We start from the raw sequence: 115,343 nt of genomic DNA on the forward strand, positions 1-115,343 counted from the left end.
GGGCGGCTCGGTGTGGTGCTGGCGCAGCACCTGGTATTGGGCGGGCGTCAGCGCAGCAGCCCATTCCGCCTCGGTTTTTTCCACCCGCCGGGGCGGCTCGGGGTTGCCGTATTTGGCAAAAGTCAGCACGTCGATCCAGCGGAGCATGGGTAAAAAAGGCGTGTAGCGACGCGTATTCGCGTCTGGTCGTGGAACAAAGTCTGTCAAGCCACCCGCTGAGACCCGCTGGCGCGTGCCCCCGCTGGCGCGCCCGTTCGCGCAACAGAGGCGAGCGGCCCGGCTCCTTCGCGTCAGCGACGCGAAACCGAAAAGCACGCGGCAAAGACGCGCGCTAGCTGAGTCTCCCCACTCCCCCAGCCGCCCTACGGGTTCATCAGCAGAAACAGCAGGTTGTGGAACACGATGCCCACTTCCCCATCGTGGCTGCCGTAGAGGCCGGCGTCTTCCAGCAATTCTTCCACTTCCTGGTAATCTTCCACGAACTCCAGCTCCACCTCGTCCGAGTCCTCTTCCAGGAAGGTGTAGGTGAGGTAGCGGCGGCGCTTTTCCAGGGTCACGAACAGGCGGCGGCGCGGGGTCTGGGCAATCAGCAGCGCGTCGTGGGGCTCCAGGTCGCCGTCGGCGGTTTGGGTGTAGACGGTGGTTTTCTCCTCGTCGGCGGCGTGGTGAAAGAAGGTGGTCGGGTCGAGGCTCATGGGGCAAGTATACGGGGCCGGAGCCGATTTGCGCCGGCCGCCGCGCATTAGCACCACGCATTTTATTTTTCGGGAAGGCTAACCAGGATTAACGTTTTCCATTTCGTTTTTTGGAAAGGCTAATTAGGATTAACGTTTACGATTTCGTTTTTTCAATACGCTAATCATGTTTCCTACAGCCTCGCCGGTTCTTGTATCAGTCGGTATGTTGAGAAAATCGTATTCTACCTCCCGGGCGGCGGCGGTGCGGCGGTATTTCGCGTTGTCGCAGCTGGAGCTGGCCCGCTTTCTGGGCGTCACGCGGGGGCAGGTAGCCCACGTGGAAGCCGGCCGCAGCACGTTTTCCGATACCGTGTACTGCCGGCTGCGCGTGCTGGAGGGCCTGATGCACGCCCTGCCGACGACCCCGGCCGAGCCCCGGGCCCTGCCCCTGCCCGCCGACCTGAAGCCCCTGCGTCAACGGTTGCTCCGCTGCCGCTACCTGGCGGCCAACGTGCGCTACCAGCTCGAAGACCACCACCGCTACGCCCAGACGCACGCCGACCGGCTGCTGGCCCTGGCCCGGCTGCGGAGCGTGCTCTTCCCCGCCTCTCCGCCGCCGCTGGTAGACCCGGCCGCCGACCCGCCCCGGGACCAAAAATGGCTTACCCGCCTCGAATTCGATACGGCGGTAGCCCCGGCCCCGCTCAGCGCCGCCGAGCGGGCCCTGCTGGAGCTGCGCCTGCGCCACCTGGAAGAGGAAGCTGCCCTGCTCGCCGCCCTGCTGCCGCCCGTTCCACCGGCGTAGGCCCGTGCCCCGTATGCTTTCTATTCCTTAGCTTCTGCCCCACCCCATGCACGACTATTTCCAGCAGTTTCAGCGCCTGACCGAGGCCGGCCACTACGATGCGCTGGCCCGGCTACCGGTACCCAAGCCCGAGTTTTTCAACTGGACCGCCGACATCTTCGAGGGTCTGCACACGGCCCGGCACCCGCACAAGGAAGCCCTGGTGCTGGTCGGCGACGACGATGATGGCGCGCCGGAGCGCTACACCTACCAGCAGCTCAGCACCCGGGCCAACGGGCTGCTGCACTTCTGGCGCGGCCAGGGCATCGGGGCCGGGCAGGCGGTGCTGCTGATGGTGCCGGTGGTGGCCGAGCTGTGGCTGACGTACCTGGCCGGCATCAAGGGCGGGCAGGTGCTGATTCCGACGGCCACCATCATGGCCGTGCCCGACCTGGCTTACCGCTTCAGCCGCCTGCTGCCCGCCGTGGTTATTGCCGACCTGGAAAACGCCGAGAAGATTGACCAGGCCGAGGCGCTCCACGGCCAGAAGATTCCGCTCAAGATGCTGGTCGGCAACGCCGCCGCGCGGCCGGGCTGGGTAAGCTTCCCGGCCACCGACGCGGCCCCGGAGCCGGTGGCCCCGGCCCCCACCCGCGCCGACGACCCGCTGTTTCTGTTCTTTACCTCCGGCACCACGGGCCTGCCCAAAATCGTGACCCACACCCACTTTTCCTACCCGGTGGGCCACCTCAGCACCGCCGCCTGGATTGGAGTGCGGCCCTCGGACACTCACTGCAACATTTCGCAGGCCGGCTGGGCCAAGTTTGCCTGGAGCAGCTTTTTCGCGCCCCTGAGCGTGGGCGCCACCCTGCTGGTGTACCGCCAAACGGGCAAATTCGCGGCCCCGCCCCTGCTGCGGGCCCTGGCCCAGCACGGCGTCACCACGTTTTGCGCCCCGCCCACGGTGCTGCGCCTGCTCATTCTGGAAGACCTGACCCAATACCAATTCAGCTTCCGGGAGTGCGTCAGCGCCGGCGAGCCGCTGAACCCCGAAGTCATTGAAGCCTGGCAGCGCGGCACGGGCCGGCTGATCCGGGACGGGTACGGGCAAACGGAAAGCACCGCTATGGTCTACAACTTGCCCGGTAGCCGGGTGCAGCTGGGTTCCATGGGCCGGCCATCTTTTCTGTACGACGTGGTTATTGCCGACGACGAAGGCCGCGTGCTGCCCGACACCGAGGAGGGCCACATTGCCGTGCGCATGGATACGGGCCGGCCCAACGGCATTTTCAAGGAGTACTTCGGCGAGCCAGAGCGCGGAGCCAGCGTGTTTCGCCACGGCCTTTACTACACCGGCGACAAAGCATACCGCACCCCCGACGGCTACCTCTGGTTCGTGGGCCGCGACGACGACGTTATCAAGTCCTCGGACTACCGCGTGGGCCCCTTCGAGGTGGAAAGCGCCCTGGTCGAGCACCCGGCCGTGGTGGAAGCCGCCGTGGTAGGCTCGCCCCACCCCATCAAGGGCCACGAAATCAAGGCCTACGTGATTCTGCACCCCGATTCGGAGGCCGGGGAGGCGCTGGCTACGGCGCTGTTTGCCTTTTGCCGCGCCCAGCTGGCGCCCTACAAGATGCCCCGGATTCTGGAGTTCGTGCCGGAGCTGCCCAAGACCATCAGCGGCAAAATCCGAAGGGTGGAGCTGCGCGCCCAGGAAGCCCAGCGCCGGCAGAGCGGAGCGGCTGGCGAGCAGGAGTATTTTTACCGCAAGCCGCAGTAGCGCGAACTTGCTATGATGACTAACTACTTCCCACTGGTAGCAGCCTTTTTCCTTCTGGCTACCCTCACTGCCCATGCCCAGCACTTTCGGGGCCGCCTCGTACTCGGCGAGGAAATAGCCCGGCGGCGCGTAGAACAAGCCGGCCTGGAAAAGCTACCCGTTTCTTCGACTGTAGTCCCCGATACCGCCACGGCTTTTGCCATAGCCGAGCAGGTTGTTTTCAGCAAGTACGGCCGAAAGCAGATTGTCGCGCAACGGCCCTACGAAGCCTATCTGGTGGATGGCTACTGGTGCATCAGCGGCACCCTGCCCTGGGGCTACGTTGGCGGCACCTTCACTGTCATACTCAACGCGGCTACCTACCGGGTCGCCAAGGTGTATCACCAGCAATAACGCGCCATTGACTACACCCGGGCGACCTTACGCGTGGCCCACAAGCCCAGCACCGGCCCCGGGGCCAGCAGCAAAAACAGGTACTGCCCGGCCACATAGCCTTGCAGCAACCCGAACACCTGCAAGCTCACAATCGTCAGGGCGAAGCCCAGGCAGGTAACCAGCGTGAGGGCCGTGCCCTTGATGGCCGCCGGGGCCTGCTGGGCCACCAGGGCCGAAAACTGGGGCGAATCGGCCACGACGGCCAGGCCCCAGACCAGCACGGCGGCCCCAAACAGCGGCGGCGGCAGCCGCAGCAGCACGGGGCTCAGCACGCAGCACGCCCCCGACACTGCCAGCGCCAGCCGGGCCGGGCGCAACGAGCCCCAGCGCTGGGCCAGGTAGCCGCTGCCCACGCAGGCCCCGGCCCCGGCGGCAATGGTGGCAAAGGCCAGCCCGGCCGGCAGTGGGCCGGCCGCCGGGTGCAGCCGCTGGTACACGCTCAACAGCAGCGGCACGAAAGCCCAGAACGTGTAGAGCTCCCACATGTGGCCGAAGTAGCCCAGGGCCGCCGCCCGAAACGGCGCGTGCCGCCACATGCCGCGCACGGCGCTCAGCTGCAGCCGGCTGCCGGGCCGCCGAAACGGGCCGTTGGGCACCAGCAGCCAGAGCAGCACCCCGCCGGCGGCCGCCAACGCCGAAGTGGCCAGCACTACCGCCGCCCAGGGCAGCCCGGCCCCGAGCCAGCGCAGGCCGTGGGGCAAAGCCGTGCCCAGCACCAGCGCCCCCACCAGAAACCCCAGGGCCTTGCCCAGCCCGCCGGCGTAGTAGTCGGCCGCTATTTTCATGCCCACCGGGTAGATGCCGGCCAGGCACAGCCCCGTGGCAAACCGCAGCCCCAGCAACCCCAGCGCACTCAGCCCCGGCAGCAGCAAGCCCAGGTTGGCCACGCTGCCGGCCAGGGCGCTGAGCAGAAACAGGCGGGCCGGCGGCACCCGGTCGGCTAGGGTGAGCAGGGCAAACAGGAGCGTGCCCGCAATGAAGCCCAGCTGCACCGCCGACACCACCCCGCCCAGGCTAACTCCGCGCAGGTGGGCGTGGCGCAGCAGGTCGGGCAGCACGCTGTTGCCGGCAAACCAGAGCGAGGTACCGGCAAACTGGGCGAAGACAATAACGGGCAGAATCCAGGGGCGGGGGCGACAGTCGGCGGGTTGCAAAAATTGGGGCGGGTGGGCGGGAAAGGTGGGCGCTTTCCGGGGTGGGACGGGAATTCAAACCTACGCAAAACCCTCCGGCCTGCTGCCGCCGGGCCTCCACGAAAACAGCCCGACGCGCGGCGCTACGGCAAGGCGGCAGTTGTCACCCGCCGCCCTGCGTACCTGCCTAGAGCAGTTTCTAAGGTGATGTCCACGCTGTAGAGACGCAATATTTTGCGTCTCCTCGTTGAACAAAATCCGTGCACGGTGCTGGTGCGAGTCGTTCAACGAAGAGACGCAAAATATTGCGTCTCTACGGCGTGGACAGCACTTGGGAATTACTCTGGAAACCTGCCATGCAAAAAGCCCTTTGCCAAGTGCTGGCAAAGGGCTTTTTACATGAAGAAACAATGGTGGTAGCGGGCCGAAATCAGCGGGCCGGGTTCCGCTGTCCACCCCAGCCGCCGGATCAGCCCAAGAGCTACTCCACCAGCAGCGCCCGGACGGCCTGCTGTTGCCCGGCCTGCACGCGCAGGGAATACACCCCGGGAGCCAGGCCTTGCAAACTCAGCTCGTGGCGCAGGCCGGCGGCGGGCAGCCCGGCCGTGGCCGTCCGGACCGTGCGCCCCAGGGCGTCGGTGAGCAGCAGCGTGACGCGGGTAGCCCCGGGCACCGCCGGCACCGACACCGTGGCCCGGCCGTGGGCGGGGTTAGGAGCCAGTTCCAGGCTAGCCGCCCAGGCCGGGGATTTCAGGGCCGTGGTAATGCCGCGCAGGGAAGTCACGTAGCCGACGTTGGGCCGCTCGTTGGCGAGGGGCACGGCTAAGCCGATGGTGCCGAATTGCACGAACGGAGCCTGGAAATTGCCGCCGACGTATAGCTCACTGCCACTTATAGCCAGGCTGGTGGCATCCGAGTAGGTAGCCCCGGCAGGCTGTAGGGCCCAGTTGAAGCGGCCGGAGCTGCCCATATCGGTGAGCCCCGCGACAAATGTGCCCTGGCACCCGAAGCAGAGACCAGTCAGCATGGTAGTGCCCAAGGTGATACCGGGGGTCAATCCGGAGGAATACAAACCCGCCACGAAAACGCCGGCGGCCGACGCCGTTATGGCCTTGCCCCAGCTACTTTCGCCTCGGGGGCCCTGCACCCATTGCCAGCTGGCCTGAGCACCCGCGTCGGTGAGCTTGGCCACGTAGCAATTCATGTTATTGGTGCCCGTCAGGCTGCTGGTGCCAAACCGGATGGTGTTTTTATTGGCATACGTGCCCGTAACGTACACGCTGGAGCCGTAGGCGGCGATACTGCCCGAATACTCCCACTCCGGCCCGCTCACGGGCAGCACCCAGCCCCAGGCCGCACCGCTGCTCTGGTCGGTGAGCTTGGCCACGAATAGGTCGGCAGTAGTGGGGCTGGTAGCCGAGTTGGTGAGCGTAGTGGTGCCGATGGTGCTGGTCGCGCCGTAAAAGGAACCGTGCAGGTACACGTTGCTCCCCGCCACGGCAATACTCGACACTTCATCGGTATTGGGGCCGCCGGCGCGCTCGGCCCAGCTACAGGTGGCGCTGTTGCCCGCGTCGGTCAGCTTGGCTACAAACACGTCGTTGGTCATCAGGCTGCTTATGGGCGCGGCATTGGTCAGGATGCGGTCTTCCAGGGTGATGGTGGGGCTGGTGAACATACCCGTCAGGTAGAGCCCCGCCGCAGTGGCCGCCAGGCCCGTTACTTCCTCGTCGCGGGTGCCGCCCAGGCTCTTGCTCCAGGCAAAGCTGGCGCTGCTGCCCGCATCGGTGAGTTTGCACACAAAGCCATCCTTGCCGCCCGCCCAGTCGAGAGAATCGGTGCCGAATCCGGCCCGACCGGTGTCGAAGCTGCCGCCCACGTACACGCTGCTGCCCTGCACGGCCAGGGCCCTGACGTTGTCGTTGCCGCGGCCGCCCGCCCGCTGGGCCCAGACGAAGGTGTTGGTCGTGCTGTTCCATTTGGCAATGAACACGTCGGCCTGGGCACTGCTGGTCAGGGTGGTGCCGGCCAGCTGAATTGTGCCTTTGAAGTTGCCCGCCAGATACACGAAGCCCTGACCATCGGTGGCCGTGGCTACCACCCGCGACCAGCTGCCGGCGGCCGGCGTAACGGCGGTGGCCTGAAACCACGCCGGGCTTTGCCCAAATGCTACGCCGGGAGCCAGCAGCGCAGTCAGCAGCAGTCCGCGCAGCAGGCGGGTCGGAAGGTAAAAGTCGAGCATATAGATCTAGAGTAAGGGTTGAACAATAGGTTGGTAGGATGGCAGAGAAGACACGACTGAAACTGCTTCCTAGGTGTATAGTCCCAGCGTGAGGTGGGTTGGGTCCTGGTTAAAGTTAACGGAATTCTTCTGCCATTGGGCGCAGATGAACTCGTGTGGGGTGAGTCCCCGTAAAGTTTTCAGGTGCTTGGCGTGATTGTAGGCCAGTAAGAAGGTCTGCAGGTGCTCGTTTAACTCGGCCGTAGTTTGGTAGTGGTACCGATGCACGGTGGCTTCTTTGATCGTGCGGTTCATGCGTTCGACCTGGCCGTTGGTCCAGGGATGACCGGGCTTGGTGAAGCGATGCTCGATGCCGTGCTCGGAGCAAACACGGTCGAAGATGTGGCGAAACGCCCAGGGCTGGTGGCGCATGTTGCCGAACTGGATGCCGTTGTCGGTCAGCACCGTATGCACCCGGTAGGGCAGCTTGGCCAGCACCCGACGCAGGAACTCGGCAGCCAGCATCTTGGTGGCCTGCGGCTGCAGCTCGGCAAAGGCCACCTTGCTGGTGCGGTCGATGGCCACAAACAAATACTGGCGGCCTTCTTCGGTCTGCACGGCGGCAAAATCGACGTGCAGGTAGCCAATGGGGTAGTCCTTGAATTTCTTCTTCGGCGGGCTTTGTCCGTCTTCATTCAGCGGCAGGCGGCTGATGCCGTGGCGCTGAAAACAGCGGTGCAGGGCCGAGCGCGAAAGCTGCGGAATCGTAGCCTGCAGCGCGTAGAGGCAATCGTCGAGGGGCAAGAGCGTATGGCGCCGAAAGGCGACAGCCACGGCTTCTTGTTCGGCCGTGAGCACCGTCGAGGCCGCTGCTGGGCCCATGTGGGCGTCCTGCACCGTGGTACGTTGGCGCCACTTGGCCACGGTTTTGGGGTTGATGCCGTAGCGGGCGGCTAGCGTTTGTAGGCTTTCCTGACTACGCTGGATAGCGCGCCGTACTGCCTAAGTTGTACGGGCGCTGCCGTGGAGTATTTGTCCCATAGCTGTGTGCGAAATCCCAGGCCGGAAAATACACCATTACTCCCTGGGACTATACACCTAGCCGCAAGCGCGCGACCAAAGCCGAGCAGCCGCAGGAACTAGCCGGCCAGCAGCCGCCTACCCAACGACAGGCCTATCTGCGCTGGGAAGTACTCGACGACCAGAACAACCTGAAGGGCTCCGGCATCGTCGTGGCCCCAGTGACAACAGCCTCGACCAGTGGCTGGGCGTATCTGAACACCACGCTGCCAGCCCTGAACCTCAGCACCATTGAGTCCCGCACGGCCCACCTGAAGCTGCAGTTGCTCAACGATGGCAGCCAGGAAGTGCTCTTCGACTCTGTGACTATCCGGCATCCGCAGTCGGGCCTGCTCGTATCGCAGGAGCAGCATTACTACCCGTTTGGCTTAAGCATGACTGGAGTAGCCATCAATACCTTGCCCGCGGAGGCTATTAGCAAGGCACAGAACAATGGCGGCAGCCAGTTAGAAGATGAGTTGCTAGGCGAAGCAGCCAACTATACGACTACGTTCCGTCAATACGATCCGACACTAGGACGTTTTCTAGCCGTTGATCCTTTGGCGGGAGAGTTCTCAGAGCATAGCCCATTTAATTTTGCTACGAACGATCCTGTATACTATAATGATCCTGATGGTGCTGAGCCAGCAATCTACCGAAATGGCAGACAAATCAACCCGCGGAATGTGTACGGGCAAAGAGAATTTGAAGGCTCCGCTATGGACTGGGATGCTTACAATAGCGCTATTAACGGCTATTTCGCTCCTGGAGTTCATTCTGGTGACCCGTTTGGGGGTAGTGTAGAACGTGATGCTGCTAGGTCAGTTGGAGGGTATTATGTAAATGGCGAAATTCGTATAAAAATAGTCACTAAAACCAAGGACAGAGATACTGGTAAGGAAACAATACGGAATGAATATTCACAGAATATCCAAGGTGACTGGGCTACAACACTATCTTGGACTGTATTAAGAGGTATTGCAATCGATGCGACTATAGTAGATCCTAGTGATGCTGTACCTCAAAAATGGGTTGCAGAGGCAGTAGTAGGTGCAGTTGCTGTTGGAGTACTGTATAAAAAGCTGCCGAAAACTGGTATCCAATACACTTTACGTGCTACACATACTGGATTTTATCCAGTCTACGATTGGGGGAGAAAGAATCCAGTAGGTATGACATTCCTGCCAGAAGGAGCTACTTGGAAAATCGGAGAAACAATGCAATGGAATCCAATAGAACAAAGTACAAAACGCTATCCTCAAGTATGGTTGAGGGCAACAGGATTACGTCTTCAACCTGAATACTACGGCAATCAGGTAGATATAAAAATGAAAGAACAAATGGAGTTAATGAATTATCTGTTTAATTACGGTGATTTACCTCCTGGTAATAAAGGTTGGAAATAGTGCAAAAAACAGTAAAAAATTTGCGGCATGAAGGTACTAATTGACTGGGAAGTTACAGCAGATGTTTATCGTATGGCGAAGTATTTTTCGCCTACGATAAAAAAAATTGAAGCATATTTTGCTGATAAAGATTACGGGCAAAGCCTGCAAGAAGTATTCATTGGTCTTAGCTGCATGGGGATTATTGAAGGGCTGCCATATGAAAAAGATATTTTTCAAACAGGGCAAGTTATTCGAAAAAAGTACACTAAATCTGCAAATAGAATAGAGTTAAAAATTAAAATAAATTTTGACGATATAATAAACTGTACTGGTGATACATCACCAAGTATTTTAAGTAAAGTATTCAAGGCAGCATGTGATGTTATATTAAATTATAAGTTAGTAAATTTTGATGCTACATCTTTTTGCTCCGATATCATTGCGCAGCTGAATAAAAGTATGATAACATCCGGGAAAATTTCCCCTGAGCAGGATTCTCTTACTAAGAGAATCGAACAAAGCTTTGTCAATACGGCTTTGAGTAATGTAAATTCACTGGACGAAACATTTTTCTGGAAATTGATTTCTGAAAGTAGAAATGAAGCTGGTCGCAATCTAACCAAGCAATGTGATTTAATTGTATCAAATTTAATTTCTCAACAGGAGGACGTTATTTTAGGATTTGAAATCTGCATGCGGGATCTGTTGAAAAGACTCAATTGCCATGATGTGCTAACTGCTCTTAAAATAATACATGGTCAAATATCTGACGATTCATTTTTGTATTTAAGGTGTAATATTATATTATCGGGTAAAACAAATTTTTATCAATTTATTGATAATGCTGATAATATTAATATCGACGTAATGCAAATGCAATCAGGTGAAGAGTTGCTATTCGTTGCTGACAATGCTTTCTTGCTTAAGTATGGTGATGATTCAGACAAAACTTTGCCGAGTGATTATGGCATGGCTTCATACGATTACAATATGGAAGATGGTCCATCTGGAGTTCCAGTACCCCAAGAAGGTTTGAAGAATAAATTTCCAAAACTGTCTTATCAGTTCATGAGATAGAATGATGGTAATATGTTTTAATATTTGGATACCATTATTGCTTATTATTACATAATTTACTTGAGATCTTTAATAAGTATTAAAAAACAACTTGCCTGATCGTGATTAAACATCCCTTTCTTAGAATCCAACGGCTACATAGCTTGATATTTCTTTTGTCCTCTTTCACTTCATTAGCTCAATCCATCCCGCCGCTCACCATTGGCTATGGACCCACTATCCAGTTGCCTACCGGTTCCGACATCAACGACGTAGCTGTGGCCGACCTCGACCACGACGGACGACCCGACTTAGCTATTCCCGAGCGTGCGCTGGACACGCTGGCGATTTTCGTGCAGAACGCTGGTGGCGGCTTTCCGGCTAAGGCCACGGCTCGCTACTACTTTAGCCGCGGCCCTCACACGATTATACCCCTGGCCCTGAACGGCTACGGCGCGCCCGGCTCCCCGGTGCCCATCGCCGATGACCTGGTGCTGGGGGCCCGCCAATCAATCGAGCTGTATCTGCTGGACAACGTGGGCACGGTGCCCGGGCAGCTGTCCCTGGTGGCCCGCCCCGCCTTGCGCTGGGGCCCCAACGGAGGCAGTCCGCCCACCGACCCGCGCCTGCTCACGGCCCCGCTCAACGGCGACGACTACCCGGACATTGCCTACTTGTACAATCCCAACGGCACGCCGCTAGCCGGGCTGGGCGGCAACGGGATTCTGTTCCGCAACACCCCACCCAACAACATTGCGCCCCCGCTCTTCTACCAGGCTCCCTTCCGCCCCGTGGATGCCAGCCTGGCTTGCATGTATGACCCCGGTGCGTACAATGCCCTGCTCGCGTCGCCCACGACCAACGAAGTCATTATCGTAACTACGACCGGCAAAAGCCAGCCTAGCAACGCATGGTGGCAATCCGGCTACCAGAGCAAAGCCGCTTCGGGTGGCACGCGGCCCGTGGCTGCGGCAGGTGCCGACATCAACGGCGACGGCGCTACCGACTTAGTAGCCGCCCACGAAACCAACCCCAACGTCGTCATTCAACTGCGCGACCCGGACCCTGTTGCCCAGTACGACCTGTTGTTTCCTACCAAGATTACCTACTCGCTGCCGGGCACACCACGGCAGGTGATTTTGCAGGATATGAACGGCGACAACCGCCCCGACCTGCTGGTGCTGCTGACTACAGGCCTGGTGGAGGTGTTCCGCAACACGGGCCAGAGCGGCCCGGCCCTGTTTGATGCGCCTCTGCTGCTGGCCACCGGGAGCCGCCCTTCGTACATGCGCCTGGCCGACATCAACGCCGACGGGCAACTCGACCTGGCCGTCGCCTGCCCCGGCGACAATACTGTCAACTTGTTTTACAACCAAAGCGTCGTGCTGGCAGCAAAACCGGTAACTAACCGGGAAACCATCGCCGTGTATCCTACTCCGGCCCGCACGATCTTGCACATTCGCCCGGCAAATGGGGAAGTCGTCACGACGGTAACCTTGCGCGACGCGCTGGGCCGCCCGGTGCGGCAGTGGAGCAAGCCAGGGGCCACAATCGACGTGGCGGACGTAGCGCGGGGCATGTACCTGCTGCAGCTGCAGGCCAGCGGGGGCGTGGTCACGCGCCGCATTGTGCTGGAGTAAGCGTAGAAAATTCTAGTCTCGGGCCGAGCCCATGACTTCCACCCACCCGCGCAGCACGTGCGTGCTGCCGGGCTGGCGCAGCACGTAATAATAGATCCCCGCCGGTACGTCGCCCCACTCGTTGCGGTAGGTTTCAGCGGTGTATACCTGTTTGCCCCAGCGGTTAAAGACTTCCAGTGACCAGTCGCCCTGTAGGCCCTGGGGCGCAAACCGGTCGTTCTTGCCGTCCCCGTTGGGCGTCACCACGTTGGGCACCAGCCAGCAGCGCTGCACCTCGATGCGGCGGCTGGCCGTCTGCACGCCACAGTTGGTACGACGCTCCACGGAGTACGTGCCTGCTGCCTGCACCCGCAGCGTGGCCCCGGTAGAGCCATCCGACCACCGGTACGTGGTACCAGCTGCGTCCGGTAAAGCCGGCAGTTGCAGTACTATGCCTTGGCCCTCGCACAGCGTGGTGTCGGCACCGAGGGTGAAAGGCGGATTGCCCGGCAGCTGCTGTACCACGTGCTGGGCCTCGCTGGAGCAGCCGCCCGGGAAGGTAACGCGCACGGAGTAGATGCCCGGCTCCCCGACGACAAGCTCCGGGCCCGTAGCGCCCGTATTCCAGCGGTAAGCCGCGGCGGCGGCGTCCCGCGCGGAAAGCGTGGTCGTTGCGCCCGGGCACAGCAGTGTTTGGCCCGTAATAGCGGCTACCGGGGCCAGAACGGCGTAGCTTGCCGTGGCGGTGCAGCCGGCGGGAAAGGTTGCCGTTACCTGGTAGGTCCCGGTCTGGGCAGTCGAAATGCTGGCCGTAGTAGCCCCGGTACTCCAGCGAAACGTGGTAGCGCCCGGCGCCAGGGCTGTCAGCAGCGCTGGGCTACCGGCACTGACGCAGGCAGCCATGGGCCCGCTGATGGTTACGCTGGGCCCTACAACGGTGACGCGACGCGTGACGCTACAGCCCGCCCCATACGTGGCGGTGAGCTCATACACGCCGGGTGACGTGACGTCCAGCGTCGTAAGCGGCGAGCCCGTATTCCAGCGCAGGGAAGCCGCGCCCGGCGCGGAAGCCGTCAGACGGATGCTGCCGCCCGGGCAGAGCAGGGTGTCACCCAGGATAGACACCACGGGCTGAATGCCCACCACCTGATGCATGGCCGTGGCGGTAGCTCCACCGGGAAAGGTAGCCGTAACGGTATACGTACCCGGCTGGGTTACGGTAATGGTGGCCGTAGTGGCACCAGTACTCCAGACATAGGTGGCCGCCAGTGCAGAGGGCGTCGCCTGCAACGGTACTTGGCCGCCGGCGCAAATTTCGGTAGCGCCACTAATGCGCACGGTCGAGGCTTCGCCCAAACGGGCCAAAAACCCGCTGCCTATCCCCGACAGCGCACCTACCGGAGGCAGCGAGCCGAAGCTAGCCGGGGTGGAGACGTAGCCGCCCACGTACACATCTGTGCCGACGATGGCCAGAGCATTTCCCTGGTCGATTTCGGGACTGCCGGCCCGCTGTGCCCAAGCCCAGCTGGAGGATGTCCCTTGATCATCCAGTTGGGCCACAAATATGTCTCCTAAGCTGAAAATACCGGCACTAAGGAGCGTCGTAGTACCAAATGAAATCGAGGGACTGCCAAAAGAGCCAGTGATGCAGACGCCATTGCCATGCGGCACCACAGCGGACAGGTATTCGTCACTCTGTCGGCCCGTGCTGGCCACGGACTGTACCCAAGTAAAGCTACCGGTCGCTCCCGCATCGGTGAGCTTGGCCACAAAGCCGTCAAAGCCGGAACTGCCTCGGTTCGTTAGCGAGAGCGGACCAAAGCGGATAAGTTGTCCGGTAAAGAAGCCCCCGACGTACACGTTGGCCCCCTGCACGGCCAGGGCCGTACCGGATTCGTCCGCAGTGCTGCCCGCAGCCTGGGCCCAGGTAAAGGTGCTGGACGGACCGGCATCCGTCAGTTTGGCCACGAATACGTCGGTTGCGCCGGCCCCCAGTAGCACCGTAGATCCGAAGGCCGTGGCTTCCTGCCCAAAGGCTCCCGTCAGGTACAAGCCGTTGCCCTGCACGGCCAGCGCCTCCACGGTCTCATTGCCCCGTCCCCCGATGCGTTGTGCCCATACCACCCGGGATGTGGTGCCGGCATCCTCCACCTTGGCCACGTACCCATCGCCCAGGAAACCCGCGCTGGGGTTGGTCAGCGTCAGGGAGCCAAAGGTGGCGGTAGGACTCTGGTAATAACCGCCAACGTACACGCTCGTACCGCTGACGGCCAGCGAGGTGGCTCTATCACTGGCCCACCCGCCAAACTGCTGGGCCCAGACGAACGTGCCGGACGAGCCCGCGTCGGTCAGCTTGGCGACGAAACCATCTCTGTCACCACTATAACTACTGAGACGCATAGGGCCAAATTGGGCCTCTTCACCCAAAAACTCCCCCGCGACATACACGCTGGAGCCACTGACGGCTATTGCCGTGGGGGCATCATAACCTGGCCCCCCTGCTCGCTGTGCCCACAGAAACCGGTTGGCCGCCGGGCTCCACTTGGCAACAAAGATGTCGCTTTGCCCGGCACTGACCAAGGTGGTTCCGGCCAGCGACAGCGCGCCATAAAAGTAGCCCGCAATAAAGATATCTCCGTTGGCGGTGGTAATCGATTTAACGTTTGAAGGGTCAGCAGCCTGACTCAGGGCGAAAGCCGCCTGCCAGGCTGGGGCCTGGGCCTGGGCAATCGAGGAGGAGAGAAGAAGATACAAGAGAAGCAGAAAGCTTCTTTTCAACAAGTACAGAGACGTTGATGCCTGGGAGAAAGCAGCGAAAGTATAAGCCACGGTGTATGCGGTAAACCATCCACCAGCAGCTCGCTGGCGAAGCAGAAATAAATAAAATGGCCCGTTTTGTATGGCCAGTGATGGGCATTCGTCAAAGATACTTTTAACCGATCATTTGGCGGGTGCCTTTGTTCTAAGGAGTGGCTATTGGAAGTAAAAAGCTGATTTATATATCCTCGCCACTCAGTTTTCTGTGAAAGGTTGTCGGGGGCAGTAGAGCAGAAAAAAATACCCGCGTAATGGACTGACAAAGGCTCAACAAGCCTATCCAGTAATCAATGGAAAGGAAGCTTACGCCCGCGCGTCTTGTCTCAGGGCTAAAACGTAGAACTACAACTTGATGCCTTGACCAGAGCCGGCTGTGGAACCAGCTTTGAGGAGAAAGCGTCCGGGACTACCAACGCCCAACCGGATCCTGCTGCTTGAGGGCGTGCAGCATCTCGCGGTGGCGCTTCTCGGCCTGATCTTCCCGGTACGAAGCCACAGCCCAAATGGCGGCCGGAATCCAGCCGATCAGCGTCAGGTGCAGAATCCGCAGAGCAGTCCTTTGAGCACGTGGCCCCGGAAAATCATGGAAATACCGGGCAATAGAATGGCAAAAAGCATAGGGTAGAAGGCGAGGTTGTCCGAACAGTAAATCTAGGAGGTGTTAACAGTAGGTAGTATGTTTGGACATGGAGTATTTGTTGACCGACGCGCAGTGGGCGCGGATTGCGCCGCTGCTGCCGGGCCGGGAAGGCACGAAGGGCGAGCGGGGCCAGGACAATCGCCGATTTGTGGAAGCCGTGCTCTGGCTGCTGCGCAACGGCTGCCGCTGGCGGGCTTTGCCGGCGGCGTGGGGCAACTGGCACACGACGTACACGCGCTTCCAGCGCTGGACCGCTTCCGGGGTGTGGGCCCGGGTGCTGGCCGCGGTGCAAGAAGACGATGCGCTGCACACGCTGCTGGTGGACTCGACCACGGTGCGGGCCCACCAGCATGCCAGCGGGGCACGCAAAAAAACGGGCCGCAAGCCCTCGGACGCAGCCGCGGCGGGCTGACGACGAAGCTGCACACGGTAGCTGACGCGCGAGGCCGGTTCGTGCGTGGGGGCTTGACGGCGGTCAGCGCCACGATACCCCGCAGGCCTTGCCCCTGCTCGACGGACTCGCCCCAGCTTACCTCATTGCCGACCGCGGCTATGATTCAGACCCGCTCGTGGCCGTCTTGGCTGCCCGCGGCACCTGCGCCGTGATTCTGCCCCGGTGCAAGCGCCGCCACCCGCGGGCCTACGACGCGGCCCGTTACGCCCAGCGCCACCCCGTCGAACGGCTGTTTAGCCGACTCAAGCAGTTTCGCCGCGTCGCGACCCGATATGACAAGTTGAATGCGCATTTCTTAGCCTTTATCCACCTGGCCGCAACTGTCCTCTGGTTGCGCGACTGTTAACACCTCCTAGATACCACTTTTCCTCCTACCCTTACCCCCGGCGCTTGCGCAACGCCAGGTAATCCAGATAATAGAGCACCTTCACCGACACCGAGTTATTGTGGGGCGTGTTGATGGTGTTGCTCAGGTTGCTGAAGTAGAGCGGGGTAAACTCGTTGGCCTGAAGGTCGGGGCTGTTGGCGTTTTTCCAGACGATGCTGATCTGGGAGCCGGGCGCAAACCACCACGAGTACACCGCGTCCACGTTGAAGGCGTTGTAGGTGTTGTCGCGGGAGCGGCGGTAGTCGGCCGGGGTTTCCTCACCGTCGGGCCGCAGCGTGACAAACTCCAGGTAGCGCACGTTGCTGGTGTAGTGGCGGGTGCGCAGCGTCAGCGACATGCGGTTGGTGAAGGTGTAGGCCACCGACACCACGTTGGACACGGTGCTCACGTGGCGGCGGCCCAGCAGCACCTTATCCAGAAACGGCTTGTCCAGCGCCTGCTCCGCGTCGAGGCCGCCGTTCACGTAGCCCAGCTGGTGGGCGCTGCGGCTCCAGTCGAGGTTGTAGCGAAACGTGAGGTGGTTGTTCACGCGGTAGCGCGGGTACACGCCCAGGCTGTAGCGCACCCGGCGCGGCCGGTCCAGGCGCTCATCGTGGGCGTAATGTTGGATACCGGCATTCAGGCCCAGGGCCAGCGGCTTGCGGGTGTCGGAGTTCAGAAACGCCACGAAGTCGGTGTTGGCCGGCACGCGCACGAAGTACTCGCCCAACGACGTGGTGCGCGGCTCGAAAAAGTCGTGGGTGGTGGCGTTGTACTGCACGTCGTAGCCCACCTGCAGAAAGCTTCTGGTGAAGGTCGTGTTGAAGCCGTGGTAGACGTACAGGCTCTGGTAGCGGGCGGGCTTGTAGAGCAGCGAATGGCCGATCTGGCCGAAAAAGGCCATGTTGTTCACCTTCCAGAACGGCTGGTACTTGCGGTAGGCCACGCTCACCGACTGCGTGATGTTGTTGTTGCCGAACAGAATGCCCAAATCGTTGGGGTTGTAAGTATCCGACTCGATGCGGTGGTTTACGTCCCAGGTGAAGCTGCCGCTGATTTTGCTCAGCCCCAGCGTGTACTTGTAGCCGTCCTGGTCGTTGATGCTCTTATTCTTCCCAAACACCTGCCCCCGCCGCCGCGAGTACACCAGGCTGCCGTCCAGGCCGTAGGCGTTGTGCTTGTCGTTCAGCCGAAACAGGCCGCCCGTCACGTTGGCGTCGTAGGTGCGGCCCGCGCGCGTCACGTTGGTGTTGATCAGCGACACGTAGGAGTTGTTCTTCAGGCTCTGGTCGAGCACGACAATGTTGTAGTTGCTCAGCGGCTGGGTCATAAGCTCACGCTCGGCCCCGGTTTCGGTGTTGCGCACCGTGGCGTACATCGAGTTGCTGACGGCGTTGAACACCCCGATGCCCAGCCCCTTGCGCGTGCGCCCCGATACCTTGGTGGCGTTCAGCAGCTGGGTTTCGGCGGGGTTGCGCACCAGCTGCTCGCCCGGGCCGGCCTTCACGTCGTAGAAGCCGATGGGCGTGGCCCCCACCCGGCGCGAGTAAAACAGGTTGCCCTTGCTGAACAGCTCGGTGCCCTCGGTAAAGAACTGGCGGTTTTCGGCAAACTGCACCTCGAAGGGCGACAGGTTCAGCACCTGGTTGTCGCTCTGCACCTGCCCGAAGTCGGGCACCAGCGTGGCATCCAGGGTGAAGCTTTCGTTGATGCCCCACTTCACGTCGGCCCCGCCGTTGAGGCTCGTGGTGGTGCGGCGCGTACCCTCGGCGCTCAGCGGGTTGTGGTTCACGTAGCTGCTCACGTAGGGCGTCAGCGACAGGCGCAGCGGGGGCTGCACGTCCCGGATGCCGCGCAACTCACCCCACTGGTTCACGAAGCCGTTCACGGCGGGCTTCACCTCGTTCCAGAAAAACTGGGCGTTGTCGCGCTTGCGCTGCCTAGCAAAGTTGAGCCCCCAGAGCTGCTCGGACGCCTTGCTGAACCGAATGGCCGAGTACGGAATCCGCATTTCGGCGTACCAGTCGGTGCCCCGGATGCTGGTGCGGGCATCCCACACGGCGTTCCAGTTGAAATCTTCGCCCCCGGCCGGCGAGTAGCGCGCGTCGTACTGCACGCCGGCCGGCGTCACGCCGAAGTTGTAGCCGTTGAGCTGGTCGTGGTAGGTGTCGAGGAAGATGCAGAACAGGTCGGAGTTGCCAAACTTGTCCCGGGCCGTCATTTCGCGCAGAATCGAGTCGGGCGACACGTCGTGCAGGATGGCGCCCACGTAGAGGCTGGCGTCGTCGTAGAGCACGCGCACTTCGGTGCGGTGCCGCTCGGGCACGCCGGGGTTGGGCCGCTGCTGCACGAAGTCGGAAGCCACGGGCGCCTGCTGCCACGCGGCCTCGTCGAGCACCCCATCCAGCCGGATGGCCCCGGTGAGGCGCACGGCCTGGAGCTGGCGCTTGGGCGCGGCCGTGGCCGGCGCGGTCTGGGCCCGGGATGCCGCCGGACCAGCGCTGAACAAAGCCAGCAGCAGCAGGAAACGAAGCGGAGCAGTGAACGGCATAGCGAAAGGGATTTGGGGCAGAAAAAAAGGGCAAAGCGAAGCCGGGCAGCCGAAAAAGCGGCGCTACGCGGGCAGGCAGAAATGAAGGACCGGCGGCGGGCTGGCAGCACGGGGCCGCGGCAACCACAAGGCGGGCGGGGTGCTCCCCCGGGCGGGGCCGGCAGTTAGCAGGGATTGGTAAGCGTAGACACCGCGCTACTTTGGGAAGGTTACGGTCTACCCCAAATTATTTTTTCCGGCCGCCCGCAGTACGCCCTGTTCCGGGCAGGCAGGCAGCAAGCGGTGCCCCAGCACCAGCCTAACAAATTTTCACGCGTGCTGAAAAATTGTTAGGTAGTGGGTGACCTAACAGCTTTTCGCGCGGGCTGAAAAATTGTTAGGTAGTGGGCAACCTAACGGTTTTTCAGGCGGGACGAAAAACCGTTAGGTAGTGGCCACTGGCCAGGCGCTAAAAGCAAAAAGTCGTGAGGCCCTTGCGGGTCCCACGACTTTTCGTCTCCGGCGCCGGCCGGGCAGCCAGCCGTGATAGTAAGCGGCCGTTTACTTGCCGTCGAAGAAGAGGTTATACAGAATCCAGAGCACCGAGAGGATGGCCATGGCGTACCAGCCCCACTTGCTGTAGTTGTCTTCGGGCACGTCGTCCCGCTTCGGGCGCATTTTTAAGCCGGGAATGTTCATAGCAGCTCGCAGTATAAGAAGTCGGATACCTTATATACGTAGCCGGAGAAGCAGATTGTTCCCGGAATGCCGCTTGCCTCTGGGCGGACGCGCAGCACCGGGACCTGCGGGTGCCGCGGGCCCGCCACAGATATTTTCACAAAATCACAACACCCTATAGTGCAAACAGTAACAGAATTTTCTTACTATTGAGAACTGCTATTTCCGATCCTACCACACCTCTATTGCACCCCGTTTTAGTTTCCGCCTGGCCGCGAAGTATCGGTACGGCGGGACGCTGCGGCAGAAGCTCATTTCTGCCCCGGCACTTATTGGGAGCAACAAATCCTCTGATAGCCCATTTTAAAGTGGAAGAGGTGCTAATCATTTTTTTATATGCGTAAGCTTACTACAACCCTCAGCATGCTGAGCGTAGCCGCCACCCTACTGCTGGGAGCCTGCGAAAGCCAGTCTGTGCAACCCAAACCGGCTTCGTATTCCAGCTCCATCCCGCAGAACCGCAAGGTGATTCACTACGCCGAGTGGGATGAGTGGGGTCATGCCTCGGCCAACTGCGGCGGGTGGGGACTGTGCAACTACTGGGACTGCTGGTTCTGCGAAGTTCCCCGCACGGCCACGCACAAGGGCACCGTGGAGTATGATGACCTGACCAACGAAGGCAACCTGATTATTGCCCTGAACCCAACCCAGGAAATTGAAGCCAAGGCCATTGCGGAGAAATGGGTTTTCTACGTCGACAAAGACATTGACAACACCAATTCCCGGCTGCACGCGGGCAAATATGCCTTCGACCCGAGCGTCGGGGAATCGGGCGGCTACATCATTCCCATCACCATCAAGAAGTAACGGAACGAAAACCCGGCGAATACGAAAAGAGGCAGAAATCCGGGTCGGATTTCTGCCTCTTTTCGTATTCGCCGAAGCCGCCCTAGGCGGGCACGGTTTCTTCCAGCAGCGCGGCCAGCTCCAGCTCCTCCACATCGGGCACGGGGGCAAAGCGGCTTTCGTGGAAGTTGGCCTCCGGAAAGCCCGGCGCCACCTCCGCGTTGCTGATTTCGGCCAGCGTGATGCCAAAGCCTTTGTGTGTGTCATACAAGCCGCGCACCGTGTAAATCGGGCCGCGCTTGGGCGTCTGAATGTTCGGGTTCTGCAGCAGCAGCAGCATAAAGTCGTCGTTGGTGCACACCACCGGCTGACCAACGTGAAACAAAGGGGCTTTCATGGGGGCAAAGATACGGCAAACGACAAGGACCACGAAGCGCCAAGCGCCGCCCAATTACAGGCCAAGCCGCTGGCTGCCCGGTGGCCGCGCCGGCCTGGCCCTTAAGCGGCCGCCAACGCCGCCATGATTTCGCCAAATTGAGGCCGTTCGCCCACCGGCCGCCCGCAGCGCCGTTGCAGCTCCCACAGCGCCCGGGTTTCTTCGGGGGCGGCCGCGCAGTACGTCAGCAGCTCTTCCAGCAGGCAGCCGAAGGCCCGCACTTCCAGCTGTTGCAGTGCCCGGGCAAGGGCCGCGGCGGCGGGGTCGAAGAAGCTGGCGGCCCCGAAGTCGCTGAGCAGGGCCGCGCCGGTGGGCGTGGTCAGGATGTTGTGGGCGTACAAGTCGCCGTGCAGGATGCCGCGCCGGTGCAGGTGCTCGGCCGCCGAGGCAATGCCGCGCGCGATGCGCAGCACCGCTTCCAGACTAAACCGGGTGCCGGGGGCGTACACGTCGCGGGTGCAGGTGTCGAAGCTGGGCGGCCCGGCCAGAATCCGGAAATCGGGCGGGATGAGCGCCAGCACCAGGGCTTCGGCCCCGGCCGGGTGCCCGGTTATCTTGCCCTCCACCGTCGTCAGGCTCGGATGCGCGCCGGCGCTGATGCAGGCCACCATTTCGCTGTGGGGCAGTCCGTCGCTGGTGACGGCCCCTTTGAACACTTTCACGGCCACCTCCCGAGGCGGGACACCATCCTCAGGCTGCCAGCGGGCCTGCGAAATCACGCCCGAGGCGCCTTGCCCCAGCTCCCGGCCCAGGCTCAGCTCGGGCCAGGCAATGGGGCGAATGGGGTGCCGGGCTTCGGCGGCGGCTTCGGCGGCGGCACTGAACGGGTTGCCGGCGTAGGCCAGCCACGTCAGGCGGGGCAACGCCAGCAGCCAGGCCGGCAGCTCGGCGAGGCGGTTGGCGGCCAGGCGCAGCAGCTCCAGGCTGGTGCAGTGGCGCAGGGTTTCGGGCAGGGCCGTGAGCTGGTTGCCGGCCAGCATCAGCTTTTGCAGCTGCCGACACTCCCCGATTTCGGCGGGCAGCTCTTGCAGCTGGTTGTCGGTCAGAATCAGCCAGCGCAGCTGCGGGGGCAGCGCGGCCCCCGGCAGCGTCCGGATCTGGTTGGCCTTGAAGCCCACCATGCGCAGCTGCCGGCACTGACCCAGCACGGCGGGCACCTCGGTAAAGCGGTTATCGGAGCAGAACAGGATGCGCAGCTTGCTGAGCCGGGGCAAATCGGCGGGCAGGGCCGCGAGCTGGTTGCCAGTCAGGTTCAGGACTTCCAGCGTGTCGGCCAGGGTGAAAATCTCGCGGGGAAATTCGGTGAGGCCGCAGGAAAGGTCGAGGCGGGTGGCGCCGGCCAACGCGCCGCTGCGCAGCTGTTCGAGGGTGTGCATGCGGGCAAAGGTCGGCAAGGAGGAGCAGAACCCCACCCCTCCCCAACCCCTCCCCTCTGGGAGAGGGGCTTATGTTAGCTCTACAATGGCTGCAACGATGTCATTGCCAAAGTAAAATAAGCCCCTCTCCCGGAGGGGAGGGGTTGGGGAGGGGTGCCCGCGCAACCCTCCCCAACTTTCCGTGTTATCTTCCGAAGTACATTCCTCACCCGACCGGCCTTTTGCCCATGCCCAAACTCTCTGCTTCCGGTAAGTTTTTACTGGCCAATTCCTTTCTAACTCTCAGCCTGGCTGCTTTTGTGAATCCTACTTCCAGCGTTGCCCAAACTCCGGCCACCGCATCGGCGGCGGCGACTAACCCGCTGCTGATGGCCTGGCAGGGCCCCTACGGCGGCGTGCCGCCCTTCGATAAGGTGCAGGCCAACCAGTTCAAGCCGGCCCTCGAAGCCGGCATGGCCCAGAACCTGGCCGAAATCCAGGCTATTGCCACCAGCAAGGAGGCGCCGACCTTCGACAACACCATTGCCGCCCTGGAGCGGGCCGGCCAGCGCCTCGACGAGGTGCAGACCATCTACGGCATCTGGTCGGGCACGCTGAGCACGCCCGACATCCAGGCCATTCAGCGGGAAATGGCCCCGCGCATGGCCGCTTTCGGCGACCAGATCAACCAGAACGAAGCCCTGTTCAAGCGCATTGAGGCGGTGTACAACTCGCCCGAGAAGAAAAAGCTGACGCCCGAGCAGCAGCGCCTCACCTGGATTTACTACAACAACTTCGTGCGCTCCGGGGCCAAGCTCGACGCCCCGGCCAAGGCCCGGCTGTCGGCCATCAACCAGCAGCTGGCGGGCCTGTTCACACGCTTCAGCCAGAACGTGCTGGCCGACGAAACCGACTCGGTGCTGGTGCTCAAAACGCCCGCCGACCTGGGTGGCCTCTCCGCCTCATTGCAGGCCGATGCTGCCGCGGCTGCCACCAGCCGCAAGATTGCCGGGGCCGCCGGGGTCATCACCAACACCCGCTCCAGCGTGGAGCCCTTCCTGACCTACTCCGACCAGCGCAAGCTGCGCGAGAAGGCCTGGCGCATGTTCTACAACCGCGGCGACAACGGCGGGGCCCACGACAACAACGCCATTATCAGCGAGATTCTGCAGCTGCGGGCCGAGCGGGCCAAGCTGCTGGGCTACAAAACCCACGCCCACTGGCGCCTCGACAACACGATGGCCAAAACGCCCGAGGCGGCTATGGCCCTGATGGAGCAGGTCTGGACGCCGGCCGTGGCCCGGGTGAAGGAGGAAGTGGCCGACATGCAGGCTCTGGCCCGCAAGGAAGGCGCCGGCGCCACCTTCACCATTGAGCCCTGGGACTACCGCTACTACGCCGAGAAGGTGCGCAAGCAGCGCTACGACCTCGACCAGAACGAGGTGAAGCAGTACCTGCAGCTGGATAAGATGCGGGAAGGCATGTTCTGGGTGGCCGGCGAGCTGTTTAACTTCTCGTTCGCGCCCGTGACCAACGTGCCCGTCTACCACCCCGACGTGAAGGTGTGGGAAATCAAGGACAAGACTTCGGGCAAGCACGTGGGCCTGTGGTATTTCGACCCCTACGCCCGGCCCGGCAAACGCTCGGGGGCCTGGATGAACGCCTACCGCAACCAGGAGCGCATGAACGGCGAGGTGACGACCATCGTGTCGAACAACTCCAACTTCGTGAAGGGCAAGGACGGGGAGCCCACCCTCATTTCCTGGACCGACGCCACCACCCTGTTCCACGAGTTTGGCCACGCCCTGCACGGGCTGTCGTCGAACGTGACCTACCCCACCCTTTCGGGCACCAGCGTGGTGCGCGACTACGTGGAGTTCCCGTCGCAGCTGCTCGAAAACTGGCTGCCCACGCCCCAGGTGCTCAACCGCTTTGCCCTGCACTACCAGACCGGCAAGCCGATTCCGCAGGCGCTGGTCGACCGGATTGAGAAGGCCTCGACCTTCAACCAGGGCTTCGAAACCACCGAGTTCCTGGCCAGCGCCCTGATTGACATGAAGCTGCACCTGGCCGGCTCGCAGAAGATTGACGCCGACAAGTTTGAGCGCGAAACCCTGGCCCAAATGGGCATGCCCCGCGAAATCGTGATGCGCCACCGCACCCCGCAGTTTTCGCACGTATTTTCCTCGGATGGCTACTCGGCCGGCTACTACAGCTACCTGTGGTCGGTGGTGCTGGCTTCGGATGCCTACTCGGCCTTTACCGAAGCCGGCGGCCCCTACGACAAAGCCGTGGGCCAGCGCCTGACCCAGAACGTCTTCTCCGTGGGCAACACCATCGACCCGGCCGACGGTTACCGCAAGTTCCGGGGCCGCGACCCGAAAATCGACGCCCTGATGAAGGAGCGCGGCTTCCCGCTGAAAACGGCGGCCAAACCGGCGCCCGCGAAAAAGGCACCGGCCAAGAAAAGCTAAGCTTTTCGGCTAAACGGCCCAATAGAACGTCATTCCGAGCGCAGTCGAGGAATCTCACGTGGCATCATTTGATTCGTAATCAGATGCCAGCACGCGAGATTCCTCGGCAAGCTCGGAATGACGTTTTGATTTATACTCGGTTCGACTTGCTTACTCCGGCAGCAGGCCGTGCTGGGCGGCGTAGACGACCAGTCCGGCCGAGTTGGGGGCACCGGTTTTTTCCAGCAGGTTCTGGCGGTGGCCTTCCACGGTGCGCCGGCTCAGAAACAGCTCGTCGGCAATTTCGGCGGCCTTGCGGCCCTGGCAGATGCGGTGCAGCACTTCCAGCTCCCGGGGCGTGAGCTGCACGAGGAGGGGCAGCGTGGTGGGCTGCTGCCGGGTGGGCTGCTGCACGGCCCGCATCAGGGCCCGCGAAATGCTGGGCGTGAAGTGGTGGCCCGTCAGCAGCACGGCTTCGAGGGCCTCGCGCAGCAGCTCCTGGTCGGAGTCTTTGGGCAGGTAGCTGCGCACGCCGAGCTTCATCATCTGGGTGATAAACTTATCGGCCGAAAACATCGACAGCACAATGATTTTCAGGTCGGGAAACTCGGCCAGCAGCAGGCGGGTGGCCTCGGCCCCGTCTACTTCCGGCATCTGCAGATCCAGCAGCAGCACGTCGGGCAGGCGCTGCCGGCACTGGGCGAGCAGCTCGGCAAACGTGGCCGCCTCCACCACGGTTTCCACGTAGGGCAACGACTGCAGAATGTAGCGCAGCCCCTGACGGAACAGGGCGTGGTCGTCGAGCAACGCAACGTGAACCGGACCCGGAATAGCAGCCATAGCACCTGAATAGTTGATAGGAAAAATAGATACCCCGGCACGCCGGGCCAAGTACAATACTAGCACAACAATTCGGCACTAGCTAGAGCCCGCGCCCAGAACCATCCGCCGCCGGATCCGGGGCCTTAGCGTTCCGCTTGCCGAAGGCGCCCCACCGGTTTATCCGGGGCGGGTTTCCAGTTCAACAACCATGCGCGTGCCCTGCCCGGCGGCCCCCGCTTCCTGCCGCAGGCGGCCTTGCAGCATCTGCACGCGCACCTCGATGCTGCGCAGGCCGGCCCCGCGGCCGGGCGCGGGGCCAAACCCGCAGCCGTTGTCTTCCACGACCAGCGCCAGGCGGGGCCCCTGCTGCCGCAGCTGCACCACGAGGCGGGTGGCGCCGCGGGCGTGCTTCAGGGCGTTGTGCACCAGCTCCTGCCCGATGCGGTACAGGGCCAACTCCTGGGCCAGGGTCAGGGACTGCGGGTAGTCCGTTTCCAGCACCACGGACAGCTGCCCGGTTTCGTTGCTCACGTCCACGAGGTGCTGCAGGGCCTCGGCCAGGCCAAAGCGGGCCAGCACGGCCGGATACAGGCTGTGCGACACGCTGCGGACTTCCTGCACGGCCGTGGTCATGATTTCGCGGATGAGCTTGAGCAGGGCCTGGGCGTCGTCGGTGGCGGGCAGGCCTTCCAGCCGGTTGAGCAGCAGCTTGGCCGTGGACACGGTGGAGCCGATGCCGTCGTGCAGGTCGCGCCCGATTCGCTCCCGCTCCCCCTCCTGCGCCTCAATAATGGCCGTGAGCAGCCGCTGCTGGTGCTCGGCCTCGGCCAGGCGCAGGCGCAGTTGCTGGTGCAGCAGCCGCTTCTGGTACGTCACCAGAAACACCACCAGGCTGCCGGCGGCCAGCAGCATAAAAGCAATACCGCTGAAGAGCAACTGGGCAAAGGCTACTTCCGGGGGCGCAGCCATAACGCGTAGCTAAAGCAGCCGTGCAGCACCAGGTACAGCAAGGAGTGCACGGCCCAGATGTTGTGGTTCAGCTGCTGCGAATACTGCAGCAAATAGTTGCTGAACAGGGCAATCTGCAAATAGCCCAGAAAGTAGATAAACAGGCCCGTTGACACCCAGAACATAGGCTCCCGGGTGGGGTGCAGCACCCGTAGCTCGTTGAGCAGCTTGCGGAAGTAGAGGCCCACGAAGCCCAGCACCAGCACGGCCTGCAACACCTGCTGGCCCGGCCGAAACCGCGTCAGGTTCTCGGCCCACAGCGTATCGGCCAGGGCGTAGAGCGTGAAGCCGCCCACCACCCACGGCACCAGGCGGGCAAACGGGCGCGACTGTAGCGCGTGCCGGTATACCAACCCCAGCAGGAAGGTTTCGCCCACCATGTAGATGGGCATCAGAAACAGGTTGTTGCGGTGCAGGGTCAGCAGCACGAGCCCCAGAATTTCGATGGGCAGCACAAACCACTCCAGCCGGGCCAGGTAGCGCAGGCTGGGGGGCAAGTGCCGAAAGCGCACTACGCCCATGATGCCCGCCACCAGGACGGGCACCAGCGTCAGCCGCATAAGAAGTTGCTGCAACGTGAAGGGCATAGGCGTAGGCAGGCAGAAGGAAAGGCCGGGGCGGGCACCCGGCTCAGGTGCCGGGCGGGCAGGGCGTCGACAGGTCGAAAAAGGCCGATTTCGAGCCGATAGAGGCCATTAGCTGCATGGGTATGGCCTGCTCGGCCACGGGCTGGGGCAACGACAGGCGCAGCACTAGTCCGAAGGTATACTGCAGGGCCGAGTTGCCGCTGGTCACGGCCGGATAATAGCCGTGCAAACCCAGGTCGACGCGAATATCCATGCCCGTCATATCCTGCGCCTCGTAGAGCGGCTGCATGAAGTCAGCGGCTTTAAAGCTGTAGCCTTCCAGGGTGCCGTAGCTGGTGGCAAACATTTCGGTTTTCAGGTTGGGCGGCGGCACCTGCGCCCAGGCCGTGGTCCAGGCTTGCACCAGGGCGTAGGGCGTCTGGTCGACGCCGGTAAACGAGTGGGCCACCTCCCCCGTCACGGGCATGGTCCACCAGGAGTAGGCCGGGAAATAGGCCGATAGGCGGACGTGGTTGATGTCGGTGGCGTAGAGCCCGATGGAAAACTGGCCGTTGATTACCATAAACCGGGCCTCGATGTAATAGGCGCGCACCGTGGAGAGCAAAGCCATAATGGTTTCCATCGGGAAGCTGACGGCCGTCAGGGGGCTGCCGCCGACTTCGAACATCTGGTACCAGGTAGCCGTGGGCTGCTCAATGGTTTGAATCCAGGCGAGCGTGGCGGTGCGAAAGTCATCCGGCGTCAGCAGAGGTGGCAGCAGGGGTAGAATCTTATCAGCCATGCGCAAAAATCAGGAGGTGGAACAAAGTCCGAATAGGAATATTTCGGGTGCCCAAAATACCGCATTCGGCTTGATCTGACGGGCGGTAGAAATACGGGAAACCCAAAATCAGGTATTTCTACCTGCCTGCCGCCCCATCGGCCCGACTTCGGGCCCGAATCAGGTAGAAATACCTGATCTGGTCAATCAGGTATTTTTTCGCACAAACACCTTGCAGCCAGACACTTCCTTTGCCCCATCCTCCTGTCCTGCCCCGGCGGCAGACGTTGCTTCTCCGTCTCTCTCTTCCTCCCTGAAGGCCTAGACCTAAGTCCGGCCGCGCCTGCTGCAACGCGCCCTTTTTCCATCTTTTCAACCCTTTTCCTCTTTTCCGATGCCATTTCCAACCAAATCCGAAGGAAAATTTGAACTGCAGTTCAAAACCGAAAAAAGCTTTGCGGTCTTTGGCAAGCAGTATGCGCGCTGCTACGCCAATCTCGACGTGAAAGGCAACCTGACGGCCCCGGACCCCACCGGCCAGCTGACCTACACGGTGGGCTTCAAGCTGGAGTGCGGCTGCCAGAGCGTGCTGGGCGAGTTCAAGAAAGCCTACGACAAAACCTTCCCCTCCCCGGCGGCGGATGGCGCAACGCAGCAGGCCGAGCAGGTGCAGGACCACGACTGGACCGGCCAGGTGCTGGTTTGCCTCGTCGTGCCCTCGACCTCGGCCACCCCGCGCCCGGCCCGGGGCTTTACCCACCGGATTCCGCAGGCCCAGGCCACCGGCGGCACCACCACGCTGGTTTCCGACCTGGCGGGCCAGCCCTGGCTGGAAGGCTACGCGCTGGGCAAGGGCGTAAACGCCGTGACGGGCAGCCTCAGCGCCCAGGCCCTGGCCCCGTTCACGACCACGGCGGCCGTCTCGACCAACTCGACCACCACGTATACCAACATCAGCTCGACCAGCTCGGTGGATCAGCTGATTGACGTGTCGGCCAGCGGCAGCTACAACATGGACGGGGTAACCCTCAGCGGCTCAGCCTCCTACCTGAACCAGATTAAGCAGTCGGAGCTGGACATGACGATTCTGGCCTCCTACCAGGTTGAGTACACCGACTACGACACGATTAACACCACCGGCCTGCAGTTTACGGCCCCGGCCCAGCAGCTGCTTTCGCAAGGAAACTACGCCCAGTTTCGCAGCCTCTACGGCGACTACTACCTTGCTGGCTCCAAGCGCCAGGCCTCGTTTCAGGCCGTTTACACCATCAGCGCCGATTCGGAGGAAACCCTGACCAAGGTGCAGACCGCCCTGGGCGCTTCCGCCCCGGAAATGTTTACGGCCGAGGGCCAGGCCACGTTCAACAGCGCCACCTCGTCCAACAACGTTTCGGTCAATTTTTACCTGAACATGCAGGGCATGCCGGCCAACGCGCCCAACCGCCCCTCCGACCCCATCGGCATCGACACGGTGCAGGAGTACCTGGCCTGGTTTCAGCAATACAACGTGCCGGCCCCGGCCCAGGCCGAAATGATTCACTACAGCCAAATTAACCCCAACATTCCCAACACGCTGCCCATCGACCCCAGCGTCTTCAGCGCCGTCGGCTCGCTGTACTTCAACACGTACCTGCTCCAGATTACGCTCAACTCGCTGCCTGACAGCTGGCAGGGCTCCTACCCCGCGCAAGTCAACGCCCTGGTGTCGGAAGTAATGGCCAACCAAGGCACAATCGTAGACGACCCAACCACGCTGCAAAGCCTGACGACGCAGGTTAACGCGCTCAACAACGAGCTCAACAACATCAACCAGCGCTACATTTTCATCCAGGGCATTGCGGCCCTGCAGTCGTCGGAGCCGGGAGTGGGCAGCAGCCAGTCGCAAACCCAGACTTACGGCTCTATCACGTACAACAACGCGGCCAACGACCCGGCCTTCGTGATTCAATCGACCAGCCAGAACTACGCCGAGGATGGCCACGTGGGGCACCGCAACCACGACTTCGACCTCACGCCGGGCGGGGTCATCGTGCAGTGGCAGCTGCAGCAAGTATGGACGGACGGCACCGACGGCAGCTGGTGGAAAAACAGCCAGAGCAACAACTCCAGCTATATTCTGCTCAACACCAGCGCCAACGTCCACTGCGAGTCGGACTACGACCGGGGCTTTAACAACACCCTGAATGTCTGGTACGTGGACAGCTCCCTGATTCCGGGCCCCATCACTACCGCCGCCACGAGCGTGGCCGTGGAAACCGAGTAGCGGCCCGGCAGTAGCAGTACCTGAAAAGCCCCCGGCAGCGGCCGGGGGCTTTTTTTGCGGGCTGGTTTGGGGCGGGCCCGGCGCGTATCTTCGCGGCCCGGCCCCAGTGCTGAAATACGACCGGCTTTTTTCTCACGCCACTGCCCGCTTATGCCTGCTTTCCCGGAAACACCCTCTGCGCCGGAGCCGGGCCGTCATGACTACGAGCTCAGGGCCACCGTGGCGGAGCTGACCACTGCCGACGTAGAGCGCCTGAGCCCGGTGCGGCCATCCTTCGGCCACCGGGCTCTGGCCGGCATCGAGCCCCTGGCGCTGACGCTGAACGCGGGCACCTTTACCAGCCCCGAGCCCACCCTGGCGGACCGGAGCTTCCCGACCGTGGGCGTGGAGCAGCAGGCCGGCCGCCTGCTCCTGAGCTGCTCGTGCGCCGCCCCGGCCCCGGCCCCGGCCCCGGCCCCGGCCCCGGCCCCGGCCCTGTGCGACCATCAGGCCCTGGTGCTGCTCAGCGTGTTGCAACGCAAGGAGCTGCGGGTGTTTTTTGATGCCGCCCAGCGCCACGAGCTGCTACGCGCCACCGCCCGCGACTACGGCCTGGAGCACGCCGCCGACCTGGATGCGCACTTCGAGCTGACTTACGCCCGGCCCACGGTGCTCGTGGCGCCCCGGCAGGCGGGCCTCTACCCCGTCACGGCGGCTTCCACGCGGGAGCTGGTGGGCCAGCTGCTGCCGCCGGCGCTGCCCGAGGCCGCGGCCGGCACCCAGCGCCTGGTGGTGTTTGGCCGGCACAAGTACTACGGCCACCTCACCGTGCAGCTGGCCGAGGCCCAGCTCACGGCGGCGGGCAAGGTAAAAAACCCCATTGCAGTGCTCAACCCGCTCGACAGCCTGGGCACGAGCGACAACCTGGCCGAGCTGAAGTTCTACACCGGCCTGGCCCGCTTCCAGCACAACTACGACCAGCAGCAGTCGGCCGCCGCTATTCAGGCCTTGCGGGCCATTATCGACAACCCCGGCGGCTTCCCGTTTTTTGCCCATAACGCGGCCGTGTCGGATAAGCTCACGGGGCCGGCCCTCACGCCTCTGCAGCTGCGCTGCGCCCCCAACGACCTGCGCCTACAGGTGCAGCAGCAGGGCGAGTTTTACGAAGTGGCCGGCCACCTGCTGCTCGACGGGCAACCCGCCCAACTGCCCACGGTGGCCTTGCGCTACGACTACTTCGTGGTGCTGCACGGCTGGCTCTACCTGCTGGAAGACGTGAACGTGCTGCGCGTCATCGACTTTTTCAGGAAGCGCAACAACACCCTACTGATTCATAAGAGCAAGTTCGGCGAGTTTCAGCGCGAGGTGCTGGCCAACCTGGAAGACCGGATTCACATCAGCTACTCCTACGTGCGGCCCGCCACCAAGCGGCAGCTGGCCGGCAGCGGCTTCGACCAGGCCCCGGAAAAGCTGCTCTACCTCTCCGACAACGGCCCGAGCGTGGAGCTGCTGCCGGTGATGCGCTACGGCACCCGGGAGGTGTCGGTACTCTCGCGCCGGCAGCTGCTGGCTACCGACGAGCGGGGCCGCCCCTTCGTGCTGGCCCGCGACCCGGAGGCCGAGGGCCAGTTTCTCACGGCGCTGCGGCGGCACTATCCCGAGTTTGGCGAGCAGCTCCAGCAGCCGGCCCTGCACGTGCCCAAGGCGCTGTTTTTGCGGGAAGAGTGGTTTCTGACGGCCTTCGAGGACTGGCAGCAGGAGCAGATTACCATCCTGGGCTTCAACCAGCTCAAGGGCAACACCCTGAACCCGCACCGGGCCCGGATTTCGGTGCGCGTGACGGGCGAAAACAACTGGTTTGATACCCGGCTGAACGTGCGCTTTGGCACCCAGCAAGCCTCCTTGCGGCAGGTGCAGCAGGCCATTCGCAACCGCAGCCACTACGTGCGCCTCGACGACGGCACCCGCGGGATTCTGCCCCGGGAGTGGGTCGAGAAGTTTGCCGAGTACTTTGCCGCCGGCGACGTGGTGGAAGACCGAATCCGGACGCCCAGCGTCAACTTCCGCCTGATTCAGGAGCTCTACGACCCCGCGGCGCTGGACGAGGCCGCCCGCACCCGCCTGGCCACCTACCAGGCCGCCGTGGCCGACTTCAGCGGCATTGCGCCCGTGCCGGTGCCGGCCGGTTTGCAGGCTACGTTGCGCGAGTACCAGCAGCAGGGCCTGAACTGGCTGAATTTCCTGGATACCTTCCATTTCGGCGGCTGCCTGGCCGATGACATGGGCCTGGGCAAAACGGTGCAGGTGCTGGCCTTTATCCTGCACCTGCGCGCCCTGGGCCGCCCGGCGGCCAACCTGGTGGTGGTGCCAACGTCCCTGGTGTTCAACTGGCAGGCCGAGGTGGCGAAGTTTGCGCCCTCCCTGCGGGTGCACGTGCTGCACGGGGCCCTGCGCCGGGCCGAGGCGGCCCAGTTCGATGCCTGCGACATCGTGCTGACGACCTACAACACGCTGGTGTCCGACATCCGGCAGCTGCGCGAGTACCCGTTCAACTACGTGTTTCTGGACGAGGCCCAGGCCATCAAGAACCCGGAGTCGCAGCGCTACAAGGCGGCACGGCTGCTGCAGGCCCGCAACCGCGTGGTGCTGACCGGGACGCCCCTGGAAAACAACACGCTCGACATCTACGGGCTGCTGTCCTTTGCCTGCCCGGGCCTGCTGGGCAGCGCCCGGCACTTCCGCGACCTGTACGCCGGGCCCATCGACAAGTTCAGGGACGCGCGCCGGGCCCGGGAATTGCAGCAGCGCATCAGCCCGTTTGTGCTGCGCCGCACCAAGGCCCAGGTGGCGCGCGAGCTGCCCGACAAAACCGAAATGGTGCTCTACTGCGAAATGGGCGCGGCCCAGCGCCGCGTGTACGACGCCTGCAAAAAGGAGTACCACGACCTGCTGCTGGGCGTGCACGAAGACGCGCCGCGCAAGGAAAGCATGCACATCTTGCAGGGCCTCACCAAGCTGCGCCAGATCTGCGACTCGCCGGCCCTGCTGCCCGACGAGGCCGATTACGGCCGCGAATCGGCCAAGCTGGAGGCCCTGGTGGAGGAAGTACGCACCAAGGCCCCGCAGCACAAAATCCTGATTTTCTCGCAGTTCGTGCGCATGCTGGAGCTGATCCGGCAGGAGCTGCAAACCCACGGCATTCCCTTCACCTACCTCACCGGGCAAACGAAAAACCGCGCCGCCACCGTGGCCCGCTTTCAGCTGGACGACTCGGTGCGCGTGTTTCTGATCAGCCTGAAAGCCGGCGGCACGGGCCTCAACCTGCCCGAGGCCGACTACGTGTACCTGGTGGACCCGTGGTGGAACCCGGCCGTGGAAAACCAGGCCATCGACCGGAGCCACCGCATCGGGCAGGACAAAAAAGTGGTGGCCGTGCGCCTGATTTGTCCCGACACGATTGAGGAGAAAATCATGCAGCTCCAGGAGGCCAAGTGCGAGCTGGCCCACGAGCTGATTCACACCGACGTGGCGCTGATCAAAACCATGAGCCGCGACCAGCTGCTGGACTTATTCAGCTAGCACCCTGACCCGGCGGCGGGAGCCAGAGCGGGATTCGTCGGTGTAAATGGCGGGGTGGTCGATTAGGGGATGCGGCCCGGAAAAGGCTGATGCAAATTCGCTTATCCAATCAGCAACCCCTTCACGACCCCGCACATCATGGAAAGAAAGAACTTCCTCAAGAGCCTGCTGGTAGGCGCGGTTTCGGTGCCCGCCCTGCTCACGGCCTGCAGCAAAGACGACGTGACGCCGGATGCCACCACCTCGGGCTCCGGCACGACGGGCGGCACGGGCGGCACGACGGGCGGCACCGGCACGCCCGGCAACTGCACCGTGGCCCCCACCGAAACCGAAGGCCCCTTCCCGACCAAGGTGCCGGCCTCCTACGTGCGTAGCGACATTACGGACGGCAAAGCGGGCTACAAGATGACGGCCAGCATCACCATTGCCAACAGCAACAACAGCTGCGCGGCCCTGGCCGGTGCCATCGTCGATATCTGGCACTGCGACGCGGACGGCAACTATTCCGAGTACGGCGGCAGCGGCATGCAAAGCACCAACTACCAGAGCGTGCACTTTTTGCGCGGCCGCCAGGTCACCGACGCCAGCGGGCTGGTGCGCTTCACCACCATTTTCCCCGGCTGGTACTCGGGCCGCGCCACCCACATCCACGTGCACGTGTACTCGGCCAGCGGCACCTCGCTGAAAGTCACCCAGATTGCCTTCCCCGAAGGTGCGGGCACGGCCGTAGCGGCCGTCAACGGCTACGCCAAAGGCCTGAGCGGCTACACCGCCAACGCCCAGGACAACGTGTTCAGCGACGGAGTAACCCAGGAGCTGGCCACCGTAACGGGCAACACCACCGACGGCTTCCAGCTGGCCATTGCCCTAAGCGTACCAGCGTAAGTTTTGGAATGTGCTAATGTGGTTTGAATGTGCTCAGGTGCTAATGTGGAAGAATGTGAAAAATGAAAGGCTGTGTCATTGCTTCGCTTTGCTCATAATGACACCTTTCTCACACTCCGCACATTTTCCACATTCTCTACATTCCCCGCATTAGCACCTGAGCACATTCCCCACATTCTCTACATTCCCCGCATTAGCACCTGAGCACATTCCCCACATTAGCACATTAACAAAATGGCTCGTACCATCACGCTGTGTTACCGCAAGCTGATTGACGCCGCCTCGGTTCGGGCCTGGGACAAGCTGGTGTTCGAGGATACGTACGCTGAGTTTCGGCTGCAGGCCCAGAATTTCAACCCCGGGCAGCAGTACCGCTCGTTTGGGCAGCTGCTACAGCACACGCCGGGAGCCGGGCAGCTGCATTTTCTGGTCAGCGCGGCGGCGCGCGGCTACGTGCAGCAGCTGGGCGGCCTGGTGCCCGACGTACTCGACAGTCTGGGGCGGCACTTTCTGAAGTTCAGCCAGTTCCAGTTTGAAATCATCAACTCCGACCTGCTCGATAAGAGCTGGCACCAGGTGGCGGTCAACTTCTTTTCCGAGCCCCTGCTCTGGCACGACACCATCGGTACGGCCCTACTGGTGTCGGAGGCGGCGGCCGAGCCGCCCGCCGGGGCGGCTGTGCCTACCACGCTGTTTCAGCTCCCGCCGTTTCTGAGTATTCATTCCCTGCATTACCCCGCCTAGCATGCTTCAGCAGACTCCCGGCCGCATCTACCTGGCCGACCAGCGCGGCCTGACCGCCACCAGCCGGTTCCGGCGCTACAGCACTTTCAGCTTCGGCAGCTACCAGCAGGAGTTTCGGGAGCCGCTGGGCCGCCTGCAAGCTCTGAACGAGGAAACCCTGGCCGGCGGCCACCGCCTGGAGCTGCGGGCCGAACAGGCCACGCTGGTGCTGGTGCTGCCCATCACCGGGGCCGTGGGCGTGGCCGCACCCGGCGTGGTAGCCACGGCCCAGGTCGAGGAGGTGCTGGTGCTGCACCTGCCGGCCCAGGGCTCCATCAGCTTTACCAACCTCTACGAAACCGAGCTGATCAGCTTTCTGCACATCTGGCTGAGCGCCGAGCCCGCGGCGAGTCCGCCCTTCCTGTTTCCCTTCTCGGAGGCGCAGTTGGAAAACCAGCTGGCGCCCCTGGTGCCGGCCGCCGCTACGCTGGGCTGCTCGCTGCACCTGGGCCGGTTTGGGGGCCGCCGCGAGGCCGTGCATCCGCTCCGCCGGCCCGACTCGTGCTTTTTTGCCTTCGTGCTGGCCGGCGCGTTTGAGGTGCAGGGCCGCCTGCTCCACGAAAAAGACGCCCTGGCCCTCTGGAACACGCCGGAAATCGAGCTGGAAGCCCTCAGCAACGATGCCCTGATCCTGGTGCTGGAGTTCTAGTTGGTTGTTGGTTGTTGTCAGGAAGGCTGTTCAGCGCCTCGCTTGAACGGTCATGTCGAACGCAGTGAGACATCTCGCGTGCAATGGTAATCAGATTACTGTGGCACGCGAGATGTCTCGCCAGGGCTCGACATGACCGTTCTTTTTTGCTGTCTAAACAGCCTCTCCACAAACAAAAAACCACAAACCAACAACCTACTCCACCAGCTGCCGATACAGCCGGTCCAGGGTGGCGGCAGCGTCTTCGCAGAGGCCGGGGTGCGTGGGTGAAGTCTGCACCACGGTGCTGCGGGTGGCCGCGAGCCAGCGGAACCGCTCGGCCAGGGAAAGCCGCCCGATGGTGCCGCCCTCGGGCTTGCCCCGGCAGATTTGCTCGAAGGCCTGTAGGCGCTGGCGCAGCTCGGCCAGGTCGAGGCCGGCGCCGGCAAAGGCTTGCAGGCGGGCTTCGGGCAGCGCGCAGCGGGTTTGCAGAAAGCCCTGGGCGCGGCAGTACAGGATGACGCCGACGTTCAGAAACTCTTCGCGCTCTACGCGGGGCACCACGCGCAGCACGGCGTACTCAAACAAGTGCTTTTCGGGCATCTTCGGCTTCCTGAACAAAGGTTTCTGAGGCGGCCAGGCGACTTGCCAGGAACCCGACGTAATTCTGGCGCTGCTCCGGGGCCGTAGCCTCGCCGGCGGCGGCTTCCTCCAGCCACGCGTCGGGCACCAGGGCCAGAATAGCGTGCAGGACTTCCGGCGTCAGCCGGGCGCGGTACTCGGTGTCCACGGCGGCCAGCTCGCTGGCCTGGGGCAGCAGCACGTGGTCTTTCACCTGCGGAAACGTGCGGGGCCGGGGCGCGGCCCAGCCCGGGCCGGCGTGGTGCACGTAGAGGGCCGCGCCGTGGTCAATCAGCCAGAGCTCCTTGTGCCAGATCAGCAGGTTGGTATTGCGGGCGGTGCGGTCCACGTTCAGCGTCAGGGCATCCAGCCACACGATTTGGGAGGCCAGGCGGGGCTCGATGGTCGTGACCAGCGGATCGAAGGTGATGGCACCGGACAGGTAGTGCAGGCCCAGGTTCTGGCCGGTGCTGGCCCGCAGCAGGTCCTGGATTTCCTCGTCGGGCTCGGAGCGGCCGAAGGCTTCGTCGAGCTGGCAGAACACCAGCTCGGGCAGGCGCAGGCCCAGCACCCGGGCCAGCTCGCCCACCACCAGCTCGGCGATGAGGGCCTTGATGCCCTGCCCCGCGCCCCGGAACTTGACCACGTACATAAACTCGTCGTCGGCTTCGACCAGGGCGGGCAGCGAGCCGCCTTCGCGCAGCGGCGCGACGTAGCGCGTCACCTCCACGGTTCGGAGCGCAGGAATACTTTCGGGCATAAGCAGCGGGTTGGAAGGCAAAGAAAACCTAATTCCGGCAGTTTACGGGCATTTCGGGCAGCGGGGCCATGCCAGCTGCTCCCACTGTTCCGGTTGGACCTGATTTTCAGTGGCAGTAGCTACGCGGAGGGCCAAACCACCTACTCAGCGGCAAGTCGTTAAGCCAATGGGCGGCATCCACCGGCGGGCCTGTTTGCCGTTGCTGCCGCCAATTGTGGCATATTGCCACTGTCTTATCTAGGTCCGATGCTACTTACGATTACCACTACCCACCAGCCCGCCACCGATTTGGGCTACCTGCTGCACAAGAACCCGGCCCGCCTGCAAACCCTGGAAGTAGCCGGCGGCCAGGTCCATATCTTCTACCCTGAAGCTACCACCGAGCGGTGCACGGCGGCCGTGCTGCTCAATATTGACCCCGTGGCCCTGGTGCGCAACCACCGGGGCCCGGCCGGCGAGGGGTTTGCGCTGGAGCAGTACGTCAACGACCGGCCCTACGTGGCCTCGTCCTTTCTGAGCGCGGCTTTGATTAAGGCCTTCAACACGGCCATGAACGGCACCTGCAAGGACCGGCCCGAGCTGCCCGAGGTGCTGCTGCCCCTGCAAGCCACCGTGGCCGTGATGCCCGCCGCCAGCGCCGAGCAGCTCGTCCGCCTGTTTGCGCCCCTGGGCTACGAGGTCGAAACCGAGGCCCACGTGCTGGACCCGACGGTGCCGGAGTGGGGCAACAGCCGCTACTTCACCCTGCGCCTGCGCCACCCAGCCCTGCGCCTGCGCGACTTGCTCAGCCACCTCTACGTGCTGATTCCGGTGCTCGACAACGACAAGCACTACTGGGTAAACGCCCAGGAAGCCGAGAAGCTGCTGCACCGGGGCGCGGCCTGGCTGCCCCAGCACCCCGACCGGGAGTTTATTACCCGCCGCTACCTGCGCAACCTGGCCGAGTACGTCAACCCGACCCTGGAGCGCCTACTCGCCGGCGACGAAGCCGCTTCGGACGACTCCCTGGAAGCCGTGCTGCCGCTGGATTCGGTGGCGGAAAGCCCGAATGCAGCCGAAACCCTGACGCCGGATAGCGCCGCACCGGCCGCCGAAAAGCAGAAGCTCCACGACGTGCGCCTGGACCGGGTGGCCGAGGAAATCCGCCGCCTAGGCGCCCAGCGGGTGCTGGATTTGGGCTGCGGGGAAGGCAAGCTGGTGCGCCGCCTGCTCAAGCTCCCGCAGGTGGAGCACATTCTGGCCCTGGACGTGTCGATGCGGGAGCTGCAGCGGGCCCAGGAGCGGCTGCACGTAGCCGAAATGCCCCCGCGGCAGCGCGAGCGGCTCACCCTGGCCCAGGGCTCGGTGCTCTACCACGACCCGCGCCTGGCCGGCTACGACGCGGCGGCCGTGGTCGAAGTCATTGAGCACCTCGACGAAAACCGGCTGGCGGCCTTCGAGCAGGTGGTTTTTGCCCGCGCCCAGCCCAAAGCCGTCCTCGTGACCACGCCCAACGCCGACTACAACCAGCGCTACGAGCAGCTCTCCGCCGGCGACTTCCGCCACACCGACCACCGCTTCGAATGGAGCCGGGCGCAGTTTGCAGAGTGGGCCACGGGCGTGGCCGAGCGCCACGGCTACCAAGTGCGCGTCGAGCCCCTGGGCCCGGAAGCCGAGGAGTTTGGGGCGCCTTCGCAGCTGGCCGTGTTTGCGCGGTAAGGCAATCGGCAGAAGTCTACTCAAGTTAGAACGTCATGCTGAGCGCAGCCGAAGCATCTCGCGTGCTGACGTCTGATTAGTAATGAGGTGCTTCGACTTCGCTCAGCATGACGGACTTTTGTTAGCTACCAATCCGGACTTCAACCACGTTTGAAGTATCTATTTTTTCTCTTCAAGATTTGCTCTTACCGCTGAATTCAAGTCCCCGGCGGACTTATCAGCTCCGATATTCTCCCAATGCCCTACACGAATCTTAAGCTGCCCGAACTTTCCCTGGTGTTGCTCATCGGCACGTCCGGGGCGGGCAAGTCGACGTTTGCCCGCCGCCTGTTCCGGGGTTCCGAAATCGTGTCGTCGGACCAGTGCCGGACGCTGGTGTCCGATGACGAAAACGACCAGGCCGCCACGCCCGACGCCTTTGCCCTGCTGCACTACCTGGTAGGTTTGCGCCTCAAGCGCGGCCTGCTCACGGTGGTCGACGCTACCAACGTGCAGCCCGAAGCCCGCAAAACCCTGGTCCAGCTGGCCCGCGACTACCATGTGCTGCCCACGGCCATCATCCTCGACGTGCCCGACCGGGTGGCCGAGGACCGCAACCGCGCCCGGGCCGAGCGGCAGCACATGGGCCGGCACGTGGTGCCCCAGCAGCGGCAGCAACTGCGCCGCAGCCTCAAAACGCTCAAGCAGGAAGGCTTCCGTCACATTTTCCACCTGCGCGGCCCCGAGGAAATCGACGCGGTGCAAACCATCGTGCGCGACCCGCTCTACAGCAACCGCAAGCAGGATACCGGCCCCTTCGACATCATCGGCGACGTGCACGGCTGCTACGACGAGCTGCTGCAGCTGCTCGCCAAGCTGGGTTACACCGTGGAAACCGAGCCCGCGCTGGACGCCCGCGACTTGGGCGTGCGCGTGACGTCGCCCGACGGCCGGCGAGCCCTGTTCCTGGGGGATTTGGTGGACCGGGGCCCGGCTTCCCCGCAGGTGTTGCGCCTGGTAATGAGCATGGTGCAGGGCGGGCAGGCCCTGTGCGTGCCCGGCAACCACGATATCAAGCTGTTGCGCTATCTCAATGGCAAGCAAGTCAACGAGAAGCACGGCTTCGCCGAAACCGTGGCCCAGCTGGCCCAGGAGTCGGACACGTTCAAGAGCCAGGTGCGGCAGTTTCTGGACGGGCTGGTGAGCCACTACGTGCTGGATGGCGGCAAGCTGGTGGTGGCCCACGCCGGCATGCGCGAAGAAATGCAGGGCCGGGGCTCGGGTGCCGTGCGGGCCTTTGCCCTCTTTGGCGAAACCACCGGCGAAATCGACGAATTCGGCCTGCCCGTGCGCTACAACTGGGCTTCCGAGTACCGCGGCCGGGCCACGGTGGTCTACGGCCACACGCCCGTGCCCGACGCCGAGTGGCTCAACAACACCATCGACATTGATACCGGCTGCGTGTTTGGCGGCCGCCTCACGGCCCTGCGCTACCCCGAGCGGGAGCTGGTGGCCGTGCCCGCCGCCCAGGTCTACTGCGAGCCCGCCCGCCCGTTGGATTACCTGCGGATTCTAGCCGAAGCCAACAACCAAAAATCAGAAACCGACCACCAACTATCCGCCCAGCAGCAGCACGACGAGCTGCTCGACATCCGGGACGTGCTGGGCAAGCAGATCATCAAAACCCGCCTGCTGCCCTCGGTGACCATTCGGGAGGAAAACGCCACGGCGGCCCTGGAGGTGATGTCGCGCTTTGCCCTGAACCCGAAGTGGCTGCTGTATTTGCCGCCCACGATGAGCCCCTCGGAAACCAGTGCCCTGCCCGATTTGCTGGAGCACCCGGCCGAGGCCTTCGACTACTTCCGCCGCCAGGGCCTGAGCCGGGTGGTGTGCGAGGAAAAGCACATGGGCAGCCGCGTGGTGGTAGTGTTGGCCCAGAGTGAGGATGCCGCCCGCCGCCGCTTCGGCGTAGTGGGCGAAGGTCCGGGCAAGGTGTACACCCGCACCGGCCGCAACTTCTTCAACGACCCGGTGCTGGAAGCCGCTTTCCTGGAAAAGCTGCAAGCGGCTCTGACGGCGGCCGGCTTCTGGGAACGGTTCCAGACCGACTGGCTGTGCCTCGATGCCGAGCTGCTGCCGTGGTCGGCCAAGGCCCAGGAGCTGATCCGCAACCAGTACGCCGCCGTAGCCGCCGCGGCCACCGCCGCGCTGCCCGAAGCCGCCGCCGTGCTTACCCAGGCCGCCACCCGGGGCCTCGACGGCGTGGAGGCCCTGCTGGCCCGCACTTCGGCCCGGCAAACCGCCGCCCAGCACTACGCCGAGGCCTACCGCCGCTACTGCTGGCCGGTGGAAAGCCTGGCCGATTTGCGCCTGGCCCCGTTTCATTTGCTGGCCACCGAGGGCAAAACCTACTTTGACAAAGACCACGCCTGGCACATGGAAACCCTGCGCGCCCTGAGCCAGGCCGACGAAAGTCTGCTCCGGGCCACGCCCTACCGCGTGGTGCACCTGCAGGACATTCCCGACGTGGAAGCCGCCACCCAGTGGTGGCTGGATCTGACGGCAGCCGGCGGGGAAGGCATGGTGGTGAAGCCCTACGACTTTATCCCCGAGGGCAAAACCCTGGTGCAGCCGGCCCTCAAGTGCCGGGGTCGGGAGTACCTGCGCATCATCTACGGCCCCGACTACCTGCTGCCCGGCAACCTGGAGCGCCTGCGCGAGCGGGGCGTGAAAGCCAAGCGCAACCTAGCCCTGCGCGAGTTTACGCTGGGCGTGGAAGGCCTGGAACGATTCGTGGCCGGGCAGCCGCTGCGGGCCGTGCACCAGTGCGTGTTCGGGGTGCTGGCCCTGGAAAGTGAGGCCGTCGACCCGCGGCTGTAGGGGTGTAGGCTTATTGTTGACTGGGCGCAGCAACTTCGGAGCAGACAACTGGTGTAAGCACCCGGTTAGGGTCGAACCAAATGGCTTCCCTGGTTTTGAAGGTAAATAGCCCCTCACTCTCCTTGATATCACCAAAGCCCTCTACGAAGCCGTTGCTTTGCCGCAGAAAGGCGACAGGCGCAGCAGTTTGACTGAGCTGGCCGTTGATTTCGAGACGGTAACTAGCCAGCAGCGTATCCCCGTGCATCTGGCCCTGGATACGGCCTTGATTACGGTCTGGGCCGGCATTATACCGAATGTACCCCGTCACGGCTGACGAGGTGATACGCAGGCTCAAACTGATGGTGTCCTCGTCGGAATAGTGAGCGTAACAGTGCTGCTGAGTTGTCGGGGCCTCTTGACAAGCGGTTAGCCCGGATAGACCCAAAGCAAAATACCAGCGCAAAAGATTTTTTTTCATGAACCAAAGCCTGGGACGAAGCGGGACTGAATAATAGTCTCAATCTAATGACTAATCCTGGTTTTGCCTATCCGCCCTCCCCTCATGCTGACCCGCATTGCCACTGCCCTCACCCGCCTTGAAGCCGAGCACGACATTCGTATTCTGTACGCCTGCGAGTCGGGCAGCCGGGCCTGGGGCTTCCCCTCCCCCGATTCCGACTACGACGTGCGCTTTATCTACCTGCGGCGGCCGGGCTGGTACCTCACCCTCGACGAAGGCCCCGACACGCTCAACTTTCCCGTGGATGCCGAGCTGGACCTGGCCGGCTGGGATTTGCGCAAAACCCTGAAGCTGCTGCGCGGCTCCAACGCGGCCTTGTTTGAGTGGCTCCAATCGCCGACGGTGTACCACGCGGCCCCGGAGTTTGGGCCGCTGGTGCAGCCCCTGCTGGCGGGCACCTTCAACCTGCGGGCCGGCCTGCACCATTATTTGGGTTTGGTGCGCCGGGGCTTGGAATCCGACTTCATAAGTGAAGAAGTGCGGCTCAAGCGGCTGTTTTATGCCCTGCGTTCGGCCTTGGCCGCCCGCTGGATCCGGAACCGCCAGACGTTGCCACCGATGGAGTTTGCCTTGCTGCGGGAAGAGCTGCCGGCCGCGCTGAGTGCCGAGGTAAACGAACTGCTGGCCATCAAAGCTCAGGCTACTGAAAAAACGACCGTGCCCCGGCCGGCGGCGCTGGTGGAGTTTCTAACCCAGGAATACGCTGCCGGCCAGGCCGCCCAGGGCGCGCTGCCCGTGCCCACTGGCGCGGAGCCGACGGCGCAGCTCAACGCAATATTTCAACAGTTGCTGGCCACCTCCTTTCCCGCCTGACGGCTTTTCCCTTGCTTCCTTATATGACTCCGAGCGACACCAGCCTGAGCATCGACTACCTGCGCCGGCACAACCTGATCCTCTTCGAAGCCGTGAGCGGCAGCCGGGCCTACGGCACCGATTTGCCCCACTCCGACACCGATTTGAAAGGCGTGTTCGTGCTGCCCGAGGCGCTGTACTACGGCCTCGACTACGTGCCGCAGGTGGCCAACGCCACCAACGACGAGGTGTTTTACGAGCTGCGCCGCTTCGTGGAATTGCTGCTCAAAAACAACCCCACGGCCCTGGAAATCCTGGCCTCGCCGGCCGACTGCATCCGCTACCAGCACCCGCTGTTCGAGGCCTTCCGGCCGGCGCAGTTTCTCTCTAAGCTCTGCCGCCAAACCTTTGCCGAATACGCCGTAGCCCAGATTCGCAAGGCCAAGGGGCTCAACAAGAAAATCAACAACCCCGAGCCCCCGGCCCGCAAGTCGGTGCTGGATTTCTGCTACGTGACGGTGGGTGCCGGGGCCCAGCCGGCCGATAAGTGGCTGAGTCGCCAGGGCTACGCGGCCGCGCGGTGCGGCCTGGCCAACGTGCCCCACCTGACCGACTTGTACGCCCTGTTCGTGGACCTGGCCGAGGTGCCCACGCTGGGTTACCGGGGGCTGGTGAAGGACGCGGAAACCTCCAACGACGTGCTGCTCTCGGCCGTGCCCAAGGGCGAGGTGCCGGTGGCGTATTTGTCGTTCAACCGCAACGGCTACTCCACTTACTGCCGCGTCTACAAGGAATACTGGGACTGGGTAGCCCGCCGCAACGCGGAGCGCTACGAAAACACGGTGCAGCACGGCAAAAACTACGACGCCAAAAACATGCTCCACGTGTTTCGGCTGCTGCGCACGGCCCTGGAAATTGCTACCACCGGCCAGCTCCACGTGCGCCGCCCCGACCGGGACTTTCTGCTGCGCATCCGCCGGGGCGAGTTTGAGTACGACACGCTGGTGGCCGAGGCGGAAGCCCTGGTAGCGCAGGTAGAAGCGGCTTTTGCGAAATCCGCTTTGCCCGAGGCTCCCGACAAACAGCGGGCCGTCGACCTGCTCATTGCCACGCGCCGGCAGTTCTACGCCTCGCTCTAGCCCAGCGCCGACGCTGGGCGGCGGGGCAACTTCCTGGCGGCCAAGGCTCTGCCGGGGCGGAGGCCACCGCCTCCGGGCCAGGGCGCGACTACGGGCGCAGATTACGGGCCCAGGATTAGAAGTTGATAGCCCGACCTGCTACTTTGCACCTGGTTATCCATCTTCTATTCGAGCTAATAACCCTATACTGCCTTGACTTGGACTGAAGAGCAAGTACGAGCCCTCGTAACGGATGCCGGCACGCTGAAACGCGGCCAGGAGCTGACTTCGCCCGCCAAATGGGCTAACCTGGGCCAGACCAACACGGCGGCCTGGGGCGAGTGCGCCGGCAGCGGCGCCAAGCCCTACCTCACCGGCATCGACCTGACGGAGCCCGCCTTCAAGTGCTCCTGCCCGAGCCGGGTATTTCCCTGCAAGCACGGCGTAGGTTTGCTGCTGCTGCTGGCCCGGCAGCCCGCGCTGCTGGCCCCGGGCACCCCGCCCGCCTGGCTGGCCGAGTGGCTCGACAAGCGCCAGACGCGCCAGCAGGAGCAGGTCGGAAAAACCGTGGCTACCGCCGAAAGCCCCGCTCCCACCGCCGCCGACCCCGCCGCCCGCGAAAAGCGCGAAGCCCAGCGCCTGCAGCGCATGAGCCGTAGCGCCGCCGAGCTGGAAGCCTGGCTTGTGGATTTGATCCGCAGCGGGCTGGGCAGTTTGGAAAAGCAGCCCGGCAGCTACTGGCACAACCAGGCCGCCCGCCTCGTGGATGGGCAGCTGCCCGGCCTGGCCACTACCGTGCGCGAGCTGGCCGGCCTGCGCCACGCCGGCCCCGACTGGCCCGAGCGGCTCTTGGCCCGCCTGGGCGAGCTGTACCTGCTGGTGCGGGCCTTCCAGAACCTGCCCCAACTGCCGCCCGACGCCCGGCAGGAAGTGTTGCAGCAGGTAGGCATCACGCAGAAAAAGGAAGAGCTGCTCACGGCCAGCCCCGCCGTAGCCGATACCTGGGACGTGGCCGGGCAGCTGACCTGGGAAGAAGACCGGCTGACGGCCCGCCGCACCTGGCTGCGGGGCCGCGCCACGGGCCGGTTTGCCCTTATTCTGGAGTATGCTTTCGGCAGTCAGAGCTTCCCCACGGCCCTGGTGCCCGGCGGCAGCTACGACGGCGCGGTGGTGTTTTACCCCGGCCTGGCAGTGCTGCGGGCCACGCCGGTGCAGCTCACGTTTCAGGGCCTTTCCTCCGGCGCCCGGCCCGAGCTGGGGCCCACTCAGCTGCTCGATGATTACGCTCATGCCTTAGCCCGCAACCCCTGGCTGCGCGAGTGGCCTGCCTTTTTGAGTGCCGTGCGCCCCGTGCTGCGGCCCGATGAAACCTGGGCCCTGGCCCACGAAACCGAGCCCGGCCTGCTGCCCCTGCAGCTCGGCGCCAGCACCGAAGCCTGGCAGATGCTGGCCGTGGGGGGCGGGGCTTCCCTGACGTTTTTCGGCGAATGGAACGGCCGCGCCTTCCGCCCCCTGTCGTATTGGCCCACGGCCGTCACCGCTACTCCCGCCCGGCCATGACGACACCTGACCCTCAGCTGCTCTGGACCCAGCTGCTGCGCACGGCCATGCTCGGCACCCGCCACAGCTCCGAGCCCATCCCCAACCTGCTGGGCCCGGCCACAGCAACGGAAGACACGCCGGATCAGCGCGAAAAGCAGGTCCTGCTCACGGCGGGCACCCTTGCGCTGGTGCGCAAAGCCGGCTACAGGCTGCCCGAGCCCGGCGCCGCCACGCCAGCCACGCCCCCGGCCGCCCCCGAAACCCAGCCCGCGTTGGGCCCCACCGGCACCACTCACTTACAGCTGATGCTGGACGGCCAGCACGCGGCCCTGCTGCCGGCTTACCTGGAGGAGCTGGCCCGGCACGGGCGGCGGGTGCCGCCCCCGCTGCTGGTGCCTCTGCTCGACTACGCCCGCCCCCGCCCGGAGCTGCACCGGCTTACCGGCCCGGTGCTCGGCAGCCGGGGCGCGTGGCTGGCCGCCCAGAACCCGGACTGGCAGGTGCTGCTGGCCGCCGCCCCGGCTCCGCCCGACGCGGCCGTCTGGGAAACCGGCGCCCTGCGCCAGCGCATCATCTACCTGGAAACCCTGCGCCAGCGGGAGCCGGCCCGCGCCCGGGAGCTGCTGGCGGCTAGCCTGCCCCAGGAGCCGGCCAAAGACCAGGCGCAGCTGCTCGCAACGCTGGCAATAAACCTGGAAGCCGCCGACGCGCCCTTGTTGGAGCAGTATCTGGCCTCGAAAAGCAAGGAAGTGCGCCAGACCGTGCTGCTCCTGCTGGCGCGGCTGCCGGGCAGCGCCGTGGTTGAGCGGCTGTGGCAGCGCGCCGCCGCTCTGCTCACCCTGAAAAGCAACCTGCTGGGCAAGAAGCTATTGGTAACGCTGCCGGCCGACTGGGACAAAACCTGGCTAACCGACGGCATCGAGCAGAAAGACAGCCGCTTCCCGGGCGAAAAAGCCGGTCTGCTGGGTCAGCTGCTGGCCGTGCTGCCCCCCGCCCGCTGGACGGCGCACTGGCAAGTTTCGCCCGCCAAGCTGCTGGACCTGGCCGCCGGCACCGAGTGGGGCCCGCTGCTGCTCAGCGCCTGGCACGACGCCCTGCGGCTGCACCGCGCCCCCGATTGGGCCCAGGCCTATCTGCGCCACCAACTCGAAAACGACAAAACCACCCCGCTGGATGGCACCGAAGCCGCGGCGTTGCTGGGTCCGGCCGCGGCCCAGCAGCTCCTGCTCGACCACCTGCCCCGCCGCCCCAGCCTGAGCCAGTCGGCCGCCCCGTGGGAGCACCTGCTGCTTTCCGTGCCCGGTCCCTGGCCGGCGGCCCTCACGACCAAGGCGCTGCAAACCATTGAGAATACCATCGTGGCGAGCGGCACGACGCAGTACTACGCTCAGCACTACCGCCTCATTCAACTGCTCCAGCACATGCAGACTGCAGTGCCGCCCGCGCAGTATGCCTTGTGCGAAGCCACCCTGACCAGACTGCGCGACGTCGGCCCGACCCTGGCCGGCTACTTCGACCAGCTGCTTACCGCGCTGCACTTCCGCCAGCAGCTTACCTTGTCACTTACCGAACCCGCTACTCTTTCCGCCTAGCTTATGTCAACTCCCGTTTCTGAAATCCTGCGCCCGCACGCCGAGGTGGCGTATGCCGAAGAGCTGGCCGCCCTGAAAGCCGCCGACGACCGGCCCAAGCCCCCCAACTGGCAACTCTCGCCCTGGGCGGTGGTTACCTACCTGCTGGGCGGCAAGCTCGACAACGGCTTCGTGATTGAGCCCAAGTACATCGGGCAGCGGCGGCTGATGGAAATTGCCGTGGCCACCCTGGCCACCGACCGCGCCCTGCTGCTGCTGGGCGTGCCGGGCACGGCCAAAAGCTGGGTTTCGGAACACCTGACGGCGGCCATCAGCGGGCACTCCAACCTGCTGGTGCAGGGCACGGCCGGCACCTCCGAGGATGCCATCCGCTACTCCTGGAACTACGCCCGCCTGATTGCCGAAGGTCCGTCGCTGGGCGCGCTGGTGCCCTCTCCCCTGTTCAAGGGCATGCAGGAAGGCGCGCTGGTGCGCCTGGAAGAGCTGACCCGCATTCCGGCCGACGTGCAGGACACGCTCATCACGATGCTCTCGGAAAAGGTGCTGCCGATTCCGGAGCTGGCGACTGAGGTGCAGGCCACGCGCGGCTTCAACGTCATTGCCACCGCCAACGACCGGGACAAGGGCGTAAACGAGCTGAGCAGCGCCCTGCGCCGCCGCTTCAATACCGTGGTGCTGCCCCTGCCCAACGACCTGACCGAGGAAGTGCGCATCGTGCAGACGCGGGTGGCAAAGCAGGGCAAGGCCTTGCAGTTGCCCGTGGAGGCCCCGGCCCTGGAGCAAATCAACCGCCTCGTGACCATCTTCCGGGAGCTGCGCGGCGGCGTGACTGAGAACGGCAAAACCAAGCTCAAAAGCCCCAGCGGCACGCTCAGCACCGGCGAGGCCATATCGGTGATGAACTCCGGCCTGGCCCTGGCCGCCTACTTCGGCGACGGTACCCTGCGCGCCCACGACCTGGCCGCCGGCCTTACCGGCGCCGTCCTCAAAGACCCCGTCCAGGACCGCATCGTGTGGCTGGAATACCTGGAAACCGTGGTAAAAGAGCGCGACGGATGGAAGGATCTGTACCGGGCCTGCCGGGAGGTGGTGGAGTAATGGATAACGTCAGCATCATCGCCTGTTTACGTAACCTGGGCTCATTGCCAGATGATAGTACGCCTGCCATTGACGACTTTCCTTTAGAGAAATTTGATGAACTCGTGCAGCAACTTTCCGAGCCTTTGGAACCAGACCATTCTCTGGCTTTAATCAATTTAGGACCTCCGCGCGGCACATCAGCTTGTGGAATAGAGTGGTCATTAATTCATGCCGCAGAGGCTGTTTCCGCTGAAGTGCTGCGTGATGTCTTGTTTGATGCGGACGACACGGAGGTCAAAAGAATTATTGCCATGAGGTTGGCAAATCATTTTGAAAACGACGCGAAATAGTGGATTTGATCTATGGACACTGGCCGGCCTGAATCTGCTGAAACATCACCTGAATCCTATCTGGCAGTTAAACTATAAAGCAAAGCCTGAGACAAACGTGCCACTTGCTAAGGAAGCATCTACTCAGACCAGCCACTTTCTGGCTCGGCTTCGGAAGTTTTTTAATAGTATCTGAGTATGTGTAATCGATTACGACTCCCCGTGCTTAATGCCCCAGCCCAGACCAAACTATACCGACTTAGGCTTTTCAAACCCAATGAGCCCAGCCCTACGAAATCTAGTAGAGAAACAGCTATTGTCGGACTTGGCTCACTACGGCGTTGTTCAGGAGGGGCTCAGGTTTGATTGGTCAGAAAGCTGCATTGAAGGCCATTCCGCGAACTATTTAAACAGTAGCCTCGAAAATTATTCCGGCATTTCTCTATATAATTCTGACGATGAGTACGTGGCTCATGGGTGGATGGAATTCATTTTGGCTGGTGAGTTCTTCCTGGTTTTCTGGGACTTTTTGACAATCAGGGAAAACAGTCGGCAAATCTCCGACAAGAACCAGCCTGGAATTCCTGACCATGTATGGCAACAGCTTCCGCAAGACATTCGAGGCAGCTACCAAAAAGAACGAATGACACAGCCGCCTTTTCGCAAGCCTGTTCTGTAACTCCATGCCCACCGACCTCCGCCTTTTCGGCATTCGCCACCACGGGCCCGGCAGTGCCGCCAGCCTGCGCCAGGCCCTCGACGCGTTTCAGCCCGACGTGGTGCTGCTGGAGTGCCCGGCCGATGCCGAAGCGGCGCTGGCCAGCGGCACCCACCCCGAGCTGAAGCCACCCGTGGCCCTGCTGGTGTATAATCCCAAGCAGCATCAGCAGGCGTCGTTTCTGCCGTTTGCCTCGTTTTCGCCCGAGTGGCAGGCCCTGCACTGGTGCCAGGAGCACGGCGCCCACCTGCGCTGCTTCGATTTGCCGATGGCCCTGCGCTTTGGCCTGCCCGACGAAGCAACTCCGGAACCTCACCCCCTGGCCCCCTCTCCTCTGGGAGAGGAGGAGCCAACTCCAAGTGTTACCTCTACCCTAGTACCAGAGACAACAGCACAAGAGTCCGCTTTAAAGCTGGAAAAAGAGCCAGAGCTAGTTCCCCCTCTCCCTGCGGAGCGGGGGCTAGGGGGCGAGGCGCAACGCGACCCTATCTCCTACCTGGCTGAGTTGGACGGCTACTCCGACGGGGAGCGGTGGTGGGAGCTGCGCCTGGAGCACAGCGCCGGCCACGCCGATACCTTTCAGGCCGTGCTGGGCATGATGACGGCCCTGCGCGAGGAGCTGGCCCAGCCCGAAACCGAGGAAACGTTGCTGCGCGAGGCCTTTATGCGCGAAACCATGCGCGCCACGCTCAAGCAGGGCTACCAGCGGGTGGCCGTGGTGTGCGGGGCCTGGCACGCCCCGGTGTTGCAGGAAGCCCAGCTCAAGAGCGAAGCCAAAGCCGACAAAGCCCGCCTCAAGGGTCTGAAAAAAGCCCCCACCGAAGCCACCTGGATTCCGTGGACCTACGAGCGGCTTTCCTACAGCTCGGGCTACGGGGCGGGCGTGTTGTCGCCGGCCTGGTACGAACTGCTGTTTCACACGCCCCATACCGAGGTTGTCACGCACTGGATGGTGCGGGCCGCCCGGCTGTTGCGCGGGCAGGATATGGACGCTTCCTCGGCCCACGCCATTGAGGCCGTGCGCCTGGCCGAGACGCTGGCCGCCGTGCGCGGGCGGGCTTTGCCGGGCATCGAGGAGCTGGAAGAGGCGGCCGTGGCCATCTTCGGGGGCGGCTACGCCGAGGCCCTGCACCTGGTGCACGAGCAGCTGGTGATTGGGGAGAAGCTGGGCGAAGTGCCTTCGGAGCTGCCCGCCACGCCCTTGCAGCAGGACGTGCTGACCCAGCAGAAAGCCACCCGCCTCAAGCCCGAAACCACGCCCAAAACCCTGGACCTGGATTTGCGCCAGGAGCTGCACCTCGAACGCAGCTACCTGCTGCACCGCCTGCGCCTGCTGAGCTTGCCCTGGGGCACGCCGCAGCGCGTGCAGGGCAAAAGCGGCACGTTTCACGAGGTGTGGGAAGTGCAGTGGAAGCCCGAGTTTGCCCTGCAAATCATCGAAGCCGGGCTCTGGGGCAACACCGTGCTGGAAGCCGCCACCAACCGCGCCCGGCAGCGGGGCCGCGAGGCCGGGCAGCTCGAGCAGGTTAGCAGCTTGGTTGAGGAGGTGCTGCAAGCCAACCTGGGGGCCGCCATTCCGGATTTGGTAGCCCGCCTCGAAACGCTCAGCGCCGACACCCGCGACGTGACCCACCTGCTGGCCGCCCTGCCCCCGCTGGTGAACGTGCTGCGCTACGGCAACGTGCGCCGCACCGAAACCGGACAGGTGGCCCAAGTGGTGCACAAGCTGGTACCGCGCCTGTGCATTTCCCTGCCCCAGGCCTGCACCGGCCTCGACTACGACGCGGCCAGCCAGCTGCTGGCGCGCGTCGAGGCCACCCACCAGGCCATCCGGCTGCTACAGGACGCGGGGCAGGAAGCCGACTGGTACGCGGCCCTGCACGCCATTCTGCGCAACCCGGCCAGCAGCGGCCTGCTGGCCGGGGCCGCCGCCCGCCTGCTGTTCGACGCCCAGCAGCTGCCACCCGAGGAAGCGGCCACGGTGCTGGGGCTGGCCCTGGCCCCGGCCCAGCCCACCGACTACGCCACGGCCTGGATTGAGGGCTTTCTGAGCGGCAGCGGCCTGCTGCTGATTCACCACCACGAGCTGTTTGGGCTGCTTGACGCCTGGCTGAGCGGCATCGACGAGGCGGTGTTCCAGGAAATTGTGCCGCTGCTGCGCCGGGCCTTTACGGGCTTCAGCCTGCCGGAGCGCCGCCAGGTGCTGGACTTAGCGTTGCAGGGCACCACGCCCAACACGTCGGCAGGGGCGGCGGCCGAAACCCTGGATTTGGAGCGCGGCCTGCGCGTGCTGCCGATTTTGCGGGAGCTGCTGGGCGTCGCCGAAGTTTCTATCTGATTTTACTGCTATGGCTGCCGATTCTGTTTCCCCCCAACCCACCGACAACACCGCCCGCTGGAAGTTGGTGCTGGGCGCCGAGGCCGATGCCGAAAACCAGGTTCCCCTGTCGGCTGATTACGGGCGCATGGACGAGGTGCTCACGGCCCTCTACGACAGTGAGCGGAAGGGCCGCGGCGGCCTGGGCGGCTCGGCCCCCAAGGTCAGCCGCTGGCTGGGCGACATCCGCCAGTACTTTCCCTCCTCGGTAGTGGCCGTGATGCAGAAGGACGCCATGGAGCGGCTGGGCTTGAACCAGCTGCTGCTGGAGCCCGAAATCCTGCGCACGGTGCAGGCCGACGTGCATTTGGTGGGCGTGCTCATGTCGCTGGGGCGGGTGATGCCGGCCAAGGTGCGCAGCACGGCCCGCGAGGTGGTGGGCAAAGTGGTGCGGGAGCTGGAGCAGAAACTCTCGAACCCGCTGCGGCAGGCCGTGCAGGGCGCCCTGAGCCGGGCCGTGCGCAACCCCCGCCCCCGCTACCGCGAAATCGACTGGGCCGCCACTATTCGGGCCAATCTGAAGCACTACCAACCCGCCCAGCGCACCATCATTCCCGAAAAGCTGGTGGGCTTCGGGCGGCGCGGGCAGGCCCTGAAGGAAATCGTGCTGTGCGTGGACCAGAGCGGCTCGATGGCCTCGTCGGTGGTGTACGCGGGCGTGTTTGGGGCGGTGCTGGCGTCCATCAAGGCCGTGAAAACCCACATGGTGGTGTTCGATACCGCCGTGGCCGACCTCACCGCCGACTTGCAGGACCCGGTGGATCTGCTGTTCGGCATTCAGCTCGGCGGCGGCACCGACATCAACCTGGCCCTCACCTACTGCCAGCAGCTCATCACCCGGCCCACCGATACCATTCTGGTGCTCATCAGCGACTTATACGAGGGCGGCAACGAGCGGGAAATGGTGAAGCGCGCCGCCGCCCTGCGCGCCACCGGCGTCACGGTCGTGGTGCTGCTGGCCCTCAGCGACGACGGCTCGCCCAGCTTCGACCGGCGCATGGCCGAGCAGCTGGCCGCCCTCGACATTCCCTCCTTCGCCTGCACCCCCGACCGGTTTCCCGACCTGATGGCCGCTGCCATTCAGGGCCAGGCCATTCGGCTGTAAGCCGGTGCCGACACGCCGGTGCTGCGGCGGGCGCACCGGGGTGTCGGCATTTTTGCGTAGCCTTGCGCCCCGAATTTCTTCCCGTATCTGCCCCGCGCCATGTCCCACGGAACCATCCTTATCATCGACGACGAAAACAGCCTGCGTAAGGTGGTGAGCCGGGTGCTGGAGCTGGAAGACTATACCGTGCTGCAGGCGCGCACCGCCCACGAGGGCCTGGAGCTGCTGGGCCAGCACGCCGAGGAAATCCTGGTGATTCTCTCCGACGTGAAGCTGCCCGACGGCCACGGCCTGGGGTTGCTGCCCCGCTACCAGGCCGTGGCGCCCCTGGCCGAAGTCATTCTGCTGACGGCCTACGGCACCATTGCCGATGGGGTGCAGGCCATGCGCTCGGGCGCTTTCGACTACCTGACCAAAGGCAACTCGGACGATCAGCTGGTCGTCGTCGTGGCCCGGGCCGCTGATAAGGCGCGGCTGCAGCGCCGGGTGGCCCAGCTCGAACAGCAGCTCACGTCGCAGTACACGTTTGAGTCGATGATCGGGCACTCGGCGCCGCTGGAGCAGGCCAAAACGCTGGCCCGGCGCGTCGCCCCCACCGACAGCACCGTGCTGCTGGAAGGCCCGACCGGCTCGGGCAAGGAGCTCTTTGCCCAGGCCATTCACCACGCCAGTCCGCGCCGCAGCAAGCCGTTCGTGGCCGTCAACTGCTCGGCGTTTCCCAAGGATTTGCTGGAAAGTGAGCTGTTTGGCTACCGCAAAGGCGCTTTCACCGGGGCCCTGGCCGATAAGAAGGGCCTGCTGGAAGAAGCCACGGGCGGCACGCTGTTTCTGGACGAAATCGGGGAGCTGCCCCTGGAGCTGCAAGCCAAGCTGCTGCGGGTGCTCGAAACCCAGACCTTCACCAAGCTGGGCGACACCAAGCCCCTGACGGTAAACGTGCGCATTGTGGCCGCCACCAACCGCAACCTGCGCCAGGAAGCCGACGCGGGCCTGTTCCGCCCCGATTTGTACTACCGCCTGGCCGTCTTCACGGTGCCCGTGCCGCCCCTGAACGTACGGCGCGAGGACATCGAGCCCCTGGCCAACTACTTCCTGCGGCTGTACGCGGCCAAGCTCCGCAAGCGCCTGCACGGCATGGATGCCGACTTTCTGCGCCACCTCACGCACTACAACTGGCGCGGCAACGTGCGGGAGCTGAAAAACGTGCTGGAGCGCGCCGTTATCCTGGCCGACGGCGACCTGCTCACGGCCGACAACCTGCCCGCCGAGTTCGACCACGCCGCCCACCCCGCCGCCCCCGACGACGCGGCCGCCGCCCAGTGGACGCTGCGCGGCATGGAGCGCAGCCACATCCAGGCCGTGCTGCAGCAGGCCCACGGCAACAAAACCGAGGCCGCCCGCATGCTCGGCGTGGCCCTGACGACGCTGTACCGAAAAATCCAGGAGTACGGCCTGTAAGCGCCCCGGGCCCCACGAAAGCACGGCTCCGGCCCGTGCAAACCAGCTTTTCAGACCTTGCCGCCAGCCCCTAGCAAAACGCTAGGGGCCGGGCGCGTATGGCCCGGCGGGCCGGCGCGGCGGCCGGCTCCTACCCGCGCCCGGCGGGCCTTTCACGGCATTTTCAGCCCACCCGGGGCCGCCGCCGGGCCAGTATGCGGCGCGCCGGCCTGGCCCGCTACGCTACGCCGGCTCCCGGCACTCCGGGGGCTAGCATTCTGCGAAGACAGCCTAGCAAAACGCTAGTAGCCCCTGCCCGCCCAACTGGCCCGGGCAGCGCAGACAATCCAATTATCCTCTTGATAAACAAACCATTACTTCCAAGCGCGCTATTCCGCGGGCTTTGGGAACGACTTTGGTTTCGGCCCTGGCATCTGTCAAACACACTTTTGCTTTTGCTGCTATGGCTGCTTCTCTCCTGCTTCCGCTGCTTCTCGCCACCGGCCTGGCCGGCTTCTGGCTTTTCGACAAGTCCGTCGGCTATTTCGACCACATCTAACCGCCCGCGCCGCTATGATGCCCGCTCTGTTTGTCCTCGCGCTGGCCACGTTTGGCTACCTCATTTACGTGCTGCTCAAGCCCGAGAAATTCTAACTCCGCCGTGGGTCGGGCGGCGGCTGATGCTGCCCTCCCGGCCGGCTCCACTTCCTGTATCATGACCAACGAACTACTCGGCATCGGCGCAATCTACCTGGTTACGCTGGTGCTGGCCTTGCCGCTGGGCCGCTTTCTGGCCGCCGTATTTCAGGGCTCCCGCAACCTGCTGGACTTTATGGCGCCCGTCGAGCGGGGCATTTTCCGCCTGGCCGGCCTCGATTCTACCCGCGCCATGAGCTGGCAGGAGCACCTGCGCGCCCTGCTCACCATCAACCTGGTGTGGTTTCTGCTGGCCCTGCTGGTGCTCAGCACCCAGGGCAGCCTGCCGCTCAACCCCGACGGCAACCCCTCGATGTCGCCGGACCTGGCTTTCAACACGGCCATTTCCTTCCTGGTAAACTGCAACCTGCAGCACTACTCCGGCGAATCGGGCCTGTCTTACCTCTCGCAGCTGGTGGTCATTACCTTCCTGCAGTTTGTGAGTGCCGCTACCGGCATTGCCGCGGCCGTGGTGGTGCTCAACGCCCTACAAACCCGCACCACCGAGCAGCTGGGCAACTTCTACGACTACTTCGTGAAGAGCCTCACCCGCCTGCTGCTGCCCCTGAGCCTGGTTATCGGGCTGGTGCTGGCCTTCCAGGGCACGCCCATGACGCTGCTGGGCAAGCAGCCCTTGGTGACCCTGCAGGGCGACTCGGTGGCCGTGAGCCGGGGGCCGGTGGCGGCTATGGTGGCCATTAAGGAGCTGGGAACCAACGGCGGGGGCTTTTTCGGGGCCAACTCGGCCCACCCGCTCGAAAACCCCAACTACTTCACCAACGCCGTCGAAAACGGCGCACTGGTGCTGATTCCGCTGGCCCTGATTTTCGCCCTGGGCTTTTACCTGAAGCGGCCCCGGCTGTCGTACATGATTTTTGGGGTGATGACCGTGGGCTTTCTGGCCCTGCTGGCCCCGACTCTGTACTACGAGCTGCACGGCAACCCCGCCCTGGCCCAAATGGGCCTCGACCAAAGCCTGGGCGCGCTGGAAGGCAAGGAAATGCGGTTTGGCGCGGCGGCCTCGGCCTACTGGAGCATCACCAACACGGTCATCAGCTGCGGGTCGGTCAACTCGATGCACGACTCGTTCATGCCGATTTCCGGCCTGATGCAGCTGCTGGGCATGATGACCAACGCCTTTTACGGCGGCTGCGGCGTGGGCCTGCTCAACTTTTTCGCCTACCTGATTATTGCCGTCTTCATTGCCGGCCTGCTGGTGGGCCGCACGCCCGAGTTTCTGGGCAAGAAAATCGAGGCCCGGGAAATGAAAATTGCCGTCATCGTGACGCTGCTGCACCCGCTGCTGATTCTGGCCGGCACGGCCCTGGCCGCGCACACCTACGCCGGCAACCCCGCCGAGTACGCCGGCTGGCTGGGCAACCCCGGCTTCCACGGCTTCTCAGAAATGCTGTATGAGTTTACCTCCGCCGCGGCCAACAACGGCTCGGGCTTCGAGGGCCTCGGCGACAACACCCCGTTCTGGAACATCAGCACCGGCGTGGTGCTGCTGCTCGCGCGCTTCCTGCCCATCATCGGCCCGGTGGCTATTGCCGGCCTGCTGGCCCGCAAAAAGTACGTGCCGGAAGGGGCCGGCACCCTGCCCGCCGACACGGCCACCTTCGGGGTGATGGTGCTGGCCGTCATCGTCATCATTGCCGCCCTGGCCTTCTTCCCGGCCCTGGCGCTGGGGCCGCTGGCCGAGCACTTCGCGCTGTATTAACCCCTCCCCAACCCCTCTGGGAGAGAGGCTCAGGTTAGCCTCTTTCGACATCGTTCACTTGCCGGGCAGCGCAATTGCTGCCCGCACCAAAATAACTGCCCCATAAATTCTCGTCAGGCTCCCCCTCTCCCAGAGGGGAGGGGGCCGGGGGGTGGGGTCCACGATATGTCAACTAAATCTCAATCCTTGTTCCAACCCGCGCTGGTGTCGGAGGCCGTCAAGCAGGCTTTCGTGAAGCTCGACCCGCGCATCATGTTCCGCAACCCGGTCATGTTTACCGTGGAAATCGGGACGGCCGTGATGCTGTTTGTCACGCTGGGGCTGCTGGTGCGGCCCGATGCCGCCCAGGGCTCCTTCGGCTACAACCTCACCGTGTTCGGGGTCCTGTTTCTGACCCTGCTGTTCGCCAACTTCGCCGAGGCCATTGCCGAAGCGCGGGGCAAGGCCCAGGCCGAAAGCCTGCGCAAAACCCGCCAGGATACTCCCGCCCGCGTGGTAGATGCCGACGGCCGCGTAACGGCCGTGTCCTCGGCCCAGCTCCAGAAGGGCCAGATTTTCCTGGTGGAAGCCGGCGAAATCATTCCCACCGACGGCGAAATCATCGAGGGCTTGGCTACCATCGACGAGTCGGCCATTACCGGCGAGTCGGCCCCGGTGATTCGGGAGGCCGGCGGGGATAAGTCCTCCGTCACGGGCGGCACCAAGGTGCTGTCAGACCGCATTAAAGTGGTGGTGACGACGGCACCCGGCGAGTCGTTTCTGGACCAGATGATTGCCCTGGTGGAAGGCGCTTCGCGGCAGAAAACGCCCAACGAAATTGCCCTCACCATTCTGCTGGCGGGTTTCACGCTGGTGTTCGTGCTGGTGTGCGTCACGCTGCAGCCCTTCGCGGCCTACGCCCACGCCCCCATTGCCATTTCGGCCTTTATTGCCCTGTTCGTGTGTCTGATTCCGACTACCATCGGCGGGCTGCTCTCGGCCATCGGCATTGCCGGCATGGACCGCGCCCTGCGGGCCAACGTCATTACCAAGAGCGGCCGGGCCGTGGAAACGGCCGGCGACATCGACGTGCTGCTGCTCGACAAGACCGGCACCATCACCATCGGCAACCGCAAAGCCACCCACTTCTGGCCCGCCCCCGGCGTAGAGGCGCACCGCTTCATGGAGCTGGCCGTGCTGGCGTCGCTCACCGATGAGACGCCCGAGGGCAAGAGCATCGTGGAGCTGGCCCGCGGGCAGCACCTGGACCCGCAGCCGCTGCACCACCGCCTGGCGGGAGCCGAGCTGATCAAGTTCACGGCCGAAACCCGCAGCAGCGGCGTCACGCTCCCCGACGGCACCCGCATCCGCAAGGGCGCCTCCGATGCCATCCGGCAGCTGGCCAACCGGGCCAATCAGCCCTTTCCCCAGGAAACCACCCAGCGCGTGGAGGCCATTGCCGGCAACGGCGGCACCCCGCTGGTGCTCAGCGAAAACGACCGGGTGCTGGGCGTGGTGGAACTGCAGGACATCATCAAGCCCGGGATTCAGGAGCGGTTTGCGCGGCTGCGCAACATGGGCATCAAAACGGTGATGGTGACGGGCGACAACCCGCTCACGGCCCGCTTCATTGCCGAAAAAGCCGGCGTCGACGACTTCATTGCCGAAGCCAAGCCAGAAGACAAAATGCACTACATCCGCCGCGAGCAGCAGCAGGGCCGGCTGGTGGCCATGATGGGCGACGGCACCAACGACGCCCCCGCCCTGGCCCAGGCCGACGTGGGCGTGGCCATGAACTCGGGCACCCAGGCCGCCAAGGAAGCCGGCAACATGGTGGACCTCGACAACGACCCGACCAAGCTCATCGAGGTGGTCGAAATCGGCAAGCAGCTGCTGATGACGCGCGGCACGCTCACCACCTTCAGCATCGCCAACGACGTGGCCAAGTACTTCGCCATCGTGCCGGCCCTGTTCATGGTGGCCATCCCAGCCCTGGGCGCGCTCAACATCATGGGCCTGAAGTCGCCGCAGTCGGCCATTCTCTCGGCCGTGATTTTCAACGCCGTGATTATCCCGCTGCTGGTGCCGCTGGCCCTGCGCGGGGTGGCTTACAAGCCCATCGGGGCCTCGGCCCTGCTGCGCCGCAACCTGCTGGTGTACGGCCTGGGCGGCGTAGTGGCTCCCTTCGTCGGCATCAAGGTCATCGACCTGCTGGTGGGGCTGTTTTTGTAATAATGAATCAACAATGAAGTAGAACGTCATTCCGAGCGAAGTCGAGGAATCTCGCGTGCTGATGTTGCAATAGTAACTCAGTAAAGCGGTAGAGATGCTTCGGCAAGCTCAGCATGACAGACAACATACAATCAACATGAAACAACACCTGCTTCCCGCTTTCCGTCTCACCCTGGTGCTCCTGGTGCTGTGCGCGGTGGTTTATCCGGCCCTGATCTGGGCCGGGGCGCAGCTGGCTCCCGCTGGCGGCCAGGGCGAAACCATCCGCCACCGGGGCCGCGTAGTAGGCTTCGCCAACGTAGGCCAGAAATTCGACCGGCCGGAGTATTTCAGCTCCCGCCCCTCGGCCGTCGACTACAACGCCGCCGGCTCGGCGGGCTCCAACAAGGGGCCCAGCAACCCCGACTACCTGGCCACGGTACACACCCGGGTGGGCGCGTTTTTGCAAGCCAACCCCACGGTGGGTGCCGGCCGGCTGCCCGCCGAGCTGGTCACGGCCAGCGGCTCGGGCCTCGACCCGCACCTGTCGCCCGCCGGGGCCTACGCCCAGGTAGAGCGGGTGGCCCGCCTCCGCGGCCTGCCCGCGGCCCAGGTGCGCGCCCTGGTCGACAGCCACGTAGATGAGCCCCTGATTGTCTTTTTTGGCCCGCCCACCGTGAACGTGCTGCGCCTGAACCTGGCCCTCGATTCCCTGCAAGGCCGGTAGGCCGCCAGGTTGTGCGGGCCCGGTCCCGCTGCTTTCTTCTTAACTTTTTTTTCAGCGCCCCGCGCCCTGGTGGCCGGCGCTCCTACCCACATGAAACCACTTTCTTTTGCCCCACTGGGCCTGCTGCTGCTCACTTCGGCTGCTATGGCCCAAACCACGCCCGATTCCACGGCAGCTGCGGCGGCTCCGGCCAATCCGCTTACTACCTACGGCTTCGTGGATGGCTACTACGGCTATGATTTCAAGCACGCGGCCACCAACCAGCGGCCCGGCTTTCTGTACTCGCACAACCGCCAGAACGAGTTTACGGTCAACAACGCCGTTATCGGTCTGCGCTACGACAACGGGCAGGTGCGCGGGGCCTTGGGCCTGCACGCGGGCACCTACGTATCGGCCAACTACGCGGCCGAGGACCAGGTGCTCAAGCACATCTACGAGGCTTATGCGGGCTTCCGACCCTTCAAAAAAGCCTGGCTCGACGTGGGTATTTTCGGCTCGCACATCGGGTTTGAGTCGGCCCTGAGCAAGGACAACTGGACGCTGACCCGCTCCCTGATGGCCGAAAACTCGCCCTACTACGAGGCCGGCGCGCGGCTCACCTACGAGGTGAGCCCCAAGCTGACGCTAACTGGGCTGGTGCTCAACGGCTGGCAGAACATCCGCGAAAACAACCAGGCCAAGGCCCTGGGCACTCAGATTCAGTGGAAGCCCACCGATAAGCTGCTCATCAACAGCAGCACCTTCTACGGCAACGAGCAGCCCCAGGACTCGGTGCGCCGCCGCCGCTACTTCCACGATTTCTACGTGAGCTACGCCGCCACCGACCGCCTCAGCCTGGCGCTGGTGTTCGACGTGGGCAAGCAGGAAAGCGAGCAGCGCGGCGGCAAGGCCGATACCTGGCACACCGGCGCGGCCTTCGTGCGCTACAAGCTGGCCGATAAGTGGACCGCCGCCGCCCGGGCCGAGTACTACAACGCCGACCGGGGCGTCATCATCAGCACCATTTCGCCGGTAGCCGCCGCCACCGATTTCAAGGTGCAGGCCGCCTCGGTCAACCTCGACTACGCGCCCACCAGCAACGTGACGTTCCGGGTAGAAGGCCGCACCTTCCACGGCCGCCAGCCCTTCCTGACGGACCGCAACGGCAACCCCACCCGCAACTACGGCAACCTCACCAGCAGCATCGCGCTGTCGTTTTAGAGTAGATAGATATGAGTAATCGAGCTTCGTGTGCACGATGTAGAGACGCAATATTTTGCGTCTCGTCGGTGCTGATGTTGTTATAACTGCACCGTAGTGAGCAGACCCGGTCGTTCAACGACGAGACGCAAAATATTGCGTCTCTACATCGTGCACACGAACTCTTAAGCGGAATTGAATACCTGTAGAAAAATCGTTTAAAAACTATAGATACTTAACGCCAAGCCGCTGGGCGGGAGTAAGTTCTCGTTCGGCGGCTGGCAATGATTTCACCTTCTAGCTGACCACGCATCATGGCCCGTACCATCAAAGCCCGCCTCACGCTGGGCCTGAGCTTTCTGTTCGTGATTATTCTGCTGCTGAGCGGGGTGGGGGCGTACTTCCTCTACCAACTCTCGCGCAGCTCGGCCGCTACGTTGCAGGACAACTACCGCTCGGTAGCCTACGCCCGGGCCATGTCCGATGCGTTGTCGGATGTGCGGGAGGCGCGGCGGGCGGGGCCGGCGGCCGAGGTGGTCCGGGCCGAAGCTGCCTTCCGGCGCAGCCTGCGGGCCGAGCAGGGCAACATCACCGAGCCCGGCGAGCAGGAGCTGGCCGATTCGTTGGCGGCTTCGTTTGGGCAGTACGTCGCCCAGGCTGCCGCGCCGGCCGGCCTCTACCAGCAGGTGCGCGGGCAGGTGGGCCGGGTGGCGACCCTGAATCTGCGGGCCATTGAGCAGCAAAGTCTGCGCACCCGCCGCATTGCCAACCGCACCATTGGCACGCTGGGGCTGCTGGCTACGCTGGGCATTCTGGCCACGGTTTCCTTCATTTTCAGCTTCCCTGATTACCTCACCCGGCCGGTGGAGGAGCTGACGGCCGGCATCCGGCGCGTAGCCGAGGGCCACTACGACCAGCGCCTGCCCGTGCGCGCCCACGACGAGTTTGCGCCCGTGGCCCAGGCCTTCAACGACATGGCCCGCCGCCTCGAAGGCTACGAAACCGCCGACGGCACGCCCCGCATCGACTCCAGCGGCCCCCTCGATCTGGTAACCAGCCACCTGCGCCCCGGCTCCGCCCCCGATGCGGCCGACGACCTAGCCCGCCGCCGCCACTTGGCCACCCAGCTGCAGCGGCAGGCCCGGCAGCTCCAGCGCACCGCCGACGAGTTGGCCACCGGGCAGGCCGGTTGAGTTGCCGGCCTTTCACGTGTAGTTTGCGCGCATGACAACTTCCGCTTCTTCCTCAGCAGCGCTGCGGCGCGCCACCCCGGCCGGGGTACTGGTGGCCCTGGGCATCGTGTACGGTGACATTGGCACCTCGCCGCTGTACACGGTGCGCGGGGTGTTTGCCAGCCGGCCCGTGACGGAGGACGTGGTGCTGGGCACCATTTCCTGCGTTATCTGGACGCTCACGCTGCTCACCACGGTGAAGTACGTGCTCATTGCCCTGCGCGCCGACAACCACGGCGAGGGCGGCATTCTGGCCCTGTACGCCCGGCTGCGGCGGCTACCGGTGCGCCGTCTTTACCTGGTAGCCATTGTAGGGGCCGCCGCCCTGCTGGCCGATGGCATCATCACCCCGCCCATTTCGGTGGCCTCGGCCATCGAGGGGCTGCGCATCCTCCGGCCCGGCCTCAACACGGTGCCCATCGTCATCGGGATTCTGGTGGCGCTGTTTGCGTTTCAGCAGTTCGGTACCCAGATCATAGGCAAGCTGTTCGGACCCGTCATGACGGTGTTTTTCTCGATGCTGGCCGTGTTGGGCGTGTACCATCTGGGGCAGGATTTGAGCATTCTGCGGGCCTTCAACCCCTACTACGCCCTGCACATGGTCACGCAGGTGCCGGGGGCGTTCTGGCTGCTGGGCTCCATTTTTCTGTGCAGCACCGGCGCCGAGGCCCTGTACGCCGACATGGGCCACGTGGGCCGGCCCAACATCTACCTGTCGTGGACCTTCGTGAAAACCTGCCTGGTGCTCAACTACCTGGGGCAGGGGGCGTGGCTGCTGCAGCACCTGGGCCCGCCGCTGGGCGAGCAGAACCTGTTTTTCCTGTTGATTCCGCAGTGGGCCCTGCTGCCCGCCATTGGGCTGTGCACGCTGGCGACCATCATTGCCTCGCAGGCCCTCATTTCGGGCTCGTTTACGCTGGTGATTGAGGCGCTGCGCCTGCATTTCTGGCCCAAGGTGAAGGTGGATTACCCCACCGAGCTGCGCGGGCAGGCCTATGTGCCGAGCCTGAACTGGCTGCTGTGCGCCGGCTGCGTGGGCGTGGTGCTGTACTTCCGCGAGTCGGGCAACATGGAGGCGGCCTTTGGGCTGGCCGTAACGGTGACCATGCTCATGACCACGGCCCTGCTGGCGTTCTACCTGCGCATGCGCCGCGTAAACGGCCTCTGGATTGCGCTGCTGATTGGCACTTATGTGCTCATCGAGGGCTCGTACCTGGTGGCCAACCTGGCCAAATTCACCCACGGCGGCTGGCTTTCGGTATTGCTGGGGGCGGTGATTCTGCTGGTGATGCTGAGCTGGATTGTGGGCCAGCGCGTGCGCAACGACCTTACCGAGTTTACCCCGCTGGCCGAGTACCTGCCGCTGCTGCAGGAGCTCAGCAACGACGCCTCGGTGCCCAAATACGCCACCCACCTGGTGTACCTCACCAAGTCGGACGATGCGCGGCAGGTAGAAAACGGCATCATCCACAGCATCTTCAAGAAGCGCCCTAAGCGGGCCGATGTGTACTACCTCATCCACGTGCACACCACCGACGACCCCTACACCCGCCGCTACCACGTCACGCACGTGCTGCCCAACGAGCTGGTGCGCATTGATTTCTACCTGGGCTTCCGCATCGACCACGCCCTCAACTACATGTTCCGGCAGGTAGTCACGGAGCTGGTACGCAACGGGGAAGTGGACATTACCAGCCGCTACGAAAGCCTGCGCGGCCAGGACGTTACCGGCGACTTCCAGTTCGTGATTCTCAACAAAACCCTGCCCTACGAGTACCTGCTGCGCGGCTGGCAGCGGCTGGCCCTGCGCCTGCACGGCTGGCTGAAGCGCCTGGGTGCTTCCGAAACCGAAAGCTTCGGCCTCGACAACAGCTCCTTCGTCATCGAAAACGTGCCCCTGCACATGCCCGCCCGCCCCGAACTGCAGCTGGAGCGGGACTAGTGGTGTAGAGACGCAATATTTTGCGTCTCGTCGTTGAACGATGCGGAACGGCACGATTGCAAACAACATCAGCAACGATGAGACGCAAAGTATTGCGTCTCTACACCGACTCATTCACCCATTCCACCCCCATGAACGACAACGACGACCAACAGCGCGACCAATCGGCCGAGCGGTTTCTGCGGCTGGTGCAGCAGCGGCGGCGCGGGCGGCTGAAGGTGTACCTGGGGCTGGCCGCCGGCGTGGGCAAAACCTACCGCCTGCTACAGGAGGCCCACGAGCTGCGCGCCCACGGCGTGGATGTGGTGCTGGGCTACGTGGAAACCCACGGCCGCCCCGGCACCGTGGCCCAGCTGCGCGACCTGCCCACCGTGCCGCGCAAGCACATCTTCTACAAGGGCCGCATGCTGGAGGAGCTGGACGTGCAGGGCATTCTGCAGCGCCGGCCCTCGGTGGTGGTGGTGGATGAGCTGGCCCACACCAACGTGCCCGGTTCCGAAAACGAAAAACGCTGGCAGGACGTGGAGCAACTGGTGCGGGCCGGTATTTCGGTGCTCACGGCCGTCAACATTCAGCACCTGGAAAGCCTGCACGACCAGGTACTGCGCATCACCGGCACCGACGTGACGGAACGCGTACCCGACCAGGTACTGAAGCAGGCCGACGAAGTGGTGAACGTGGACCTGACCGTGGGCGAGCTGCGCACCCGCCTGGAGGAAGGCAAGATCTACGATGCGGCCAAGGTGCCCACGGCTTTGCAGAACTTCTTTCAGGCCGAAAACCTGCTGCAGCTGCGCCAGCTGGCCGTGCGCGAAACCGCCAACCTCATCAGCCGCCAGATTGAAACCGACGGCGGCGGGGCCGCACCCGTAGCCCCGGAGCGCCGCAACCAGGACCGCCTGCTGGCCTGCATCAACGCCAACGCCCCCGCCGCCAAGGAAATCATCCGCAAGACCTCGCGCCTCGCCGACCGTCTTTCGGCCGCCTCCTGGGCCGTGCTCTACGTGCAGACGCCCCGCGAATCGGCCGACCGCATCAACCTGGCCACCCAGCGCCACCTGCTCAACAATTTGCAGCTGGCGACTGAGCTGGGCGGCCAGATTCTGCGGGTGAAAGCCCCCAACGTGGTAGCCGAAGTGCTGCGCGTGGCTACGGAAAAGAACGTGTCGCTGCTAATTTGCGGCGTAACCGGCCAGAAAAGCTGGTGGCAGCGCCTGACCCGGCGCGGCGTCACCGAAAAGCTGATTCGCCGCGTGGCCCGCCACCACCCCGACCTGGACATCTTTCTGGTTACGTACTAACGCGTGGCGCCTCTCTTTCCTCCCGACCCAAGCAGCCCCGGGCTGCGCTCTGCCATGAACCTCAAAACGAAAATAACCCTGGCTTTCGTCACCATGCTGCTGCTGCTGCTGGGGGTGAGTGCCTACACGCTGTACTCGCTCAACCGCCTTGACCGCACGGCGCGCAACGTGCTCCAGGACAACCTCTACTCGGTGGAGCTGGGCCAGCAGATGCTACGGGCGCTGGACCAGGTAGAGCGCCAACCCCTGTCCGACACGACGGGCATGCACCAGCTCAACCAGGCATTCGTGCGCGAGGCGGGTAACGTGACGGAACCCGGCGAACAGGCGGTGGTCGACCAGCTCCAGGAGCAGCTGGCGCGGCTGCAGGAATACCAGGGCGCGTGGCTGCACGGCACCGGCGGCGCCCCCGACGTGGCCCCCGACCTCACCCGCCGGATCCGGCAGCTCACCTACCGCATGATTGACCTGAACACCCAGGCCCTCAGCCGCAAAAACGAAGCCGCCAACCGCACCGCCACCCAGCAGCAGCGCTACGTGCTGGCGTTGCTCACCATTGCCCTGCTCACCTCCCTGCTGTTTGTGCTGAGCGTACCCGAAGCGGCCGTGGGAGGCCTGCGCCAGCTCACGGCCAGCATCGACCACGCCGCCAACCAGGACTTCACGGCTTCCATTCCGATTCGGGGCCACGACGAGTTTGCCGCCGTGGGCCGCTCCTTCAACCAGATGCTGGTGCAGCTGCAAACGTACCGCACCTCGACCCTGGCCGAGCTGCTGGCCGAGCGCAACCGCGTGACCAGCATCGTCAACCACCTCGATGAGGGCCTGCTGCTCATCGACCAGAACCGGCGCATTATCGTGGCCAACCCCATTGCCCAGAGCCTGCTGGCCCTGCCCGCCGCCCAGCTGCTGGGCCAGCCCGCCGACGCCGTAGCCCAGGGCAACGATTTGCTGCGGACCCTGCTCCACCACCTCGACGTGCCGGCGGCCCGGCGCCAGCCGGAAGCCCCGCTGCTGACCATTGCCCAGCACGGCGAAGAAGCATATTTCCGCCTGAGCGTCAACGACGTTATTTTCTTCAACGAAGCTCTGGATAAGCAGGAGTTCGTGGGCTGGGTGCTCACGCTGCGCAACGTGTCGGAGTTCAAGAAGCTGGACCAGGCCAAGTCCAACTTTCTGGCCACCGTGTCGCACGAGCTGAAAACGCCCTTATCCAGCATCAATTTCCACCTGAAGCTGCTGGAAAACGGCCGGGTGGGCTCCCTCAATGCCGAGCAGCACGACATTGTGCTCACCCTCAAGCAGGAAAACCAGCGCCTGCTCCGGCTGGTCAGCGAATTGATTGACGTGTCGCGCCTGGAATCGGGCAACATCCAGCTCAACTTCCAGCCCAGCCGGGTAGCCGACATCGTGCAGTTTGCCGCCGATACCATCCAGCTGCAGCTGCGCCCCAAGCAGCTCACCCTGGACCTGGACGTGCCCGCCACGCTGCCGCCCGTGCGCGCCGACATCGAAAAAACCACCTGGGTGCTGCTCAACTTGCTAGCCAACGCCATCCGCTACTCGCCCGAGCACGAGCAGATCCACATCCGGGCCGCCCTCACGGCCGATGGGCAGCAGGTGCGCCTAAGCGTGCAGGACCACGGCCCCGGCATCGCGCCCCAGTACCAGGAAAAAATCTTTCAGCGCTTCGCCCAGATTCCCAACCAGAGCGGCTACGCGGGTGGCTCGGGCCTGGGGCTGAGCATTGCCCGCGAGTTTATCACCAGCCAGGGCGGGCAGCTGGGCGTGAGCAGCGAGCTGGGGACGGGCAGCACCTTTGCCTTCACGCTGCCGGTAGCCCCGCGGGCCGAAGCCTGACCCCGGTAACGCGGCCCGCCGCGCCGCCAGACAAAAAGCCGGCCCGGCTACCCGGATAAGGTAGCCGAGCCGGCTTGGATTGTTGCATAGGGCGTCGGATGCCGGGCTTAGTTCCAGCCGCCGCCCAGGGCGCGGTACACGTTCACCGAGGCATTGAGCTGCTGCATCTTGGTTTCGATCAGGTCAAACTTCGATTCCAGGGCGTCGCGCTGGGTGAAGAGCACCTCGGTGTAGTCGGCGCGGGCCGAGTTGAACAGGCTGGTCGAAATGGTGGCCGACTGATTCAGGGCCTGCACTTCCTGGGTTTTCTGCTCGTAGCTCTTCTCCAGGTTGCTGATGTTGGAGAGCTGGTTAGCCACTTCCAGGTACGCGTTCAGCACCGTCCGCTCGTACTGGTACACGGCCTGGGTCTGGCGGGCGTTGGCGCTGTAGTACACCGCTTTTATCCCGTTTTTGTTGATCAGCGGCGCGGCTACGTCGCCGGCCAACGAGAGCAGCATCGACTCGGGCAGCGTGGTCAGCAGCGTGGGGTTGAAGGCCGCCGCGCCCACCGCGCCAGTGATGCGCAGCGAGGGGTAGAAGTTGGTACGGGCCACCTGCACGTCGAGCTTGGCGGCGGCCAGATTTTGCTCGGCCTGCCGGATATCCGGGCGGTTTTGCAGCAGCTGGGCCGGCACGCCCGCCCGCATGGCCGGCGGCACCAGCTCAGTGAACGAGGCGGCGTTGCGGACAATGGGCTGCGGGTAGCGGCCCACCAGGAAGTTGAGCCGGTTTTCGGTTTCCACGATGCGCTGCTGAATGGTGAACTGCAGGCTCTGGGTGTGGTGCACCTGGGCCTCGAAGCGGCGCACGGCCAGCTCCGTTACCCGCGCCGCCTCCTTTTGCAGGCGCATGGCCTTCAGGGCGTTGCTCTGAATGTCGATGTTCTGGCGGACGATGGCCAGCTGGTTGTCGAGGGCCAGCAGCTCGTAGTACGAGGTGGCAATTTCGGCCACCAGGTTGGTCACCGTGAAGTTCCGGCCTTCCACCGAGGCCAGATAGCGGAGCGCGGCGGCTTTTTTGGCGTTGCGCAGCTTGTGCCAGATATCCACTTCCCAGGTGGCAAAAGCGCCCACCTGAAAGTTGGTCAGCGGGTCGGGGGTACGTTTCTCGGGCTTGATGTCGACGTTTTCCTCCGTGGCCCCGGGCAGCGTGTAGCGCGCGGCCTTTTCGGCGCCGGCCCCCACGCCCAGGCCCACGCTGGGCAGGTACTCGCCGGTGCGGGCGCGCACTTCCTGGCGGGCAATTTCGATTTCCTGGACGGTGATGTTCAGCTCCTGGTTGCGGCGCAGGGCCGTGTCAACCAGGGCCGTGAGGTTGGGGTCGGTGAAAACCTCCTTCCACCGGATCCGGGCCGACGTGGTGCTGTCCTGACTGGTGCCGGTGAAGCTGGCGGGCACGGTGCGGCTCTCGTTTTTCTGCACCAGCTCGGGCGTTTTGCAGGCGCCCACGGCCAGGGCCAGGCAAGCGGCGCTCAGGCTTTGATAAATGCGTTTTTTAAGCATGAGTCTTAACTCCTTCTTCAACTAAAACGTGGGGCTCGAACTCCGACAAGGGGTGTTCGTTTTCATCCCCGATGAGCCGGCGGCCGGCGGCAATGGTGCCAAAAATGTAGTATAGGCCCGGCACGATGATGACGCCGAACACGGTGCCGAACAGCATGCCGCCCAGGGCCGAGGTGCCGATGGTGCGGTTGCCGATGGCCCCCGCTCCCGTGGCCAGCACCAGCGGAATCAGGCCGGCAATGAAGGCGAAGGAGGTCATCAGAATGGGCCGGAAACGCACCTTGGCGCCTTCGATGGCCGCGTCGCGCACCGACATGCCTTCCTCGTGCTTCTGCACCGCGAATTCCACAATCAACACCGCGTTTTTACCCAGCAGGCCCACGAGCATCACCAAACCCACCTGGGCGTAGATGTTGTTGGCCAGCCCCAGGGTTTTGATCAGCAGGAAGGAGCCGAAAATACCGGCGGGCAAGCTCAGAATCACGGCCAGCGGCAGCAGGAAGCTCTCGTACTGGGCGGCCAGCACCAGGTACACGAAGGCCAGCACCACCAGGAAGATGTAGATGGCCTCGTTGCCGCGGCTCACCTCGTCTTTCGACAAGCCGCCCCAGTCGATGTCGTAGCCCCGGGGCAGGGTTTTCTTGGCCACTTCCTGCACGGCCTTGATGGCCTCACCGGAGCTGTAGCCCGGGGCCGCGTCGCCGCGGATGGAGGCCGTGGGGTACATGTTGTAGCGGTTGATTTCGTTGGCGCCCTGGCCCTTCACTATTTTCATGAAGGCCGAAAACGGCACCATCTCGCCCTTGTCATTCTTCACCCACATATCCAGGATGTCCTTGGGTAGGCGGCGGTACTCGGGCGAAGCCTGCACGAACACCTTGAAAAAGCGCTGGTACTTGATGAAGCCCAGCTCGTAGGTCGAGCCCACCATGATGCTCAGCGTGTTCATGGCGTTGCCGATGCTTACGCCCTTCTGCATGGCCAGCTGGTTGTCGATCTGCAGCTCGTACTGCGGATAGTTGGCCGAGAAGAAGGTAAACAAGCCGGCCAGCTCCTTGCGCTTCTTGAGCTCGGCCATGAAGTCCTCGTTGACTTTTTCCAGGGCCTTGTAGTCGCCGGTGGCGGTTTTGTCGAGCAATTGCAGCTGGAAGCCCCCCGCGGCGCCGTAGCCCGGTACTGCCGGCGGCTCGAAGAACTCGATGGTCGCGCCGGGAATTTCCTTGGCCTTTTTCTCCAGGTTCTCCACGATGTCGTGGATAGACTCTTTCCGCTCGTGCCAGGGCTTGAGGTTGATGAGCAGCGTACCGGCATTGGAGCCCCGGCCCTCGGTCAGGACTTCGTAACCGGCCAGCGAGGATATGCTTTCGATACCGGGCACCTTCTCGGCCAGGGCCGAAAGCTGCTGCGACAGGGCGTTGGTGCGCTCCAGCGTCGAGCCGGGCGGGGTCTGGATGATGGCGTAGAGCATGCCCTGGTCCTCGGCCGGAATAAAGCCGGTGGGCAGCGTGGAGGAGATGCCGAAGATGCCCGCCCCGAAGGCCAGCAGAATGGCGAAGGTGAAGATGCGCCGGTCCACCACTTTCTCCAGGAAGTTGGTGTAGCGGCCGGTCAGGCGCTCGAAGCCGCGGTTAAACCAGTCGATGAAGCGGTTGATGGGCGTCTTCTTGCGGGGCTGGCCGTGGTTGTTCTTCAGAATCATGGCGCAGAGCACCGGCGTCAGGGTCAAAGCCACGATGCCGGAAATGACGATGGACGAGGCCATCGTAATCGAGAACTGCCGGTAGAAAATGCCCACCGGACCGCTCATGAAGGCCACCGGCACGAATACGGCCGTCATCAGGACGGTAATGGCAATGATGGCCCCGCTGATTTCGCCCACCACCTCGCGCACCGCCCCGTAGGGCGAAAGGTGCTTTTCCTCCATCTTGGCGTGCACCGCTTCTACCACCACAATGGCGTCGTCGACCACGATGCCGATGGCCAGCACCAGGGCGAAGAGGGTAATCATGTTAATCGTCATCCCGAAGGCCTGCATGGCAATGAAGGCCCCGACCAGCGACACCGGCACGGCAATAATCGGGATGAGCGTGGAGCGCCAGTCGCCCAGGAAGAGGAACACCACCAGGGCCACCAGAATAAAGGCGTCGCGCAGGGTGTGAATCACGTTTTCGGTCGAGGCGTCGAGGAAGTTCGACACGTCGTAGCTGATCTTGTAGTCCATGCCGGGCGGCATGGTTTTCTTCAGCTCCTCCAGCTTCTCCTTCACGCTCTTGATGACCTCACTGGCGTTGGAGCCGTAGGTTTGCTTGAGCATGATGGCCGCCGAGGGGTAGCCGTCGAGGTTGGAGTAAATGTCGTAGAATTCTGAGCCCAGCTCCACGTTGGCCACGTCCTTGAGGCGCAGGGTTTCGCCGTTGGCGTTGGCCTTGATGATGACGTTCTTGTACTCCTCCACGTCGTTGAAGCGGCCCTTGTAGGTCAGCACGTACTCCAGCGCCGAGGCCTCCTTGCCGTCGGAGCGGCCGATACGACCCGGGGAGCCAATCACGCTCTGGTCGTTGAGGGCTTCCATCACGTCGTCCACCGACAGGTTGTAGGCCCGCATCCGGTCGGGCTTGAGCCACACCCGCATGGCGTACTGCCGGGAGCCCAGGATGCTGGCCCGGCCGATGCCGTCGATGCGCTGAATTTCGGGCAGCATGTTGACCCCGGCAAAGTTGAAGAGGTACCGCATGTCGGTATTCTTGTCCTTGCTGTAGAGGTTCACATACATCAGCATGTTGGGTACCACGCGGTTTACCACCACCCCTTCGCGCTGCACCAGCACCGGCAACCGGTTCAGGATCTGGGCAATGCGGGTGTTGACGTTGACGACGGCCTGCTCGGGGTCGGTGCCGAGCTTGAAGACGATCTGGATGTTGGCTTCCCCGGCCGATACGGCGTCGGAAGTCATGTACTTCATGCCCGGCACGCCGTTGATGGCCTGCTCCAAGGGGATGAGCACCGATTCGGTCAGCACCTTGGCGCTGGCGCCCGGATACGCCGTGCTCACCATCACCATCGGCGGCGAAATCTCCGGGAACTGGGACGTGGGCAGGGTATTAATGGCCAGAATACCCAGGAACAGGATGACCACCGATATGACGATGGCAAACACGGGTCGGCGAAGGAATCTACTAAACATAAGCTTGTTGTTGACCCCACCCCCCGGCCCCCTCCCCTCCGGGAGAGGGGGGGGCCTGACGAAGTAGGAAGAACTAAATCGTTCGGCTCCCCCTCTCCCGGAGGGGAGGGGGCCGGGGGGTGGGGTGTTGTTATTCAGAATACACCTTCAGGTGGGAAATGACGGACTTGGGCTCCTGGTAGGTGAAGCTGATTTTGTCGCCGTCCTTCACTTTGCGGATGCCTTCGAGCATGATTTTGTCGCCCGGTTTCAGGCCCGCGGAGATGATGTAGAGGTCGGGCATTTCGGAGGCCACCGTGACTTCAGTCTGGTGCACCACGTTGTTCTTGTCCACGACGTACATGAATTTCTTTTCCAGCACCTCGAAAGTGGCTTTTTGGGGCACAATCAGGGCGTTTTTCAGGGGCACGGTCATCAGCACCGAGCCGGTTTCGCCGTTGCGCAGCAGACCTTTGGGGTTGGGAAAAGTGGCCCGGAAGGCAATGTTGCCGGTCTCATTGTTGAAATCCGCCTCGATGGTTTGCACGATACCGGGGTAGTCGAACACCTCGTTGTTGGCCATGCGCAGCTTCACGTGCGGCGCATCGTTGGCCTGGGCGTGGACGCGGTAAGCCAGGTACTCGGCCTCGGGCACGTTGTAGTACACCCACATCTTGCTGTTGTCGGAGAGCGTGGTCAGCAAGTCGCCCTCATCCACCAAGCTACCGAGCCGGGCCTGGAAGTGGTCCATGATACCGCTGAACGGCGCCCGGATGGTGGTGAAGCCCAGGTGCGTCTGGGCCAGCGACACCTCCGCTTTGGCCTTTTCCAGCTTGGCCTGCGAGAGGGCCAATTCGTTGGGCGACACGATATTGCCATCGGCCAGCTTCTTGGTGTTCTGGTACTCGATGCTCACGAACTTGGCCTCGGCCTCGGCTTTTTTCAGCTCGGCCTGGTAGAGCAGCGGCATGATCTGGAACATGAGCTGGCCTTCCTTCACCTGCTGGCCTTCATCCACGAAAATCTTCTGCAGGTAGCCTTTTTCCAGGGCCCGCACCTCAATGTGCTGGAAGGCGTGCACCTGCGCCACGTACTCCTTGGTGATGGTCGTGTCTTTTTGCAGCGGACTGGTGACCAGGAATTTAACTTGTTCTTCCTTTTCCTTTTCTTCTTTCGAGCAGCTTGTAGTGCTATACAAGACACCCAAGCTCATGGCCATGAGCAGGAACGTTCTTTTCATAAATACCGTGACAGGCAGTTAGTGATTCGAGGTAAGGGAATTAGGCAGGCAGAGCGGCGCGCGGCCCGGAGGCAGCAAAGAAGTAGAACTCAATTGCAAGCGGTTGGCCCAACGACCTTCCCGTTGAGTAGCACAAAGCACTCACCCCGACATGAAGTCGATATGAAGCGAAACTTTATTTTCGCCGCGCCGGGGGTCCTTTCCGCACCGTATTCCGCCACCCTGCCTCATTTGAACAACTCTCTGTCAGACACTTAGCTTCACTATACATACTCCTGCTTGTCTACCGGCCCTGGCAGGCAAAGAAAAAGCCTCCCCAGAACTTGCGCGTAAGTCCTGGGGAGGCTTATAGGGTGGGCCTGACGCGTGAAGTATCGAACTATTGGCGCCAGGATTTAGAAGCTATTGCGGCCTTGAGCCGCCAGGTTGAGTTGGACTTAACTTCCAGCAGGTGCCTCCCGCCCTGCTGGACGTTCCCACCGTGGTGCTTGCGCTGGGCAGTGCCGTTTTGCTGCTGCGCTATAAACTCATCTCGGCCCGGCTGGTGCTGGGTAGAGCCGCCTTGGGCTACGGGCTGAGCCAAGCAGGCATGTTATAAGCCCCTTGTTTCGCTGGGCAGCGGACAGGCGGCCGGCCCGCCGAAGGCAGTAGTGTAGGCGCAGAAACAGCAAGGCTAGATCCTGGAGCGAAGTAGCGAACGGAGCAGGAGTCACCTGGTAGACGGAAGAAGGTGTCACCGTGCCGGCCGAAGAGTCGCAACGGGCAAAACAAAACGGCCATGCGGTGCTGAGCAGGCAGTAGCCGGATGAGATGGCCCAAGTAAGGAATACTGCTGCCGAAGTAAATAAATGTGGCTCCGGCAAGCTCCTCCGTAGGCAAGTTCACGTACATTTCATCCGTTAGCCACGACTTTTTCATTCCTTCAACATTCCACTCAGAACTAGGGTTATTAGCTGCCGCTAACCAGCCCTACATCTGGGCGCCTACCAAAACCCGCTATGCTCAACATCAACCACGACAAAACTGACACCAAGAGCTTCGAGATGCTCGGCAAGTGCCCCTTCGGCGGTGACCGAATCGGCGGGGCGGAAGGCACTCCACCCACGCTCTCCGACTGGTACCCCAACCGCCTGCGGGTGGAGGTGCTCAACCAGAATTCTCCCCATGCCAACCCGCTCGGCCCGGACTTTGACTACGCCGCCGCCTTCAACGCCCTGGACTACGAGGCGCTGAAGCAGGAAATCAAGAGCTTCCTGACGACTTCGGTGGACTGGTGGCCCTCGGACTACGGCAACTACGGCCCGCAGATGATCCGGATGGCCTGGCACTCGGCCGGCACCTACCGCATTGCCGACGGACGCGGCGGCGCGGGCCAGGCCATGCAGCGCTTCGCCCCCATCGAAAGCTGGTGGGACAACGGCAACGTAGACAAGTCGCGGCGCCTGCTGTGGCCCATCAAGCAGAAGTACGGCAGCGCCCTGTCCTGGGCCGACCTGATCGTGCTGACCGGCAACTGCGCCCTGGAAATCATGGGCTTCCCCACCTACGGCTTTGCCGGGGGCCGCGAGGATGCCTGGGAGGCCGATAACTCGACCTACTGGGGCCCGGAGGTAATTCATGACCTGCGCACCGCCGAAGCTCCCGACAAGATGGTAAACCGGGACAAGCGCTGGCGCGGCCGCAACGGCGACGCCGACTACGACCTGGAAAACCCGCTGGCCGCCACCCACCAGGCCCTGATTTACGTGAACCCCGAAGGCCCCTACGCCGACGGCGACATTATGGGCTCGGCCCGCGACATTCGGGTGGCCTTCACCCGCATGGCCATGAACGACGAGGAAACCGTGGCCCTGATTGCCGGCGGCCACGCCTTCGGCAAGAGCCACGGCATGGTACCCTCCACCAAAATCGGGATGCCGCCCGAAATAGCCCCAATGGAGCAGATGGGCCTGGGCTGGCACAACCCCGTGGGCGCGGGCAACGCCGAAAACACGATGACCAACGGCATCGAGGGCAGCTGGACCCAGAACCCGACCCAATGGGACAACAGCTACCTGGAAAACCTCTTCAAGCACGAGTGGAAGCAGACCCGCAGCCCCGCCGGCGCCCTACAGTGGACGCCCGTGGACGCCGACGCGCCCCGCACGCCCGACGCCCACATCCCCGGCAAAACCCACGCGCTGATGATGATGACCACCGACCTGGCGCTGAAGGAAGACCCCGAGTACCGCAAGGTCTGCGAGAAATTCCTCAATGATTTCGACGCCTTCACCCAGGCCTTTTCCAAAGCCTGGTACAAGCTCACCCACCGCGACATGGGCCCCCGGGAGCGGTACCTCGGCCCCGAAAAGCGCGTGGAAAACGACCTGCTCTGGCAGGACCCCATCCCGGCCGCCGACTACGCCATTATCGATGCCGCCGACGTGGCCGCGCTGAAAAAGGACATTCTGGCCCTGGGCGTATCGGGTTCGGATCTGGTTTTCACCGCCTTCTCGGCGGCCGTGACGCACCGCCACAGCGACAAGCGCGGCGGTGCCAACGGCGGGCGCCTGGCCCTATCCCCGCAGAAAGACTGGGAAGTGAACCGCCGCACGGTGCCCGTCATTGAAAAGCTGCGCACGGTACAAACGAAGTTCAACGAGCAGGCCAGCGGCAAGCATGTCTCGCTGGCTGACCTCATCGTGCTGGGCGGCTGCGCAGCTCTGGAAAAGGCCGCCGCCGACGCGGGCGTGCCCACCACCGTGCCCTTCACCCCCGGCCGCCGCGACACCACCCAGGAGCTGACCGACCTGGAAATGTTCACCTGGCTCAAGCCCGTGGCCGACGGCTTCCGCAACTACCTGGACGCGGATTTTGCCAAAATTGCGGCGAAAGTGGCCCCCGAGGAGCTGTTCCTCGATAAGGCCCAGCTGCTCAACCTTACCGCCCCCGAGTGGATAGCCCTCACCGGCGGCCTGCGGGCCATGAACGCCAACCACGACGGCGCCGACCACGGCATCTTCACCGACCGCGTGGGCGTGCTCACCAACGACTTCTTCACCGTGCTGACCAGCATGGACTTCGAGTGGAAGAAAGCCGACCCGCACGGCCACCTGCTCACGCTCAACGACCGCAAGACCGGCGCAAAGCGCTTCACCGCCACCCGCGCTGACCTCGTATTCGGCTCGAACAACCAGCTGCGGGCCGTGGCCGAAGTCTATGCCGGGGCCGACGGGCACCAGCGTTTTGTGCAAGCCTTTGTCAAAGCCTGGGACAAGGTAATGATGCTGGACCGCTACGACGTGAAAGCGTAGGTCGTCCGGCTCCGTTGGCCGCCAACAATAAGCCCGGCCCCGCTACTTGTGTGGGGTCGGGCTTATTGTTGGTTGTAAGCGGCGCTAGCGGCTTCAGGATTCGTGCTCGGGCTTATGGAGCTACGAAGCCGGGACGGGCGTCGGGGTGCATGATCTGGCCGCCTAGGTTGCCGGTGCTGAACCTGCCTTCTTCTCCTGATGAATCCAACAATCGATTAGACATATTAGGAGGTCTGGCATAGCGCAACTTTCACAATGAGCTACACGAAGCAAGAAAGTAGAGACCAGCATCACTTTCTTTTTTAGAATACAGATGAATTCAGGTTCAAAAGGAAACATCTTACCTAGACGCTATACTCATCACATCCTTAGAAACAGAAAAACCGCCCCTACATTGCGTAGAAGCGGTTTCGGGTGGGCCCAACAAGTGAATTATCGAACTATTGGCGCCAGGATTTAGAAGCTATTGCGGCCTTTAGCCGCCTCATCAATCTCGACGATTATACCACTTCGCAGCAGGAGGGCGTGGCGTAATGAAGACGACCACCTCCTCTCCCACCGCGGCTGCTAAGCCCCGCGCCCTCATCGTGCCCGCCGAGGTGCTGGCCCTAGAAGGGATCACGCTCACGGCCAAGCTCATCTTAGCCGAGGTCATCGACCTCTACAAGGTCAAGAAGCACGTCTTCGCCAGCGACGAACACTTCGCCGCCCGCCTCGGGATTGGCCTGCGCACCGTCGGCGATGCCATCAAGCAGCTGCACGAGCACAGCCTGCTGGACCGTACGATTGACCCCAAAGCCCGCCATAAGCGCCAGCTCACGCCTACCCTGCCGAGCACTCCGACAGCAAAGTCCCTGCAGAATCCGCAGGCAAATGTGTCCCAAGTAGCTGCGGATTCCGCCGCTGGTGCCTGCGAAAATCGCTACGTGTCCCTGCGGAATTTGCCGGAAGTGCCTGCGAAATCTGCTGGCGTAAATACCAGGGTAAATTCCAAAGCAAATATCCATGTAACCCCTACCGGGGGTGTGGCAGCCGAAGCTGCAGCGCACGCACAAAATGAACAAGGATTGGAAGACTGGGATGATGCTTCACCCCTGATGACCGTCCCATCATCCCCCCTCGTTGCGGCCGTCCCCCCTTCTTCCCGGCCCCGGACAGCTCGAGCCAAACCCAAGTCGGCCTCGCAGCACGCTTTCGCCGAGAGTCCCTATGCCGATGCCGACGCCTTTATAGAAGCGCTGCAAGGCACTGACTACGCCCACGCCGATCTGCGCTACTACCACGAAGTCATCCGCACCTGGGCTGAAAGCAAAGACGCGCGCAACGCCAACTGGCTGCCGATGATGTGCAACTGGATGCTGCGCGACGCCAAAGACCAAAAACTGAAAACCACTTCTTCCTCCCTCGCCTCTTCTTCCCATGCATACGCTTCAGCCTCTACCCACGCCAAACGCTCCCATCACCACGAAAGCCTCGCCGACGTCGGAGCAGCTGTTGATCAATACTTTGAAACAAAATACGGTCGTTAGCATTGCCTCCGGACAGAGCCCAGCGCTGGCCCAGATGAAGCTGCTGCTCGTCGACATTCAATCGGGCCTTACCCCGGTCGTAGCCCATCATGCCCCCAAGCTGTTCCAGCTGCGCCAAGCCAACCGCCTCGGTGAGAAGCTGTTGCTGATGCTGATCGTGTTTTTGCTCAAGACCTTTCAAGATTCGCTCAAGGTCAAGGACGGCATGGAAGCGCCGGACCTGATCGAAACAGCGGAGATGATCCTGCAGAAGTACTCGCACGACAGCCTCAAAGACGTGATGTTGGCCCTGAAAGAGGCGAAGTGGAGCGGCCACAACTTCTACAACGCGCTGTCTGGCCCGAAGGTCATGGAGGTGCTGGAGAAGTACTTCGACACCAAAGCGCAACGCTTAGAAGCCGAGCACCGGCAACAGAAAGCCCAACCAACGCCGGACCTGCTCGGTAGCTTGCCGGCAGAGGTATCTGCCAAATTGCTGGGCGCGGTAGCCCCTCCAGCACCCAATTTCGATGAAGAAGAATACCAACGCCAACGCGCTGCGTACTACGCCCAGCGCATCACCGAGGAAAGCCTAGGCACTGAAATAGCAGCGCATTCTGCACCGGAGGCACTGCAGCAGGACGCTGCTTAGCACAGCCTCTGAGCAGCATGCTAAACCCTTCTGACAACGGTGGGCTACGCTGAACGAAGTTGTTCAGCGTAGCCCAACCCGGGCAGCCGCGCCCCGTGGCCCCCGCTACGACAGCAGCGGGGAAGCCGGCCGCTACACGGGCCGGCGCCACGGGGCGGTGCTAGGCACTTTTGGCGTCCACTAGTTCACCATTTTTTCCCGTGCCAACATTCTACGATCTTAGCATAAAGCTTTAGGATTTGGGCATGGTGGGGGTTTCGGGCCTACATTTAGCCGCGTATGTCTTTATTAAATACAATCATAGAGAAAGCCCAGTAGGGTTTTACCCTACTGGGCTTTCTCTATGATTGTATTTTTCTGCAACGCTAAACCGACCAAGCCTTCACTTTTTGTTTGTCTGTTTGCTCCTTCCACATATTCTTTTTCGTCTGGTTAACATCCTTTACAAAATCCCACACCTTTTTCCCCGTTTCAAAAACAATATTAACTAATTCTGTAGATACACTAAATCTTGGGTTGTCATTATATTTTTTATAATTTTTATTGTAAAAGTCAACAAGATTATTATATGATTTTTGCAGTTCCGACATTTCTTTATCAATATTTATATTTTCTTTAGCTGCTTTTCTCCAATCTTGAATAATGACTTTATATCTCTCGATCAATGCGTCGTCCTTCGTTTTAAACACCCTGTATAGCTCCTTTGCTTCAGCTACATCAGCATTAGCGTTTCCTCCTTTCCAACCCTTAATCTCAGCATTAATCGACTCACTATTTGACTTTATCTCAGCAAGCAAACTTATTATATCAGCATGATATTTTAAATTAAAGCTTTTTGCCTTTACGCTCGTACATATTAATGCACATGCGATAAAAACAAATAACACAACTGCATGTTTTGAAAAATCATTCATTCTCTGATTTTTCAAAAAGTTAAGCCCTGGTTTCATGGCGTGAAATTATGTTTAAAAGTGAGACATTCAACCTTATTTTGTAAATGCCGGCATAACCAAACCAACAGGAGCAAATCTATAATCAATAAATATATAATCGACGTATTTTTCAAGAGCACTATTCCAACACGTATAAACCAAATCATTTTCTTTCTTCTTTAAATAAACCTTATTCTCTTGGCATTTACTTATCTCCAATTCCAATCCATTTTCATACACACTGAATCCCCCTCCTCTATTTTTCCTATAAGCAATATTTGTTTTATTTGAAACCAATCTTCCAATACCTTTAGCATGTTTATTATTCCTGTAACCAACTAATTGTATAGTTGAAAACAAAGAAGAATCATACACAATGCCGTGATTATAATATACAGGGAATGACAATTGCCTGTTATCCACCATAACGCATAATTTACCATCTTTAAACTCCCATATTACTCTTGGATTATACGATGCATAGCTTGCTATACTTAGATCGTTGTTAGCAAGTTTCCAACCCTGATCAACTGCATATTTGCGCAAATCAACACCCGGGTAATCAATAGAATTAGCATGAGCTATATTAATAGCTTCATATGCTTCTTCTACTCTAGAAAAACCCAATTTTTTCATGTAAAACCCGCAAAGCTCATCAGCCTCTAGTTCTTGCTTACGATTACTAGCACCTTCATGTTTTGATACAATATGGCCTAATTCATGACACAACACAGCAGCTAAAACTATACGCGAATAATTATAAAAATAAGCATGATTAATAATAATCAATCGTTTTCCATCTGCCAAATTTCGTATTTCTGCATTTGCTACAGAATCAGAACAAACAATATCCAATTGCACATTTTCAATAATAGCTTGATTTATAATATCATTAAATACCCATTTGTAATCCAAACAATCAGTGCCATAGCAAGAAAAAATACTTGCAAATAGCGCAGATACTATCAAATATAAGTAACGTGACATATTGTGTTCGTTTTGAAAAACACCAATGCAACAGCAGCCATGAGGCACAAAAGTATGATAACCGATGAGCTAGACATCAGTGCTATCACTGAATTTATGAGCAATTCGGATTACACATCGTAGTAGAGCAACCATGAGCCGTGTTACTACCCTGGCTTCTTTTGATAATATAAACAGCGGGTAACAAACCTCATCGGTTCACTACCCGCTGCTGCATTCAAGCCCTAAACTTCTACCGCTGCCCGACGGCGCTGGCTGGGGCCTGCTGGCCGGAGAAATCGAAGTACAGGGTCATTTCCTTGGCGTACGAGGGGTCTTTGCCGTAGTCGTAGTACATGTTGGTTTTGCCCATCGGGCCCATGTTCTCGGCTTTCTGCGACTTGGTGCCGATGGCGGGGATGCCGTGCAGGAAGGAGAGCTGGCCGCTGGGGAAAGCCGGGGCCGTGTTGTAGGGCGTGGCCAAGAAGCGCGGCGTGAACAGGCGCAGGTACACGTCTTCCTGGTCGCAGACTACCGTGAAGGGCTGGCCGGTGGTCTGCAGGGTGAGCCAGTAGAAGTTGGAGTAGTAGCCCTTGAACTCGGGGTACTCGGGGCCGCGGGTGCCGTTCATTTCGCCGGTGCTGGTGTCGTTGTAGCCTTTGGTCCACACGCCCAGGTTGGTGCCTTTCAGGCGGTCCTTCCACACGCGGTAGGGCCCGTCGCCGCGCCACTGGGCGCCGCGCACCTCCTTTTCGGGGTAGCTGAAGCTCAGGCCGGCCAGGGCGAAGTCGTAGTCTTTGGGGAAGTACCTGGCCGTGAGGCGCACCCAGCCCGAGGGGTACACCGTCCACTGCAAGGACTGGTAGCGGCTCTGCTTGCTCCAACATAATGTTGGCATTGCCTATCATGGCATCAGTTGTCGCCACTCTAACGCACTTCGCATAGATGCTTAAGAAATTGCGTCGTTCAAATCAGCCGACTTGTTTCTAATGTAATAGTCTAGTTAGATTTTTCGCAGAGCACCCGCTTATCAGACACACGAAGTCCACGTACCAATCCCTGACGTCGCAGCTTGTTCAAGGTAGGTTTGCTGATGTGTAAATAAGCCAAAGCCTGTTTCGTTGTAAGGTATACCGTTTCTTCTGCGCTATAACCCTCTTTGGGCTGAGATATTTGCACTTCTTGTAACAAAAGTCGAATCCCTTCATCTATGATTTCCGAGATGAGGCGCCCTAGCTTTTTTGAGCTTATCAGTAATAATTTCATTATATTAAAATTTATTCTTTAGCCCGATCTGCATTCAGAGCATCTGCTAGGCGCAGTTCGTATTCACCCAATTGGCTCCTGAAATTGCCTGATCAGTTCGTCATGATTAATGCACATAGCCACTTGAACGGGCAGCGTTCATGCATTCGGAGCTACCCCTTCCAGTACTTCAATGCCAAGCGCATTCTTTAAGCCTAGCAGATCGGCGGGCAGCTGCCCCTGTAGCACGAGCACGGCCCTGCTATTGGGCACGTGGCCCTGCGCGACTTGCTCGGCTTCGAGCAGGGCGCGGTACTTGATGCACTGAAACAGGCCCCGCAGCACGTCTGCCTGGTCTGAGAGGTCGGACTTCACCTCGACGGCTATGCGCTGCGCCCCGTGCTCGAAAAGCACATCCAGGCGGTCAGCCGACAGCAACAGGTATTCCGTCCGGCCAGGGCCTACGGCCGGGCTCAGGCCTAGCAGGTCTGGTCGGGTAGCTACGTATAACTTCAACTGACGGTGCCGTTCGCTCTCCCCACCTCCTATATATTGCCGAGCCTCATCCAGTATTGCCGCGGGCACCGGCGGCAAGGGATGTAACTCGAACTGCTCCAGCACCCATTCCCATTGGGGATAGGTATAGATTTTAGAAAGATACGCGTCGATGAGGCGCCGCTTCTGCTCAATGGCGTACTCGCTGAAAGGCAGCGGCGTGACGAACTTGCCGATACCTTCGCCGGGCAGCCCAGTGCGCTTGTTGATAACTAGGGCCTGAATGCCGGGCACGGTCATGTTGTGCTTTCGACCCAGCGCGGCCAGCGCCCGCCCAATAGCTCCTAGGGGGTAATTGAGGGTGCGGGGATTGGACATGCCCAGTTCCTCAGCCAGGTCGGAATAGAAGATGGGCGTGCCGGCGCGGGCCTGTCGCACCAGGCGGGGCAGCGCCAGCCGGGCGCGCTGCAGGTAGAGGTCTTCGCCGCTTTGCAGGGCGGCGCTAGCTGTGGTGGATGTCTGCCGCTTGGCCATGGGTATTTCGTTACAAGGCCCACCGCATGCTACTCGGCATTCAGTGGGCCCATAGGACTGCTAGTCGGTAAGCGAAAACGAGTTAATGTATTAATACAGGGTCAGGTCGGCCGTGTCGGATAGGCTGGGCAGCGTCACCGGTGGCTGGCCTTCGTCTAGGCGATACAGTACGAGCAAATGTTGTCCCTCTTCGGCTTGGTAAAGCTGCGGGAGCAACGGGTTGGATTCAGCATCGAAACTCATGGAGTGGGTCGCTTAATAGCTTAAATGCCAAAAAGAACACTCGATCAGCGCACCCACTAGAAAAGGATAGTTAAAAGTTGGAAGCTACCTCATACTAAACCTTGAACTCAACCGCTACGTAACACTTTGCCTGGTTTTTACCTATTACAACCAGAATCACCTTAACATCAAATAAAGACATGGGAACTTCAGAAAACGAAGGCATGGGCCGCGTTGCCGGTTACGGCGAGCCATCAAAACCTGTTGAGCAGCCATCACTCGGCGTGGTAAGTGGCTACGAAAATCCCGCTGCGCCGGCGCAGTCATTGCCCCACTACAACGTGAACGAAGCATCGGGACAACATTCGAACCACTCCCAAGCTTTACTGGCTTTTGTAAACGTGCTAAGCAAGTTTCGGGAGGGCGTACCCTCAGCACAACAAGCAGAAGAACTTGTGCAAGTTGTGAACGAAATTGCCTTGAGGTTAGCGAACAGCAACCAACCGGGCGATCTACTCTTTCTACAGCAGCAGGTAGAAAGAGTGACGGCTAAGCACAAACGGCCCTAGCGTAGTTTACCGATGCAAAAGCCCCGGCCTATTTGTGGGCTGGGGCTTTTCGTTATATGCACCTGCTTTTACGCAGCGACTAGACGCGACAGCAAACAGGACCTTTAGGCAACGAACAACAGCGGGGGCCGTATCCTAGCACCGAGTGACAACAAGAATTGCCACCGCGGGCTCCAGGGGTTCGTCGGCACAAAATTAGGCGCATACACGCATGAGCTGCGCCAGCAAGTACAACGCGTAGTCGCCTTCCTGTACTTCGTTCACGAAGCAATGGAAGCGTGGAAGGTGGTGCAAGCCGCCTGGCACTGGCTACAGTCGCATTTGCCCTTGTGAGCTTGCAGGGAGCAACCCGCCTCATAAACCAAGTCGGCCCCCAGTCTGTGCACAGACTGGGGGCTTTGTGTTTGCGGTAACTGAGAGTCAGAGCGTGTTGGGAAATCGGTTTTGAGGTAAAAAGAAACGAGCCAGCAAGTTGAGGCGGGAGTTCCTAGGCTTCCGGTCGCATTATGGTTGAGTGCTATCAACCCCTAACTGACTCGCAGTGGCAAGGTATGCTGCTGCTCTTGCCGCTCAACGCAAACGGCGCCTGTGTTTGCGCCAGGTCGTGGACGCGCTGCGCTACGTGTGCCGCTCGGGCTGCCAGTGGCGCAGCCTGCCGGCGGCGTTTCCGAAGTGGACGGCGGTGTACTACTTCTGCCGCTGGCAGCAGGACGGCACGCTGCAGCGGCTAAACCGGGCCTTGAACGAGGCAGACCGGCAAGCGTAGGGGCAGCCGCCCACGCCGGCCGTGCTGTGCTTGGACAGCCAGAGCGTCAAACTGGCCCCGCGCATTGCCGAGCACCGCGGCATCGACGGCGGCAAGTGTGTCAACGGGCGCAAGCGGCAGCTGCTGGTGGACCGGCAAGGCCGCGTCTGGGCCTGCCGCGCGCACGCGGCCAACCAGCATGACAGCCGCGGCGCGGCCCCGCTGTTGCGGGAGCGGCGCCACTGGGGTCCGCGCCTGACCACCGTGGTGACCGACCGCGCCTACCGCGGCCACTTTACCGAAGGATTGCTGGCGCGTGGACTCCGGCATGAACTCAGCAGTCGGCCGCCATCGACGCGCGGCTTTGTCCCGGTGGGCTGCCGCTGGGTGGTCGAACGCACCTTCGCCTGGCTGAACTTCTTCCGCCGTCTGGTCATGGACTACGAGTACACGCCCGAAAGCCACGCCGCGTGGATTCTCTGGGCAAACGTAACCCTGTGCCTCAACCGACTACCTTAATTCCCCAACAGGCTTTTAATCTTAGCTACTTGTTTAACAGCTTGTTCTCTGAATTTATATCATTTTAGCCTTTGCAGTTACTGTGAGTTCTTCCTATGAAACTGCCTTCGTCCACACTATTAAAACCTGAAAGTCCTACTTTTAGGCTGGCTTCTCTGCATTTTGGCTTATTAAAAACAGGGGTCGTCCCCGGTTGACTTCTCAGCACTCCAATGCCTACATCCAAACCTATCTTATTAGTCTCATCTGCTGTTTTCGGTTATGAAGAGTTGCTTGATCGCCTCTACGCTATCCTTGATAAGCTTGGCTTTGAAGTCTGGATGTCTCATAAGGGCACTTTGCCAATAGACCCTAACATCTCCGCTCTTGAAAGCTGCCGCAAAGCTGTGGCTCGCTGCGACTATTTTCTGAGCATTATTCTACCCCGTTATGGCAGTGGTCGGGAAGGCGATACAGAAGAATCCATTACGCATCAAGAACTACGTGAAGCCATCCGTTTGAAGAAGCCCCGCTGGGTACTTGCCCATGATCACGTCGTATTTGCACGCGGATTACTTCGAAGCTTGGGTTTCAAAACTGCTGAGGACCGCAAGTCGCTTACTCTTAAAGGCACTCCGATTTTCGATGATCTGCGACTTATTGACATGTACGAGCTTGCTTCCCGTAATGACATACTACTGTTGAAAGATCGGCAGGGAAACTGGGTACAGCAATTCTCGACAGATGGTGAAGTGCTTCTTTTCGCCTCTAGTCAATTCCAGCGATTCCAGGAGGCAGAAGCTTTTGTAAAAGAATCACTTGGTAAAGCATCACGCCTTAAAAAGGCTATCAAACCAAGCTCAGCGAAATAATGAATCTTGTTAAACAAATCATCAGCGGCGGTGAGAGCCAGTCAGTCGTCTTCTTACGGAACGCTGCTGATGTACAAAACATTGCCCAACATGTGGTTGCCCTGCTCAATAGTGGTGGTGGCTATATTGTTATAGGCGTCGATGAAAATAACCAGATTGCTCATTTAGCTAACTCAAGAGATTCTGCTATTCAGTTGCGAACGCAATTGGATGAGGTTATTACACCCAAAGCTTATTTCGATGTTGGCACTGATGATGTAGACGGACAGACAGTAATGATGATTGATGTGCCCGGGGGCAAGGATTTGCCTTTTGTAACTAATGACCGAGTCTACGTACGACAGGGGCGCCATACGATTGCTGCTTCAGGTAATTTAATACAAAGCATTCTACAAAAGCGGGTGGCAGAAGTGGAACGATGGGAGCGTCGCACTTCCCCAATGTTGGATTTAGATGATCTGGATCATGAAGAGATTAACCTGACTGTTCAGTCTGCTCGCGAACTGTTACGAATATCCATCGCAGGCGCTTCAACCGATAAGTTTGTCATACTTAGTGCGCTAGGGATGCACGTGAGAGGTCAGCTCACAAATGCAGCTGATGTGTGCTTTGGTCAAGATCCGGCGAGTCGCAACCCTCAAATACGGGTTCGTGCCTTTTCATTTTTAACAACTAAAGGGGCTAACTATCAAGATCAAGCAACTTTTTCCGGACCAGTTTCCCGCATTCTCGAGCTAGCTGAAGCTTTTGTTCTTCGGCATACACCAGTGACAGCTGAATTTCATGAAGACCGGTTGCAACGAACGGATCAACCTCTGTATGCCCGATACGTTTTACGCGAAGGCTTAGTCAATGCCTTAGCTCATCGTGACTATGCTTCATTCTCAGGTGGTATTACTGTTGAAGTCTACCCGGACCGAGTTGAGATATGGAACTCAGGAAAGCTACCTAAAGGCTGGGATGCGCGCAAGTTGCGTACTGCACATCCTTCTCTTCCTAGTAACCCGGATATCGCGCATATTCTCTACTTACGTGGATACATGGAACGTATTGGTAGAGGAACTCTTAAAATGATTGAGGTAAGTCAGATAGAAGGACTGCCTTCTCCTAAATGGCAAGCCGATGAAGATGGCGTACGCTTAACAATCTTTAATCGTCTTTACTCAAAGCAAGAGCGTCAGCCATCACTCAATGAGCGTCAGCAAAAATTGTTAGATACGTTGGAGGTTGGTCAAGCCATTACAATGGCCGATTATACGCTAGGGTTTGCGTCGGAAGTAAGCAAGAGGCAAGCACAACGCGACCTAGGCCTGTTAGTGGATGCGGGATATCTTGTCTTGGAAGGTGGTGCTCGTACGTCCCGTTATGTGCGCGTCGAATGACAACTTCATCAATTGCGCCATAATCGCGACATGATTTAGACACGTCATACGCGAAACAATTGCTCAAAAAGCTGGGAAACTTGGTCCTAGGACAAGTATGTCGCTTCGTTACGACTCTAATCGCGACAAATCGCGACATAATCGCGACAGCGTCGACTTAACATCTTCGTGCTGGGTGGCCCGTCTCATTTGACAGGAGAACTACCTGATACACTTAAGCTTAACCACAACAGGAACATCTTCCCGTTCAGAATGATCTTGCGTCATTGGAGCTGCTGCAATTCATTGAGATAATAACGGAAATTGGGGACAATCCATTACTTGGGTACTCGGCGCTGGTCTAATACATGGTGCAACGTCGGTTATGCTCGTCAATGACGAGTTGAATGCGCACGTGATGCATGGCCAGGGAGCGGCTGAATGAGCAGGACTTGCGCACGAGCACGCCGCACCGCTGCTGTAGCGAACAGTTGATGGCTTCGACGATGCTGGTTTGTCTGCTGCCCTTGGCGCAGGCTTGGTGCGCCCGCTTGGGCAACACGCCTTCGTAAGCCTCCTACTCGTCGGTGTAGTACCAGGTGCCGGTGCGATACGGCTTGGGCAGGGCCCGCCACAGACGCCGGGTGGTGGCGCGGCCGCGCGAACCGAGCACCCCGGCGCGAATGCTGCTTGACAGCTAGCCAAAGCCATTTTTTGCGCTGTTTGCGGCCTACAAAGGTCCACAGCTTATCCAGCTCCAACTCCTTCACCCGCCGCGGCAGCGGGCTGCTGGTCGGCGTGGTCTGCGCTTTTTTTGCCAGCTTGGCCACGGTCGTGCGTGCCACGCCCGTCAGGCACACGATGGCCCATTGCGAGACGCGTTCGAGCAGCGGCTTCTCCACCTGCGCGTATTGTGCGGCTTTGCGCGGAGCCGCCGGGGCAAACACGGCCTGATGCCGGCAGGCTGTACACAATTACTTGGCCTGGCCACAGCTGTGCCCATTCTTACGCAGGGCCGTGCTTGCGCACTTGCCACAGCTGAGTATCGTTTGGATCATGCTACCCTTTACGACAAAACCACGCTTTAGACCACCGCCGAAAGCTCTTGCAGCAATGCCTAATGAAGTAACCAGAATATATCTCAACTATTTACCAAAAACTCTTTTCGCGCATTGTCATAAATAAAACTATGCGATTTATAATAATCAAGCTCAACTCGCGAATCCCAAAAAACCCTCATCCCATCTTTTTCTTCCGCTGCCTGGACATACGCTCTTTGAAGTTTATCATAAGCTAAATCATAAGTATCATTAGGATACAGCGGGACAATGGCTGCATGGAACTGAATCTTATAATCCAATTCCAATACATCCTCCCTTTTAGAAAGCTGACTTAGCTGCTTCTGAACCCTGGTAATAAATCCAACAGCCTCATATTGAGGTCCTTTAATCAAAAATATAAACTCATCCCCACCAGTATATTTCCTATAAACTCTTTTAACAAAACTCTCTTCCATTTTATAGCTCAGTTTATACATTTCTTCATCTCTCCTCATTTTAATAAATAGATCTTGCGCTATTATTCGAATAATATCATCTCCTTTTTGAAAACCTCTTTTCTTATTTATTACACCAAATTTATCAAGATCTATCAATATCAAATGGAACAATTCTTTAGGTCTATTTTCCATATCTATCTTAAACTTGACCTGATTAGGAATACCCGTAACAAAATCAATCAATCTCAATCTTTCCGAGTCCAACAAAAGAGATTTAATATTAATTAAATCAGTTTTAGTTTTTGCATGCTTTTCCTTTTCCCTGTAATACAAAGAATACATCACATAACATATAACAGATCCAATTGCAGCAATAGAAAATAAATACAACGGCAATGATATAACCTGATTTTCAGGAAAGAAAAATTTTTTTATTTTATCGTATTCGGTCACAAATAGTATAATACCAGTAACTGTAGCAATAAATACCCCAATAGAGGATATTAATTTTCTTGGCTCCATTATCTCTTTTTACTATGGATGTTTGCTAACAAAACTAAGCTACCTCGTTGTGCTTTGGCAATTACTAATCACACAATAGCCTCATCATTCCCTAAGTTGCTTCAGGAATTTAAGCCGCTGGGACACACAGAGACTGTAACTACCATCCACAGCTTTTCTAGTATGCACGTTAGGCTTTGCGTTTCGTAGGTACCGAAGAACAAAGGGAATTCTGATTTTGCTGCACGGCTGTAGCCTGTAGATCCATGTTGAAGCGCTTTGTCCTTCTGAATGTAGTCATATCGCACCGCTAGGTTACGAAGCTAGGCCGGAGGCAACCTGCCCGACCAGACGGCCTAAAGTTAGTAGTTCCGGTGCGAGGTCGTTTATTATTGCAAAACCTACGTGTATGGCAGCGGGTCCGTAGATGAGTTAGAAGCCGAGCGGGTGAATTGAGTAGCAGACAGGCGCCGATTCCCTGCTTCAAGTGCTCGCAGCGCTGCATTACCGGGTGTACACGGTAATGCCCAACAATGTTATGCAGTTTAGTAGTATGCTCCACCAGCCCTATACTGACAGCTACATCTTCAGTTGGCTAGCACAACATCGAGCAAATACTTACCAAGCCTGCCTCTAGACTAACGGTCAGGTCGAGCGCATGAACATCCCCGCTTAAAGAAGCTACCATGTTACGCTACTGTTACTGTCTGCCCGTCGCTCAACTAAATCAGCCCCCTTACGAGCCTTTATGCTAGCTGACAACTAAACGCCTCAAGCCTCTGCGCGGCCTGCCATCGTATGAACTCACTTACACTCTTTACTAAGGCCATTCTTGGTTCAATCTAACTGAACTTCCTCTGCAATAGTCTCTGCAATAGCGACCTTATAAAAAGAAGCAAGTACTCGTGCTAAGCGCTTGACTCTATAACGCTGAATTCCTGAAGGTGGAACTTGTGTGTTCAAGTATTCAATTACTTTATGCCAAAAGGCATTTTCTGCTGAGGCATGATCATAAGCGGCTCTGAATTGCAGCAAGCTAGGGACTTGCGTGAAGGTTGGGATGTAAGCTAAAAGTTGGCGGGCAAAATACTCAGGGTCTAGGTCTGCAAATAAGGGGAGAGGCAGTTGAGCGCGCTCGCTTGCAAATGCAAGTAATTGATTGATATCATCCGCCAATAACTCTTTGGCTCTGGCTTGGGCACCTGCAATCTTCTGTTTGATAAGCTGTTCGTTGTAATGCAATGTAATGCAACGCAATCTGGACAAGAATGAAAAGTCTATCCCTTGCTGTATACCACTAAGGCTTAAAAACTGCTTTGCGTTAGGGATGGGTCCAGAGTGCGAAAGACTTTTTTTCATGCCTCGAGCTAGACGCATTGTTACTTCCTCTCGCATTAAACTTAACGGATTGCCAAAAGCTAGTACTTTCCAATACAGCGTAATGTAATCACCAATTAAATAGGCCCCAGCATCAACGTAATTCAACACCTCTTGAACTGCTTGCATATACTGCTTATCATCTAGAGTCATAATGTATTCGTATTCCAAATTCAATAGAGCTCTTTGCTCGGGGCGCAAATGACCTTTGGAATCAATTGGAAAAACAGCAGCCAATTCTGCAATGAGCTCATCCGCATTAATGGCAATACCGCTTACTAGGTAATCGAACGTGTGAGCAAAAAAATGGTATTTTATTTTTGTTCCATGATAATATTTTCCCAATATGGATCCACCTACCGTTTCTGGCTTTGAAGTAGAGTCACTTTCGGGTGACTGCAGACTCAAATGTTGACCTAGCTGCATTACTACTGAATCAAGACTGCTTCGATCCAAGTAGGAAAGCTTATTACGCTGGTGTTCATTAAATATAGCTGCTGAGAAGCGCACTAGTGCTGGCAGAGCTGAATCCAAGTGAACTTGCTTTGTTAATGCCCCTTCCTCGGCTACAGTTAGTGAAGAGTAAAGAGGCAACATTTTGTGCGCAAACCTAATAAGGGTACGCAGGTTGTCCTCCGGAAACAACTCTATTAAAAGATCGCGCTGAGTTAGAAGGAACCTCTGAAAAACGACTTGATCAGGAAATTCAGCGGCAAGCACATCGTCAAGTACATCTGCTAGTGATTGAGTAAAAGCTAAGGTTTCTCCAATAACCTTTTCTTTCAAAACCTCCAGCTGTGGGGACTTTATCTCATCTTCATTTGCAATAGCAATAAGTTTGAATCCGTTGTCAACGAGAGTATTTAAGTAACCTAGTAAAGTAGTTAAATCTAAACCCTTTTCACCTATACCACGCTCGATATCGTCTACGCAGATGACAAACCGCCGAAAATCGACCAGGCTCTTAGCCATCTTTTTACTCCTGCTTCTAAACCAAGCAAAAATATCAGTAGCTGATTCCTCCACCACTTTACCACCCGCCTGAGTTATACGCCAGTCGCTGCCGGTTTTGAACGTCAGAAAGGCTTTAGTGAACAATCCAGCACACTTAGCCAGCAGATTACCGGTGCCTTCGCTTAAAAAAGGCAGGAGCTGCACAAATATTTTAGTTTCTACTTCTTCAATGCTAGCAAGGCCAAAGACCGAGAGCTCAATGATTTCGTACTTAACAGAAGCATCACCCAAAGTTGGTGTGTCCTTGATCATTGGCGTTAGCTTATGGCGAAAAAAATGCGTCTTTCCGCTGCCCCACTTTCCTGTTAAGAGCAAAGCGTAATTAGCTCGGGAAACCAAGTAATGTCGAACAGCATCAGTGGTATTAGTAGTAGGCATGTGCAACTAAGCGTCTGTATGGAAATTGCTTTGGGGCTAAAAGAAAACGAGCTAGCGAATTGCAGGCGAAGTTCCTAGGCTCCGGTCCGCATGATGGTTGACAGCTATCAACCTCTCTGACTCGCAGTGGCAAGGTATTACACCTTGGCTGCCGCTGCAAAGCAAGCGAAACTTGTGCCTACTGCGAGCTGTTGAAGCGTTGTAGTACGTGTGCAGCCCTAGCCCGCGGTATACTACTTCCGCCGCTGGCAATAAAACGGCACACTGTAGTAACTGAACCTGGGCTTAAACGAGGCGGACCAGCAGGCGCAGGGGCAACCGCCCACACAGCAGTGCTGTGCCCGGGCGGCCAGAGCTCCAAATTAGCCCCGTGCATCGCCGAGCACCGCGGCAGGAACAAGGCAAGTGCATGAATGGGTGCAAACGGCTGCTGCTAGTAGACCAGCAGGGCCGTGTCTGGGCCGCTGATCGCAAGCGGCCAACTAGCACGACAGCCGCTGCGTGGCCCCTTGCTGCTTGAGCACCGGTACTTGAAGCCACTCCTGACCATCTCTGTGACGGACCGCCCCTACCGCGGCTGCTTCACCGAAGGGCCGATAGAGCGCGGCCAGCGCCACAAAGTTATTAACTGTCCAGCGTACACCCGTGAATTCGTGTCGATAGACTGCCGCTGTGTATTGGAACGCTCTTTCGCTTAGCTTAACTTCTTCTGCCGACTCTGGATGAAGTGCCGCACGACGATGGGGTTAAGCACGGCCAACTCGGCGCCGGCCGCTATCAGATGGTAAGCCAGGACAAGGTAGTAGGTGCCGGCGGCTTCCATCACGTACAAGCTAACAGCTCCGCAGCGACGTACCAGCTGGCGGAAACTCGCCGGCATGTTGCGCACTTCCAGGTGCCGCAGGCTATGACCCAGTTGGGGGTACACGGCCAACTGGGCTTTGCTTACATCGCCGCCACCAGGGCAGAAGTTAGTTACATACGAAACAGTAACAGAAGGGAAACGTGAGGCGACGTCATCCACCGCAGCATTCTTGATCCTAAGCAGTCTCTACTGGCCTAACGTAACTATCCAACGCGGCCATAGAACGGACGGGGAATACTCATGTTAGGGTCTACCATCCCTACGGCTCTAATCCATCTTGCTCCATCCATTGCGTCAGGGCTGAGTTCAAGCAACAGCTCAAACACAAGACACTCTAACAATCGATTTCCAAACAGTCTCCAAATAGACGTAACTCTATACACCCCTCCTGTAGATGCACACGACTATTTGTCGTTCAAATCAGCCGGATGGTGTTTAATATAATAGTCGAGCTGCTTTTTCTCATACAGAACTCGATTATCAGATACATGAAGTCCAAGTACCAGTCCTTCACGTCGCAGCTTATTCAAGGTAGGTTTGCTAATGTGCAGGTAGGATAATGCCTGCTTAGTCGTAAGATACACCGGCTCAAATGCTGAGTTCCTCGAATTGATCTGAGACATCGGTACTTCTTTCAACAGCACTTGAATTTTTTCATTTATGATTTCGGCAAGGAGCCGCCGTAGTTTCTTCGCGCTTACTATCAGGATTTTCATGGCCGGAAACGTTATTATGTCGTTTTACCTCAATGGCTAACTTTCTTCTGCTTGCTCAAACTGTACAAAGCTGTTTCGCCACATTATAACGCCATCCGCAGTCTTCCATGCTGCTAGCAAGGCTCTATGTGCTTATCGTTTCACTATGCATAAAGTAACGTCTGTGCTCTAGCTTGTTCAGCAATCGTAGCTGGGTACGGTTATAAAGTTATATACTTATACCCCTAGCATTGAAAGCACAGCATTGATCTGGTCAACAAAGAGGGTTGATGCGTAGTCTAGCTCAGTTGAATTATTAAACCGCCCTAAACCTACTCGGACTGTAGCGCGGGCATGGTCACGAGAAAGACCTATGGATAGCAATGTAGTGGAGGGCTCGATGGTACCGGAGTCGCAAGCGGAACCAGTACTGAGCGCTATTATTGGAAGCCGAGCAAGTAAAGCGTCGGCTTCAATACCGGGAAAAGTAAGACTGGAGTTGTGAGGTAAGCGCAACGCAGGGTTGCCATTACGGTAAGCATTCGGTACTGCATTGATTACCGCGCCCTCAAATTCGTCGCGGAGGGTAGCCAGACGCACCGATTCGGTCGGCAGCAACTCTTGGCAGCGGGCGCAGGCTGCCCCAAGGCCAACAATGCCAGGCACGTTCAAAGTGCCCGAACGCCAACTGCGCTCCTGACCTCCGCCGTAGCTGAGCGGTTCGAGCTGAGTACGGCGGGGCTGGTGCACAATGAGGGCCCCAATGCCTTGAGGGCCGTAGAGCTTGTGGCCGCTGATGGACAGCATGTCTACTCCCCAAGTCAACACATCCACCGGAATTTTACCGACTGCTTGCGCTGCATCAGTATGCAAGCGGGCACCAACAGCGTGGGCCAGTTCAGCTAGTTTGGCAATAGGTTGGATGGTGCCTACCTCGCCGTTGGCGGAGTGGACGGATACCAATAGTGTTTGATCATTGATGGCCTCTCGAGCAGCAGCAAGGTCAATAGTGCCTTGAGAATCAACAGGCAGCACTACTATCTCAAATCCTTCGCGGGCTAGCTGTTTCGCGGGGTTGGTAACCGCTTTGTGCTCGATAGATGAAATGACAATGCGCCGGCGCGGGTTGGTGGCGCGGGCAGCGCGTGCGTAGCCTAGTAATGCCAAATTATTGGATTCTGTTGCACCACTAGTGAAGATAACCTCGCCGGGTTGGGCCCCTACCAACTCTGCTACTTGCTCACGGGCTTGCTGCACGGCATCAGCAGTGCGGGCGCCAGCAAAGTGTGGTGACGAGGGGTTACCGAACTGGCCCTGAAAAAAGGGCAGCATGGCTTCCAGCACGACTGGGTCGCAAGGGGTAGTAGCGTGGTGATCGAGGTAAATGAGTGACATGGTACTAGGACCGCTCAACGGTAATGTAACGGCCGTACTTGCGGTACTCGGCATCGATGGTGTAGAGCTGGTCCCACACGCCTTGCCGAAGCTTGATGGCGGGCTCAACGCAGTACTTGTAGAATTCGGCAGGGGTGACTTCACCGTGCGGGAACAACAGCTTCATGTAGCCGCTGGCTAGAGCGCGCACACTCTCCTGATTGCGCTGGTATGCGTCTGGGCCAAGATTGATGTGACGGGCGCAGTAGGCATCGGTGGTGAGTTCCTGGCGCAGATGCAAGAGAATGTCGCTGAAGTAATCAGCTTTCAGACCGCTCTGCTCGGCGAAGCTAGCCGGAGAGAGTTTGGGTACTTCCCAACCAGGAATCATGCCCTTGATGCGGTCGAGAAAAGCGGTTTCCTGCAGGAAGACGGGCAGTTCACTTACGACTAAAGGCTCGTTGGCGGGGCGTTGGTTGGCGTCGAGCGTAATGTTGGCCAAAAGCACAAAACCGCAATCAGAGGCCATTTCGTGCTTGCCCCCGCGGGAGATTTTTCCGTTAGCGAGGTAGCCTTTCAGGCCGCCTACTATTTCGGCGGGATTATCGAATTTGAGTGTTTGAACTTCGTCAAGCACGACCACCGCATAGCGAGCTAAGATGCCAGGCTGATTGGTTTGGTTGTTGACGAAGAGCACCGACGGCGAGACATTGCCTCCGCTGACGAGGCGCACGAGAGGGGAAATATTCTCGTAGATGTAGCTCTTACCCGTGCCTTTGGGCGCCAGCTCCATTAGATGCACGTTCTTCTGCACCAGCGGCAGCAAACGGGCTAGTACCAGCTGCTGGGCTTCGGGGCTGTAAGCAGCAGGATTATAGCCCATGGTAAGTAGCAGCAGAGCCCGCCATTCTTCCAGCTTGAACTCGCGTCTAGCCTCGCGCCAACGGTCGAGGTTGACGGTGGCTTGCATGGGCTGGAATTCCGTGATAACAATGCCCTGGTCGCGAATGTAGAGCAGCTGCGCAACGCCCCACATGCCCTGCTGGAGCAATGCCGGATAAGCTTCGAGCAGGTGTTCGGCAATCTGGGCACGGTCCTCCCCTATCATGGGCAGCTTGGCCACCCGTTCGGCCTTTTTTCCCGACAGCACTACATCAACCTGCACGGGAGTCAGGATGCGCACCGACTCGCCATTGAGCAGGCGGTTTCGGATTATGTTGCCTTCGTCAGGTTTTGGCACCACCCGAGCAGCCCAGTCTAGTACTTTGGCGGCATCATCGGCAGATAACGGACCTCGACCTGGTACTTTGGATTCCAAGACCCACTCGGCCACGTAGCCGGGGATACCACGGCTTTGCAGCTTGGAAGCACCCAGGCGGCGCTTATCAATCGAAACGCTGCCAAACACCCGCTCTACTTTGGCTTCTAAGGCGGCCATATCGACGCCATTGGTCAGCGGAGCCAGCGTGGGAGCAGTTGGTTCAAACAAGGTGAACAGGTCGTCCGAATTGGTATTCATGGTACAAGCAAAGATAGATTACAGGTCGCCCAGCAGGTCGACTTGCTGCGTTTGGAATTCGTCGGTGCTGAGTTGATTGATGAGCGGGAACGTTAGCTCCTGCCCGTCGGCTTGCTCAACTACGATGCTCACTTCGGCCGAGCCAATGCGCTGCCCGGTAGGCCAGTCGGCCAAGGATAGCGTTAACGTAGTAGTTTGCTTGCCCCACACAGTTCCTGCTGCACTCAGCTCGCGCACTGTGCCGGTGGTAGGCCAAGCAAGCACGAGACGACGCACCTGCACAGGGTGGTCGCCGTGGTGGGTAAGCTGTAACGTAACTGGACCCGTAGCCCCTACCCTAGTGCGACCGGCTGCACTACCAGATATGCGCGCAGGAACAACTTGGCGGCCTAGGCAAAGCCAAGGCACCACGACTTCCTCGGGCCAGATACCGCCGTGCGAGAAGTTGTCGGCACCGCTGGCTTGACTGCCATCGGGACGGCACACGCGGAAGCTGCGCTCATCACGCACCACCCCCACCCAACCGGGTAGATTAAACCAAGTGTTTGGGTCGAGCCAGTGGATATCGGGGGAAAGCTCAGGAGCTGGCCCGGCGCCAAGGCGGTAAGCTACCCGTCCATGGGCTTCAAAGCCATCTGGCACCGGGATTTCACGGGTACATGGCCCCAGCATGCGGCCGTGGTCGGTGGTGAGCAGTACGCGCAACGCGTGGGCACGCGGAACCGCTCTAGTTATATCCACAATAGTTTCGGCCAAGTTGCGCAAAATGCCGCGCACTGAGCGGCGCACCACAGACAACTCTCCCTTTTCGTGGTAAGCTTCGTCTGGCTGCAGCGGTTTCCATACAAGCATCTGACCACCTTGTAGCTGCCGGGCGCGGCTCACCGGGTCTTGACTGTCGCGCACGTCGCTGTCGGCTTCCGCTTTGAACTGGGCTTGGTGCAATTGCAACTGCTGGTACGGAAGGCCAGCCCGAACTGGGTCTTTGGTGAACTTGGTGATAGTGGGCAGCAAGCCAAAGCAAGGCGTAGCCTGCGTGGCAGCTACATTGCCGTGAGAGAGTTCGTGCACGAGGCGGGCCAACAAGCGAGCATCATTCCATCCCAAGCCGTCAGCAATTACCCATACGACAACTTCGTTGGCGTGCTGGGGCTTGATGCGGGTGGACTGGGTCCAGTACAGCTGCTGGTACGGGTGAGTCGCGCCGGTGAGCTGGGCTGGGTACGTACCTAATAACCACTCCCCAAAGGCCAAAGCATGAGTACGGGCTGTAGCGGCTGCCTGCGGATTATGTTCTTGCTCGGCCTGCCACGCTCGATAGGGCAAGTATTCATCGGTCACCCAACGGAGCACCGCTTCGGGCTCAGTGGGCAAAGCAGTTGGCTCGGGTGGGGGGAGCAACTTCTGTAAGCGGGTGTACTCGGCGGCAGGAAGGCTGCCACGCAGGGCCCGCAGCAAGTCATCGGACAGCACGGGAGGCTGCTCGTCGAGATAACGTAGCACCACATCCAAAGCTGCCGGGGTGAGGTCGGCGTGTCGGATGGCCGCACGGGTTTGGCCCCACCAAGCGGCAGCCGCTAAGCCTGCTTCGGTACCTGCTGGCGCGGCAGCTACTTGTGCACGTAGCTCGTCGTCCCACTGCTGTTTGGCTTGGGCAACCCACTCCACTGGCAACGGCAAAGGGCACTCTTCTAGCTGACTTAGTGCTTGGTATTCTGGGTAGCTAATGGCAGCGTCGGGTAGACCACACCAGGCGCGAAGCAGCTCTCGCGCCCCTGCGGCGGAGAAAGGCAACAAATGGTAAGCCGCGGCTGATTCAGCTTGCCAGCGGCTCACCCAGGCGCGCAGCACCGGTTCAGAGACGGAAGGCACACCATTAGTAGGTAGCAGCCACGACAGCCACTGCGCCGTCAAAGCCGACAGGGCCGCGGATTCGGCGCTGGGCTCGGCCTGCCAGAGCGTAGTGGCTTCGGGGTGTAAAGCCCCTAAAATGGTTGGCAAGTCCAGCGGGGTTGGCCAAGATGCTTCTCCCCACACAACTAGCAATTGTTGGGCTAACGCCTGGGCTTCGGCTGTAGCGAGGGAAGGCACAGCTTGGCGAATCTTTTCGCCGGGCGAAATAAGATGCCGGCACGAACCGCCGGCTTGTTCCCACCATGCTTCGGCCCAGTGGACTAGGGCTGATCCGCGCACTACTGCGGGCGCAGCTTGCCCTTGTGCTGCAAGCACGGTATAGCGCAGCCACTCTACCTCAGAGGTGAGAAGTGCGTGGCCGTGCGGCACTGGAGCATCGCCAAACGGATCGAGCAGAAGAACTTGGTTTGTTACCACGGAGCGAGGTTACGCCGGTTGATATTCAAGGAGCTGCTGCAGACGAGCCAACAGGGCCTTTTGCTCGGTGCGGTTGTTGATATCGAGGAAGGCCTTTTCAGCGAGGCTGGCTTTGTCTTGCGCCACGCGGCGCTGCAATGCCTTCTCGAGGGCGTCGCGGGCGGGCTTCTCCTCGTCGGGCAGGAAATCTAGCTTGCGCTCCAACTCGACCAACAGCTGAGCCGGTGGGTCCCCTGCGGCATTGCACTGGGTTAACTCGGCCAGCTTAACACTGGCGGCGCGGCGCTGCTCGTCGAAGCGCTCTTCCAGTCGGGCCCGCTCCTGCTGTACCCGTTCTACCTGAGCCACGGAGAGACCGGGTTTAGCGGCCAAAACGTCGTATTCCTTGAGCACTTTACGAAGAGCGTCGGCAGTCTTGGGTTTGCCCGTGCGCAGCTCGGTTAGCTGAGTCACAAACTTGTTGCTCCGCTCAGCATGTGCTTCAAGCTGCTTCAAGGTTTCCGCTTCGGGAGTGTTCTTGAATTGCTCAAACCGGCGTATCAGCTCTTTGTTGAATGAATTGATCAGCACAGTGTCAGTAAGACCTTCCGCGCGGGTGTGTATCATCTCCAACCACTGCAGTGCCTCCTGCTGTTTCGCCGTCAAAAGCTGAACCATTTCAGCTAGCTGAGTTTTGGTAATGTCAGCCTGTGGTTCTGCCGTGTCGAGATAAGCTAGCAGCTCGCGCCACTCAGCTAGGGTACCTGCTCGCTTGGCTTCGTTGAGTTTTTCACGGATGGGGGCATCCTGCTCCAACTGACTAAAACCAGCATGCTTTTCTTCTAGTTGCTGCTCGGCATCCTTAATCCGACGTTCCAAATCCGGCTCACCCAAAGGAGACACAGCGTTAAGCAGAGCAGCCAAACGTTGCTTAGCCAGATCGTAGCCGCGGATGGAGCTGATGTCCGCTAGTGTAGTACAGAACTCCGTCAGGTGCTGACGCAGCTTGGTACCTGCTTTGCGCTGTGCTTGTGGCAACAATTCCTTGGCAGAGGGTAATACCCGGCCGAGGGGAAAACCAGCCTGCTCGGGGTTGCCAAATAACCTATACAGCTCTAATAGTTGCTGTATGCCTTTCCCATCAACAGAAATAGAATCCAGCGACTCGTAGGATGGCTCTATTTTCTGCTGAAAATTGGTAGCCAGCTTAACTTCGTGCTCCAAATGCTTGGCACTTTCTGCAGCTTCTTCTTGCAGCTTGGGCTTGGTTGCATCAGGGGCAGCGGCGAAGTCGCGCAGGTCGGCAATGGCCTTTTCGGCCTCTTCTATCGACATCGTATCGGCGAAGCGTAGCCGAGTGACGATATCTTGGGCGCGAACTTCGCTACCCTTCACATCGCGGCGCGAGGCGCGCATGTCCAGCGTGTGGAGCATGTGCTCCAAGATTTGCTTGAAATCGTTGGTATTGCCTAGCCAATCCTTAGGCTCTAAGGGGCTGCCTTTTCCGCTGGTTAGCGTGAGTTGATGACGGTTAACGCCGTACCAAGTGGCAAACAGCAAACCCAATGAATAAGGGTCGTAGCCGAAGGGTGGGTTGAGTAGCTGCAGCAATATTGAGCGCAGACGCACATTTACGGAGCCGGCGGGCACGGCTTGGTCCAGCAAATCCCAGGCTAGCTTGACCTGAGGCAGCTTGGGCACCATGACGCGGGCGCTGTTGTCAACTACCTTCCAGGAGGCAGCTGGCCCGTCGCGCAAAACCTTGTTGTACAGGTCGCGGGCGCGGCCCAGGTTGTTGGGGCGAGTAGCTTCTTCCCAATCCAAGAAACTGCCTTTGTAGAGGCGAACAGCGGCCATACCTACGGCCGTGCGCATAGTGTGCTGGCGGGCCGAGTCACCGAGGAAGGGCGCGAAGCGGTAGTACACCGTTTCGTAGCTGGCCTCGAGAATGTGGTTAAGCCGGGGTATTCTTTTAGCCCGGAGCCGGTCCTCAATGCCGGGTCGCTGTTGCGCGGGCACTAGCCACTCGGCCGCCTGGTTTAGCTCTTCCTTCAGGGCTTGGGCCGCATTTTGGAAGTTGGCGTTGAGGGCCGTTCGGCGCTGCTTGACGGCTTCTTCACCTAGGTTACGCACTAGGTTAGGCTGCTGCATCAGCTCATCGAGCACATGCAGCTCCAGCAGACTATTGAGCAGCCCTTCGTGCGCCTTTTTGGGCAGCACGATTACGACAGGAGGCACACGCTGCCGCTCGGCAAACCCGGCAAGAGCTTGTTCCAGATCTTTGGCAGCATGCTGCCGGAACCACTGGACGTCGGCATCGTTAGCCGCCAGGGGCAGAATTACGTAACCGCGGGCCGCATCGGTGAGGCGGCCGTTAACCTCCATACTTTGCGCTTTGATGGCATCGGCCAGCTGAGCGACGCTCCACTGTTCGCGGGGCAGCAGAATGACGCGAGCAGCCCATTCACCGCTGTGCGTGTTGAGAAACGCAGCTTCTTCCTGCTGGGGCAGCTCAGGACGGCTTAGCCCTTTCTTTAGTGCAGCTTGCAGCGCCGAAGTGCTGCGTTTGAGCTTGGCAAGGTCGTCGAGCAGGGTTTGTTTTACCTTGGAACCGTCTTGGCCACTGGCCCAGAAACGATACGTTTCGCTAACGGCATCCTTCTCAATGTAGCCCCCTACTTCGCAGAGGGTATCGAGGGTACGCTCAACGGTGGGGCGCGGCAGGCCCGTGAGAACAGCCAATGCACCGGCGTAATCCGTGGCGGAGGTGTCGCCGGGACGGAAGCCGGCCGATTCATAGAGCAGCATTCCTTGCAGAATGGCCTCGGCGTCGGGGATAGAAGCGGGGGCTACTTTGCGGAGTGTATCCTCGTAGCGCTTCCACGCATCGTCGGATACGAGCTGATGTTGGTAATACTTCACCAATTCCACGGGGCGCACCCAGCAGAGGCGTCCATCGGTGGCTAGGGCAGGCCGGCTGCAGTATTTCAGTACAGTATCCTTCACGAAGGAAAGCACCGTACGGGCCGCAGTGCCTGCACGCAGAGTGGCCGAGCAGAGCAAGGCCGTAGTAAGTGGGTGCAGCGGGTGGCAGCCGTAGGCCATGGTGACGCGGATCTTATCAAGCGTCCAGCCGGCACCGTCGGTGTAGCGCAGCGGAAAGAAGTTACGCACGGAGTCGACGGCGTCGATAACGTCGTTGTCGGCTACGGAGTCGTCGGGAGTAAGCGCGTCCCATACATCTTTATCCTGCTTCAGGTAGGCATCGAGCACGGCCTCCATGGGTGAGTAAAGCGGGTTACGCCCCTCGTTAGGCAGGCGCGTTAGCTCCTTTTTCAAGTCGTTGAGCGAAGCTTGCACGGTGCCCCGCTCCTGCATGGCGAGTTCGGCTACATCGTCGGGGTCTTGCTGAGCGAAGGCCAGGAAGACAGCTTGCTTGGATTGGCGCAAGGCACTGACGCCGTCGAGCAGGCTTTGGAGGGGCAGGCTCTCGGTGTGCAGGCCGTATTGCTTGGCGTAAGCCTCTACGAAGGCGGCAAACTCATCGAACAGTACCAGGATGCCAGCGAATGGCTTGCCGGGGCCGCAGAACTTGGCGGCGGTTTTGAGCAGCAGGTCGCGGGGCGAGAGGGCCGCATCGAAGTGCGGGTACACTTTGCGAACGTGCTGCACCACCTTGTGAATGAGCTGACGGTAGCGTCCGTCGCGGTGCTGCACATCCAGTGTGGTGCGCAGGGCTCCGAAGTCAAGATTGAGGTCGGCAGCGTTCTTGTCGAGGTACTCGTTGGTGCGGGCGCGCTCTTCCTCACTAAAGGAGTTGAGCACGGACAGCGCCTCATCAAACCAGAGACCTAGCTCGGCGTCTTTGGTGGCGGGATTTTCCTCCAGGGCCGATTCGAGGCCACGCACCACAGCAGCAGAGAGGCTGTCGGACTCGCCGCCGGCTAGGCGTAGGATGAGGTAAGGTGCGCGGTTCTCTTTGAAATTGCGCAGGCGCTGAGCAATACCAGGTGCTACGTGGTCGACACCTACTAGCACGGCCTCTACTTCGGGTGAGCCAGCGGGCTGACCGAAGAAGTTGGCTAGTGCGAGGGCCAGGTGTGATTTGCCGTGGCCGTAAGTGGCCTGGAGCACACGGCGATTTTCAATCTCTTTGCTTTCGAACTCGAATGCGTCGCAAAGCGACACGAGTACTTGCACAGAAGGCAGCTCGCGGCCGATTTGCTGATTAGTCCACTGGTAGGCCTTGGCTAGGGCAAGATTGTCAGGGTCGTCGGGATATTGGCTGAGCCGCACGTCATAGACGAAACGGAACTCGGGATTGGGCACGGTAACGTCGCCGATGGTAGTAGAAGTTGCAACCATATGTAGCGGGTAAGCGAGAAAGATGGGTGTTGGAGAAATCAGAAATACAAGGGCCGCAGCGGCTATAGGTGAAGCCCGCGCGGGGGTTCGGCGGCCAACCACCGGCCCGGGTCGGTGGGCCCTACGTCACGGAACACATCTGGCAAGGCCAGCAGCAAAGGGGGACGTTGCCGCAAATCCCACAAGGCATCCCAGAAGAAGGAGCGCTCGGCTGAGGAAAGGCGAATCAACAGCGCATCGAGCCCAAACAGCCAGGTGCCCGCAGCACCGGTTGCAGCATGAGTGGTGAGTACCTGCTGATAGAGCCGGGGACCTACACTGGGGACGCGCTGGGTGCCCGCCGCCTCACAGGCGGCCACGACCTCGCGGCCTAAGTGGCGCGCAGTAAGCCCTAGGGAATGAGCAGCCCAGTGAGGGCCAGCAGCGTAGGCGGTCGGTGACATCCAGAGCACCGCAGTACGGAGACTGGGCCCACTGGAGAGAGAGGTATAAAGCGCTTGTAGCTCAGGCGGTATGGGTGGCCCCTGGTAAAGAGGCGCTTCGGCATCGAGCCACGACCCCGAATCGGGGAGTGATACAGCAGCAGGACGAGACACGAGCAATAGGTATTAGTGGGTGGCGGAAACTTAGCGGTAGAGGTGAGTCTGCCAGAGCGCGGCGGCATCGAGGCCAGGCTGGCGGATGATCTGGTAGGGCAAGTGCTTGCGCTGACGCTTGATCAAGGCCATATCCGGCGCGGCCAAGGCACCAAGCAAATCGTTGACTTTATTTTCGCTTAGCAGCAGCACGTGAGCCAACTCGCCGCGCGTAATATCCTCCAGCACCACGTCGTCTCGTTCGGGCCAATGCCGTTCCCAATAATCCGCCAATAGGCAGGCAAATGTTCCAACAGGAAGAGCTCTTGGCTGTCGGACGGTGTACTGAGTGCGGCCGTTCTCCTCTTCGAGAATATTTAATGCTCCCAGAGAATCATTGTCGCTATAAGTTCGAATGAATACTGCAGCGGCTTCGCGATAGGTACCGGCTGCTAATTCTGCGCTTCCATTGGAAAGCGTAATATCTCGAATTTCATCTGCCAATACTTGACTTGATATAGGCCTACCCGGAGTCAAGAAACTAGTAACCAGTTTGTTCCAATATATCGGCCCAGGCATGTGCGACACGCTCATGCCATAGTGAATAACCCATTGAGTCTCCGGTTTGGCCAACATTAAATCATGCTCAACTACTGCTTGTCCGAAAGCAGTTAGAGCAGATTCTTCATTTACTAATCCACCAGCTTTTAGGTAATTTCTAAAGCTTTTTATCTTATTATTTCCTACATCTGTATGCTCTTTATAATCATCGAAAGTCAGATTCTTTTTACCCGCATTACTATTAACAACACGCAGCATTTGCGACATGCCGTTTCTTTCTAGTTTGAACTGCTCATGAAAAGCAGTGCCCAATTTTTGAGCTGCTACAACAGATGTCATTGCTTCTTGAAGTTTTATCCTAGAACCTTTATTGACTATATGCGTCCAAACGTCATCCGAGAAGTAAGCATACTCGATATTGTCCTCAATTCTTTTTGAACCGCCTCCTGAAGTAGTAAGCTTATTGTACTCCACCTCCCTTTCTTCTTTCACTTTATGGTGCCAAAATGTGGAGCTACGTAAGTGAAAGTAGGGAGGCGCGACCTGCATAAGGTCATCCGGAGCAGCTAACAATGAAAACTTCTCCCGAAAGGCACTCTTCAATTTATTATCAAAGTAAATCTTGTTTTCGGTTAAATAACCTTCATCAACTAAATCGAGAACTGAAAGAAGTAAAATAAGCTTATGAGGCTTCTCACGTTTACTAGCAACGTGGCGCTTGATCTTGGAAAACTCTTCAATCAGCGAATCGAGGCTCATTACAAGTGGCAGATGTTACAACCATTTTCACTATCATCATCCTCACCCAACAAATCGATTAGCATAGGATTAGCTTTCCTCCTGGCTTGTTTACGTTCTTCAAAGTCCGACATGATTTTAGCCGTTCGGGCAGGCTCAGCTAATTCTTCTAGACTTTCTTTTTGATTCCAAGTGTAGCGTCGCCCGGTTTGCTCATCAAACTTTTCAAAAGCTTTAGCTTTTTCAAAAAGATCTGGGTGCCGCTCCTTCAGGCCTACCCATTCGTTTCTCTGCTGATAAAAGCAGAAGTAGCAGCCAGAACGGCTGCGCCACTCGTAGTATTTGGGCAATCCTAGACCTGAGTTATTCAGAATTTGCATCACATCATCATACCCCAACCCATCATCTTTAAAGGGAAGAATGGGGATGATGTTGGGCTTGCTAGAAATGTACCCTGAACGATTTTCGTCAGCGCGAATTCCTACATATGAGTAGACCAGATCATCACCCACAAAATCTTCGAATGGTTTGATCTTGAGCATCCTGGTACACCACCTCGTCCGAGCGTCTGGAAGCATATTGTTCCATAAGTCTAGGTAGTGCTGAAATGGTCTGTCGGGATTCAGACGGGTAATCTTCTTACCTAACTGCGCCTCGAGCAAGGCTAGGTAATCGTAGGTTTCTGGAAGCTCTTCACCGGTATCGGCAAAGGCGTACTCCATTTCGGGCACCTTATCGCGCATGTACAGGGCCAAAGCGGTAGAGTCTTTGCCGCCGGAGAGGCAAAGAATATGGCGCACCTTTTGGCCTTCAGGATGCAGGGGACCGGTATAGTTAGGCAGGTTCACGACTCAACAGAATTAGATTGTTTTTCAAGGTCATCGAGCCACTGAAGCACAGCGGCTCGCAGCACATGCGTAGGCACGGGCGGAGCGCTTTCTGGCCGGGCAATGGTATCGAATTGCACGAGCAGTTGCTTCACTTGCTTGCGCTCGGCCGGCGTGATGGACACTTTGCGAGGGGGCGGAGCAGCCGAAGCGGTTCCGGTACCCCAAACGGATTGCAGGGCAGCCGCAATGGGCGCCACGTAGCTGGGCAAAGCTGCAAGGTCGACGTCGCGCCACCGTTCGAGGGGACGATTGGCCACTAGGGCCAAGACGCGGTCTAGGTCGGCCTCGGCGTCGTCGGATGCGCAGCGAGAAACGAGCGGGCTGAGGGCTGGGCCGGGGTGTGACAGCTGCTGCAGCCGTTGGTGCAAATCGAGCCAGCTTTCCGCGCCCATCGGCAAGTCACAGGCCCGCAGCAATACGTCACGCGCCTCGGCGCGCAGTGCGGGGTAAGCTCCACTCCACGCTTGCAGGGCTTCGTTGAGCCGGGCAAAGAATAGCGCTAGACGAGCAGAGTCGTCGGGGGCATCGGCAGCCAATGGCGGCAATCCCAAGGCCACCGGCGCGGCATGAAAAAGCAGATGCTCGGGGGCTTTGCTGTCCAGGAACGCGTCGCGCAGGGCCAGCGCTGCCTCGGGCAAACGGCGGGTTTGCTTGGTGTACTCGGGTAAGCCATCGAGCATACGCAGCAGGCGGCGTACCACGGGTACTAGCTGGGGCTGAACGCCGGTAGACTGAGCAATGCGCTCCACTACAGCGCGGCGGGCACCAGTTACGCGGCTATCGGCCAGCGCGAACATGTCGGGGCGGCGCAACAGCAGTTCCCAATCAGCCTCTTTCTCATCGGCCAGGAAGTTGCCCTCACGGTACAGCGAGGTGTCGCCGGCGTACACGCGGCGGAACAGTGCCACAAGCACGGGCAGAATCCCTTCGGATACACCGTAGGGAGCGGCACGGAGGTGCGCGTACAGGTCGGGCAGTGAGACTGGGCGAGTAGATTCAAATATCATCCGCTCCATGGCTTTCCAAACCGGGCGCAAGTTGGCTCGGTCCGTGAGCGTATCAGCTGGGCTGCGCCAAGCCCATACGTTGGGCTCCACCTCGTAGTGCAAGCCGGGAGCGTGCAGCACCGAGGCATACATGGCGTACTCGGGCGGGAAGCCTACAAAGCCCAGGCGTTCTACCTCGCCGCGGTCGAGCATGGCTTTTACCAAAGCGCCACGAGCCGCAGCACCAGCCGAGGACAACTGGCGGCGGTTAAGCAGCTCGTTGCGCAACACCGGCGTGTGTGGGAAGGTAGCGTCGGCCAACTCAGAGAGCTGACGGCTGAAGGAACGGGCGTCGGCTAAGGCTATGGTTTGGCCCTGGGTGTACCACATTGCGGCCGAATCTTCCGCCGTGAGGGCCCCTTCGGCACCGAGGGCTGGGCCAAATAGCAGGCTCCATTCGGAGCGAAACAGCACTTCGGCCTCGTGTCGGCGCAGGGCCAGTTCGCGCCGAGCGGCACGGTCGCCTTGCAAAGCGGGCACGTGTTCGAGCACGACGCGGGCAGCGGCCAAATCGTAAGCGGCCTCACGCAGGGCTTCGGTTTCGGTGGCTACGGCAACGAGCAGGTTTGGCTGGGCCAAGCTTTGTGCCGTGGCTATTGCTTGAAACTCGGCTGAGTCGTCGGATGCCAAGCAGAGCAGCACGCTTAGGTCAGCGGGGCGTTCGGTAGCGCGTTTAAGCAGGGCTTCGGGGCGCAGTACCTCCACTCCTACCGGTCGCAAGGTACCCGTGCGGAAAGCATGGCGGCGGGCCACCAGACGCGGCAGCGCGAACAGCACGGGGTCGTTGGCGGCAGAGAGCAGCACGTCGCCGGTGAGAGCGGAGCGAGCAGCCGCGAGTTCGGCAGCCACGTCCACGTCGCCGCCTTCCCACAAGCGGAAGCTACCCCGGGCACGGCTCCACACGATCAAAGAGCGACGTTCCAGTTCGGCAATGGCTTCGGGGGTATCAGGTCCGAGGGCAGCGGCCAGTACAGTAGCCGAAGCCGGCAGGCGCGATTCGCGCAGCCAGCCTAGCAGGGCTACGCACTTGAGTACACGAACAGCCAGCTCGCTCAGCGGCGGGTTCTTGGTGACGCACTGCTCGACTATTTCAACTGCCTCGTGCCAGGGCCGAGCGGTGGGGCCGGTGTAGTGGGCTAGCAGTACGTCGCGGCCGTAATCGAACAGGCGGTCGAGGCGGAAGAAAGCCGGATCGGCTACATCGAAGGGCTGCTCATGCAGGAAGCGACCCAGGGCGCTGTTCTCCTGCCCTTCCAAGAAGTTGAAGACGCTGCGGTGGCTTTGGCCGGCCCGGCGGAATAAAGCAGGCAGGGCAAGCAGCGTAACCGGATGCAGCGGGTAAGCCGCCCGGGCAAGGTCGGGGAAGCGGTCGGCCAGACCACTGGGCAGCAAGTGCGCCGCCGGGTTCATTACCGGAGCCAGCTGCGCCGAGAAGGTGCCGTTTAGGTACAAGGCCGGTTGATGCTCAAGGGCCCGACCAATAAGGTCCATGCGCTCTACATCGGACGGGAACAGCGGCAGTTGGCGGAAGCGCTACGCCACTTTGGCCCACTCCCCTTGCTGTGTACGACCGAGGCGGTGCGCGTAGGCCTCGGTGTTTTGGTGCATGATGGTGATGACCCACAGCTGGCCGCGCTGGGGGGCACGGGCGGCAGCTTCAGCCAACTCTTGCAGCACGAATATGTCGCCTTCCTGCGGGTGATTGGCAGCGTATTCGAGGAACTTGCCCGCTTCGTCGACGAGCAGTAACAGACCTTTGCTCTCAGTGCTGGCAGCTACGGCCTCAGCAGCCGCTAAGTAGGCATTGGCCACGTTACGCGGCGTAGGCTTGTTCTCGGCGGTGAGCAGCGCCTGCGGTAAGGCAGGTGCACCTGGAGCTGTTTCAAGCGCATGCCGGAGGGCAGCTAGTAGCGTGGGGGCCAGCGCGGACCGGGCACCTACTACCGGAACCGGTAGCAACTGTGGTACTGCAGTACCTACCGTAGCGGGCAGATGTACGCCGGCACGGAAATCTGCATCGGATACCAGCCGAGCGAGATAGGTAGCGAAGGCACTTTTGCCGGCGCCATATGGCCCGATGAGTGACAGAGCACGGTCGGCTGGAGTAGCTTGGGCCCGGAGAACACCTTGTAGAGCTTCGAGCGCCGAAGTAGTAAGAAAGTACCCGTCGGATATAGCAGGGGCCGCTAAGTCACGTTCCAAATGCACGGAACGCCCGAAACGAGGCTTAACGGAAACGTAGTCGGCCAGCAGCGGCGAGGTAAAAGCAGGCATGTAGTTAAGCGACTGGCTGGGCAGCGTAATAAGAACGAAGCAGAGCTTCGGGGGTAAGAGCTTCAGAGGAGGTACGAACTACCTGCCGCACGAGGGGGGTGTCTTCAAAGCGAAGCCGCCCTTGGGTTAGCTCTTCCAGTTGATCAAGGTAGCGTAAGACAGAGTCTTCGTCCAGCTTGAACACGACGCCCGGCGAGCCTTCGGCGTAGGCAATATCACGCGCGGCAATAGTACTTGTGCCGGGGTATTTCCAATCCCAGAAGTTCAGCAGAGCCCAGGCAAACAGAGCTGGTGGCAAGCTAGGCTTGGGGCCCACGGCGAACGTGTATTGCTCTTGGCTCCCAAAACCGGGGCGTATCAGTCCCAACTCACGCAGAGGACAGTCAAGCCCATCTTCCGCGTTTTGGCTACGCTCGGCCGCAGCAAGGTAGGTCAGCAGGAACACATTAACGTCGCGCTCAACGGTGTCGGCAGAAGGAGCTTTCGACGAAGTAGCACGGGCAGCAGCCAGCACAGCAGCGGAAAGGGAGGCACGGGTCCACTCCCACTCACGCCAGATGTTGAAGGCATAAGCCCAGGTGTAAGCTTGGCTGCCGGGGCCGCAGAGCTTCCAATGCAGCAGCCACAACGTGGCGGGGTCTTCCAGGTAAGGATCTGCACCGTCGTCTGCCAGCAGGTAGTTACCTAAGGTAGTTGGCAGCAAGTATGAACTCCGCTCAGTCACGGGGGCGGCCATGCCCGTAGCAATCAACCAGTGGCGGATGGCGGTGACCATATTCTTGCCGACACCTAATAGAACCAGTGCTTCCTCCGAAGAGAACAGCGTGGGATACTTCAGCAGCGCATCAACTCCCTTTTTAAGCCAAGAGGAGCGTAAAGCAAAGGTTTGGTGGCCCGCAAAGCTGGGCGGATTAGGTAGCAGTGTCTGCGGAAGCGGATCGAAAAAACTTAACGTAACGCTATCGTTCTGATGAGCAAGCATATAGGCATCCAACTAGGTAACGTTTTGAGCAAAACGTTAGGAACTCAGCTTGAAATGTCGGCAAAGAATTTTGAACATGCTACTATGATTTTTGGCAGTAAAACAAAAGAGTAGCTACATCAATGAGTTAGCATTTTCAATTCGAAAACTGTAGAGTAAGTAGCTTGTGCTGAGATATCGTACTCCATACACAGATTTGATATTCTTGTCTTATAGGACAGGTTGATCATCTATGGCAAGCAGTTGAAAAACCTGTTTTTGCTGAGAGCTAAGCGTACCATTTGCTCACGCGGCAGATGGTCTGGCAGCTAAGCCCAGGCCGCATAACCATTGGGCGGGCCATAATCAAGTACTAGGTACGCGCGTGTCAAAGGGCCACGTGCTTATTAGTGCGCGGAGTCGAAGCGCAACCGCCCACCTACTTGATGAAAATTCATTTATCCCTTGACCTATTAAACTATAGTTGTGTTGTGGCCGCTGCCGAACTTTGGGGCTGATCGGTTCCTTGCTAGGGGAAATTTGCACCTTAACATCAGGTGCTTTTTTGTTCATAATAGCTAGGCCTGTTACTTCTTCAGTGAGAATTGTACTACACTAAAATGAGCAACCCTGTATCCGCTGCGGGTGAGCGCGCAGCCATTGGCGGCTATTTAGCCCAGTTTAACGCTTTCGCCTGGTTTGCTTATCAGGAGCTGATTGCCGACCGGCTAGAATGGATTCGCTTGGCCGACCCGGATGCAGAGAAGCTCGACGACATCCAGTACGCCACAGCCAACGAGGTACATGCCTACCAAGTGAAGTGGACCATTGCCGGGGAGAATATTTCCTTCCTCGACTTCTGCAACCTTCTTCCCGACTTGGTGCAGAGTTGGCGGGGGCTGCGGGCCAAGTACCACGGGCAACACAAGCAAGTTATCGGGCACCTGCTGACCAACAAGAACCTTTCTGCGCACGACCGAATCCTAAGTGGAAAAACCAACCTTGGCACCTTCGCGGACTTCTTCGCTGAAGCTTGGCTGCCGATCAAGGCCCAGCAACCCTACGCGCCCAAGTGGAAGCCGGCGGTGCAAAAACTTGCCCGGTTGTCGGGGCTGAAGGCGGCCGAATTCAAAGACTTTGTTGCCCACTTTGAACTCCAGCCCAACTACAAAGCTCCGGCAATCAGCATCACGAAGGCCGGCTACCAAAAGTTAGATGACGACGTGACAATTTTTCGCTCACACCTGCTGGAACAAGTAGGTGACGCCAGTCGGCCGGTTGAATTGCAGGCCAGTCAGCTCATCACGGACCTACACTGGGAGGCCCGCTTCCAGACCACGTTCAACCATGAATTATTCGTGGACCCGCACCAGTACCAACCCATTACCGCCACCCTACAGGCGCTTGACGCCATGGTGGACGGGCACGCCGGAGGCTATCTGTTCCTGGCAGGGGCGCCGGGGACGGGTAAGTCAACCTTGCTGACGCAGTGGGCTAAAGGCCGGTCCGAGCGGGTCATCAAGTATTACGCCTTTGATTTCACGAACCCCGCCTCGCCAGGCAATTACCACGAGCGGGGCGATTCCACAACACTTTACTTTGATTTGGTTTTCCAGCTGAAGGCCGCCGGGGCTTACGGCCGAAACGTGCTGCCCTATCGGGAACTGCACTACCTACGAGAGGTTTTCTATCAACAGCTGAACTGGTTGGGAGAGGAGTACGCGCGCACCGGTCGCAAAACCATCTTGCTGCTTGACGGCCTAGACCACGTGCCGCGGGAATACCAGCAAGTGACCAAAAGCTTTTTGCGCGAGTTGCCTCTGCCCACCACCTTGCCAGCGGGGGTCTATGTGGTCCTAGGCAGCCAGACGTACGAACTATCGGACTTAGCCCCAGAAATCAAAGCTGAGTGGCGACAGCTAGACCGCCAATTACATATGGCCCCGCTGGAGCGCCACGCCGTCTTTCGGCTCGCAGAAGCAGCGGATCTGCACCCTCCGCTCATCACGGCGCAGCAGCATTTGCTGGCTGACAAATCACAAGGGCACCCGCTGTACGTGACCTACCTACTGGAGCGGCTGCGCAACTCATCCGACCGAGACGGCGTGCTGGCTGAAGCCACGCCGATCGGGAACGACATCACGCTTTATTACCAGAAAATATGGGAGCCCATTGCCGGTAACGACGACCTGGTTACACTGTTAGGGCTATTAGCTCGCCTCAACGGCTCCATCAACCTAAAATTTGTGCGGGAATGGGGCTTTGCGACCTCCGTGCTGACAGCACTGCGCCGCCAAGCCAAACCTCTGTTTACCACGACAGACGAGACTTGGTCGTTTTTCCACAACTCGTTTCGCCAATTCTTGCTTCAGCAGACGGCGCTTGACCCGCTGACCGGGGAGCACACGCCCGCGGCTGAAGCCGAGCTGCACCGGCAATTGGCCGCACACTACAAAGCATCGCAGGTGGAACCGGCCTGGAACAGCCTCTTTCACCTTTACCACGCTGGAGACACCGAGCAGTTCTGGCATTTGGCCACGCCAGCTTATTTCGTGGACCAATTCGTGCATTTTCGGCCCGACGAGGAAATTAAGCGCGACCTGCAGTTGGGGCTATCCTTAGCCCGCCGCACGCGGGACGTGGTAGCGCTGGCGCGCTACGGCTTTGCTTTGGCCGAGCTCGAGAGCCGGCTGCGCCACATTCGGCCTGCTGCCTTTGTAGAGGAGTTCTTGGTATTGCGCCGGCCGGATTTAGCGCGGCGGTGTTTGCGGACGGGCCATACCTTGCTCACCAATCGCGCCTACGCTTTGCTCGCGGCCCGCTGTTTCTTCGACTACGGCGAACACGCTGAGGCATCCATGCTGCTGGCGCTGGCCGAGCCGGCGGCTGTGCAAGCCGAGGCCATTGTGGTGGACGAGGCGGCGCGGTTCGAGGAAGTTCAGCGGGAATTGAAAGAATGGGTAGCCACAGCCGTGCTGTTTCAACCTTTGCCGGCCCTGTTGACCCGCCTCAATAACATCCAACTCCTGGGCAAGGCAGGCGCTCCTCACGAAACAGCAGTGCACCTGCGCTTCTCAATGCTGGAGCACCTGATGCACAGCTTGATTGACCGTCGCGACTGGGCAAAGCTGGATACCGTCCTAGCAGAGTTCCGTGGCACGGACGAGCGCCGATTAAAAATCTTCTTTGACGCACTGCGCACGGCGGCACGTGCTAGCCTAGCAGACGATAATCAGGAGCAAGCCAAACGCTATTTAACATTGTTGGTAGCGGAGTTTCCGCTCGGTACCGTAGGTCCCACACCCCGGGTTTACGTGGCCGACCTCATCTACGACATCATGGCTGACACGGCGCTGGTAGAGCAGTGGCTCGCTGGTGTGCCGCAGCCAACCGGTCTGGGCCAGGATTTCGCCCAATTTGACGAGTCACTGGTCGAATACGAGCCATTTATCTTGCTGAATAAGCTGTTGCACCTTTGCGGCGCTGGGATGCCCGTCGACGTAGCGGTTAGCGCCCTGCCCCCCGGCGCGGAAATGCAGGAGTTGGTGGCCTTCCAGCGGCGGGTGGGACAAATAAGCCAGCTCTTAGCAGAGGCGCTAGCGGGCAGCCCCCTGCCCCCCGACCTGCTGAGGCGGGTACAACCCGTCGTGCAGTTTTATTACCAGGCCCCATCCGAACCCCGCTACCATCAGCATCGGTACTGGCGACGTCTGCTGCGCCTTCAAAGCTCTTATTTCGCTTTGCTGATTTCGGCAGTAGCCGAATTTGGCCCGGCGGCACTGGAGCAGTTGGCTACGTTGTTGCTCCGAGAATTTGCAAGTCGCCCCACTCGTTGGCCGGCCGACGTGCGGCGCAGCATCTTGGTGGCCTTGGTGGGACACGGGTACGCCCCAGCCCAGGTGGTGCCGGTCCTGCGGGAGCTGGAAGCCGTTATGCTCGATGGTCTGGATGTTGACGGGCGCGTAACGGCCTGCCGGGCGCAGGCGCAAGCTTGGGTGGCGGTGGCGGACCCCGCCGCTGCCGAACGGCTGCTACAGCAGGCCCTACAGGAAGCAGCCGGCGTGGGGTTCCGGAAAGATTACCAGCTAACCACTTGGTTGACGTGGCTGCAGCAAGTCAACGAACGGCGGCCCGGCCAGGCGCCAGAGCGCCTGCGTTGGTTTTTAGCTCATTTGCAGCACCTGCGCGACATAACTACAGGCAACAGCTTCTGGAGCGCTTCGGAGACGTTGCTTGCCACAACCCTGGCCTGGAATTTCAGCGCCGGCCAGCGGCAACTGCAGTGGCAATTGGACAAGGGCTTTTTGGTGCTTGACGGCGCGTTGGAAGTTTTCAGCACTAGCTTCCTGGCCCGGGCTACCTCCGCCGCGGAGTTCGGCGGTCTGCTGCGCCTGTTCACGGACGTATACCTGTTGCTTTCTCCTGCCGACCCGGCCGCCCTGTTAACTACCTTGTTGAACCGGGGCTTTGCCTTGCTCGGCGAGGAGGCGCTTGCCCAGCACCTGCCTGCCCTGCTCGACGCTGTAACCTACCAAGCACAAGTCGACAAACGAAAGGAGTTACTAGCAGCCTTAGCCAATTTCGTGGCCGCGCGCGGGCTGGACGTGTCGGCATACCACCCCGATATAGTATGGCCGGTGGCCGATGCGGCCCGGGTTGAAGAAAGCGGAAACGATCTGATACTGAGGTCGGAGTATGAGCGAGTACCGGAGGCTTCCGTTTTGGCGCGGGCTAGTACTCACGATGAGTTGGTAGCACTGTTAGCGCGAGAGGACACCGCCAATTCGTACTTCGATTGGTCGCCCGTACTGATGCAGTTAGCGCCCCAATTGAGCGCCGCACAAGTGCGGGCGCTGGCCGCCAGCCGCCGCAACACCCGGCGCGACTCCTTGTTCTACAGCGCGCTCAGCGGGTTGGCGTGGCGATTGGGCGAACAGGCCCTGGCCCGCGAATTAGCCGAACAAGCCATCGAGTACTCAACCGATGCTGGGTGGGCGCGGGGCTACGATGGCGGCAGCCGGTTACGGGGCTTCGAAGCTCTGCAGCGAGTAGATCCGACGCTGGCCCGGCAGAGAGCCTTTGATGTGTTCAGCAACGACTTGACAACTGCATCGTCGGTCATCTACTACCTTGAGGAACTGGATGATGTCCTGCCAGTTATAAC

General features: G+C 60.3%; 80 protein-coding genes and 1 pseudogene (2 of these 81 cut by a window edge). 44 read left to right on the forward strand and 37 right to left on the reverse strand.

Going from position 1 to position 115,343, the window contains the following annotated elements:
- Window positions 1-147 carry the 5' end (the start) of a peptide-methionine (R)-S-oxide reductase MsrB gene (msrB, locus tag E5K00_RS08015; RefSeq protein ID WP_135462713.1) on the reverse strand. 294 nt of this gene lie to the left of the window's left edge, so 147 of the gene's 441 nt are visible here — the first part of the coding sequence; it begins with the start codon at window positions 145-147; its stop codon lies beyond the left edge, outside the window.
- Window positions 148-362: 215 nt separating this feature from the next.
- A complete protein-coding gene (locus E5K00_RS08020; RefSeq protein ID WP_135462714.1) occupies window positions 363-695 on the reverse strand; it encodes a hypothetical protein in 333 nt (110 codons plus the stop codon).
- 205 nt (window positions 696-900) lie between these two features.
- Between E5K00_RS08020 and E5K00_RS08025 the strand changes: the two genes are divergently transcribed.
- From E5K00_RS08025 to E5K00_RS08035, 3 genes are read left to right on the forward strand one after another with little or no spacing between them, the layout of a single operon-like run.
- Window positions 901-1,482, forward strand: a complete 582-nt coding sequence (locus tag E5K00_RS08025; protein WP_135462715.1) for a helix-turn-helix domain-containing protein — start codon at window positions 901-903, stop codon at window positions 1,480-1,482.
- 46 nt (window positions 1,483-1,528) lie between these two features.
- Window positions 1,529-3,241, forward strand: a complete 1,713-nt coding sequence (locus E5K00_RS08030) for an acyl-CoA synthetase (RefSeq protein ID WP_135462716.1) — start codon at window positions 1,529-1,531, stop codon at window positions 3,239-3,241.
- Window positions 3,242-3,253: 12 nt separating this feature from the next.
- Window positions 3,254-3,634 (forward strand): NTF2 fold immunity protein, encoded by a 381-nt coding sequence (locus E5K00_RS08035; protein ID WP_135462717.1) that lies wholly within the window; start codon window positions 3,254-3,256, stop codon window positions 3,632-3,634.
- 11 nt (window positions 3,635-3,645) lie between these two features.
- Here E5K00_RS08035 and E5K00_RS08040 read toward each other — a convergent pair whose 3' ends face one another.
- The 3 genes from E5K00_RS08040 to E5K00_RS08050 form a co-directional block, all read right to left on the reverse strand.
- A complete protein-coding gene (locus E5K00_RS08040) occupies window positions 3,646-4,830 on the reverse strand; it encodes an MFS transporter (protein WP_135462718.1) in 1,185 nt (394 codons plus the stop codon).
- A 460-nt stretch (window positions 4,831-5,290) separates the two neighbouring features.
- Window positions 5,291-7,051: a T9SS type A sorting domain-containing protein gene (locus tag E5K00_RS08045; protein WP_135462719.1), complete on the reverse strand. Its 1,761-nt coding sequence runs from the start codon at window positions 7,049-7,051 to the stop codon at window positions 5,291-5,293.
- A gap of 69 nt (window positions 7,052-7,120) precedes the next feature.
- Window positions 7,121-8,017, reverse strand: coding sequence for an IS481 family transposase (locus E5K00_RS08050; protein ID WP_245328285.1), 897 nt, complete (start codon window positions 8,015-8,017; stop codon window positions 7,121-7,123).
- A gap of 254 nt (window positions 8,018-8,271) precedes the next feature.
- Between E5K00_RS08050 and E5K00_RS08055 the strand changes: the two genes are divergently transcribed.
- The 3 genes from E5K00_RS08055 to E5K00_RS08065 all read left to right on the forward strand — a co-directional run bounded on the left by E5K00_RS08055 (window position 8,272) and on the right by E5K00_RS08065 (window position 12,173).
- Complete coding sequence (locus E5K00_RS08055) at window positions 8,272-9,495, forward strand: RHS repeat-associated core domain-containing protein (RefSeq protein WP_135462720.1); 1,224 nt, start codon at window positions 8,272-8,274, stop codon at window positions 9,493-9,495.
- 27 nt (window positions 9,496-9,522) lie between these two features.
- The gene (locus E5K00_RS08060; RefSeq protein WP_135462721.1) at window positions 9,523-10,554 is read left to right on the forward strand and encodes a DUF4240 domain-containing protein; all 1,032 of its coding nucleotides are present in this window, start codon (window positions 9,523-9,525) and stop codon (window positions 10,552-10,554) included.
- Window positions 10,555-10,709: 155 nt separating this feature from the next.
- A complete protein-coding gene (locus E5K00_RS08065) occupies window positions 10,710-12,173 on the forward strand; it encodes a T9SS type A sorting domain-containing protein (protein ID WP_167856800.1) in 1,464 nt (487 codons plus the stop codon).
- 12 nt (window positions 12,174-12,185) lie between these two features.
- Here the strand turns inward: E5K00_RS08065 and E5K00_RS08070 are convergent, their stop codons facing one another.
- On the reverse strand, window positions 12,186-14,552 hold the full coding sequence (locus E5K00_RS08070; protein WP_135462723.1) for a gliding motility-associated C-terminal domain-containing protein: 2,367 nt from the start codon (window positions 14,550-14,552) through the stop codon (window positions 12,186-12,188).
- A 1,103-nt stretch (window positions 14,553-15,655) separates the two neighbouring features.
- Here E5K00_RS08070 and E5K00_RS08080 point away from each other — a divergent pair.
- Window positions 15,656-16,409 (forward strand): annotated as a pseudogene (locus E5K00_RS08080) (IS5 family transposase).
- A gap of 31 nt (window positions 16,410-16,440) precedes the next feature.
- Here E5K00_RS08080 and E5K00_RS08085 read toward each other — a convergent pair.
- Window positions 16,441-18,981, reverse strand: a complete 2,541-nt coding sequence (locus tag E5K00_RS08085) for a DUF5916 domain-containing protein (RefSeq protein ID WP_135462724.1) — start codon at window positions 18,979-18,981, stop codon at window positions 16,441-16,443.
- 1,053 nt (window positions 18,982-20,034) lie between these two features.
- On the opposite strand from E5K00_RS08085, the gene E5K00_RS08090 reads away from it, so the two are divergent.
- Entirely contained in the window at window positions 20,035-20,505 is a 471-nt protein-coding gene (locus tag E5K00_RS08090; protein WP_135462725.1) for a hypothetical protein, read from the forward strand.
- A gap of 82 nt (window positions 20,506-20,587) precedes the next feature.
- Here E5K00_RS08090 and E5K00_RS08095 read toward each other — a convergent pair whose 3' ends face one another.
- Window positions 20,588-20,881, reverse strand: a complete 294-nt coding sequence (locus E5K00_RS08095) for a hypothetical protein (protein ID WP_135462726.1) — start codon at window positions 20,879-20,881, stop codon at window positions 20,588-20,590.
- A gap of 101 nt (window positions 20,882-20,982) precedes the next feature.
- A complete protein-coding gene (locus E5K00_RS08100) occupies window positions 20,983-22,296 on the reverse strand; it encodes a leucine-rich repeat-containing protein kinase family protein (RefSeq protein WP_135462727.1) in 1,314 nt (437 codons plus the stop codon).
- Between the two features lie 227 nt (window positions 22,297-22,523).
- On the opposite strand from E5K00_RS08100, the gene E5K00_RS08105 reads away from it, so the two are divergent.
- Complete coding sequence (locus tag E5K00_RS08105; protein ID WP_135462728.1) at window positions 22,524-24,749, forward strand: M3 family metallopeptidase; 2,226 nt, start codon at window positions 22,524-22,526, stop codon at window positions 24,747-24,749.
- A 150-nt stretch (window positions 24,750-24,899) separates the two neighbouring features.
- On the opposite strand, the gene E5K00_RS08110 is transcribed toward E5K00_RS08105, so the two are convergent.
- The 4 genes from E5K00_RS08110 to E5K00_RS08125 all read right to left on the reverse strand — a co-directional run bounded on the left by E5K00_RS08110 (window position 24,900) and on the right by E5K00_RS08125 (window position 27,926).
- On the reverse strand, window positions 24,900-25,568 hold the full coding sequence (locus tag E5K00_RS08110; RefSeq protein WP_135462729.1) for a response regulator transcription factor: 669 nt from the start codon (window positions 25,566-25,568) through the stop codon (window positions 24,900-24,902).
- 159 nt (window positions 25,569-25,727) lie between these two features.
- Window positions 25,728-26,519: a sensor histidine kinase gene (locus E5K00_RS08115; RefSeq protein WP_135462730.1), complete on the reverse strand. Its 792-nt coding sequence runs from the start codon at window positions 26,517-26,519 to the stop codon at window positions 25,728-25,730.
- Window positions 26,498-27,145: a hypothetical protein gene (locus tag E5K00_RS08120; RefSeq protein ID WP_135462731.1), complete on the reverse strand. Its 648-nt coding sequence runs from the start codon at window positions 27,143-27,145 to the stop codon at window positions 26,498-26,500. The genes E5K00_RS08115 and E5K00_RS08120 overlap by 22 nt, the downstream gene beginning before the upstream one ends.
- A 43-nt stretch (window positions 27,146-27,188) precedes the next feature.
- The gene (locus E5K00_RS08125; RefSeq protein ID WP_135462732.1) at window positions 27,189-27,926 is read right to left on the reverse strand and encodes a hypothetical protein; all 738 of its coding nucleotides are present in this window, start codon (window positions 27,924-27,926) and stop codon (window positions 27,189-27,191) included.
- Window positions 27,927-28,299: 373 nt separating this feature from the next.
- Between E5K00_RS08125 and E5K00_RS08130 the strand changes: the two genes are divergently transcribed.
- The 5 genes from E5K00_RS08130 to E5K00_RS08150 all read left to right on the forward strand — a co-directional run bounded on the left by E5K00_RS08130 (window position 28,300) and on the right by E5K00_RS08150 (window position 36,043).
- Window positions 28,300-30,168 carry a hypothetical protein gene (locus tag E5K00_RS08130; protein ID WP_135462733.1) on the forward strand — a complete coding sequence of 623 codons (1,869 nt, stop codon included), beginning with the start codon at window positions 28,300-28,302 and terminating at the stop codon, window positions 30,166-30,168.
- A gap of 150 nt (window positions 30,169-30,318) precedes the next feature.
- Window positions 30,319-33,726 (forward strand): DEAD/DEAH box helicase, encoded by a 3,408-nt coding sequence (locus E5K00_RS08135; RefSeq protein ID WP_135462734.1) that lies wholly within the window; start codon window positions 30,319-30,321, stop codon window positions 33,724-33,726.
- 138 nt (window positions 33,727-33,864) lie between these two features.
- The gene (locus E5K00_RS08140; protein ID WP_135462735.1) at window positions 33,865-34,611 is read left to right on the forward strand and encodes a dioxygenase family protein; all 747 of its coding nucleotides are present in this window, start codon (window positions 33,865-33,867) and stop codon (window positions 34,609-34,611) included.
- Between the two features lie 234 nt (window positions 34,612-34,845).
- A complete protein-coding gene (locus E5K00_RS08145; RefSeq protein WP_135462736.1) occupies window positions 34,846-35,355 on the forward strand; it encodes a hypothetical protein in 510 nt (169 codons plus the stop codon).
- 1 nt (window position 35,356) lies between these two features.
- The gene (locus E5K00_RS08150; RefSeq protein WP_135462737.1) at window positions 35,357-36,043 is read left to right on the forward strand and encodes a pirin family protein; all 687 of its coding nucleotides are present in this window, start codon (window positions 35,357-35,359) and stop codon (window positions 36,041-36,043) included.
- Between the two features lie 195 nt (window positions 36,044-36,238).
- On the opposite strand, the gene E5K00_RS08155 is transcribed toward E5K00_RS08150, so the two are convergent.
- Together E5K00_RS08155 and E5K00_RS08160 are read right to left on the reverse strand one after the other, a co-directional pair.
- Complete coding sequence (locus tag E5K00_RS08155) at window positions 36,239-36,625, reverse strand: DUF3037 domain-containing protein (protein ID WP_135462738.1); 387 nt, start codon at window positions 36,623-36,625, stop codon at window positions 36,239-36,241.
- Window positions 36,603-37,403 (reverse strand): HipA family kinase, encoded by an 801-nt coding sequence (locus tag E5K00_RS08160; protein ID WP_135462739.1) that lies wholly within the window; start codon window positions 37,401-37,403, stop codon window positions 36,603-36,605. The genes E5K00_RS08155 and E5K00_RS08160 overlap by 23 nt, the downstream gene beginning before the upstream one ends.
- 246 nt (window positions 37,404-37,649) lie before the next feature.
- On the opposite strand from E5K00_RS08160, the gene E5K00_RS08165 reads away from it, so the two are divergent.
- Together E5K00_RS08165 and E5K00_RS08170 are read left to right on the forward strand one after the other, a co-directional pair.
- Complete coding sequence (locus E5K00_RS08165) at window positions 37,650-39,101, forward strand: 3' terminal RNA ribose 2'-O-methyltransferase Hen1 (RefSeq protein ID WP_135462740.1); 1,452 nt, start codon at window positions 37,650-37,652, stop codon at window positions 39,099-39,101.
- Window positions 39,102-39,338: 237 nt separating this feature from the next.
- Window positions 39,339-41,960, forward strand: a complete 2,622-nt coding sequence (locus E5K00_RS08170) for a polynucleotide kinase-phosphatase (protein ID WP_135462741.1) — start codon at window positions 39,339-39,341, stop codon at window positions 41,958-41,960.
- A gap of 10 nt (window positions 41,961-41,970) precedes the next feature.
- Here the strand turns inward: E5K00_RS08170 and E5K00_RS08175 are convergent, their stop codons facing one another.
- A complete protein-coding gene (locus E5K00_RS08175) occupies window positions 41,971-42,420 on the reverse strand; it encodes a hypothetical protein (RefSeq protein ID WP_135462742.1) in 450 nt (149 codons plus the stop codon).
- An 84-nt stretch (window positions 42,421-42,504) separates the two neighbouring features.
- Here E5K00_RS08175 and E5K00_RS08180 point away from each other — a divergent pair, with 84 nt between their 5' ends.
- The 19 genes from E5K00_RS08180 (at window position 42,505) to E5K00_RS08270 (ending at window position 67,399) form a co-directional block, all read left to right on the forward strand.
- The gene (locus E5K00_RS08180; protein ID WP_135462743.1) at window positions 42,505-43,275 is read left to right on the forward strand and encodes a nucleotidyltransferase domain-containing protein; all 771 of its coding nucleotides are present in this window, start codon (window positions 42,505-42,507) and stop codon (window positions 43,273-43,275) included.
- A gap of 23 nt (window positions 43,276-43,298) precedes the next feature.
- Complete coding sequence (locus tag E5K00_RS08185) at window positions 43,299-44,393, forward strand: DNA polymerase beta superfamily protein (protein WP_245328237.1); 1,095 nt, start codon at window positions 43,299-43,301, stop codon at window positions 44,391-44,393.
- A 192-nt stretch (window positions 44,394-44,585) separates the two neighbouring features.
- Complete coding sequence (locus E5K00_RS08190; protein WP_135462744.1) at window positions 44,586-45,932, forward strand: SWIM zinc finger family protein; 1,347 nt, start codon at window positions 44,586-44,588, stop codon at window positions 45,930-45,932.
- Entirely contained in the window at window positions 45,929-47,506 is a 1,578-nt protein-coding gene (locus E5K00_RS08195; RefSeq protein WP_135462745.1) for a DUF5691 domain-containing protein, read from the forward strand. Before E5K00_RS08190 ends, E5K00_RS08195 begins: the two co-directional genes overlap by 4 nt.
- 3 nt (window positions 47,507-47,509) lie before the next feature.
- A complete protein-coding gene (locus E5K00_RS08200; protein WP_135462746.1) occupies window positions 47,510-48,604 on the forward strand; it encodes an ATP-binding protein in 1,095 nt (364 codons plus the stop codon).
- The gene (locus tag E5K00_RS08205) at window positions 48,604-48,936 is read left to right on the forward strand and encodes a hypothetical protein (protein ID WP_135462747.1); all 333 of its coding nucleotides are present in this window, start codon (window positions 48,604-48,606) and stop codon (window positions 48,934-48,936) included. The genes E5K00_RS08200 and E5K00_RS08205 overlap by 1 nt, the downstream gene beginning before the upstream one ends.
- A gap of 256 nt (window positions 48,937-49,192) precedes the next feature.
- Entirely contained in the window at window positions 49,193-49,594 is a 402-nt protein-coding gene (locus E5K00_RS08210) for a hypothetical protein (protein WP_135462748.1), read from the forward strand.
- Between the two features lie 4 nt (window positions 49,595-49,598).
- On the forward strand, window positions 49,599-51,971 hold the full coding sequence (locus E5K00_RS08215; RefSeq protein ID WP_135462749.1) for a DUF5682 family protein: 2,373 nt from the start codon (window positions 49,599-49,601) through the stop codon (window positions 51,969-51,971).
- A 10-nt stretch (window positions 51,972-51,981) separates the two neighbouring features.
- Window positions 51,982-53,115: a VWA domain-containing protein gene (locus E5K00_RS08220; RefSeq protein ID WP_135462750.1), complete on the forward strand. Its 1,134-nt coding sequence runs from the start codon at window positions 51,982-51,984 to the stop codon at window positions 53,113-53,115.
- Window positions 53,116-53,214: 99 nt separating this feature from the next.
- Window positions 53,215-54,573, forward strand: coding sequence for a sigma-54-dependent transcriptional regulator (locus E5K00_RS08225; RefSeq protein WP_135462751.1), 1,359 nt, complete (start codon window positions 53,215-53,217; stop codon window positions 54,571-54,573).
- Window positions 54,574-55,128: 555 nt separating this feature from the next.
- The gene (gene kdpF / locus E5K00_RS23315; protein ID WP_135463703.1) at window positions 55,129-55,206 is read left to right on the forward strand and encodes a K(+)-transporting ATPase subunit F; all 78 of its coding nucleotides are present in this window, start codon (window positions 55,129-55,131) and stop codon (window positions 55,204-55,206) included.
- Between the two features lie 61 nt (window positions 55,207-55,267).
- Window positions 55,268-56,968, forward strand: a complete 1,701-nt coding sequence (kdpA, locus tag E5K00_RS08235) for a potassium-transporting ATPase subunit KdpA (protein WP_135462752.1) — start codon at window positions 55,268-55,270, stop codon at window positions 56,966-56,968.
- A gap of 165 nt (window positions 56,969-57,133) precedes the next feature.
- Window positions 57,134-59,179, forward strand: coding sequence for a potassium-transporting ATPase subunit KdpB (gene kdpB / locus E5K00_RS08240; RefSeq protein ID WP_135462753.1), 2,046 nt, complete (start codon window positions 57,134-57,136; stop codon window positions 59,177-59,179).
- A 136-nt stretch (window positions 59,180-59,315) separates the two neighbouring features.
- Window positions 59,316-59,885: a potassium-transporting ATPase subunit KdpC gene (kdpC, locus tag E5K00_RS08245; protein ID WP_135462754.1), complete on the forward strand. Its 570-nt coding sequence runs from the start codon at window positions 59,316-59,318 to the stop codon at window positions 59,883-59,885.
- Window positions 59,886-59,975: 90 nt separating this feature from the next.
- Window positions 59,976-61,085: a porin gene (locus E5K00_RS08250; RefSeq protein ID WP_135462755.1), complete on the forward strand. Its 1,110-nt coding sequence runs from the start codon at window positions 59,976-59,978 to the stop codon at window positions 61,083-61,085.
- Between the two features lie 293 nt (window positions 61,086-61,378).
- Entirely contained in the window at window positions 61,379-62,257 is an 879-nt protein-coding gene (locus tag E5K00_RS08255; protein WP_135462756.1) for a HAMP domain-containing protein, read from the forward strand.
- A gap of 31 nt (window positions 62,258-62,288) precedes the next feature.
- Window positions 62,289-64,238: a KUP/HAK/KT family potassium transporter gene (locus E5K00_RS08260; protein ID WP_135462757.1), complete on the forward strand. Its 1,950-nt coding sequence runs from the start codon at window positions 62,289-62,291 to the stop codon at window positions 64,236-64,238.
- 77 nt (window positions 64,239-64,315) lie between these two features.
- Window positions 64,316-65,539: a sensor protein KdpD gene (locus E5K00_RS08265; protein ID WP_245328238.1), complete on the forward strand. Its 1,224-nt coding sequence runs from the start codon at window positions 64,316-64,318 to the stop codon at window positions 65,537-65,539.
- Between the two features lie 54 nt (window positions 65,540-65,593).
- Window positions 65,594-67,399: a HAMP domain-containing sensor histidine kinase gene (locus E5K00_RS08270; RefSeq protein ID WP_135462758.1), complete on the forward strand. Its 1,806-nt coding sequence runs from the start codon at window positions 65,594-65,596 to the stop codon at window positions 67,397-67,399.
- A 107-nt stretch (window positions 67,400-67,506) separates the two neighbouring features.
- On the opposite strand, the gene E5K00_RS08275 is transcribed toward E5K00_RS08270, so the two are convergent.
- The 3 genes from E5K00_RS08275 to E5K00_RS08285 all read right to left on the reverse strand — a co-directional run bounded on the left by E5K00_RS08275 (window position 67,507) and on the right by E5K00_RS08285 (window position 73,346).
- Window positions 67,507-68,943: a TolC family protein gene (locus E5K00_RS08275; RefSeq protein ID WP_135462759.1), complete on the reverse strand. Its 1,437-nt coding sequence runs from the start codon at window positions 68,941-68,943 to the stop codon at window positions 67,507-67,509.
- Window positions 68,936-72,127, reverse strand: coding sequence for an efflux RND transporter permease subunit (locus E5K00_RS08280; RefSeq protein ID WP_135462760.1), 3,192 nt, complete (start codon window positions 72,125-72,127; stop codon window positions 68,936-68,938). Before E5K00_RS08280 ends, E5K00_RS08275 begins: the two co-directional genes overlap by 8 nt.
- 130 nt (window positions 72,128-72,257) lie before the next feature.
- Complete coding sequence (locus tag E5K00_RS08285) at window positions 72,258-73,346, reverse strand: efflux RND transporter periplasmic adaptor subunit (protein ID WP_135462761.1); 1,089 nt, start codon at window positions 73,344-73,346, stop codon at window positions 72,258-72,260.
- Window positions 73,347-74,344: 998 nt separating this feature from the next.
- On the opposite strand from E5K00_RS08285, the gene katG reads away from it, so the two are divergent.
- From katG to E5K00_RS08300, 3 genes are all read left to right on the forward strand, one after another.
- Window positions 74,345-76,639: a catalase/peroxidase HPI gene (gene katG / locus E5K00_RS08290; RefSeq protein ID WP_135462762.1), complete on the forward strand. Its 2,295-nt coding sequence runs from the start codon at window positions 74,345-74,347 to the stop codon at window positions 76,637-76,639.
- A 533-nt stretch (window positions 76,640-77,172) separates the two neighbouring features.
- Window positions 77,173-78,168, forward strand: a complete 996-nt coding sequence (locus tag E5K00_RS08295) for a helix-turn-helix domain-containing protein (RefSeq protein ID WP_135462763.1) — start codon at window positions 77,173-77,175, stop codon at window positions 78,166-78,168.
- A 34-nt stretch (window positions 78,169-78,202) separates the two neighbouring features.
- Window positions 78,203-78,799, forward strand: a complete 597-nt coding sequence (locus E5K00_RS08300) for a hypothetical protein (protein WP_135462764.1) — start codon at window positions 78,203-78,205, stop codon at window positions 78,797-78,799.
- A 365-nt stretch (window positions 78,800-79,164) separates the two neighbouring features.
- On the opposite strand, the gene E5K00_RS08305 is transcribed toward E5K00_RS08300, so the two are convergent.
- The 5 genes from E5K00_RS08305 to E5K00_RS08325 all read right to left on the reverse strand — a co-directional run bounded on the left by E5K00_RS08305 (window position 79,165) and on the right by E5K00_RS08325 (window position 82,971).
- Entirely contained in the window at window positions 79,165-79,749 is a 585-nt protein-coding gene (locus E5K00_RS08305; protein WP_135462765.1) for a hypothetical protein, read from the reverse strand.
- 36 nt (window positions 79,750-79,785) lie between these two features.
- Entirely contained in the window at window positions 79,786-80,718 is a 933-nt protein-coding gene (locus E5K00_RS08310; RefSeq protein WP_135462766.1) for a M48 family metalloprotease, read from the reverse strand.
- 232 nt (window positions 80,719-80,950) lie between these two features.
- Window positions 80,951-81,595, reverse strand: a complete 645-nt coding sequence (locus tag E5K00_RS08315) for a hypothetical protein (RefSeq protein ID WP_135462767.1) — start codon at window positions 81,593-81,595, stop codon at window positions 80,951-80,953.
- A gap of 101 nt (window positions 81,596-81,696) precedes the next feature.
- Window positions 81,697-81,963: a DNA-binding protein gene (locus E5K00_RS08320; RefSeq protein ID WP_135462768.1), complete on the reverse strand. Its 267-nt coding sequence runs from the start codon at window positions 81,961-81,963 to the stop codon at window positions 81,697-81,699.
- Between the two features lie 138 nt (window positions 81,964-82,101).
- Entirely contained in the window at window positions 82,102-82,971 is an 870-nt protein-coding gene (locus E5K00_RS08325; protein WP_135462769.1) for a hypothetical protein, read from the reverse strand.
- Between the two features lie 422 nt (window positions 82,972-83,393).
- Here E5K00_RS08325 and E5K00_RS08330 point away from each other — a divergent pair, with 422 nt between their 5' ends.
- The 5 genes from E5K00_RS08330 to E5K00_RS08350 all read left to right on the forward strand — a co-directional run bounded on the left by E5K00_RS08330 (window position 83,394) and on the right by E5K00_RS08350 (window position 87,259).
- Complete coding sequence (locus E5K00_RS08330; protein ID WP_135462770.1) at window positions 83,394-83,762, forward strand: hypothetical protein; 369 nt, start codon at window positions 83,394-83,396, stop codon at window positions 83,760-83,762.
- Window positions 83,763-84,303: 541 nt separating this feature from the next.
- The gene (locus E5K00_RS08335; RefSeq protein WP_135462771.1) at window positions 84,304-84,528 is read left to right on the forward strand and encodes a transposase; all 225 of its coding nucleotides are present in this window, start codon (window positions 84,304-84,306) and stop codon (window positions 84,526-84,528) included.
- Window positions 84,529-84,549: 21 nt separating this feature from the next.
- Entirely contained in the window at window positions 84,550-85,026 is a 477-nt protein-coding gene (locus E5K00_RS08340; protein ID WP_135462772.1) for a transposase, read from the forward strand.
- 212 nt (window positions 85,027-85,238) lie between these two features.
- The gene (locus E5K00_RS08345) at window positions 85,239-85,877 is read left to right on the forward strand and encodes a DUF4062 domain-containing protein (protein WP_135462773.1); all 639 of its coding nucleotides are present in this window, start codon (window positions 85,239-85,241) and stop codon (window positions 85,875-85,877) included.
- The gene (locus E5K00_RS08350; protein ID WP_135462774.1) at window positions 85,877-87,259 is read left to right on the forward strand and encodes an RNA-binding domain-containing protein; all 1,383 of its coding nucleotides are present in this window, start codon (window positions 85,877-85,879) and stop codon (window positions 87,257-87,259) included. Before E5K00_RS08345 ends, E5K00_RS08350 begins: the two co-directional genes overlap by 1 nt.
- Before the next feature lie 1,120 nt (window positions 87,260-88,379).
- On the opposite strand, the gene E5K00_RS08360 is transcribed toward E5K00_RS08350, so the two are convergent.
- The 13 genes from E5K00_RS08360 to E5K00_RS08420 form a co-directional block, all read right to left on the reverse strand.
- Complete coding sequence (locus E5K00_RS08360) at window positions 88,380-89,189, reverse strand: diguanylate cyclase domain-containing protein (protein WP_167856803.1); 810 nt, start codon at window positions 89,187-89,189, stop codon at window positions 88,380-88,382.
- An 885-nt stretch (window positions 89,190-90,074) separates the two neighbouring features.
- Window positions 90,075-92,006 carry a P-loop NTPase fold protein gene (locus E5K00_RS08365; protein WP_135462777.1) on the reverse strand — a complete coding sequence of 644 codons (1,932 nt, stop codon included), beginning with the start codon at window positions 92,004-92,006 and terminating at the stop codon, window positions 90,075-90,077.
- A 694-nt stretch (window positions 92,007-92,700) separates the two neighbouring features.
- On the reverse strand, window positions 92,701-92,934 hold the full coding sequence (locus E5K00_RS08370) for a hypothetical protein (RefSeq protein ID WP_135462778.1): 234 nt from the start codon (window positions 92,932-92,934) through the stop codon (window positions 92,701-92,703).
- Window positions 92,935-93,275: 341 nt separating this feature from the next.
- Window positions 93,276-93,587, reverse strand: coding sequence for a MerR family transcriptional regulator (locus E5K00_RS08375; protein WP_135462779.1), 312 nt, complete (start codon window positions 93,585-93,587; stop codon window positions 93,276-93,278).
- A gap of 216 nt (window positions 93,588-93,803) precedes the next feature.
- Window positions 93,804-95,015: a cysteine desulfurase family protein gene (locus E5K00_RS08380; RefSeq protein WP_135462780.1), complete on the reverse strand. Its 1,212-nt coding sequence runs from the start codon at window positions 95,013-95,015 to the stop codon at window positions 93,804-93,806.
- Complete coding sequence (gene brxL, locus E5K00_RS08385; protein WP_210114286.1) at window positions 94,966-96,459, reverse strand: BREX system Lon protease-like protein BrxL; 1,494 nt, start codon at window positions 96,457-96,459, stop codon at window positions 94,966-94,968. The genes E5K00_RS08380 and brxL overlap by 50 nt, the downstream gene beginning before the upstream one ends.
- An 18-nt stretch (window positions 96,460-96,477) precedes the next feature.
- Window positions 96,478-98,460, reverse strand: coding sequence for a hypothetical protein (locus E5K00_RS08390; protein ID WP_167856805.1), 1,983 nt, complete (start codon window positions 98,458-98,460; stop codon window positions 96,478-96,480).
- Window positions 98,461-98,799: 339 nt separating this feature from the next.
- Window positions 98,800-103,134, reverse strand: coding sequence for a coiled-coil domain-containing protein (locus E5K00_RS08395; protein ID WP_135462782.1), 4,335 nt, complete (start codon window positions 103,132-103,134; stop codon window positions 98,800-98,802).
- 626 nt (window positions 103,135-103,760) lie between these two features.
- Window positions 103,761-105,029 (reverse strand): DUF4007 family protein, encoded by a 1,269-nt coding sequence (locus E5K00_RS08400; RefSeq protein WP_135462783.1) that lies wholly within the window; start codon window positions 105,027-105,029, stop codon window positions 103,761-103,763.
- The gene (locus E5K00_RS08405) at window positions 105,029-105,856 is read right to left on the reverse strand and encodes a phosphoadenosine phosphosulfate reductase family protein (protein WP_245328240.1); all 828 of its coding nucleotides are present in this window, start codon (window positions 105,854-105,856) and stop codon (window positions 105,029-105,031) included. The genes E5K00_RS08400 and E5K00_RS08405 overlap by 1 nt, the downstream gene beginning before the upstream one ends.
- Window positions 105,853-108,435: a hypothetical protein gene (locus E5K00_RS08410; protein WP_135462784.1), complete on the reverse strand. Its 2,583-nt coding sequence runs from the start codon at window positions 108,433-108,435 to the stop codon at window positions 105,853-105,855. Before E5K00_RS08410 ends, E5K00_RS08405 begins: the two co-directional genes overlap by 4 nt.
- A 42-nt stretch (window positions 108,436-108,477) precedes the next feature.
- The gene (locus tag E5K00_RS08415; protein ID WP_135462785.1) at window positions 108,478-109,218 is read right to left on the reverse strand and encodes a hypothetical protein; all 741 of its coding nucleotides are present in this window, start codon (window positions 109,216-109,218) and stop codon (window positions 108,478-108,480) included.
- Between the two features lie 4 nt (window positions 109,219-109,222).
- Complete coding sequence (locus tag E5K00_RS08420; protein ID WP_135462786.1) at window positions 109,223-110,200, reverse strand: DUF4007 family protein; 978 nt, start codon at window positions 110,198-110,200, stop codon at window positions 109,223-109,225.
- A 584-nt stretch (window positions 110,201-110,784) separates the two neighbouring features.
- Here E5K00_RS08420 and E5K00_RS08425 point away from each other — a divergent pair.
- Window positions 110,785-115,343: the 5' portion of an ATP-binding protein gene (locus E5K00_RS08425; protein ID WP_135462787.1), read on the forward strand. Its footprint extends 229 nt past the window's final position; only the first 4,559 of its 4,788 coding nucleotides appear in the window; it begins with the start codon at window positions 110,785-110,787; the stop codon falls past the right edge of the window.

It is taken from the genome of Hymenobacter aquaticus (genome assembly GCF_004765605.1).
GTDB lineage: Bacteria > Bacteroidota > Bacteroidia > Cytophagales > Hymenobacteraceae > Hymenobacter > Hymenobacter aquaticus.

What these genes read in the sequence shown, in the direction of transcription:
- E5K00_RS08155 (WP_135462738.1), bottom strand. Translation starts at nt 36,625, where the DNA reads ATGCCCGAAAAGCACTTGTTTGAGTACGCCGTGCTGCGCGTGGTGCCC.
- E5K00_RS08095 (WP_135462726.1), bottom strand. Translation starts at nt 20,881, where the DNA reads ATGAAAGCCCCTTTGTTTCACGTTGGTCAGCCGGTGGTGTGCACCAAC.
- E5K00_RS08160 (WP_135462739.1), bottom strand. Translation starts at nt 37,403, where the DNA reads ATGCCCGAAAGTATTCCTGCGCTCCGAACCGTGGAGGTGACGCGCTAC.
- E5K00_RS08260 (WP_135462757.1), top strand. Translation starts at nt 62,289, where the DNA reads ATGACAACTTCCGCTTCTTCCTCAGCAGCGCTGCGGCGCGCCACCCCG.
- E5K00_RS08255 (WP_135462756.1), top strand. Translation starts at nt 61,379, where the DNA reads ATGGCCCGTACCATCAAAGCCCGCCTCACGCTGGGCCTGAGCTTTCTG.
- E5K00_RS08365 (WP_135462777.1), bottom strand. Translation starts at nt 92,006, where the DNA reads ATGCCTACTACTAATACCACTGATGCTGTTCGACATTACTTGGTTTCC.
- E5K00_RS08330 (WP_135462770.1), top strand. Translation starts at nt 83,394, where the DNA reads ATGGGAACTTCAGAAAACGAAGGCATGGGCCGCGTTGCCGGTTACGGC.
- E5K00_RS08140 (WP_135462735.1), top strand. Translation starts at nt 33,865, where the DNA reads ATGGAAAGAAAGAACTTCCTCAAGAGCCTGCTGGTAGGCGCGGTTTCG.
- E5K00_RS08025 (WP_135462715.1), top strand. Translation starts at nt 901, where the DNA reads ATGTTGAGAAAATCGTATTCTACCTCCCGGGCGGCGGCGGTGCGGCGG.
- E5K00_RS08205 (WP_135462747.1), top strand. Translation starts at nt 48,604, where the DNA reads ATGGATAACGTCAGCATCATCGCCTGTTTACGTAACCTGGGCTCATTG.
- E5K00_RS08120 (WP_135462731.1), bottom strand. Translation starts at nt 27,145, where the DNA reads ATGCCCTTCACGTTGCAGCAACTTCTTATGCGGCTGACGCTGGTGCCC.
- E5K00_RS08265 (WP_245328238.1), top strand. Translation starts at nt 64,316, where the DNA reads ATGAGACGCAAAGTATTGCGTCTCTACACCGACTCATTCACCCATTCC.
- E5K00_RS08150 (WP_135462737.1), top strand. Translation starts at nt 35,357, where the DNA reads ATGCTTCAGCAGACTCCCGGCCGCATCTACCTGGCCGACCAGCGCGGC.
- E5K00_RS08035 (WP_135462717.1), top strand. Translation starts at nt 3,254, where the DNA reads ATGATGACTAACTACTTCCCACTGGTAGCAGCCTTTTTCCTTCTGGCT.
- E5K00_RS08395 (WP_135462782.1), bottom strand. Translation starts at nt 103,134, where the DNA reads ATGGTTGCAACTTCTACTACCATCGGCGACGTTACCGTGCCCAATCCC.
- E5K00_RS08145 (WP_135462736.1), top strand. Translation starts at nt 34,846, where the DNA reads ATGGCTCGTACCATCACGCTGTGTTACCGCAAGCTGATTGACGCCGCC.
- E5K00_RS08060 (WP_135462721.1), top strand. Translation starts at nt 9,523, where the DNA reads ATGAAGGTACTAATTGACTGGGAAGTTACAGCAGATGTTTATCGTATG.
- E5K00_RS08420 (WP_135462786.1), bottom strand. Translation starts at nt 110,200, where the DNA reads ATGCTTGCTCATCAGAACGATAGCGTTACGTTAAGTTTTTTCGATCCG.
- E5K00_RS08115 (WP_135462730.1), bottom strand. Translation starts at nt 26,519, where the DNA reads ATGGCTGCGCCCCCGGAAGTAGCCTTTGCCCAGTTGCTCTTCAGCGGT.
- E5K00_RS08020 (WP_135462714.1), bottom strand. Translation starts at nt 695, where the DNA reads ATGAGCCTCGACCCGACCACCTTCTTTCACCACGCCGCCGACGAGGAG.
- E5K00_RS08110 (WP_135462729.1), bottom strand. Translation starts at nt 25,568, where the DNA reads ATGGCTGCTATTCCGGGTCCGGTTCACGTTGCGTTGCTCGACGACCAC.
- E5K00_RS08045 (WP_135462719.1), bottom strand. Translation starts at nt 7,051, where the DNA reads ATGCTCGACTTTTACCTTCCGACCCGCCTGCTGCGCGGACTGCTGCTG.
- E5K00_RS08105 (WP_135462728.1), top strand. Translation starts at nt 22,524, where the DNA reads ATGCCCAAACTCTCTGCTTCCGGTAAGTTTTTACTGGCCAATTCCTTT.
- E5K00_RS08220 (WP_135462750.1), top strand. Translation starts at nt 51,982, where the DNA reads ATGGCTGCCGATTCTGTTTCCCCCCAACCCACCGACAACACCGCCCGC.
- E5K00_RS08320 (WP_135462768.1), bottom strand. Translation starts at nt 81,963, where the DNA reads ATGAAATTATTACTGATAAGCTCAAAAAAGCTAGGGCGCCTCATCTCG.
- E5K00_RS08270 (WP_135462758.1), top strand. Translation starts at nt 65,594, where the DNA reads ATGAACCTCAAAACGAAAATAACCCTGGCTTTCGTCACCATGCTGCTG.
- katG (WP_135462762.1), top strand. Translation starts at nt 74,345, where the DNA reads ATGCTCAACATCAACCACGACAAAACTGACACCAAGAGCTTCGAGATG.
- E5K00_RS08380 (WP_135462780.1), bottom strand. Translation starts at nt 95,015, where the DNA reads ATGCCGAGTACCGCAAGTACGGCCGTTACATTACCGTTGAGCGGTCCT.
- E5K00_RS08170 (WP_135462741.1), top strand. Translation starts at nt 39,339, where the DNA reads ATGCCCTACACGAATCTTAAGCTGCCCGAACTTTCCCTGGTGTTGCTC.
- E5K00_RS08325 (WP_135462769.1), bottom strand. Translation starts at nt 82,971, where the DNA reads ATGGCCAAGCGGCAGACATCCACCACAGCTAGCGCCGCCCTGCAAAGC.
- E5K00_RS08200 (WP_135462746.1), top strand. Translation starts at nt 47,510, where the DNA reads ATGTCAACTCCCGTTTCTGAAATCCTGCGCCCGCACGCCGAGGTGGCG.
- brxL (WP_210114286.1), bottom strand. Translation starts at nt 96,459, where the DNA reads ATGAATACCAATTCGGACGACCTGTTCACCTTGTTTGAACCAACTGCT.
- E5K00_RS08410 (WP_135462784.1), bottom strand. Translation starts at nt 108,435, where the DNA reads ATGGACCTTATTGGTCGGGCCCTTGAGCATCAACCGGCCTTGTACCTA.
- kdpA (WP_135462752.1), top strand. Translation starts at nt 55,268, where the DNA reads ATGACCAACGAACTACTCGGCATCGGCGCAATCTACCTGGTTACGCTG.
- E5K00_RS08100 (WP_135462727.1), bottom strand. Translation starts at nt 22,296, where the DNA reads ATGCACACCCTCGAACAGCTGCGCAGCGGCGCGTTGGCCGGCGCCACC.
- E5K00_RS08185 (WP_245328237.1), top strand. Translation starts at nt 43,299, where the DNA reads ATGACTCCGAGCGACACCAGCCTGAGCATCGACTACCTGCGCCGGCAC.
- E5K00_RS08250 (WP_135462755.1), top strand. Translation starts at nt 59,976, where the DNA reads ATGAAACCACTTTCTTTTGCCCCACTGGGCCTGCTGCTGCTCACTTCG.
- E5K00_RS08305 (WP_135462765.1), bottom strand. Translation starts at nt 79,749, where the DNA reads ATGAAACCAGGGCTTAACTTTTTGAAAAATCAGAGAATGAATGATTTT.
- E5K00_RS08195 (WP_135462745.1), top strand. Translation starts at nt 45,929, where the DNA reads ATGACGACACCTGACCCTCAGCTGCTCTGGACCCAGCTGCTGCGCACG.
- E5K00_RS08130 (WP_135462733.1), top strand. Translation starts at nt 28,300, where the DNA reads ATGCCATTTCCAACCAAATCCGAAGGAAAATTTGAACTGCAGTTCAAA.
- E5K00_RS08285 (WP_135462761.1), bottom strand. Translation starts at nt 73,346, where the DNA reads ATGAAAAGAACGTTCCTGCTCATGGCCATGAGCTTGGGTGTCTTGTAT.
- E5K00_RS08215 (WP_135462749.1), top strand. Translation starts at nt 49,599, where the DNA reads ATGCCCACCGACCTCCGCCTTTTCGGCATTCGCCACCACGGGCCCGGC.
- kdpB (WP_135462753.1), top strand. Translation starts at nt 57,134, where the DNA reads ATGTCAACTAAATCTCAATCCTTGTTCCAACCCGCGCTGGTGTCGGAG.
- E5K00_RS08225 (WP_135462751.1), top strand. Translation starts at nt 53,215, where the DNA reads ATGTCCCACGGAACCATCCTTATCATCGACGACGAAAACAGCCTGCGT.
- E5K00_RS08085 (WP_135462724.1), bottom strand. Translation starts at nt 18,981, where the DNA reads ATGCCGTTCACTGCTCCGCTTCGTTTCCTGCTGCTGCTGGCTTTGTTC.
- kdpC (WP_135462754.1), top strand. Translation starts at nt 59,316, where the DNA reads ATGAAACAACACCTGCTTCCCGCTTTCCGTCTCACCCTGGTGCTCCTG.
- kdpF (WP_135463703.1), top strand. Translation starts at nt 55,129, where the DNA reads ATGCCCGCTCTGTTTGTCCTCGCGCTGGCCACGTTTGGCTACCTCATT.
- E5K00_RS08070 (WP_135462723.1), bottom strand. Translation starts at nt 14,552, where the DNA reads ATGCGTCTCAGTAGTTATAGTGGTGACAGAGATGGTTTCGTCGCCAAG.
- E5K00_RS08180 (WP_135462743.1), top strand. Translation starts at nt 42,505, where the DNA reads ATGCTGACCCGCATTGCCACTGCCCTCACCCGCCTTGAAGCCGAGCAC.
- E5K00_RS08315 (WP_135462767.1), bottom strand. Translation starts at nt 81,595, where the DNA reads ATGCCAACATTATGTTGGAGCAAGCAGAGCCGCTACCAGTCCTTGCAG.
- E5K00_RS08175 (WP_135462742.1), bottom strand. Translation starts at nt 42,420, where the DNA reads ATGAAAAAAAATCTTTTGCGCTGGTATTTTGCTTTGGGTCTATCCGGG.
- E5K00_RS08400 (WP_135462783.1), bottom strand. Translation starts at nt 105,029, where the DNA reads ATGAGCCTCGATTCGCTGATTGAAGAGTTTTCCAAGATCAAGCGCCAC.
- E5K00_RS08350 (WP_135462774.1), top strand. Translation starts at nt 85,877, where the DNA reads ATGAATCTTGTTAAACAAATCATCAGCGGCGGTGAGAGCCAGTCAGTC.
- E5K00_RS08280 (WP_135462760.1), bottom strand. Translation starts at nt 72,127, where the DNA reads ATGTTTAGTAGATTCCTTCGCCGACCCGTGTTTGCCATCGTCATATCG.
- E5K00_RS08345 (WP_135462773.1), top strand. Translation starts at nt 85,239, where the DNA reads ATGCCTACATCCAAACCTATCTTATTAGTCTCATCTGCTGTTTTCGGT.
- E5K00_RS08125 (WP_135462732.1), bottom strand. Translation starts at nt 27,926, where the DNA reads ATGGCTGATAAGATTCTACCCCTGCTGCCACCTCTGCTGACGCCGGAT.
- E5K00_RS08135 (WP_135462734.1), top strand. Translation starts at nt 30,319, where the DNA reads ATGCCTGCTTTCCCGGAAACACCCTCTGCGCCGGAGCCGGGCCGTCAT.
- E5K00_RS08300 (WP_135462764.1), top strand. Translation starts at nt 78,203, where the DNA reads ATGAAGCTGCTGCTCGTCGACATTCAATCGGGCCTTACCCCGGTCGTA.
- E5K00_RS08210 (WP_135462748.1), top strand. Translation starts at nt 49,193, where the DNA reads ATGAGCCCAGCCCTACGAAATCTAGTAGAGAAACAGCTATTGTCGGAC.
- E5K00_RS08090 (WP_135462725.1), top strand. Translation starts at nt 20,035, where the DNA reads ATGCGTAAGCTTACTACAACCCTCAGCATGCTGAGCGTAGCCGCCACC.
- E5K00_RS08415 (WP_135462785.1), bottom strand. Translation starts at nt 109,218, where the DNA reads ATGCCTGCTTTTACCTCGCCGCTGCTGGCCGACTACGTTTCCGTTAAG.
- E5K00_RS08165 (WP_135462740.1), top strand. Translation starts at nt 37,650, where the DNA reads ATGCTACTTACGATTACCACTACCCACCAGCCCGCCACCGATTTGGGC.
- E5K00_RS08295 (WP_135462763.1), top strand. Translation starts at nt 77,173, where the DNA reads ATGAAGACGACCACCTCCTCTCCCACCGCGGCTGCTAAGCCCCGCGCC.
- E5K00_RS08275 (WP_135462759.1), bottom strand. Translation starts at nt 68,943, where the DNA reads ATGCTTAAAAAACGCATTTATCAAAGCCTGAGCGCCGCTTGCCTGGCC.
- E5K00_RS08310 (WP_135462766.1), bottom strand. Translation starts at nt 80,718, where the DNA reads ATGTCACGTTACTTATATTTGATAGTATCTGCGCTATTTGCAAGTATT.
- E5K00_RS08030 (WP_135462716.1), top strand. Translation starts at nt 1,529, where the DNA reads ATGCACGACTATTTCCAGCAGTTTCAGCGCCTGACCGAGGCCGGCCAC.
- E5K00_RS08375 (WP_135462779.1), bottom strand. Translation starts at nt 93,587, where the DNA reads ATGAAAATCCTGATAGTAAGCGCGAAGAAACTACGGCGGCTCCTTGCC.